Source organism: Bacteroides intestinalis (genome assembly GCF_003464595.1).
GTDB classification, from domain to species: domain Bacteria; phylum Bacteroidota; class Bacteroidia; order Bacteroidales; family Bacteroidaceae; genus Bacteroides; species Bacteroides intestinalis_A.
In genome coordinates, this window is the sequence record NZ_QRZF01000002.1 from 230,052 (window position 1) to 344,371 (window position 114,320).

114 protein-coding genes, 1 tRNA gene, 2 other RNA genes and 4 pseudogenes (1 of these 121 only partly in view) are annotated in these 114,320 nt (G+C 41.7%); 75 read left to right on the top strand and 46 right to left on the bottom strand.

What is annotated here, in order from left to right; genetic code table 11:
* The 29 genes and pseudogenes from DWW10_RS03290 to DWW10_RS03435 form a co-directional block, all read left to right on the top strand.
* On the top strand, positions 1–496 hold a 496-nt coding region (locus DWW10_RS03290), incomplete at its 5' end, for an RHS repeat-associated core domain-containing protein (RefSeq protein ID WP_147350461.1).
* Positions 466–972, top strand: a complete 507-nt coding sequence (locus DWW10_RS03295; RefSeq protein WP_118420828.1) for a hypothetical protein — start codon at positions 466–468, stop codon at positions 970–972. The genes DWW10_RS03290 and DWW10_RS03295, both read left to right, overlap by 31 nt.
* The gene (locus DWW10_RS03300) at positions 953–1,498 is read left to right on the top strand and encodes a hypothetical protein (RefSeq protein WP_118420829.1); all 546 of its coding nucleotides are present in this window, start codon (positions 953–955) and stop codon (positions 1,496–1,498) included. The genes DWW10_RS03295 and DWW10_RS03300 overlap by 20 nt, the downstream gene beginning before the upstream one ends.
* 219 nt (positions 1,499–1,717) lie before the next feature.
* Positions 1,718–3,115, top strand: a pseudogene (locus DWW10_RS03305) (RHS repeat domain-containing protein); the annotation flags it as partial.
* Between the two features lie 4 nt (positions 3,116–3,119).
* Positions 3,120–3,560, top strand: coding sequence for a hypothetical protein (locus DWW10_RS03310; protein ID WP_118420831.1), 441 nt, complete (start codon positions 3,120–3,122; stop codon positions 3,558–3,560).
* 175 nt (positions 3,561–3,735) lie between these two features.
* Entirely contained in the window at positions 3,736–4,218 is a 483-nt protein-coding gene (locus DWW10_RS03315) for a hypothetical protein (protein WP_147350455.1), read from the top strand.
* Between the two features lie 181 nt (positions 4,219–4,399).
* Positions 4,400–5,542, top strand: a pseudogene (locus tag DWW10_RS26220) (RHS repeat-associated core domain-containing protein); the annotation flags it as partial.
* A complete protein-coding gene (locus tag DWW10_RS03325) occupies positions 5,505–6,008 on the top strand; it encodes a hypothetical protein (protein WP_118420833.1) in 504 nt (167 codons plus the stop codon). The pseudogene DWW10_RS26220 and the gene DWW10_RS03325, both read left to right, overlap by 38 nt.
* Positions 6,009–6,358: 350 nt before the next feature.
* Positions 6,359–6,772 carry a hypothetical protein gene (locus tag DWW10_RS03330; protein ID WP_147350456.1) on the top strand — a complete coding sequence of 138 codons (414 nt, stop codon included), beginning with the start codon at positions 6,359–6,361 and terminating at the stop codon, positions 6,770–6,772.
* A 1,533-nt stretch (positions 6,773–8,305) separates the two neighbouring features.
* Complete coding sequence (locus DWW10_RS03340) at positions 8,306–8,854, top strand: hypothetical protein (protein ID WP_022392034.1); 549 nt, start codon at positions 8,306–8,308, stop codon at positions 8,852–8,854.
* Positions 8,855–8,925: 71 nt separating this feature from the next.
* On the top strand, positions 8,926–9,198 hold the full coding sequence (locus DWW10_RS03345) for a hypothetical protein (RefSeq protein WP_022392035.1): 273 nt from the start codon (positions 8,926–8,928) through the stop codon (positions 9,196–9,198).
* Between the two features lie 66 nt (positions 9,199–9,264).
* On the top strand, positions 9,265–9,585 hold the full coding sequence (locus tag DWW10_RS03350; RefSeq protein ID WP_022392036.1) for a DUF1493 family protein: 321 nt from the start codon (positions 9,265–9,267) through the stop codon (positions 9,583–9,585).
* A 116-nt stretch (positions 9,586–9,701) separates the two neighbouring features.
* Positions 9,702–10,130: a DUF5958 family protein gene (locus DWW10_RS03355; protein WP_022392037.1), complete on the top strand. Its 429-nt coding sequence runs from the start codon at positions 9,702–9,704 to the stop codon at positions 10,128–10,130.
* Between the two features lie 125 nt (positions 10,131–10,255).
* The gene (gene ndk / locus DWW10_RS03360; RefSeq protein WP_022392038.1) at positions 10,256–10,720 is read left to right on the top strand and encodes a nucleoside-diphosphate kinase; all 465 of its coding nucleotides are present in this window, start codon (positions 10,256–10,258) and stop codon (positions 10,718–10,720) included.
* A 65-nt stretch (positions 10,721–10,785) separates the two neighbouring features.
* Positions 10,786–11,517, top strand: a complete 732-nt coding sequence (locus tag DWW10_RS03365) for a type III pantothenate kinase (RefSeq protein WP_022392039.1) — start codon at positions 10,786–10,788, stop codon at positions 11,515–11,517.
* Complete coding sequence (bamG, locus tag DWW10_RS03370; protein ID WP_022392040.1) at positions 11,504–12,766, top strand: BamG family beta-barrel-assembly machinery protein; 1,263 nt, start codon at positions 11,504–11,506, stop codon at positions 12,764–12,766. Before DWW10_RS03365 ends, bamG begins: the two co-directional genes overlap by 14 nt.
* Before the next feature lie 38 nt (positions 12,767–12,804).
* A complete protein-coding gene (locus DWW10_RS03375) occupies positions 12,805–14,124 on the top strand; it encodes a tetratricopeptide repeat protein (RefSeq protein ID WP_022392041.1) in 1,320 nt (439 codons plus the stop codon).
* A gap of 11 nt (positions 14,125–14,135) precedes the next feature.
* Positions 14,136–14,798 carry an LPS export ABC transporter periplasmic protein LptC gene (gene lptC / locus DWW10_RS03380; protein ID WP_022392042.1) on the top strand — a complete coding sequence of 221 codons (663 nt, stop codon included), beginning with the start codon at positions 14,136–14,138 and terminating at the stop codon, positions 14,796–14,798.
* 3 nt (positions 14,799–14,801) lie between these two features.
* Positions 14,802–16,058 (top strand): hemolysin family protein, encoded by a 1,257-nt coding sequence (locus DWW10_RS03385; RefSeq protein ID WP_022392043.1) that lies wholly within the window; start codon positions 14,802–14,804, stop codon positions 16,056–16,058.
* 120 nt (positions 16,059–16,178) lie between these two features.
* Positions 16,179–18,317: a SurA N-terminal domain-containing protein gene (locus tag DWW10_RS03390; RefSeq protein WP_022392044.1), complete on the top strand. Its 2,139-nt coding sequence runs from the start codon at positions 16,179–16,181 to the stop codon at positions 18,315–18,317.
* 156 nt (positions 18,318–18,473) lie between these two features.
* Positions 18,474–19,514 carry a dual-specificity RNA methyltransferase RlmN gene (rlmN, locus tag DWW10_RS03395; protein WP_022392045.1) on the top strand — a complete coding sequence of 347 codons (1,041 nt, stop codon included), beginning with the start codon at positions 18,474–18,476 and terminating at the stop codon, positions 19,512–19,514.
* Positions 19,515–19,583: 69 nt separating this feature from the next.
* Positions 19,584–20,645, top strand: a complete 1,062-nt coding sequence (locus DWW10_RS03400; protein ID WP_022392046.1) for a DUF4837 family protein — start codon at positions 19,584–19,586, stop codon at positions 20,643–20,645.
* Positions 20,646–20,823: 178 nt separating this feature from the next.
* Positions 20,824–21,921, top strand: coding sequence for a 4-hydroxythreonine-4-phosphate dehydrogenase PdxA (gene pdxA, locus DWW10_RS03405; protein ID WP_022392047.1), 1,098 nt, complete (start codon positions 20,824–20,826; stop codon positions 21,919–21,921).
* A gap of 1 nt (position 21,922) precedes the next feature.
* Positions 21,923–23,167, top strand: a complete 1,245-nt coding sequence (locus DWW10_RS03410; protein WP_118220814.1) for a sigma-54 interaction domain-containing protein — start codon at positions 21,923–21,925, stop codon at positions 23,165–23,167.
* The gene (locus DWW10_RS03415) at positions 23,154–23,681 is read left to right on the top strand and encodes an LptE family protein (RefSeq protein ID WP_022392049.1); all 528 of its coding nucleotides are present in this window, start codon (positions 23,154–23,156) and stop codon (positions 23,679–23,681) included. Before DWW10_RS03410 ends, DWW10_RS03415 begins: the two co-directional genes overlap by 14 nt.
* A gap of 8 nt (positions 23,682–23,689) precedes the next feature.
* Entirely contained in the window at positions 23,690–24,589 is a 900-nt protein-coding gene (locus DWW10_RS03420) for a tetratricopeptide repeat protein (protein ID WP_118420836.1), read from the top strand.
* Between the two features lie 4 nt (positions 24,590–24,593).
* Entirely contained in the window at positions 24,594–24,980 is a 387-nt protein-coding gene (gene secG / locus DWW10_RS03425) for a preprotein translocase subunit SecG (RefSeq protein WP_007666184.1), read from the top strand.
* Between the two features lie 141 nt (positions 24,981–25,121).
* Entirely contained in the window at positions 25,122–26,513 is a 1,392-nt protein-coding gene (locus tag DWW10_RS03430; protein WP_007666182.1) for an MFS transporter, read from the top strand.
* Positions 26,514–26,531: 18 nt separating this feature from the next.
* Positions 26,532–26,885, top strand: a complete 354-nt coding sequence (locus tag DWW10_RS03435) for a PqqD family protein (protein ID WP_022392050.1) — start codon at positions 26,532–26,534, stop codon at positions 26,883–26,885.
* On the opposite strand, the gene DWW10_RS03440 is transcribed toward DWW10_RS03435, so the two are convergent.
* The 3 genes from DWW10_RS03440 to DWW10_RS03450 all read right to left on the bottom strand — a co-directional run bounded on the left by DWW10_RS03440 (position 26,865) and on the right by DWW10_RS03450 (position 32,375).
* Entirely contained in the window at positions 26,865–27,926 is a 1,062-nt protein-coding gene (locus DWW10_RS03440; protein WP_022392051.1) for a DUF4831 family protein, read from the bottom strand. The genes DWW10_RS03435 and DWW10_RS03440 overlap by 21 nt on opposite strands.
* Before the next feature lie 390 nt (positions 27,927–28,316).
* Entirely contained in the window at positions 28,317–29,432 is a 1,116-nt protein-coding gene (locus DWW10_RS03445; protein WP_022392052.1) for a lactonase family protein, read from the bottom strand.
* 114 nt (positions 29,433–29,546) lie between these two features.
* Positions 29,547–32,375, bottom strand: a complete 2,829-nt coding sequence (locus DWW10_RS03450) for a beta-glucosidase (RefSeq protein WP_022392053.1) — start codon at positions 32,373–32,375, stop codon at positions 29,547–29,549.
* Between the two features lie 189 nt (positions 32,376–32,564).
* Here DWW10_RS03450 and DWW10_RS03455 point away from each other — a divergent pair, with 189 nt between their 5' ends.
* The 6 genes from DWW10_RS03455 to DWW10_RS03480 all read left to right on the top strand — a co-directional run bounded on the left by DWW10_RS03455 (position 32,565) and on the right by DWW10_RS03480 (position 35,849).
* The gene (locus tag DWW10_RS03455) at positions 32,565–32,927 is read left to right on the top strand and encodes a type II toxin-antitoxin system RelE/ParE family toxin (protein ID WP_118421003.1); all 363 of its coding nucleotides are present in this window, start codon (positions 32,565–32,567) and stop codon (positions 32,925–32,927) included.
* Positions 32,915–33,229, top strand: a complete 315-nt coding sequence (locus tag DWW10_RS03460; protein ID WP_022392055.1) for a helix-turn-helix domain-containing protein — start codon at positions 32,915–32,917, stop codon at positions 33,227–33,229. The genes DWW10_RS03455 and DWW10_RS03460 overlap by 13 nt, the downstream gene beginning before the upstream one ends.
* 86 nt (positions 33,230–33,315) lie before the next feature.
* Positions 33,316–33,712, top strand: a transfer-messenger RNA (tmRNA) gene (gene ssrA, locus DWW10_RS03465).
* A 210-nt stretch (positions 33,713–33,922) separates the two neighbouring features.
* Positions 33,923–34,320, top strand: a transfer-messenger RNA (tmRNA) gene (gene ssrA / locus DWW10_RS03470).
* 271 nt (positions 34,321–34,591) lie between these two features.
* On the top strand, positions 34,592–35,380 hold the full coding sequence (locus DWW10_RS03475) for a hypothetical protein (protein ID WP_005654492.1): 789 nt from the start codon (positions 34,592–34,594) through the stop codon (positions 35,378–35,380).
* Between the two features lie 10 nt (positions 35,381–35,390).
* Positions 35,391–35,849 carry a hypothetical protein gene (locus DWW10_RS03480; protein ID WP_005654497.1) on the top strand — a complete coding sequence of 153 codons (459 nt, stop codon included), beginning with the start codon at positions 35,391–35,393 and terminating at the stop codon, positions 35,847–35,849.
* 172 nt (positions 35,850–36,021) lie between these two features.
* Here DWW10_RS03480 and DWW10_RS03485 read toward each other — a convergent pair whose 3' ends face one another.
* The 9 genes from DWW10_RS03485 to DWW10_RS03530 form a co-directional block, all read right to left on the bottom strand.
* Positions 36,022–36,654 carry a hypothetical protein gene (locus tag DWW10_RS03485; protein WP_005654499.1) on the bottom strand — a complete coding sequence of 211 codons (633 nt, stop codon included), beginning with the start codon at positions 36,652–36,654 and terminating at the stop codon, positions 36,022–36,024.
* A gap of 18 nt (positions 36,655–36,672) precedes the next feature.
* Positions 36,673–37,479 carry a hypothetical protein gene (locus DWW10_RS03490; protein WP_005654501.1) on the bottom strand — a complete coding sequence of 269 codons (807 nt, stop codon included), beginning with the start codon at positions 37,477–37,479 and terminating at the stop codon, positions 36,673–36,675.
* A 23-nt stretch (positions 37,480–37,502) separates the two neighbouring features.
* A complete protein-coding gene (locus DWW10_RS03495; protein ID WP_005654503.1) occupies positions 37,503–37,826 on the bottom strand; it encodes a hypothetical protein in 324 nt (107 codons plus the stop codon).
* Positions 37,827–38,140: 314 nt separating this feature from the next.
* Positions 38,141–39,544, bottom strand: coding sequence for a hypothetical protein (locus DWW10_RS03505; protein WP_005654510.1), 1,404 nt, complete (start codon positions 39,542–39,544; stop codon positions 38,141–38,143).
* Positions 39,545–39,754: 210 nt separating this feature from the next.
* Entirely contained in the window at positions 39,755–40,711 is a 957-nt protein-coding gene (locus DWW10_RS03510) for a toprim domain-containing protein (RefSeq protein WP_117808953.1), read from the bottom strand.
* A gap of 211 nt (positions 40,712–40,922) precedes the next feature.
* Complete coding sequence (locus DWW10_RS03515) at positions 40,923–41,990, bottom strand: AAA family ATPase (RefSeq protein WP_005654519.1); 1,068 nt, start codon at positions 41,988–41,990, stop codon at positions 40,923–40,925.
* Positions 41,991–42,001: 11 nt separating this feature from the next.
* The gene (locus tag DWW10_RS03520) at positions 42,002–42,310 is read right to left on the bottom strand and encodes a DUF3853 family protein (protein WP_005654521.1); all 309 of its coding nucleotides are present in this window, start codon (positions 42,308–42,310) and stop codon (positions 42,002–42,004) included.
* Positions 42,311–42,532: 222 nt separating this feature from the next.
* Positions 42,533–43,594, bottom strand: a complete 1,062-nt coding sequence (locus DWW10_RS03525; protein WP_005654523.1) for a hypothetical protein — start codon at positions 43,592–43,594, stop codon at positions 42,533–42,535.
* Positions 43,595–43,596: 2 nt separating this feature from the next.
* Positions 43,597–44,889: a site-specific integrase gene (locus DWW10_RS03530; RefSeq protein WP_007478456.1), complete on the bottom strand. Its 1,293-nt coding sequence runs from the start codon at positions 44,887–44,889 to the stop codon at positions 43,597–43,599.
* 396 nt (positions 44,890–45,285) lie between these two features.
* Here DWW10_RS03530 and DWW10_RS03535 point away from each other — a divergent pair, with 396 nt between their 5' ends.
* From DWW10_RS03535 to DWW10_RS03555, 5 genes are all read left to right on the top strand, one after another.
* Complete coding sequence (locus DWW10_RS03535; protein WP_022392056.1) at positions 45,286–46,677, top strand: energy transducer TonB; 1,392 nt, start codon at positions 45,286–45,288, stop codon at positions 46,675–46,677.
* A gap of 145 nt (positions 46,678–46,822) precedes the next feature.
* The gene (locus DWW10_RS03540; protein ID WP_022392057.1) at positions 46,823–48,484 is read left to right on the top strand and encodes a glycoside hydrolase family protein; all 1,662 of its coding nucleotides are present in this window, start codon (positions 46,823–46,825) and stop codon (positions 48,482–48,484) included.
* Positions 48,485–48,877: 393 nt separating this feature from the next.
* Positions 48,878–49,906 carry a L,D-transpeptidase gene (locus DWW10_RS03545; RefSeq protein ID WP_022392058.1) on the top strand — a complete coding sequence of 343 codons (1,029 nt, stop codon included), beginning with the start codon at positions 48,878–48,880 and terminating at the stop codon, positions 49,904–49,906.
* An 87-nt stretch (positions 49,907–49,993) separates the two neighbouring features.
* Positions 49,994–50,704 carry a murein L,D-transpeptidase catalytic domain family protein gene (locus DWW10_RS03550; protein WP_007215649.1) on the top strand — a complete coding sequence of 237 codons (711 nt, stop codon included), beginning with the start codon at positions 49,994–49,996 and terminating at the stop codon, positions 50,702–50,704.
* Between the two features lie 98 nt (positions 50,705–50,802).
* On the top strand, positions 50,803–52,152 hold the full coding sequence (locus DWW10_RS03555; protein WP_022392059.1) for an MATE family efflux transporter: 1,350 nt from the start codon (positions 50,803–50,805) through the stop codon (positions 52,150–52,152).
* A 42-nt stretch (positions 52,153–52,194) separates the two neighbouring features.
* Here DWW10_RS03555 and DWW10_RS03560 read toward each other — a convergent pair whose 3' ends face one another.
* Positions 52,195–52,824: an HU family DNA-binding protein gene (locus DWW10_RS03560; RefSeq protein ID WP_022392060.1), complete on the bottom strand. Its 630-nt coding sequence runs from the start codon at positions 52,822–52,824 to the stop codon at positions 52,195–52,197.
* Between the two features lie 348 nt (positions 52,825–53,172).
* Here DWW10_RS03560 and DWW10_RS03565 point away from each other — a divergent pair, with 348 nt between their 5' ends.
* The 4 genes from DWW10_RS03565 (at position 53,173) to DWW10_RS03580 (ending at position 57,120) form a co-directional block, all read left to right on the top strand.
* Entirely contained in the window at positions 53,173–53,502 is a 330-nt protein-coding gene (locus tag DWW10_RS03565) for a PAS domain-containing protein (protein ID WP_115502690.1), read from the top strand.
* 26 nt (positions 53,503–53,528) lie between these two features.
* Complete coding sequence (gene dinB, locus DWW10_RS03570; RefSeq protein ID WP_022392062.1) at positions 53,529–54,632, top strand: DNA polymerase IV; 1,104 nt, start codon at positions 53,529–53,531, stop codon at positions 54,630–54,632.
* Positions 54,633–54,825: 193 nt separating this feature from the next.
* Positions 54,826–56,703 (top strand): heparinase II/III family protein, encoded by a 1,878-nt coding sequence (locus DWW10_RS03575; protein WP_118420837.1) that lies wholly within the window; start codon positions 54,826–54,828, stop codon positions 56,701–56,703.
* 42 nt (positions 56,704–56,745) lie between these two features.
* Positions 56,746–57,120 (top strand): YccF domain-containing protein, encoded by a 375-nt coding sequence (locus tag DWW10_RS03580; protein WP_029428608.1) that lies wholly within the window; start codon positions 56,746–56,748, stop codon positions 57,118–57,120.
* A 65-nt stretch (positions 57,121–57,185) separates the two neighbouring features.
* Here DWW10_RS03580 and DWW10_RS26310 read toward each other — a convergent pair whose 3' ends face one another.
* The gene (locus tag DWW10_RS26310) at positions 57,186–57,320 is read right to left on the bottom strand and encodes a hypothetical protein (RefSeq protein WP_007215668.1); all 135 of its coding nucleotides are present in this window, start codon (positions 57,318–57,320) and stop codon (positions 57,186–57,188) included.
* Positions 57,321–57,606: 286 nt separating this feature from the next.
* Between DWW10_RS26310 and DWW10_RS03585 the strand changes: the two genes are divergently transcribed.
* The 4 genes from DWW10_RS03585 to DWW10_RS03600 all read left to right on the top strand — a co-directional run bounded on the left by DWW10_RS03585 (position 57,607) and on the right by DWW10_RS03600 (position 63,908).
* The gene (locus DWW10_RS03585; protein WP_022392065.1) at positions 57,607–58,551 is read left to right on the top strand and encodes a LytTR family DNA-binding domain-containing protein; all 945 of its coding nucleotides are present in this window, start codon (positions 57,607–57,609) and stop codon (positions 58,549–58,551) included.
* 149 nt (positions 58,552–58,700) lie between these two features.
* The gene (locus DWW10_RS03590) at positions 58,701–60,641 is read left to right on the top strand and encodes a TonB-dependent receptor plug domain-containing protein (protein WP_022392066.1); all 1,941 of its coding nucleotides are present in this window, start codon (positions 58,701–58,703) and stop codon (positions 60,639–60,641) included.
* Between the two features lie 136 nt (positions 60,642–60,777).
* Positions 60,778–61,191: a DUF2141 domain-containing protein gene (locus DWW10_RS03595; protein ID WP_022392067.1), complete on the top strand. Its 414-nt coding sequence runs from the start codon at positions 60,778–60,780 to the stop codon at positions 61,189–61,191.
* Between the two features lie 53 nt (positions 61,192–61,244).
* Complete coding sequence (locus DWW10_RS03600) at positions 61,245–63,908, top strand: transglutaminase-like domain-containing protein (RefSeq protein ID WP_022392068.1); 2,664 nt, start codon at positions 61,245–61,247, stop codon at positions 63,906–63,908.
* Positions 63,909–63,935: 27 nt separating this feature from the next.
* Here DWW10_RS03600 and DWW10_RS03605 read toward each other — a convergent pair whose 3' ends face one another.
* The 5 genes from DWW10_RS03605 to DWW10_RS03625 all read right to left on the bottom strand — a co-directional run bounded on the left by DWW10_RS03605 (position 63,936) and on the right by DWW10_RS03625 (position 68,089).
* Positions 63,936–64,907, bottom strand: a complete 972-nt coding sequence (locus DWW10_RS03605; protein WP_022392069.1) for a hypothetical protein — start codon at positions 64,905–64,907, stop codon at positions 63,936–63,938.
* Positions 64,908–64,922: 15 nt separating this feature from the next.
* Positions 64,923–65,684, bottom strand: a complete 762-nt coding sequence (locus DWW10_RS03610) for a copper homeostasis protein CutC (RefSeq protein WP_022392070.1) — start codon at positions 65,682–65,684, stop codon at positions 64,923–64,925.
* Between the two features lie 132 nt (positions 65,685–65,816).
* Entirely contained in the window at positions 65,817–67,352 is a 1,536-nt protein-coding gene (gene rny / locus DWW10_RS03615; RefSeq protein ID WP_007215675.1) for a ribonuclease Y, read from the bottom strand.
* A gap of 144 nt (positions 67,353–67,496) precedes the next feature.
* Entirely contained in the window at positions 67,497–67,787 is a 291-nt protein-coding gene (locus DWW10_RS03620; RefSeq protein WP_007213043.1) for a cell division protein ZapA, read from the bottom strand.
* A gap of 8 nt (positions 67,788–67,795) precedes the next feature.
* Entirely contained in the window at positions 67,796–68,089 is a 294-nt protein-coding gene (locus tag DWW10_RS03625; protein WP_007213044.1) for a hypothetical protein, read from the bottom strand.
* A 505-nt stretch (positions 68,090–68,594) separates the two neighbouring features.
* Here DWW10_RS03625 and DWW10_RS03630 point away from each other — a divergent pair.
* From DWW10_RS03630 to DWW10_RS03680, 11 genes and pseudogenes are all read left to right on the top strand, one after another.
* Positions 68,595–68,969: a DUF2141 domain-containing protein gene (locus DWW10_RS03630; RefSeq protein ID WP_022392071.1), complete on the top strand. Its 375-nt coding sequence runs from the start codon at positions 68,595–68,597 to the stop codon at positions 68,967–68,969.
* 4 nt (positions 68,970–68,973) lie between these two features.
* Positions 68,974–69,599 (top strand): annotated as a pseudogene (locus DWW10_RS03635) (hypothetical protein).
* A complete protein-coding gene (locus DWW10_RS03640) occupies positions 69,596–70,153 on the top strand; it encodes a hypothetical protein (RefSeq protein WP_022392073.1) in 558 nt (185 codons plus the stop codon). The pseudogene DWW10_RS03635 and the gene DWW10_RS03640 overlap by 4 nt, the downstream one beginning before the upstream one ends.
* A 115-nt stretch (positions 70,154–70,268) precedes the next feature.
* Entirely contained in the window at positions 70,269–71,054 is a 786-nt protein-coding gene (locus tag DWW10_RS03645) for a hypothetical protein (protein WP_022392074.1), read from the top strand.
* 21 nt (positions 71,055–71,075) lie between these two features.
* The gene (locus tag DWW10_RS03650) at positions 71,076–71,657 is read left to right on the top strand and encodes a hypothetical protein (RefSeq protein WP_022392075.1); all 582 of its coding nucleotides are present in this window, start codon (positions 71,076–71,078) and stop codon (positions 71,655–71,657) included.
* A gap of 36 nt (positions 71,658–71,693) precedes the next feature.
* Positions 71,694–71,978, top strand: coding sequence for a winged helix-turn-helix domain-containing protein (locus tag DWW10_RS03655; protein WP_007213050.1), 285 nt, complete (start codon positions 71,694–71,696; stop codon positions 71,976–71,978).
* Positions 71,978–72,472 (top strand): GNAT family N-acetyltransferase, encoded by a 495-nt coding sequence (locus DWW10_RS03660; protein ID WP_022392076.1) that lies wholly within the window; start codon positions 71,978–71,980, stop codon positions 72,470–72,472. Before DWW10_RS03655 ends, DWW10_RS03660 begins: the two co-directional genes overlap by 1 nt.
* Positions 72,473–72,568: 96 nt before the next feature.
* Positions 72,569–73,411 (top strand): alpha/beta fold hydrolase, encoded by an 843-nt coding sequence (locus DWW10_RS03665; RefSeq protein WP_022392077.1) that lies wholly within the window; start codon positions 72,569–72,571, stop codon positions 73,409–73,411.
* Positions 73,412–73,882 (top strand): RNA polymerase sigma factor, encoded by a 471-nt coding sequence (locus DWW10_RS03670; RefSeq protein WP_118420838.1) that lies wholly within the window; start codon positions 73,412–73,414, stop codon positions 73,880–73,882.
* Positions 73,872–74,465, top strand: a complete 594-nt coding sequence (locus DWW10_RS03675; protein ID WP_022392079.1) for a hypothetical protein — start codon at positions 73,872–73,874, stop codon at positions 74,463–74,465. The genes DWW10_RS03670 and DWW10_RS03675 overlap by 11 nt, the downstream gene beginning before the upstream one ends.
* A 50-nt stretch (positions 74,466–74,515) precedes the next feature.
* Entirely contained in the window at positions 74,516–75,100 is a 585-nt protein-coding gene (locus DWW10_RS03680; RefSeq protein WP_022209546.1) for a 5'-methylthioadenosine/S-adenosylhomocysteine nucleosidase family protein, read from the top strand.
* A gap of 4 nt (positions 75,101–75,104) precedes the next feature.
* Here the strand turns inward: DWW10_RS03680 and DWW10_RS03685 are convergent, their stop codons facing one another.
* Positions 75,105–75,464 (bottom strand): YbaN family protein, encoded by a 360-nt coding sequence (locus tag DWW10_RS03685; protein ID WP_022392080.1) that lies wholly within the window; start codon positions 75,462–75,464, stop codon positions 75,105–75,107.
* Positions 75,465–75,573: 109 nt separating this feature from the next.
* Between DWW10_RS03685 and DWW10_RS03690 the strand changes: the two genes are divergently transcribed.
* From DWW10_RS03690 to DWW10_RS03705, 4 genes are all read left to right on the top strand, one after another.
* Positions 75,574–76,431, top strand: coding sequence for a phosphodiester glycosidase family protein (locus tag DWW10_RS03690; protein ID WP_022392081.1), 858 nt, complete (start codon positions 75,574–75,576; stop codon positions 76,429–76,431).
* A gap of 115 nt (positions 76,432–76,546) precedes the next feature.
* On the top strand, positions 76,547–76,879 hold the full coding sequence (gene queD, locus DWW10_RS03695; RefSeq protein ID WP_007213057.1) for a 6-carboxytetrahydropterin synthase QueD: 333 nt from the start codon (positions 76,547–76,549) through the stop codon (positions 76,877–76,879).
* Positions 76,880–76,909: 30 nt separating this feature from the next.
* Complete coding sequence (locus DWW10_RS03700; protein ID WP_022392082.1) at positions 76,910–77,455, top strand: 7-carboxy-7-deazaguanine synthase QueE; 546 nt, start codon at positions 76,910–76,912, stop codon at positions 77,453–77,455.
* A gap of 102 nt (positions 77,456–77,557) precedes the next feature.
* On the top strand, positions 77,558–79,006 hold the full coding sequence (locus DWW10_RS03705) for a calcineurin-like phosphoesterase C-terminal domain-containing protein (RefSeq protein ID WP_118420839.1): 1,449 nt from the start codon (positions 77,558–77,560) through the stop codon (positions 79,004–79,006).
* 79 nt (positions 79,007–79,085) lie between these two features.
* Here DWW10_RS03705 and DWW10_RS03710 read toward each other — a convergent pair.
* From DWW10_RS03710 to DWW10_RS03735, 6 genes are all read right to left on the bottom strand, one after another.
* Positions 79,086–79,158 (bottom strand) — tRNA-Trp (locus tag DWW10_RS03710).
* Positions 79,159–79,233: 75 nt separating this feature from the next.
* Positions 79,234–79,809 carry a uracil-DNA glycosylase family protein gene (locus tag DWW10_RS03715; RefSeq protein WP_118420840.1) on the bottom strand — a complete coding sequence of 192 codons (576 nt, stop codon included), beginning with the start codon at positions 79,807–79,809 and terminating at the stop codon, positions 79,234–79,236.
* Between the two features lie 109 nt (positions 79,810–79,918).
* Positions 79,919–82,012 carry a KamA family radical SAM protein gene (locus DWW10_RS03720; RefSeq protein ID WP_118420841.1) on the bottom strand — a complete coding sequence of 698 codons (2,094 nt, stop codon included), beginning with the start codon at positions 82,010–82,012 and terminating at the stop codon, positions 79,919–79,921.
* A 483-nt stretch (positions 82,013–82,495) separates the two neighbouring features.
* Entirely contained in the window at positions 82,496–83,122 is a 627-nt protein-coding gene (locus tag DWW10_RS03725; protein WP_007213063.1) for a hypothetical protein, read from the bottom strand.
* A 121-nt stretch (positions 83,123–83,243) separates the two neighbouring features.
* Positions 83,244–84,635 (bottom strand): alanine/glycine:cation symporter family protein, encoded by a 1,392-nt coding sequence (locus tag DWW10_RS03730; protein ID WP_118420842.1) that lies wholly within the window; start codon positions 84,633–84,635, stop codon positions 83,244–83,246.
* Positions 84,636–84,923: 288 nt separating this feature from the next.
* On the bottom strand, positions 84,924–85,565 hold the full coding sequence (locus DWW10_RS03735) for an AlbA family DNA-binding domain-containing protein (protein ID WP_007213065.1): 642 nt from the start codon (positions 85,563–85,565) through the stop codon (positions 84,924–84,926).
* Positions 85,566–85,720: 155 nt separating this feature from the next.
* On the opposite strand from DWW10_RS03735, the gene DWW10_RS03740 reads away from it, so the two are divergent.
* The 3 genes from DWW10_RS03740 to DWW10_RS03750 all read left to right on the top strand — a co-directional run bounded on the left by DWW10_RS03740 (position 85,721) and on the right by DWW10_RS03750 (position 88,114).
* Entirely contained in the window at positions 85,721–85,894 is a 174-nt protein-coding gene (locus tag DWW10_RS03740) for a histone H1 (RefSeq protein WP_007213067.1), read from the top strand.
* 169 nt (positions 85,895–86,063) lie between these two features.
* On the top strand, positions 86,064–87,329 hold the full coding sequence (locus DWW10_RS03745; RefSeq protein WP_118420843.1) for a putative DNA modification/repair radical SAM protein: 1,266 nt from the start codon (positions 86,064–86,066) through the stop codon (positions 87,327–87,329).
* Between the two features lie 14 nt (positions 87,330–87,343).
* Positions 87,344–88,114 carry a TIGR03915 family putative DNA repair protein gene (locus DWW10_RS03750; protein WP_118420844.1) on the top strand — a complete coding sequence of 257 codons (771 nt, stop codon included), beginning with the start codon at positions 87,344–87,346 and terminating at the stop codon, positions 88,112–88,114.
* A gap of 5 nt (positions 88,115–88,119) precedes the next feature.
* On the opposite strand, the gene DWW10_RS03755 is transcribed toward DWW10_RS03750, so the two are convergent.
* The 6 genes from DWW10_RS03755 to DWW10_RS03780 form a co-directional block, all read right to left on the bottom strand.
* Entirely contained in the window at positions 88,120–88,788 is a 669-nt protein-coding gene (locus DWW10_RS03755) for an MgtC/SapB family protein (protein WP_118420845.1), read from the bottom strand.
* Between the two features lie 200 nt (positions 88,789–88,988).
* Positions 88,989–89,969 (bottom strand): lytic transglycosylase domain-containing protein, encoded by a 981-nt coding sequence (locus DWW10_RS03760; protein WP_118420846.1) that lies wholly within the window; start codon positions 89,967–89,969, stop codon positions 88,989–88,991.
* Between the two features lie 83 nt (positions 89,970–90,052).
* On the bottom strand, positions 90,053–90,778 hold the full coding sequence (locus tag DWW10_RS03765) for an SDR family NAD(P)-dependent oxidoreductase (protein WP_118420847.1): 726 nt from the start codon (positions 90,776–90,778) through the stop codon (positions 90,053–90,055).
* A gap of 10 nt (positions 90,779–90,788) precedes the next feature.
* Positions 90,789–91,250 carry a GNAT family N-acetyltransferase gene (locus DWW10_RS03770; protein ID WP_118420848.1) on the bottom strand — a complete coding sequence of 154 codons (462 nt, stop codon included), beginning with the start codon at positions 91,248–91,250 and terminating at the stop codon, positions 90,789–90,791.
* Positions 91,251–91,255: 5 nt separating this feature from the next.
* Positions 91,256–91,681, bottom strand: a complete 426-nt coding sequence (locus DWW10_RS03775; RefSeq protein ID WP_118420849.1) for a secondary thiamine-phosphate synthase enzyme YjbQ — start codon at positions 91,679–91,681, stop codon at positions 91,256–91,258.
* A gap of 56 nt (positions 91,682–91,737) precedes the next feature.
* Entirely contained in the window at positions 91,738–92,595 is an 858-nt protein-coding gene (locus tag DWW10_RS03780; RefSeq protein WP_118420850.1) for an ion transporter, read from the bottom strand.
* Positions 92,596–92,786: 191 nt separating this feature from the next.
* Between DWW10_RS03780 and DWW10_RS03785 the strand changes: the two genes are divergently transcribed.
* Together DWW10_RS03785 and DWW10_RS03790 are read left to right on the top strand one after the other, a co-directional pair.
* Entirely contained in the window at positions 92,787–93,557 is a 771-nt protein-coding gene (locus tag DWW10_RS03785) for an SDR family oxidoreductase (RefSeq protein ID WP_118420851.1), read from the top strand.
* 26 nt (positions 93,558–93,583) lie between these two features.
* Positions 93,584–94,048, top strand: coding sequence for a MaoC family dehydratase (locus DWW10_RS03790; protein ID WP_007213084.1), 465 nt, complete (start codon positions 93,584–93,586; stop codon positions 94,046–94,048).
* A gap of 107 nt (positions 94,049–94,155) precedes the next feature.
* Here DWW10_RS03790 and DWW10_RS03795 read toward each other — a convergent pair whose 3' ends face one another.
* The 5 genes from DWW10_RS03795 to DWW10_RS03815 are packed head-to-tail and all read right to left on the bottom strand — an operon-like array spanning position 94,156 to position 96,701.
* Positions 94,156–94,464, bottom strand: a complete 309-nt coding sequence (locus DWW10_RS03795; protein WP_061437640.1) for a nitrous oxide-stimulated promoter family protein — start codon at positions 94,462–94,464, stop codon at positions 94,156–94,158.
* A gap of 3 nt (positions 94,465–94,467) precedes the next feature.
* Positions 94,468–94,740, bottom strand: a complete 273-nt coding sequence (locus tag DWW10_RS03800; protein WP_118420852.1) for a zinc ribbon domain-containing protein — start codon at positions 94,738–94,740, stop codon at positions 94,468–94,470.
* A 26-nt stretch (positions 94,741–94,766) separates the two neighbouring features.
* Positions 94,767–95,465, bottom strand: a complete 699-nt coding sequence (locus tag DWW10_RS03805) for a putative polyvalent protein kinase domain-containing protein (RefSeq protein ID WP_118420853.1) — start codon at positions 95,463–95,465, stop codon at positions 94,767–94,769.
* A gap of 35 nt (positions 95,466–95,500) precedes the next feature.
* Positions 95,501–96,244 (bottom strand): GNAT family N-acetyltransferase, encoded by a 744-nt coding sequence (locus DWW10_RS03810; RefSeq protein WP_118421005.1) that lies wholly within the window; start codon positions 96,242–96,244, stop codon positions 95,501–95,503.
* A 4-nt stretch (positions 96,245–96,248) separates the two neighbouring features.
* Positions 96,249–96,701, bottom strand: coding sequence for a GNAT family N-acetyltransferase (locus DWW10_RS03815; RefSeq protein ID WP_118420854.1), 453 nt, complete (start codon positions 96,699–96,701; stop codon positions 96,249–96,251).
* 450 nt (positions 96,702–97,151) lie between these two features.
* Between DWW10_RS03815 and DWW10_RS03820 the strand changes: the two genes are divergently transcribed.
* Positions 97,152–97,469: an MGMT family protein gene (locus DWW10_RS03820; RefSeq protein WP_029327825.1), complete on the top strand. Its 318-nt coding sequence runs from the start codon at positions 97,152–97,154 to the stop codon at positions 97,467–97,469.
* On the opposite strand, the gene DWW10_RS03825 is transcribed toward DWW10_RS03820, so the two are convergent.
* Both DWW10_RS03825 and DWW10_RS03830 read right to left on the bottom strand, forming a co-directional pair.
* Positions 97,459–98,634, bottom strand: coding sequence for an MFS transporter (locus DWW10_RS03825; protein ID WP_022209083.1), 1,176 nt, complete (start codon positions 98,632–98,634; stop codon positions 97,459–97,461). The two genes, DWW10_RS03820 and DWW10_RS03825, sit on opposite strands and share 11 nt — an antisense overlap.
* A gap of 44 nt (positions 98,635–98,678) precedes the next feature.
* Entirely contained in the window at positions 98,679–99,122 is a 444-nt protein-coding gene (locus tag DWW10_RS03830) for an HD domain-containing protein (protein WP_118420855.1), read from the bottom strand.
* A gap of 107 nt (positions 99,123–99,229) precedes the next feature.
* Here DWW10_RS03830 and DWW10_RS03835 point away from each other — a divergent pair, with 107 nt between their 5' ends.
* Positions 99,230–99,532: a GNAT family N-acetyltransferase gene (locus tag DWW10_RS03835; RefSeq protein WP_044153940.1), complete on the top strand. Its 303-nt coding sequence runs from the start codon at positions 99,230–99,232 to the stop codon at positions 99,530–99,532.
* A gap of 63 nt (positions 99,533–99,595) precedes the next feature.
* On the opposite strand, the pseudogene DWW10_RS26315 reads toward DWW10_RS03835, so the two are convergent.
* Both DWW10_RS26315 and DWW10_RS03845 read right to left on the bottom strand, forming a co-directional pair.
* Positions 99,596–99,712 (bottom strand): annotated as a pseudogene (locus tag DWW10_RS26315) (cytochrome C biogenesis protein CycH); the annotation flags it as partial.
* A complete protein-coding gene (locus DWW10_RS03845; protein WP_118420856.1) occupies positions 99,706–100,557 on the bottom strand; it encodes a helix-turn-helix domain-containing protein in 852 nt (283 codons plus the stop codon). The gene DWW10_RS03845 and the pseudogene DWW10_RS26315, both read right to left, overlap by 7 nt.
* Positions 100,558–100,710: 153 nt before the next feature.
* Between DWW10_RS03845 and DWW10_RS03850 the strand changes: the two genes are divergently transcribed.
* Positions 100,711–101,388: a porin family protein gene (locus DWW10_RS03850; RefSeq protein WP_118420857.1), complete on the top strand. Its 678-nt coding sequence runs from the start codon at positions 100,711–100,713 to the stop codon at positions 101,386–101,388.
* Between the two features lie 13 nt (positions 101,389–101,401).
* Positions 101,402–102,541 (top strand): BamA/TamA family outer membrane protein, encoded by a 1,140-nt coding sequence (locus tag DWW10_RS03855; protein ID WP_118421006.1) that lies wholly within the window; start codon positions 101,402–101,404, stop codon positions 102,539–102,541.
* A 75-nt stretch (positions 102,542–102,616) separates the two neighbouring features.
* Here DWW10_RS03855 and DWW10_RS03860 read toward each other — a convergent pair whose 3' ends face one another.
* On the bottom strand, positions 102,617–103,600 hold the full coding sequence (locus tag DWW10_RS03860; protein WP_118420858.1) for a virulence RhuM family protein/type II toxin-antitoxin system death-on-curing family toxin: 984 nt from the start codon (positions 103,598–103,600) through the stop codon (positions 102,617–102,619).
* 114 nt (positions 103,601–103,714) lie between these two features.
* Here DWW10_RS03860 and nfo point away from each other — a divergent pair, with 114 nt between their 5' ends.
* The gene (gene nfo, locus DWW10_RS03865; RefSeq protein WP_118420859.1) at positions 103,715–104,554 is read left to right on the top strand and encodes a deoxyribonuclease IV; all 840 of its coding nucleotides are present in this window, start codon (positions 103,715–103,717) and stop codon (positions 104,552–104,554) included.
* Between the two features lie 90 nt (positions 104,555–104,644).
* On the opposite strand, the gene DWW10_RS03870 is transcribed toward nfo, so the two are convergent.
* The 4 genes from DWW10_RS03870 to DWW10_RS03885 all read right to left on the bottom strand — a co-directional run bounded on the left by DWW10_RS03870 (position 104,645) and on the right by DWW10_RS03885 (position 110,875).
* The gene (locus tag DWW10_RS03870; RefSeq protein WP_118421007.1) at positions 104,645–105,943 is read right to left on the bottom strand and encodes a rhamnogalacturonidase; all 1,299 of its coding nucleotides are present in this window, start codon (positions 105,941–105,943) and stop codon (positions 104,645–104,647) included.
* 737 nt (positions 105,944–106,680) lie between these two features.
* A complete protein-coding gene (locus DWW10_RS03875; RefSeq protein ID WP_118420860.1) occupies positions 106,681–108,306 on the bottom strand; it encodes an RluA family pseudouridine synthase in 1,626 nt (541 codons plus the stop codon).
* A gap of 40 nt (positions 108,307–108,346) precedes the next feature.
* Complete coding sequence (locus tag DWW10_RS03880) at positions 108,347–109,768, bottom strand: sensor histidine kinase (protein ID WP_118421008.1); 1,422 nt, start codon at positions 109,766–109,768, stop codon at positions 108,347–108,349.
* A gap of 177 nt (positions 109,769–109,945) precedes the next feature.
* Entirely contained in the window at positions 109,946–110,875 is a 930-nt protein-coding gene (locus DWW10_RS03885) for a VOC family protein (protein ID WP_118420861.1), read from the bottom strand.
* A gap of 115 nt (positions 110,876–110,990) precedes the next feature.
* On the opposite strand from DWW10_RS03885, the gene DWW10_RS03890 reads away from it, so the two are divergent.
* Positions 110,991–112,424, top strand: a complete 1,434-nt coding sequence (locus tag DWW10_RS03890) for a DEAD/DEAH box helicase (protein ID WP_118421009.1) — start codon at positions 110,991–110,993, stop codon at positions 112,422–112,424.
* A gap of 441 nt (positions 112,425–112,865) precedes the next feature.
* A protein-coding gene (locus DWW10_RS03895; protein ID WP_118420862.1) for a sensor histidine kinase crosses the window boundary here: on the top strand, positions 112,866–114,320 show its 5' portion. 147 nt of this gene lie beyond the right edge of the window; the window shows 1,455 of its 1,602 coding nt (coding positions 1–1,455); the start codon lies at positions 112,866–112,868; its stop codon lies off the right edge, out of view.

A 114,320-nucleotide genomic window follows, 5' to 3' on the forward strand; every position in this document is an offset into this window, starting at 1 on the left:
CTGCAGTAATGTGATCTATGAAGATGGTACAGCTAAGTGTTTATTAACGGGAGAAGGTTATGTATCTTTAGACGACCGGGAATATCACTATTACCTGAAGGACCATCAGGGAAACAACCGGGTACTGGTTAACAAGAATGGTGGCGTAGAAGAAATCAACCATTATTATCCATTCGGAGGTGTCTTTGCAAGTGAAGAGAATGTGCAGCCTTATAAGTATAACGGTAAGGAACTGGATACAAAGAAGGGGCTGAACTGGTATGATTATGGGGCGAGGGAGTATGATGCGGCACTGGGAGTCTTTACTACGTTGGATCCTTCATCCGAAAAGTATTACTCGACTTCTCCCTATGCTTATTGTGGAGGTAATCCTATAAATAGGATAGATCCTACAGGAGCGGATTGGTATAGAGACGAATATGGTAATTATCATTGGGTCAAAGCGGGAACTAATGTCACTGAAGGATGGACTCCTTTAAGTCCCATTCATCTATAGAAATAGCACCTGCTGTAACTTCTGGTAATCCTCTGGTAGCTCCAGATGTGGATGCTATTACTGGTGCTGCTCCTCGCGCTTCTTTGTTTACAGAAGAAAGAAGCAGTCAATTCGAAATGGGGAATGCTATTGAATTACCCATTCCAGTTGGAGGTCTTGTTGCACCAGCTATGGAGGGTGTTTCACTTTCTTCAGGTGCTCTTATATTAACGATTCCGCTACTTCTTCAAGGAGATGAGTCTCCTGCTTATGTGAAAGAGGCTACTGATAGTAAGAAAAATGAAAAGCATGGGGATAGTGGAAGAGCTATGGAAAAAGCAAAGAAGAAAATGGGAGAACTGGACAATAAGCTACAAAATGAAAATTTGAGTAGGAGAGATCGAAATAGGATGAAAAATAAAAAGAGACATATTCGTGAAGATGGAGAATTTAAAAATAAAGGAGAGGAACATAGTCATGGGAACACAAAACGGTAAAATAACTTTTATCCCTCAGCAGGGAATTGTGGCAGACAATAAGAAAGGAGTAACTGCATTCTTTAAATTTGGAGAGGATGTGCGGGAGCAACTTGTTTTTCCTTATACTGTAGAGAGGCACCGAATTCGAAATAAAAATAATGGAGGGAAGTATTATTCATTATATATGTTTTTTGATGAAAGCTTTAGGGTGTGGACAGAGAAAGGACTAACTAAGATTTCAGGATTTGGTTGCCACAAAAGCTTTGTTTTTAAGGGATATGAACTTATTGGAATGGACTTAGAACGATTTTTGCAACTAAATCTTTTTCATTTAGATTATATAGATGAGGATTATTATAGTGTTGCACCTGGGATAAACTTTAGACACTATAAAGTCTATTATAACTTAGCATTTCAATTGTCCATATATATTTGGAGAAAGAAAATCCGTGAGGTTTTAGTCTGTGGTTTTTTTTTCGAAACAAAAAAGTATGAAGATCCTGATTATCTGGAAATATTTAAATTAAAAAAAATCGAAGATTAGCAAAATCTATGTAGTATCGTTCCGTTCGATATTATTATCCGACTGTATCGAGTTCTAAGATTCTCAATCCACTAATCTAATTTGTCCCTATCTCTGAATATGAATATTTGCAGAGATAGGGATTTCCTATCTGGACTATATCACTTGTCATAACGAGCTGGAACACCATTTATTATACGGTACAAAAGGCTGTTCAATAATACTGTTTAAATAATAATATCTTACAGTATGATTGGTAACCTTACGATGAAGTTGACCGGTAATCAGCTGAACCGTGTGGATGATGCCTCTACAGCTTCTGCTTATGGTGGTGGATTCGAATTTAAAGATGCTGTGAAACAGGATAATGAATATGCTTATGATGCCAATGGTAATTTAACACAAGATTTAAACAAAGGTATAGAGGATATTCAATACAATTGCTTAAATTTGCCAAGACTGGTAAAGTTTAAGGATCAGAGTACTATTACTTATACTTATGCGGCAGACGGTACAAAGCTCCGCGTGGAACATAAGATAGGAAGTAGCACTACCCGGACGACTTACTGCAGTAATGTGATCTATGAAGATGGTACAGCCAAATGTTTATTAACGGAAGAAGGTTATGTCTCTTTAGACGACCGGGAATATCACTATTACCTGAAGGACCATCAGGGAAACAACCGGGTACTGGTTAACAAGAATGGTGGCGTAGAAGAAATCAACCATTATTATCCATTCGGAGGTGTCTTTGCAAGTGAAGAGAATGTGCAGCCTTATAAATATAATGGTAAGGAACTGAATGCAAAGAAGGGACTGAACTGGTATGATTATGGGGCGAGACAGTATGATGCGGCGCTGGGAATCTTTACTACGGTAGATCCTTCATCTGAAAAGTATTACCCGACCTCTCCTTATGTTTATTGTGGAGGTGATCCTATAAATAGGATAGATCCTACGGGAGCAGATTGGTATAAGGATAGTGACGGCAATTATCATTGGGCTGAAAGAGGTGGCTACATTGCTGAAGGATGGACATGGGTCGGATCTTCCGTATCTATAGAAATAAGTAAAAACCGGTATGTCAATTACTATGAGAATGGTGGTATTGTAGCCAATAAGCCGGTCAATACTTTTGATTTGATTGCTTCCAGCCCTAAGTTGCAGAACCTTTTTCTTGGTGAGAATAGTCTGTTATCGGAGGCTTCAAAGTCAAGGCTGTTCAATGGACTTGTAGCGCGAGGGACGGATGCTATTGCAAGGCCGATAGGAGAATTTTTAGTTTGGAATGGTGCAGGTGAACTTGGTGGACCTCTGCTCGGTAAAGCTATAGGGTGGATACTCGGGAGGGTGATGACTAAAGTGAATCCGTTGTTGCGTCCTTTAGGACTTGGAAACACAGGTAGGTTTATTTCGAGAAATCTAACAGAAAAATTAGCGATGCAAGAAATTCTAGCAAATCCTGCTGCTGGTGAAATAATTGAAAGAATGGAGCCTATAAATGATCCACGTTGGTTGGGTTGGAGAAAAATGCAATATGTACATACTGGATTAGATGGAAATAAAACAGTGATACATTATGTAGGGAAATGGGAAGGAGATGTTCTAAAAGCAGTTGATGATTTTAAATTTAAATAGATTTATGAAAGTACGTTGTATTAATAATACGGGAAAGAGTATAAAAAAGTATGAATATAAGTCTTTAAAGAAAGGACAATTAGGCCGATTTGGGGCTACTGAACATACGCAATTCGGGTTGGAAATTGGTAAAGAATTTCTAGTGATGGGTATGCTGTTTGGTGAAGGAGCCTTGGATTATTTGATAGATGATGGAGGATATATTTCGGCATATCCTTATCCGCTTTTTGAAGTCATTGATAATAAAATCCCTTCCTTTTGGTATTATAAAGCTTTTTATTATACAGATGAAAAGTACCCTTATAGAGAAGCTGTTTGGGGGTATTATGAATTGGTTTTTGATGATATGCACTATGAACAACTGGTAGATGTGAAAAAGTCTGCATGTCAGATTTATTTTAAATATAAGATGGAGTTAGAACAAGAATTTTGTTCGAATAAATAGTCTTTGATAATTTCGTTCAGCTGGGTATTATATCTGGCTGAACGGAGTGTTAGATTTTTTAATCTGCTAATCTTACATATCCCTGACCTTTACTATAAATAATTAGTCTGGTCAGGGTTTTTTCTTGATGATTTTTTGACTTAAAAGTTTACTCTAATCTCAAAACGATTAGGATATGATTATTAAATGTTTATTATTGCACATCTTTTTATTTATAGTTCCTACGATATGTATGTCGCAGGGGGGTGTTACCCATTATATAGAGGATGTAGATGGTCATCCTGTTGATAGGTTGCTGGATGATGGGAAAACAGTAGAATATATAACATTAGAAGGTCAAAAAGTCATAGCTTATATTGCATATGGTGTGGAATTCAATGCAGGAAAGGATTCATTGGATAACTATGTGAAAAGATTCTATTACAATCAAGAAGGATATGATAACGTTGAACTAAATCAACGTATAGTATTCTCTATTTTATTCGACAAGAATTTAAATATAATAGAAGTACGACAGTTGCCTCCTCATTTTTTGAGAAAGGAAGAATGTTACAAGAAGTTATTTATAGATATTCTGAATAATACTACCGGAATGTGGCATAAGATTATTGAACATAAAGAATGGTATGTGTATTGGTATGTTACTCGTCTTTTCTAACTTTCTCGTTGCAGCGGGTGTTTCTACGAAAAGAATATTATTCGGCTGTTTTAATTTTCTAATCTAAATTTGCCCTGTCTCTGCATGTAGAGATAGGGCAAATCTTATTATTCTTTTCTTTTGTGCATATAAATATTATTTAAAATTATTAGATTACATCCCTTCCACATCTTAAAACAATTTTAAACTTAAAGATAGAGTAAAATTACATAATGAATATGCTTATGATGCCAATGGTAATTTAACACAAGATTTAAACAAAGGTATAGAGGATATTCAATACAATTGCTTAAATTTGCCAAGACTGGTAAAGTTTAAGGATCAGAGTACTATTACTTATACTTATGCGGCAGATGGTACAAAGCTCCGCGTGGAACATAAGATAGGAAGTAGCGCTACCCAGACAACTTACTGCAGTAATGTGATCTATGAAGATGGCACAGCCAAGTGTTTATTAACGGAAGAAGGTTATGTCTCTTTAGACGACCGGGAATATCACTATTGCCTGAAGGACCATCAGGGAAACAACCGGGTACTGGTTAACAAGAATGGTGGCATAGAAGAAATCAATCATTATTATCCATTCGGAGGTGTCTTTGCAAGTGAAGAGAATGTGCAGCCTTATAAGTATAATGGTAAGGAACTGGATACAAAGAAGGGGCTGAACAGGTATGACTATGGGGCAAGACAGTATGATGCGGCGCTGGGGAGATTTACTACGACAGATAGATTTGCTGAGAAATATTATTCAATGTCATCGTATCAGTATGGAGGAAATAATCCAGTTGGTAATATCGATGTGAATGGAGATAGTATAGTCATTAGCCCCAATCCCAATGGATTAATTGATTATATAAAATCGAGATTTGGTTACGATACAAAGTTCCAAAAAACAGTAAAAGCTGATTTAGCACAATTGAAGAAAGATGATAAAACTGTTGCTCAAATAATTTTAAAATTGGAGGACAGTGAAAATATTCATCAAATTACAATGGTGGAGGATAGAAGAAAAGGTAACTTAACAGAAGTTGATAAAGAGAAAGCTGCCAAGGGAATTTCACAAGGCACTACTGTTAGATACGATCCCTATATTCAAATAGAACCTAGCGGAGAGAAAAGAACTCCGAGGGTAGGACTAAGTCATGAGTTGCAACATTCTTATGATGCAGATCAAGGAACAATGACTAGGGAAATAACAGAGAATGGTGTCTTGTTGATTGAAGTACGTGCAATTAATACAGAAAATAAAATAAGAATGAAAACAGGAGATCCTAAAAGAACCAAATATGGAGGAAGAGAAGTGCCTAAAACACTATTGGAGTAAAATTATTCTAATTACTGGAATTGCCTTTATTCTTACTGCATGTATGTATATAAATAGAAAATCCAAAGAACAACATGCAAAAGAAAATGGTAATGAGCCTTATAAAGCTCTAAGTGTAAAATACCAAGATTCTATTTATCGTATGGTATTAAGATCAAATGACATTGTCTTAAAAATGAAATATCCAGATGAATTTTTACGAACTTTAAAAGATTCAGGAGTTTTAAACATTGATAGTGCAACTTTTTATGAATTAAGAAAAGATATAGTAACACCTCAACCTCTAATAGATTCTATCTATAAAGGAAATGTTGATACTCTACTTTCTCACTTTTTTGATGATAATGGTTTTATTGCCTTTGAATTATCATATGATGAAGAAAAATACCTAATTGATATTTTATATCGAAATAAAATTCTTGTAAATGTTGCTTGTGAATCAGGATATTTATATATTGACAACTGATCTCGTTCGATTGGATATTCTATTTGATTGTATCAAGTCTTGAATTTTTAATCTGCTAATCTTACATATCCCTGACCTTTACTATAAACAATTAGTCTGGTCAGTTTTTGGGTGATTTTTGACTTAAAAGCTTACTCTAATGTCAAAACGATTAGGATATGATTGTAGTTAGTACTTGCGAAATAAGTGTAATGGATAAATGGCTCTCCTTGGGAATTGTGGATATACTCTTTATTGTATATTGATTCTCAGGGGAGCTTTAAAATCTTATAAGTGTTTAGAATATGAAAAATGGGTCTTCTTTTTTTAGATTATTATTAGTTATATGTATTGTGTTAATACATATACACATGAGCTTATATACAATAGGAAATATGACTAATCCTGTGACCTTTGTAATGATGTATTTACGATCAGATACGGATTTTATTTGGATATTTACCGGCTTTTGTGTGCAACTTATAGTAACAGCTTTGGCCGCTTACTTAATTTTGGGTTGGAAGCGGCTTTGGTGTTGGTTCCTAATTCTAATTTTGGGATTGTTTACCGTGCTTTATGCACTTGATTATCTGAATTTTTATTATTCATTACTTCCTGATATAGGCCTTAGTAGTATTTATTACAAGATTTATGAATATCCACAAGCTTTTGAGGGTGGAGTATATTATATCTTCTTGCAGTTATCAGCTATATTGTTATATGGTTTCTTTGATTTCTTATTGAAAATCAAGGGCAAAAATCATGGGAAATCGGAGGAGAAGTAGTGTTTTCCTTTTTAAGTGAAGATTAAGTGCAAGGAAAGGAGGAGAATATAATTATGAAAATTCGAAATAGTAAAAGAACTTTTATCCTTCAGCAAGACATTGTGGCGGATAATAGAAAGGGGCTAACTAACAACTTAATGCAGTAATGTGATCTATGAAGATGGTACAGCCAAGTGGTTATTAACGGAAGAAGGTTATGTATCTTTGGATAACAGAGAGTTCTGTACACCTGATGGCGGAAAAGTATTATTAAGTAAGCTTCTGTGAATTATTGCTCTTTTGATTTCGTAAATAAAGTGTGATTAAAGGTATATATAGGGAATGGTGATTCATGGGCATTGAAGGAGGATGGGAAATGAAGAAAAAAATATTTTTTTGTATAATATCATTGTTGTATCTTCTTGTGTGGGGATATTATAGTAAAGTGATAGAAATAGCACAAGGTGGAAATGGATTGGGAGGTGCTTTATTTTTGTGCTATGCAGCTATTATTTATACTATTTTTGAGATACTATTTGTGTGTTTAATATATAAAGAACGTAGAAAGTTAGAAGTCTTATTCTATATATTAATTTATATTGTATGCATTTTCCCATTTGTGATACAGCTGTTTTTATGGTAAGTACAAACAAATTATCATTTGGACTTTATTATTTTGTTCAGTCGAATATTTTATCTGGCTGAACAGGGTATTAAATGTTTGCGAAATCTTGTTCCAAGTATTTCATTTAAAGAGATCATTAAAAACAATCCAAATAAACAATATATGCGACGCATAAAAAAAATGAAAACAGATGAATGATTTTATTAGAATAATAAAGAAAGTAAGGTTGACTCCTATTCTTATTTATTCACTGATATTAATTATAGATAATCTTTTTTCTATGCCATTTATCAGTGGAGTTAACCAAGGGGCTATAGGAAATGTAATTTCGCTTTTAATAATAATATTATCTGTAATAGTTCTTGTAATAGAACGTTTTATTTCGTTTGGGAGTTACAATAAAAATCTCTGTATAATAGAGTTTATACTCATAGCTATTACAACATTTTTTTATTGGTGTATTTTTTATTCATTGCCATTGTCAACAATGAATAGGCTTATTATGAATTGAAATAATCTACGAGGGTATGTAATAGAAAGAAATAGATAATGATAAAAAGAAATATATTAAACATTATTTTGCCTTTGTATTGGGGTTTACAAGGAATTTTTCTTCTTTCGATTCAGTCTATAGGTGCAATAATTGCTGCAGTAATTCTGCTGACAATATCTCTATTGAAAGTAATCTTGAGGAATCCTAATTGTGATATTCTGTTTTTAATAGTATGTTTCTTCTATTCTGTTTGTTTATGTGTTACTATATTTCTTTTATATTCTCTTTTCGAAATATCTATTATATTGCCTATATTTACAGTCGTAAATTTCTTGGTGATTGTATGTATGTTAAGGTTGTATGGGCATCGATAAGTTCATTCGATTTTGGCGATATGACGAGTTTAGATATGGAATAACATTAAAAAGGTAAGAATATGGCTATTAAATTTATATTTTCTTTTTTATTGATGATGGCTTCCGCATCGCTATATGGGCAAAGCAAAATAGTGAATGAAAGTGTTATCTACTCAAGTGATACCAGCCCTTATAAGAAAGAGGTACAAAGTAGTACATTTTTTGAAGTTGAGACTTTTTTGCCTGTATGTAAATCAATATTAGATACCACTAAGTCATCTAAACATGCTGTCTTCTATTACATTAAAAAGGAATTTCAAAAGGTATCTACAGATATATCTTACGTAGGTGGAAATGAGTCTTTAAGAGAATATCAAGATAGTCTTTATTGGGCTAATTATAATGGTGATGAAGTAAATGGTTCTTGTCTTTATACTATCCTCTTTAATGATAAACTTAAAATACGGGAAATAAGAATTATAAAAAGGGGAGGATATGATAATTCTAAATTTGATTATGATGGACTTATCAAGAAGATACTCTTATCCACGGAAGGAAAATGGCAAAGAGACGAAAAACTGCCTTCTGAAAACTGGTATTTTACAATGGGGCGTTTTATGGTAAGGTAAGATGGGCTGCTTTGTTTTGCTAAATGTTAGATTCGGTTATATCAAAATAAATGCTTTTAAATTTGAATAAAATGAATGATGTAAAGAAAACCTTTGATACAATAAATAAAATCGTGGCAGATTGGGATCCTCTTGGTGTCGGTGAGACTATTGCAGAAGATGAATATGCTGGTTATATACCTGAGATAATACAAGTAATGAAGAACGATCAATCGTTGTTTGAATATTTATCTCAGATTCTGGCGAATGAATTAGGTCGCGGATTTGATTCTACTGATATGAAGCATGTTGAAGGCTTGAAATCTATTTGCGATAAGATTATTAGAGCATATATGGATATCTAGCTTTTTCCGTAAATATTCTATAAACTAAGAGGGTTGTTAGATTACTAATCGTAAATCAGTATTATTATGATGAGAAGTGAAAATCTTAACTTGTTGAAGTTGTTTGTTGACAAACAGGGCTTTCTGTATGTTGAAGAATTGAAAGAAACGACTTTGTTAGAATGCGACTTAAGAATTACGGGCGATGATGCTGTAGAGTTTATCTTAGCCTTTGGGCAAGAGTTTAATGTGGATGTCTCTAAATTTAAATTGGATGAATATTTTGAGGCAGAGGGTGCTTTAGGACCTTTTTTCTCTTTTTTCTATAAATATGTAAGTTCTCCTTTAAAGAAGAAAATGGCAATTAAGGATTTGCTTGACGCTATGGAGAGTCATAAAATGGAGTAATATTAATAAAGATAAAGATGTAGTTTTTAAGTTTGTGACTCTTTTGTACTCTTTTGTTTTTTGGATATTGTGTAACATAAATTTAATGTTGAAAACTATCATTTCTTGGATGATTTATGAAATTAGAATATGAAATTTTGATTAATCAGTATGGACAGGATATTATTGATACAGATCGGCTAGTATCTTTGTTTGATAATTTGTGTAACAATGACAAGAGAACCTTCATAAATGGGCTTGTTACTTTAATAATTCAGTCAAGACCTGAAACTGGAGATATTGAACCTGCTATTTTGTGTAGTAGATTAAAACCGACTTATACACCCTGCGTTTTACTTAAAAAAGGGGTGGAGAACTCTAATTTATATAAGATTGCAGAATTGCCTAATAATGAATTGAGGAAAGTTGTTATTTTGTTGCTGTCTGTATTTAAAATAGCTTATAGACGTAGATATGAACAAGAAAGGGATAATCCAGATAAATGGTGGTATTGGGATTTGTCTGATGATAAGAAGATTAATCTTTTGAATTCTATGATTAAGTAATTGCTTATTTATCCTTTTTGCCTCTAATATACATAAAAAAGACTCAATGAAGAGCGTATTTCAGTGAAAAGTCGTATTTTTGGGAAAGAGTTGTTTTATAACTTTTAAAAAAAGAATCGACTATTATGATGGAGAAAACACTGGTCATTTTAAAACCATGCACCCTGCAAAGAGGTTTGGTAGGTGAGATCACAAATAGATTTGAACGCAAAGGCTTACGTTTAGCCGGTATGAAGATGGTGCAGTTGACGGATGAAATACTCAATGAGCATTATGCCCACTTAAGTGCAAAGCCGTTCTTTCAGCGCGTGAAGGATTCAATGATGGCATGCCCGGTCATTGTGTGTTGTTTTGAGGGAGTGGATGCGATTGAAGCTGTAAGAACACTGACAGGTCCCACCAACGGCAGGAAGGCTGCTCCCGGTACTATTCGTGGAGATTACAGCATGAGTTTCCAGGAGAATATAGTGCATGCCTCCGATTCGCTTGAAGCAGCAGAAGTGGAGTTGAAAAGATTTTTTAAACCGGAAGAAATATTTGAGTATAATCAAGCTACATTCGACTTCCTTTACGCTAATGACGAATATTGATAGAAAAAAGAAAACCAATTCAATTAAAATAGTATCTTTGCGCCCGGAAAAATAATCAGTATTCAGTGAATCTCGTTATTGATATTGGAAATACGGTAGCAAAAGTAGCTGTCTTTGACGGCTTTTCACTTTTAGAAGTGGTATATGACTCCAAGCAGAATTTGGAGCATCTGAAAGATATTTATCATAAGTATCACTTTGAAAAGGCGATTGTTGCAACTGTAATAGACCTGAGCGAACAGGTGCTGGCGCAGTTAGCATTACTTCCTATACCAGTGCTTTGGCTGAATGAAAAGACTCCGCTTCCGGTGGAAAACCTGTATGAGACTCCTCAGACATTGGGTTATGACCGCATGGCGGCTGTGGTAGCTGCTAACGAACAGTTCCCAGGTAGAGACATTCTGGTGATTGATGCCGGCACGTGTATTACGTACGAATTTGTGGATGCTGAAGGACGCTATCACGGCGGGAATATTTCACCCGGTTTGCAAATGCGTTTTCGTGCACTTCATCAGTTTACCGGACGTTTGCCGTTGGTGCAACGTGAAGGGCGTGAACTCCTGATGGGAAAGGATACTGAGACTGCCATCCGCGCTGGGGTGCTGAAAGGTATGGAATATGAAATTTCGGGTTACATAATGGCTATGAAACATAAATATCCTGAACTTTTGGTTTTTTTAACGGGCGGGGATGATTTTTCTTTTGATACAAACTTAAAAAGTATCATCTTTGCAGACAGATTTTTAGTGTTGAAAGGATTAAATCGAATTTTAAACTATAATAATGACAAGATTTAGACAAACACTTTTGGTGCTTTTGCTCACGATATTATCTGGGGCGACGGTCGCTCAAAATAATACAAATTCTCCCTATACACGATACGGATACGGACAGCTGGCAGACCAAGGGTCGGGTAATAGTAAGGCAATGGGTGGCATTGCTTATGGCTTACGTGACAAGTATCAGACTAATTTTGCGAATCCGGCATCCTATACGGCGGTCGATTCGTTGACTTTTATGTTTGATGGGGGTATTTCCATGCAGAATACCAACTTCAGTGATGGGACTGTTAAAAAGAATGCTAAAAACTCCAGTTTTGACTATATCACTATGCAATTCCGTCTTTCCAAATGGGGAGCGATGAGCATAGGGTTGTTGCCTTATTCTAACGTTGGCTATACAATGGCCAGTTATCAGGAAAACACGGAATATCCGGAGAATTCTGCCAGTACGACTTATGCCGGTGAAGGTGGCTTACATCAACTTTATTTGGGTGCAGGTTTTAAAATATTTAAAAATCTTTCTGTTGGTGCGAATATTTCGTATCTTTGGGGGGATATCACACATACCCGTAGTCAGTCATTTCCGTCTAATTCGACTGTAATGCCTTTGATTACAGCTACGGGCATGGAAATTACAAGTTATAAACTTGATTTCGGTGCACAATATACACACCAATTCAGCAAGAAGCATGTTGCTACTTTAGGTGTTGTTTTTTCACCGGGACATGACTTGAATAATGAGGCGTATGTACAAAATCAGAAGGGTAATAGCTCAACAGGGTATACTACATCGCAAAAAGATACAATCTTGACAATGGGCATTCCTATGACATTGGGTGCCGGTGTGACATATGTATATGATGATCGTCTTACAGTGGGGGCGGATGTGATGTTTCAGAAATGGAGTAGTACGACGTTTATGAATAATCCGGATGCTTTCTGTAATCGTGCCAAGATTGCTGTGGGTGCAGAGTATGTTCCTAACTTGTTAGGAAGAAGCTATCTCTCACATATTAAATATCGTTTGGGAGCTTATTATTCCAAACCTTATTATAAGATAGATGGGGCACGTGCTGCGAATGAGTACGGAGTAACTGCCGGTTTTGGATTGCCTTTGCCACGTAGCCGTTCTGTATTGAGCATCTCAGCACAATATGTGAGAATGCAAGGTACGGAAAGTAAATTCTTGAATGAGAACACATTGCGTCTTTGTATTGGCGTGACATTCAATGAACAATGGTTCTGGAAACGTAAAGTGCAATAATGAAGAATAGACAATATAACAACTAAAATTTAAATACAATGAAGATTAAAACGCTTGTAGCTGTCTTGCTCCTTTCGGGTGGAGTAACCAGCGCTTTCGCACAGACTGAAGATTGTAATAAAAACAGTAGTATTTCTCATGAAGCGGTGAGAGCAGGTAATTTTAAGGATGCTTATTTGCCGTGGAAAGAAGTATTGAAGGCATGTCCGACATTGAAGTTTTATACTTTTAATGACGGTATTAAAATATTGTCGGCTTTCTTAAATGAAATAAAAGATCGTAATTCTGCTGATTACAAGAAGTATTTTGATGAATTAATGGAAGTATATGATCTGAGAATGCAATATACACCTAATTTCCAACATTTGAAAGGTACGCCTACTGTAGGTGATACGAAAGGAAGTAAGGCTATCAGCTACATTGCATATGCACCTAACGTGGATGTAAATCAAGCTTATGCATGGTTGAAAGAGTCTATTGAAGCAGAAAAAGAAGGTTCCAAGAGTCCTATCTTGCACTATTTTCTGGATATGTCTTTGAATAAGTTGAAGGCTGATCCTAATCATAAGGAACAATTTATCCAAGATTACCTGACAGATTCTGAATATGTTGATGCTGCTATCGCTGCAGAAAATGATCCGGCTAAGAAACAAGCTTTGCAACAAGTAAAAGATAACCTTGTAGCCATGTTTATCAATAGTGGTACTGCTGATTGTGAATCTTTGCAGGGTATTTATGGTCCTAAAGTTGAAGCTAATCAAACAGACTCTGCTTATTTGAAGAAGGCTATTTCTGTCATGAAGATGATGAAATGTACTGAAAGCGAAGCATACTTCCAAGCTTCTTATTATATGTATAAGATCAATCCTACTGCTGACGCTGCTACAGGATGTGGATATATGGCATATAAGAAAGGTGACTTTGATACAGCTATCAAATACTTTGATGAGGCATTAAGTCTTGAAAGCGACTCTGAAAAGAAAGCTCAGTTATGTTATATTGTTGCTGCATCTTTGTTTAATAGTAAGAAATTGTCACAGGCGAGAAGCTATTTGCAGAAAGCCATTGGTTTCAAGGAAAACTTTGGAGATGCTTACATCTTGCTTGCACAGCTTTATGCTTCCAGCCCGAACTGGAATGACGAGTCTGCTTTGAATAAGTGTACATACTTCGTTGTTATTGATAAGTTGCAACGTGCTAAAGCCGTAGATCCGAGTGTAGCTGATAAGGCAAACGAATTGATTTCAACGTATGCACGTTATACACCGAAAGCTGAAGACCTCTTTATGTTAGGTATTAAAGCTGGAGACCGCGTTACAATAGGTGGTTGGATCGGTGAAAGCACAACGGTTCGATAAGAAATATTAATATGTTACCAAGACGAAGTAACGTTCTATTTTGTAGAAGTTTGAGCATAACCATTGCCTATGGGGCAGTGGTTATGCTTCTTTTATTTTCCGCCTGTTCCGGACGTCATAAGGATATGGGAGATGCTATAACAGAGCGTGATTCATTGCCTGTGATGGATACGAAAGGAGTTATGACTTTGATCTCTGATTCGGGTGTCACCCGTTATCGTATCAATACGGAAGAGTGGCTGGTCTTCGACCGAAAAAATCCGCCCTATTGGGCATTTGAAAAAGGTGTTTATCTGGAGAAATTCGACTCGGTATTCAACGTGGAGGCGAGTGTAAAGGCAGATACAGCATATTATTATGAGAAGCAAAAGCTGTGGAAGCTGATGAGCAATGTGGATATTCAGAATCTGAAAGGTGAAAGGTTTGAGACTGACTTGTTATATTGGGACCAGAACAAGCACACTATCTATTCCGACCAGTTTATCCGTATTGAGCAGCCTGACCGGATCATCACGGGACATGGCTTTGACTCCAATGAGCAAATGACTATTTATACAATAAGAAAGCCGGAAGGCATTTTCTATGTGGATGATGATGCCACAGCGCCTGCAGATAGCTTGCAAACCGATAGTGTGCAAACTGGAAGTGTGCGGACCGATAGTATCAAACCATAAATTATGGATACCTATATTTATTTATTGATTACTATGGCCTTCTCCGCCTTTTTTTCGGGTATGGAGATTGCTTTTGTTTCCGTAGATAAACTACGTTTTGAAATGGAACGTAAGGACGGGGTGACTTCACGCATCCTTTCTTATTTCTTCCGTAATTCAAATAACTTCATATCTACCATGCTGGTAGGTAATAATATTGCGCTGGTTATTTATGGTATCCTCATGGCGCAAGTTATCAAAGTACATTTACTGGGAGATCTAATCTCCAATGATTTTGTGGAAGTGTTGTTGCAAACAGTCATCTCCACACTTATTATCCTGGTAACAGGTGAGTTCCTTCCTAAAACCTTATTCAAGATTAATCCTAATCTTGTGTTGAAAGTCTGTGCTTTTCCGCTGCTCATCTGCTATGTCGCTTTATATCCGATTTCTCAACTGGCTTCCGGGCTGTCTTATCTTTTTTTGCGCATGTTTGGCATGAAGATCAACAAGGAGGCATCCGATAAGGCTTTTGGAAAAGTGGATTTGGATTATTTTGTTCAGAGCAGCATTGATAATGCTGAAGATGAAGAGGAACTGGATACCGAAGTGAAGATATTTCAGAATGCACTCGACTTTTCCAGCATTAAGATACGCGATTGCATTGTGCCACGTACAGAAGTGGTTGCTGTGGATCTGACGACTTCTCTGGAAGAATTAAAGAGCCTTTTTGTAGAGTCCGGTATTTCTAAGATTATAGTCTATGACGGAAATATAGATAATGTAGTAGGATATATTCATTCATCTGAAATGTTCCGTAATCCTGTCGATTGGCGGAATAATGTGAAAGAAGTACCCATTGTACCCGAAACAATGGCAGCACATAAGTTGATGAAGCTGTTTATGCAGCAGAAGAAAACCATTGCTGTGGTGGTGGATGAGTTTGGCGGTACGTCCGGCATTGTTTCGTTGGAAGACTTGGTGGAGGAAATATTCGGTGATATCGAAGATGAACATGATAACACTTCGTATGTATGCAAACAGATAGGAGAGGATGAATATGTACTTTCCGGTCGCTTGGAAATAGAAAAGGTGAATGAGACATTCAATCTGGATCTACCGGAAGAAGATGATTATATGACGGTAGGCGGATTGATTCTGAATCGTTATCAGAGTTTCCCGAAATTGCATGAAGTAGTGACGATTGATAGATTTCAGTTTAAAATTATTAAGGTTACGGCCACAAAAATAGAGTTGGTACGTCTGAAAGTGGTGGAATAATAACAGAATGGCGTAATTTTTTAAAGAATAAATAGATGCGTATTAGCATTTTTTGTATCTTCGTGCGCTAAAATGAAGTTTGGAGAAATAATAATAAACAAATAAATCATATTAACTAAAATGGCAACATTACAAAACATTCGGTCTAAAGGACCCTTATTGGTGATTGTTATTGGTTTGGCGCTGTTCGCTTTCATTGCAGGAGATGCTTGGAAGGTATTGCAGCCACACCAGTCACATGATGTAGGAGAGGTTAACGGAGAGGCACTTTCCGCTCAGGATTATCAGAGCTTGGTAGAAGAATATACTGAAGTTGTGAAATTCTCGAGAGGTACAAGCGCACTTACCGATGAAGAAAACAATCAGATTAAAGATGAAGTTTGGAGAAACTACGTTAACAATAAGTTGATTGAAAACGAAGCGAAGAAACTTGGTATTTCAGTCTCTAAAGCAGAAATTCAGGCAATCATCGATGCAGGTGTACACCCGATGCTGCAACAAACTCCGTTCCGTAACCCGCAAACCGGTGCTTTTGATAAAGATATGTTGAAGAAGTTCCTGGTGGATTACTCTAAGATGAATACAGCCCAGATGCCGGCACAGTACGCTGAATATTATCAGTCTATGTACAAGTTCTGGTCTTTCCTGGAAAAACAACTGATTCAGACTCGTCTGGCAGAGAAATATCAGGCTTTGGTTTCCAAGTCTCTTTTCTCTAATCCGGTAGAGGCTCAGGTTGCTTTCGATGCAAGAGTAGATCAATCAGATTTGTTGCTGGCTGCTATTCCTTATTCTTCTATTGAAGATTCAACAGTAACCATCACAGATGCAGACCTGAAAGCTGCTTACGACAAGAAGAAAGAACAATTCAGACAATATGTAGAAACTCGTAACATCAAGTTCATTGATGTACAGGTAACTGCAAGTCCTGAGGATAGAAATGCTATCCAAGAGGAAGTTATGGAATATACAGAACAGCTTGCAGGTACTCCGGGTGATTATTCTACTCTGGTTCGTGCAGCAGGTTCAGAAGTTCCTTATATTGATTTGTATTATACTTCTAAGGCATTGCCTACTGATGTAGTTGCTCGTCTGGACTCTGTTGCCGTAGGTGGCGTATATGGTCCTTACTACAATGCAACAGATAATACAATCAATTCATTCAAGAAATTGGCTACAGCTTCTATGCCGGACTCTGTTCAGTATCGTCAGATACAGGTAGTGGCTGAGGATGCTGCTAAGACCAAGGTTTTGGCTGACAGTATCTATACTGCTATCAAGGGTGGTGCTGACTTTGCAGAGATTGCTAAGAAGTACGGTCAGACAGGTGAGTCTACCTGGATTTCTTCTGCTAACTATGAAGGTGCACAGTTGGATGGTGACAATCTGAAGTATGTGAATACTGTTACTACTCTTGGTAAGAATGAAATGGCTAACCTTTCTTTGGCACAGGCAAACATTATCTTGCAGGTAATGGATAAGAAAGCTGTTAAAGATAAATATAAGGTAGCTGTTATCAAGCGTCCGGTAGAATTCAGTAAGGAAACTTATGGTAAGGCATACAATGATTTCAGCCAGTTTATCGCTGCTAATCCGACTTTGGAAAAGATGGTAGCTAATGCTGAAGATGCAGGATATAAACTGTTGGATAGAAATGACTTGTATAGCTCTGAGCATGGTATCGGTAGTATCAGAGGTACTAAGGAAGCTTTAAGATGGGCTTTCTCTGCAAAACCAGGTGAAGTATCCGGTTTGTATGAATGTGGTGAAAGCGACCGTATGTTGGTTGTAGCTGTGTCTGCTATTATTCCGGAAGGTTACCGTCCGTTGGCTTTGGTAAAAGACCAATTGAGACTGGAATTGATCCGTGACAAGAAAGCTGAGAAGATCATGGCTGATATGAAAGCTGTCGGTGCAACTTCATTCGACCAATACAAATCTATGGCTGAAGCAGTAAGCGACTCTGTGAAGCACGTGACTTTTGCAGCTCCTGCTTATGTTCCGGCATTACGTGCCAGCGAACCGTTGGTAGGTGCCTATGCATCTATTGCTGAACTGAATAAACTGAGTGCTCCGATTAAAGGTAATGGCGGTGTATTCGTTCTTCAGCCGTATGCTAAAGAAAAGTTGAATGAGACTTTCAATCAGGAAACAGAAGAAGCTACGTTGCAGAATATGCATGCCCGCATGGCAAGTCAGTTCCTCAACGACCTGTATCTGAAGGCTGATGTGAAAGACAGTCGTTATTTGTTCTTCTAAGAATTTACAGAATAATAATATAAGAAAAGCCGTTTGATGTAATATCAGACGGCTTTTTCTTTAGGGGCTGTATCTCATTTTCTGTGTCTGTAATTGCCTTTATGCAACTTTATTCCTACCTTTGCAAAGATAAATTGGATAGATTGATAGATAATTATGCCGAAACAAACTCTTTTAGGACTAACACTCACTGAATTGCAAGAGGCGGTGAAGAGACTGGGAATGCCCGGATTTGCCGCTAAGCAGATAGCTTCATGGCTGTATGACAAGAAAGTGAATTCCATAGATGACATGACCAACTTGTCGTTAAAACACCGGGACCTTCTGAAAGATGTCTATGAAGTGGGAGCAGATGCACCTGTGGAAGCTATGCGCTCGGTGGATGGTACGGTGAAATACTTGTATCGGGCAGGGGATAAACATTTTGTTGAAGCGGTTTACATTCCGGATGAAGACCGTGCCACACTTTGTGTTTCGTCCCAGGTGGGATGCAAGATGAATTGCAAATTCTGTATGACAGGCAAGCAGGGCTTTACCGCTAACCTGACTGCCAACCAAATTATCAATCAGATCAATTCTCTCCCTGAAAGGGACAAGCTGACCAATGTGGTAATGATGGGTATGGGAGAACCTCTGGATAATCTGGATGAGGTACTGAAAGCTTTGGAAATTATGACTGCTTCCTATGGGTATGGATGGAGTCCTAAACGGATTACTCTTTCTACAGTTGGTCTGCGCAAAGGTTTTCAACGCTTTATAGAGGAATCTGAGTGCCATCTGGCCGTCAGCCTACATTCTCCGGTTGCTTTGCAGCGCCGGGAATTGATGCCTGCCGAGAAGGCTTTCTCCATTACAGAAATGGTAGACTTGTTAAAAAACTATGATTTTAGTAAACAGCGTAGACTATCTTTTGAATATATTGTTTTTAAGGGCGTGAATGATTCGTTGCTCTATGCTAAAGAATTATTGAAACTCTTGCGCGGGCTGGATTGCCGTATCAATCTAATTCGTTTTCATGCCATTCCCGGGGTAGACCTGGAAGGGGCGGATATGGAAACGATGACTAAACTCCGTGATTACCTGACTTCCCACGGTTTGTTTACTACGATACGTGCTTCCAGAGGTGAAGATATATTCGCTGCCTGTGGTATGCTTTCTACTGCCAAACAGGAAGAGAATAAACAAGAATTAATATAAATTATTAACTTTGGCTCGGATGATATACGTATTCTTCGTAGTTTTGTAAAAACATTAACTGGTAAGTATATGAGAAAGCACCTGTTTTATCTAAGTTTAGCTCTTGTAGCAATAGCCTTTTCCGCATGTAGTAGCGGTAAGAAGGGCGTGTTTGGTGCGACTTCAAGTGGTCGTGCGTATGAAATCCTGGTAGTAGTAGATCCAGCTATGTGGGAACGTCCTGCCGGTAGGGCGCTTTATGATGTACTTGATACGGATGTGCCGGGGCTTCCCCAGTCTGAGCGTTCATTCCGCATGATGTACACTTCTCCGGCAAATTATGATGCTACATTAAAGCTGATTCGCAATATTATCATTGCTGATGTGCAGGATATTTATACTCAGCCTAAATTTAAATATGCGAAGGATGTATATGCATCTCCGCAGACTATCCTGACGATACAGGCTCCTGATGAAGCTTCATTCGAGACATTTGTGACGGAAAACAAGCAGACCATTATTGATTTCTTTACGCGTGCAGAGATGAACCGTCAGATTGCACAGCTGGAAAAGAAACATAATGATTATGTGACGACAAAGGTAAAGAGTATGTTTGATTGTGATATATGGGTACCGGGAGAGCTTTCTTCCACCAAGCAAGGAGAAAACTTCTTCTGGGCAGGTACGAATGCAGCTACCGCTGATCAGAACTTTGTCATTTACTCTTTCCCTTATAGAGACAAGAATACTTTTACCAAGGAGTATTTTGTGCAGATGCGTGACTCTGTTATGAAAGCTAACATTCCGGGTGCTAAGGAAGGTATGTATATGGCTACTGATACCTTGATGACTGATGTACGTCCTCTCAACATTCAAGGAGAATATGCACTGGAAGCTCGTGGCTTGTGGCGTATGAAAGGTGATTTTATGGGTGGTCCGTATGTATCGCACATGCGTCTGGATCCGGTGAACCAGCGTATCATTGTTGTAGAAGCCTTCATTTATTCACCTGATAAACTGAAACGCAATCTGATGCGTCAGATGGAAGCATCTCTTTATACATTGAGAGTTCCGGGTGATAAGCAGACAGGTGCAGAGATACCATTGGGGGTGAAGAAAGAGCAAGCTCAAACTGCTGATCAAGAAAAATAATATTGAGAATGTATAAGGAGAATCATTATTGAAGAAATATTTTTCATCCGCAGATTACGCGGATAACGCAGATTGGGATTTTAATGAATCTGTGTAATCCGCGTAATCTGCGGATGAAAAGTTATCACTGGGACTCCTGACGCATCCTCATCTAAAAATGATATATATATATTGAAAAATGGAAGATAATAAAATAAGAGTCGGCATTACACAAGGAGATATAAACGGCGTGGGTTATGAGGTTATTTTGAAGACATTCTCTGACCCTGTTATGTTGGAACTGTGTACACCTATTATTTATGGTTCGCCTAAAGTGGCTGCTTATCATCGTAAGTCACTCGATTTGCCGACAAACTTCAGTATCGTGAATTCTGCTGCAGAAGCGGTTCATAACCGTCTGAGCGTAGTGAACTGTACGGATGATGAAGTGAAGGTGGAATTTTCGAAAGCAGATCCCGAAGCCGGAAAGGCTGCACTCGGAGCACTGGAAAGAGCTATTGAAGAATACAAGGAGGGGCTGGTCGATGTGATTGTTACTGCTCCTATCAATAAGCATACCATTCAGTCGGAGACTTTTGCATTTCCCGGTCATACGGAATATATAGAAGAACGTTTGGGCGATGGTGCCAGGTCACTGATGATTCTGATGAAAGATGATTTTCGGGTGGCTTTGGTTACAGGGCATATTCCTGTCAGCCAGATTGCATCGACTATAACGAAAGAACTGATACAGGAGAAATTAGCTATCTTCAATCATTCATTAAAGCAGGATTTTGCTATCGGTGCACCGCGTATAGCTGTGCTTTCTCTGAACCCGCATGCGGGCGACGAAGGATTGCTGGGAAAAGAAGAGGAAGAGATTATTATTCCGGCATTGAAAGAAATGGCTGCAAAAGGCATATTGTGCTATGGTCCATATCCGGCTGACGGTTTCATGGGTTCAGGTAATTTCACTCATTTCGATGGAGTGCTTGCCATGTACCACGATCAGGGATTGGCTCCGTTCAAGGCGCTGGCAATGGATGAAGGTGTGAACTATACTGCCGGATTGCCCGTGATACGTACTTCACCGGCTCATGGTACTGCCTATGATATTGCAGGAAAAGGATTGGCCAGTGAGGACTCTTTCCGTCAGGCCATTTATGTGGCTATCGATGTATTCCGTAATCGCCTGCGCGATAAGGAAGCACATGCCAACCCCTTACGAAAACAATATTACGAAAAGCGTGATGACAGCGATAAGCTGAAACTCGATAGTGTGGAAGAAGATTTATAGAATGACAAAAGCGGAAATACAACAAGTAAAATTACGATTCGGCATCATTGGTAACAATGAAGCATTGATGCGTGCGATAGATGTTGCCATTCAGGTAGCGCCTACCGACCTGTCTGTACTGATAACCGGAGAAAGTGGTGTGGGTAAGGAGAGCTTTCCCCAGATCATTCATCAATACAGTAGGCGTAAGCACGGTCAGTACATTGCTGTGAACTGTGGTGCCATCCCCGAAGGAACCATTGACTCGGAATTATTCGGTCACGAGAAAGGAGCCTTTACCGGTGCCATCGGTGAGCGGAAAGGATACTTTGGTGAGGCGGATGGTGGAACAATCTTCCTGGATGAAGTGGGAGAATTGCCTTTGCCTACGCAGGCTCGACTGCTCCGGGTACTCGAGAGTGGTGAGTTTCTAAAAGTCGGTTCGTCTAAGGTGCAGAAAACCAATGTGCGCATTGTGGCAGCTACTAATGTTAATTTGACACAGGCCATTTCCGAGGGACGTTTCCGTGAAGATTTGTATTACCGTTTGAATACTGTACCTATTCAGGTACCCCCTCTGCGTGAGCGTGGAGAGGATGCATTCCTGTTATTCCGTAAGTTTGCCTCAGATTTTGCTGAAAAGTATCGTATGCCTGCCATCCAGTTGACGGAAGATGCTAAGCAATTATTGATTTCTTATTCATGGCCCGGTAATGTACGGCAGTTAAAGAATATCACGGAACAGATTTCCATCATTGAAACTAACCGTGAAATCAATGCTGCCATTTTGAGTGGATACCTGCCGGCGCAGAATAGTATGCAACGCCTTCCCGCTTTGTTTGGTGTGAAGGAATCCAAGAGTTTTGAAAGTGAGCGGGAAATCCTGTATCAGGTTCTTTTCGATATGCGCCAGGATGTGACGGAATTGAAAAAGCTGGTGCATGAGATCATGACTGAACGTGGGAAAGCTGCTGCTCCGGCTGTGCCTGCTACTTATTTCGCCCAACCGCCTGCTGTGGTAACTCCGGTTTCTCAGAGTGTGCCTACCATCATTCATCCTTCCATAAAGTCGTCTCATGATATTGATGATGACATACAAGACACGGAAGAATATGTGGAAGAATCTCTCTCCTTGGATGAAGTGGAGAAAGAAATGATACGAAAAGCCTTGGAAAAGCATCATGGTAAACGCAAGAGTGCGGCAAAGGATCTGAATATTTCCGAGCGTACCTTATATAGAAAGATTAAAGAATATGGATTGGATTAAAAAAATAGCTTCGACAGCATTGTTGTTGAGCGTGTTACTGATAGTAAATTCGTGTAGTATTAAAGTAGGACTGGCACCGATTAGTTCGATTGATTACTCCAAGGTAAAAACAGTTTCGATAGCTGATTTCCAGAATCGTGCAGAGTATGTTTATGCTCCGCTGGCTACTGAATTTAATCAGGGATTGAAAGATTTGTTCATACGTCAGACCCGCTTATCACTTGTGAATGGCAATGCCGATATTGAAATTGATGGCGAGATTACCGGTTATAATCAATATAACGAAGCGGTGGATGCCAGTGGATATTCTTCAAAAGTAAAAGTCACCTTGACTGTGAAGGTTTCTTTTGTGAATAATACGGATCACAAAGACGATTTTACTGACCAACAATTCTCCGCTTTCCAGACTTATGACTCTTCCAAATTGCTGACCGAAGTACAGGATGAGTTAATAAAACTGATGGTGAAAGACATAACGGAACAAATATTTAACGCAACCGTAGCTAACTGGTAGGAGTAGGAATGACGCCTGTACATTTGCAACAATGGATACAGCATCCCGAGGCGTTGAACCGGGATACCTTATACGAACTTCGTACGTTGGTAACCCGCTATCCTTACTTTCAGTCCCTGCGTTTGCTCTATCTCAAGAACCTCTATGTGCTGCACGATATTAACTTCGGTGCAGAATTACGTAAGGCCGTACTGTATGTATCGGACCGCCGTGTATTGTTTTATCTGATTGAAGGTGACCGATATGCCCTTCATCCTCATACTTCAGAATCTGTTGTCGGGAAAGAGCTGGAGGAAGAGCCGAGTATCGACCGTACCCTTTCATTAATAGACGCTTTCCTTGCTACTGTGCCGGAAGAACATTCTCAGACGACAGAGTTGGATTACGCAATGGATTATACCGCCTATCTGATGCAGGATGATGAAGATACGGACGAGGCAGATACATCATCGACTGTTCCGGTGGAAGTACCCAAGTTGCGTGGACAGGATTTGATAGACGGATTTATCCGGCAGAGTGAAACTGAGGAAGGCATCAGCTTGAAGTTGCTGAAAGAGGAAAATCCGCTTCTACTTCCATTGATTGAGGAGGAAGAGGACGAAGTCGAAGAAGAAACACCGGTTGTAACCGAAGAGATTCCTCCGCCCACAGAGGTAGAAACAGAGCAGGAAGATGATTCCGAAGATACGGATACTGATGAAGAGACGACTCCTAAATCAGCTTCGGATGAGTTGGATGACAGTTGCTTTACTGAAACTTTGGCGAAAATTTATATCAAACAGCGCCGATATGACAAGGCTCTTGAAATTATTAAAAAATTAAGTTTGAATTATCCAAAAAAAAATGCTTACTTTGCAGACCAAATCAGATTTTTGGAGAAATTGATTATTAACGCTAAATCAAAATAACAAAATGTATTTATTCTTAGTTATCTTAATGGTGGTTGCATCTTTGCTGATGTGCTTCATTGTATTGATTCAAAATTCCAAAGGAGGCGGTTTAGCATCCGGCTTTTCTTCTTCCAATCAGATTATGGGTGTGCGCAAGACTACTGACTTTCTGGAAAAAGGAACATGGTTCTTGGCAGGATTCATGGTCGTAATGAGTATTGCTACTGCTTATGTGGTTCCTACTTCTTCCGGTAAGGGAGGCGATGTGATTCTGGAGCAAGCTCAAAAAGAAGAAAAGACCAATCCGTATAACATGCCTACTGGTACAGCTGCTCCGCAGACAGAAGCTCCTGCTACAACAGAAACTCCTGCAACAACTGCTCCGGCTGCTGAAGATTCAGCTAACTAAAGCTAAGCGCGGATGATCCCGCAAAAGAAATAAGAAAGAGGTTGATGCCGAAAAGGTGTCAGCCTTTTTTCTTTTTATGACGGATTTAACTACCTTTGTCGGGATTATGCAGTCTGACTAATAATTAATCTAAATAGTACAATGACAGAACAATTAAAACTTAAATTGAATGACTCCAAAGCTACCCGGTGGGGAGCATTGGTAATTGTTGCTTTCACAATGATGGCAGCTTACTATGTAAACGATGTGGTAGCACCACTGAAAACAATGTTGGAGTCGGATCTTGCCTGGACAAGTAGTGATTTTGGATTCTTCACAGGTGGATATAGTTTCCTGAATGTATTCTTCCTGATGCTGATTTGGGGTGGATTAATCCTTGACCGTTTTGGTATCCGTTTCACTGGTAAATTATCAACTATCTTGATGGTGGGAGGTACGGCACTTGAATATTATGCCATGACAGGGCTTGCCGGTCCGGATGCACAGATTTTCGGTCTTAACGAGATTTTCGGTTATAAAGCAGGCGTATTCGTTGCATTTGCCGGCTATTCCATTTTTGGTGTAGGTGCGGAAGTTGCCGGTATCACTGTTTCTAAAATTATAGCCAAGTGGTTCAGGGGTAAAGAACTGGCTACGGCTATGGGTGTGCAGGTAGCACTGGCACGTATCGGTTCGCAAGCCGGTTATGCGGTGGCTATTCCTTTGGCACGTGCTTTCGGTATCACTACTCCGGTATTGGTAGGGTTGATTCTTCTCTTAGGTGGTCTGGTTGCTTTCTTTATTTTCTCAGTAATGGATAAGAAGCTTGACAGACAGATGGAAGCAGAAGCCATAGCAGCAGGTACAGAAGGGGAGGAAGAGAAATTCTCTTTCAAAGATGTGAAGAATATCCTCGTAAACCCGGGCTTCTGGTTGATAGCTTTGCTGTGCGTATTATTCTATTCCTGTGTATTCCCTTTCCAGAAGTTTGCTTCCGAGTTGATGATTATCAAATATGGTATTAATGAGAATGTAGCGGGTACTTTTGCCGGATTGCCGGCTTTGGGTGCTTTGATTCTTACTCCAATATTCGGTGGATTTATAGATAAACGCGGTAAGTCAGCTTCTATTATGATACTGGGTGCTGCAATGCTGATAGGTGTGCACTTTATTTATGCCATTCCTGCCATTAATTACTGGTTAGTGGCTATTGGTTTGATGATTATTCTGGGTATTGCTTTTTCGTTGGTACCTTCTGCTATGTGGCCTGCGGTTGCTAAGATATTCCCTGTAAGCCAGTTGGGTACAGCTTATGCATTGATTTTCTTTATTCAGAATATTGGTTTGTGGGGTATTCCTACGCTGATTGGTAAGGTACTTGATCTTTATTGTATCGTGGGCAAGAAGGCGGATGGAACGAATCTGTATGACTATACGATACCTATGTGTATATTTACAGGTATTGCTTGTTTGTCTCTTGTGGTAGCCTTTATGCTGAAGAGAGCCGATAAAAAGTTTGGTTATCAATTGGAAGAACCCAATATTCAGAAATAAGTATAAACGGATACGAATATGGAAACACCAGAAGGAAAAGTCAGTCTGTTGGATGCTGTTCCGGTTCGTTGTGACCACATCTTGACCGAATGGGAGGGAGATTACGCTGTAATCTCCTATCCCCGGTTCAAGTATGAGTGGATGCGCCGGCTTTTGTTACCGAAAAGCATGTCTCCTGATATTCATGTCCGCCTTGAAGAACACGGCAGTGCAGTGTGGCGTCTGATAGACGGGCGGCGTACGGTACGGGAGATTGTTTTCCAGCTTGCCGATCATTTCCATCCTGATGAGAATTATGCTTCACGAGTCACGACTTATGTGATGCAATTACGAAAGGATGGATTTATAAAATTACTCTCTGTCAACTTTTAATAAAGCCCCTGTTTCAGGATCGAATAATACCTTTATTGTGGAATTCTTATTGAACAGTACAGGAGCGAGATATTCGACTACACCAAATTGTGTGACAGGGATTTCTGAATTATACAATTCTTTATTGTTATAACTTAATGTAACGTGAGCTCTGCCCGGTACATTGTAGGCAACACCTTCATCCACCTTCTTCTTTGGATCGACTTCAGGAATTTTTATGCTTTTAAGGTCAGTTACCGTGATATAAATAGGTTCGCCTGCCAGGTCATTGTTAGCTACAATACCCAACTTCTTAGAGAAACGGAAAGCAACTTCATTCTTCATCTCTTTGGGGACGATGCGGATTGTATATATTTTCTCTTCATCGGTCACTTTACCTGCAAACATTTCGGTCATGGCACGTTCCTGCAAGGTCAGGTTATCCAGCATAAGCTTTAGTTGTGCACCGTCTTTGGGCATGTTGTCCGATTCACCGCGCAACAGGGCATTTTTGCTTTCGCGGATGTTATAGATTTCTTTTGCAACCAGTTCCGCCATCTTTGCCGTTGAATTTGCCATCAGGATTTCTTCTGTCAGGAAGCTACGGGGATTGACGTTAGGAGTATTATCTGCTGCCTTGGGAGTGGCAGGAACTGCTTTCTTTTGTCCGCTGCCCAACGGCATGTTGATGGAGTAGACGATGCCGTCTTTGCTCAATTCGATAAGAGGAGCCACGGTTTTGTCTTTCATCTTCACGAAATATACATTCTCTTTATCAGGTATACCGACTACTGCTGTTTGTATCTTGTCCAATGTCCAGTAAGTTTCCGGTTCGGAAGAGACATTGTTTAATCGCAGATAACGGTCAGCATACTTGGAAAATTCTCCGGGAGTATAGATATGTTTAGTGGCTTGCACGGTAAGTTCGATTTCTGTTTTCGGAAGTACGTAAGTAACGCCGTAGTCTTTGCCACGCATGATACCTGTTGTCACTTCTGTTTGCGCTATGGCAGAAACGGAGAACAACAGAGCTGAAAGTAATACTATATTTTTTTTCTTCATAAGTCGCGTTGTTTAAACAATTTCGGTTAAGGGACAAAGTTAATGAAGTTATTTTTGTCAAGAGTAAGATTATAGAATATTAACAGAATAGGCTGTCTGGGTGAGTTAGCGGCTCTTTTCGCTCCATGAGATGGTATGTTTTGTCCCAATAGATCATTTCTTTTGTATCATTAGATGGTATGTTTCATCTCGATAGATGGTTTGTTTTACTTCAATAGATGATGTATTTTGCCTCAAAGTACCTTATTTTTCGCCTGAAAAGATATAGGATATAAAAAAACAGGGAGAAGCAAATGCTTTTCCCTGTTACTATCTGTGTCCCCGAATCTAAATCAGGATTACGATGACAAATATACGACATTAAAAACCGGAAGTCAAGCTTTTACCCGGTTATTTTACGAATTGGATGCAAACGGGTTTATTAATGCTGATGTCTTGGTGCGTATCCGATAACAAGCCTGTTACGGGATCTCGTTGGAATACCTGAATGACATGACTGTCGCGACAGGCGGCCAACAGATATTTCCCGTTCGGGGTGATAATAAAGTTACGCGGATGAATCCCCGTCAACTGGTAGCCTACCTTTGCCAACATACCGGTTTCCGGATTCACTTCGAAGATGGCAAGACCGTCACCTTTCAGGCGATTGCTGGCATACAGGTATTTCCCGTCGGGACTGAGATGTATATCGGCACTGCCACGCGCACGAAGTGTGTCGGCTGCAATGGTCTGTATCTTTTCCAGTTTACCATCCAAGTAGCTGAAAGCGGTGATATTACCGGATAATTCGCTGATAAGATACGCGTACTTGCCGTTCGGGCTGAAGGTGAGATGACGTGGACCGGAGTTAGGATCTACGTCAATGGCTTCGGCAGAAGGGTGGGGGATAATGCTCTTCGGATGTATGACAAAGCGCAGGATGCGGTCGGCACTGAAGTCAGTGGCAAAGATATATTTTCCATCCGGAGAGAAGACAGTGCAATGTACGTGGGGTGTTGCCTGTCTTTCAGCGTCCGGTCCGCCGGTACTGCCTTCAAAAAGCGTATCGACAGGCTCTAATGAACCGTTCTTTTTCAGCGGGAAGATAGACATGCTACCTCCGCTATAGTTGGCTGTGAGTACTTCTTTCCCATTGGTGGCAACGTAGCAGGGATCGGCTCCCATAGTGGGCTGGCGGTTCAATAAACTGAGTTTCCCTGTTTCCTTATCGAAGGAGAAAGCATTGAGAGCAGCTGTTGTGTCATTCATTTCGCTGACGGCATAGACAAACTTTCCATCTTCCGAAGGGATGAGATAAGACGGGTTGAGCACTTCGATGAAACTGAGCGAGGTGGCAAGTCCCGTTTCCTGGTTGAAGCGGAAGGTGTAAATACCTTTGCTGTTTCCATCGGTGTACGTACCTACCAGCATGGCAAGTTCGTCACTTCCGTTGTTTACGTTTCCCGCTTTGCGGGGTGCGCAGGCTGTCATTGCTAATCCAAGCATGCAGAAAAGAAGAGATTTCATTAGTGATTAGTGTTTAGTTATTAGTGATTAGTATTTGGTGATAAGTGATAATTGGTTGGCTCCGTTTTGTATATGGTACTAATCACTTATCACTAAACGCTAATCACTAATCACTTATTTGTTAATTTTCACTTCCGCCACTCCTACACGGTCATCATTCAGCACAATGCGCAAGTCGCTGGCAGTAGTTCCTTTGAACGTATATGAAATCAACTTTCCGTATTCGCTGACTGTACCCGAATAAACTGTCAGGAATTGTCCGCCGCCACTTGAAAGCTGGATTTCAAACTCCGCCGGCAGACCGTTGCCTCTGCTGAATGCAATGGAAACGCCATCTACCTTGGAATCGTTCTCCAAGGCAAAGGTAATATAATCTCCTTTATTTCCTTCCCAAACAGTATTCATTTTTTTATCGAGCACGTTCATTGCACTTTCCGGATTGGTGCTGGCAGTTACGGGAGAATCCGTTTTTGCCTGTGCTTGCATGGGGGCGTTTGGATCTTCTACTGTCAATTTTCCACTCAGGCGGATGTCTTCGGAAGAAGCACCTACCATAATGTTGAAGTCTCCCGGTTCCACCACCCATTCCATGTGCTTATCCAGTAATTCCAGCTGTTTGCGGTCGAGGGTGAAAACTACCTCTTTCGTTTCTCCCGGTTGCAGGTGGATACGTTCAAAGCCTGCCAGATTCTTTTCGTAAGTGGTAACGCTGCTCAGGATGTCGCGAACATACAGCTGAACCACTTCATCGCCTGCACGTTTTCCGGTATTTGTTACTTTGCAGCGTACAGTTGCCTTTTGGTTCTGTGTAATCACTTTCGGACTGATTTCGATGTCGGAATACTCAAAGGTGGTGTAACTCAGACCGTATCCGAATGAATAGAGTGCACCGTTGACACGTGACATGTTTCCATCCAGTCCCGGATTCTTTCCACCGTCAATCTGTGAAGAAGGTTTGCAGGGGAAATTGAAAGGAATTTGTCCGACACTTTTCGGGAAAGTGACTGTCAGTTTTCCGCCCGGATTATAATCTCCGAAGAGCACATCGGCTACTGCTGTTCCACCTTTGGACCCCGGATACCATGCTTCTAAAATAGCGGGAACGAACTTGTCTGCCCAATTGATGGATAGCGGGCGACCGTTAATCAGTACCAGTACGACGGGCTTTCCGGTTGCTTGTACGGCTTGGAGTAGTTTCAGTTGTCGTCCCGGAAGATCGAGACTGCTGCGCGATTTGTTTTCACCACAGGTACGCTGTCCGCCTCCTAATACGACTACGGCTACATCTGCCTGGCGTGCATTTTCTACTGCTTTATCGATTTCAGCTTGTTCGCTATCTGTCATCGGATAGTCGATAAGTTCGCTTTCCGGCCAGTTGGCGTCTACGAGGTCACAGCCTTTGGTATAGAGCACTTCTGCTTTGCCTTCAGCTTTTTGGCGAATGCCTTCCAGTACTGTGGTTACTTCTACTGCCAAAGGACCGTAGTGTGTCAGTGCGTATCCTTCTTCATCCGCATTGGGGCCGCAAACTGCTATCTTCTTCACGTTGTTGATATCCAATGGCAACACGTTGTTTTCATTCTTCAATAAGACGAGGCTTTCGCGTGAGGCTTGCAGTGCAAGAGATTCATTCTCAGCTTTCTCTACTTCTTTATCAGCCCCTGCAAGGTCAGTCTGATAGGGAGCATCGAACAGCCCTACGAGGAATTTTACACGCAGAATGTCACGTACACGGTCGTTAATCACTTCTTCGCTTAGTCCGCCCTCTTTTACCAATTCTCGCAAAGGCAATACATATGAGTCCGGTGACCGGAAGGTGCAACGTACATTCAGACCGGCTTCTACACTTTGACGCACGGCTTCTTTCATGTCTTTGGCGGTGCTGTGTTTGGTATAGAGATATTCAACGGCATCACTGTCCGAAACCACATATCCCCGGAATCCCATCTCGCCACGCAGGCGTGTAGTCAGCCAATAATAACTGCCTTGTATGGGGACACCGTCGTAATCATTGTATGAGCTCATCACTCCCAATAGTCCCGCTTCCTTTATCACCCGTTTGAAGGGGTAGACATGTATCATTTCCACTTCGCGTGGTGACATTTGCGGGTCTACACGTGCCATACCTTCGCGGGCGCCCTTGTTGTTACTGTAAGCAACGAAATGTTTTCCGGTTGCTGCTACCTGATGGTTATGTTGCATGCCGCGTACCATTTCAATACCCAGTTCGGCAACGAGGTAAGGAGATTCTCCATATACTTCCTCATAACGTCCCCAACGCTGGTCACGGCCGACATCGAGTATGGGAGCGTAGACATGGGTATATCCCAACATACGGGCTTCCCGTCCGGTGATTAATCCTACCTGGCGTATCAGTTCGCGGTTCCAGGTATGTCCCAATCCCAGTTGTGTGGGGAAATTGGTGGCACGGTAACTTTCTACTCCGCGGATACCTTCGTTCGTAAAGTCTACGGGGATGCCGAGGCGCGTTTCTTCTATGAAGAAGCGTTGTACTTCATTCAGTGCCCAGGCATGGCGGGATGCCGGCCATACATAGGGATTATCCGATGGGGGAAGTCCCCATTGTTGGAAACCGTTCAGGTGTTCGTCGATGGCACCGATGCCGTCTTTCCAAAGCATTTGTTTCCATTCGGGGGTGGGGAGGTCGTCCTTTAGTACACGTTTGTAACCGTAGAGGGTTACCATTTGACATGTCTTTTCTTCCAGTGTCATCTGGCTGAGCAGATCTTCGATACGTGCATCCAGCGAGGCATTCGGATCTTCGTATACATCCTTCACTCCGTTTTTGTTGAAATCAATCCAGCCTTTCTTGTACATCTCGCTTTTGACGGGTTTGTACACAGCGGGTATCTTCACGGTCTTTTGTGCGCAGAGCAGAGTACTGCCTCCGAGCAGTAGTGTCATTGCAATTAGTTTCTTCATGATATTTATATTTTTGTGTATATTATCTTCTGTTGCCAAAGGTACGGGTTTTTGTCTAAGGAGAGAGGGTAATATCGTTCATTACAATAGTCCTTATTGTCCGGGCAGCTTGTCTTATTCTAAAAAAGACTTGTGAAGTTTCTATTTATGGAAACATTTGCTACCTTTGTAGTGTTCAATCATAAACACATGGAGGCAAAAGAAAGATTTAAAGTTGTTTACTCGACTGATGCAACGGAATTTCTGCAAAAGATAGGAGTAAAGACGCGTGAAAAAATAGTTTATAATATTGATAAGGCTATCTATACATTGGATCCTGAACTTTTTAAGAAGTTAACAGGTGATATTTGGAAGTTTAGAACTTTATATAATGGTAAACAATACCGTCTATTGGCATTTTGGGATAAAACATGTGATGTAGATACTTTAGTTATCGCTACACATGGTTTTATTAAGAAAACTCAGAAAACACCATCAAAGGAAATAGGTAAGGCGATTGAGATAATGAAAGCATATTTTGAACAAAAAAGATTAAGGAGATGGAAGAGATAAAATTTTATACTCATGAAGAAGTGAAAGATTTATTGATAGGAGAAGTCGGTACTCCGGAGCGTGACAGGTATGAGGAACAGCTAGATCTATTCCTCATCGGAGACGCTATTAAGCAAGCGAGACAAGCCAAAAACTTAACTCAAGAAGATTTAGGTAAACTTGTTGGCGTACAGAAAGCCCAAATATCAAGGATTGAAAATGGTAAGAACTTAACCTTTGCTACAGTAATAAAGCTTTTCAAGGCAATGGGATTGAGTGCCAGGTTAGAAGTAGATAGCTTGGGAAAGATAGCTTTGTGTTAAGGCTTTAATATTTGCAAAGAAAAAGCATTCGATAAAAAAAGAATTCTTATCTTTGCCCCACGATTTCTAAAAACCGTATGTATTCTGGGGTTGACTGGATTTGACAGCGGGTAGAAATAGTAAGTAAGCATGCAGTGCGTCGTTGATTTGCACTTTAATCTCAGTCCTCAAAATTTTATCTGGCGAAAGACAATACGCTCTTGCTGCTTAATCGAATCATAGTAGATTAGCTTAATCCCGGCACTAGGTGCTGGGACGAGACATCACTCGGAAGCTGTTGCTCCGAAGCATTCCGATCCAGTGGTGCAGTTACATCGGGGATAGTTCTTGTCGGCCTTGAGGCGAGAATGAAACTTTAAAGGATAAGGCAATGGTTGATGGCTTTGGTTCTGCCGTTGCTCGAAAACTTAGGCAAAGATAAGCATGTAGAAAGCTTATGATTTCCTCGTTTGGACGAGGGTTCGATTCCCTCCAGCTCCACAAATAAGATTGATAATCAGATTGTTACAGGATTTACACCCCGAAATACACCCTAAAATAAAAAGTGATAGTCTGATTATCATTCTTTATATCAAGCACTACCTACAAGTCTTAAATAATTTAACTATTATGATGCCTTGTGGTATTCTATTATATTTTTTGCTGTTTTGTTTGTTCTTATCAAATAAATACGTAACTTTGAAATATCATTTTGGGCTTGACTGGAATTGACAGCGAGTTGGAATGGTATGTAAGCATGCAGTGGGTCGGTAATTTCCACTTAAATCTCAGTTATCAAAATTTTATCTGGCAACGAAAATTATGCTCTCGCTGCTTAATCGAAGTATAGTAGATTAGCTTTATTTCTGCCAAAGTGGTGGAAACGAGATGTCGCTCAAAAGCTCTTGCTCCGAAGCGTTTGATAAAGCGGCACAGCAAAATCGGGGATAGTTTGAGTTCTTCTCCATAGCTCTTACGAAATATTAGGAGATAAGGCATAGGTTGGTGGCTTTGGTCTTGCTTATGCTCGAAAACCGAAGGCAAAGATAAGCATGTAGAAAGCATATGGTTTCCTCGTTTGGACGGGAGTTCGATTCTCCCCAGGTCCACTTTTGATGAGCGGTAAGTATATCATGAAAACTAATGGTGTTTTCTGTATTGCTTGTTGTTTTGTACCTTGAGTTTTTGTGAATACCCCGATTTTGTTACTCCATTCCATCCCCTTTGAAATTTTAAAGTATTAAATAATCTAATCCTTTCTGTAAGCGATTTAAGTTGTTTTTCTAAAATTGTTATTTAAAAATATATTAACATGGATGATTAGTTGCTTATAAATAGTGACAGTCTTCCTGTTTTGTAATAACCTTAAAAATCAGATCTCTTATGGAAAAGAAAATTTTGTATTTACTTACATGCGTTGGGCTATGTTGGTCTTCTTGTACTAATGAGGTTGATGAATTTATAGGTAATGTTGAACCAAGCACCCGTTCAGTTTCAACTGCCTTAAACGCTAATTTGGCATCGTTATTTACAGGAGGAGCTCCGACATTAACTTCTGCTGAAATTAAAGAAGTTAATGATGCTTATGCAAAAATGACCAGTATAAATTGCTATAGAAATATAGATGAAGCAGTACGCAATAAGACTTCTTATGCTGGAACTATCTTTTTGGATGACACATATGCGTCGGCATATTTTAGAAAAGGAAGTTTAGCTTTTCCTCCTTATGGTATCTTAGCCAGCAGCATGGAACATGAGTTTATTCACATGTATCAAAGAGATGTTCAGGGTAAAAAAGTAGATACTGATAAGGAAAAAAGAGATACAGGTATGATGGAATTTGAATTAGCCTTTTATCAAGGTATTATTAGATATATTCATGCTGGGTATTCTTGGACTTTTAAAGGTGAAGATGGTGACCCTTCATATCAATCGTTATGGACTTCGGGCTTGACTGACCCTTCTTTAATACCTCAATATGAAAGAGAATTTCAAACGTATGTTGCTTCTATATGTGCAAATGGGAAGCCTACATCTATAGATATTAATGAATTCGTAAAGTGGAGCAATATTTTTGGAGAATATAGTAGAGGATATAGTGGAAAAGGATATAAGTTTGGCAATTACGACTATGGTACATCATGCATTAATTCATTACTCAAACTTTATTAAATTTACTGTTATGAAAAAGATATTGTTTTTTTTATTTGCTTTTCTTGCATTTCAATATACTGTTGCGCAGTCAATATTTGAAAGAAAAAGTATCGGTAACAATGTGTATGTATCTACAAATACAAGTGAGAAAAAAGCTGAGTCTATCCGAAATTTCTCATTTGCAGAAGAAAGTTTATATGCACCTCCGGTAATTTTGCAAGGATCAGTTTTTTTAGATGAAATTTGTAATAAATATAAGTCTCAAGGTGTAAAAGGTTGGATGAATATTTTTTTGTATTCGGATTTAAATGGCTGTATAACTGATATTACATTAGCTTTTCCTGAAGGCTTAACAGTTACGGATGACGATGTTTCTCTTATACTTTCAACTGCCCAAAAGAAATGCAAATTACAGTTCCCGATAGAAGGTATTTATAAATATAAAGATTGGGCTATTTATGATTATGTCTTCTATTTGACGAATTAGTTATTTTTGATAAACCAATAGAACAACCTTCTTGAATTGTAGTTACCTAATTAAATAGAAGAGTCGTATCAAGCTCGTTTATGAGTAATGATACGACTCTTTTGTTTTTACCATTGTGGAATTATACTACCCAATTTCACTAAAAGAGTGAATTTCGCTATATTAGGGTTGTTTAATTTGTAAATTCCAGATAAGGTACAGCATGGATAGTAAGTTTGTTCTTGTAGCAATAATCTTTTAGTGCTTGAACCGTATATTCAATTTCGGAATCATCACCACGAAGCGGAACGAATGTAAGCGTCTCATCTCCTTTACATTCCAGCATGATGCGGTTGTCCTCTCCGTCAATTGTGATTTTCATTGGTATCAAGACTCCATTGTTTTTCACCATCCCAACAATATTGTAAAGATCCCTTGTTCTTTCCTTCAAACATAAGTCATTGTAAAAATAGAAAGTCTTCCCGGTTTGCAGGGTGATTCCTCTCGTTGTCTTAACTACATAGCCAACGGTCAATCCGCCATTTTCTTTAACGAATAAAGTGCGATAATGGTCTATGTGGTCTGTACCAAAGGATGGGTTGTCAGGATCTAGTCTGCCGTGCGCATTGAATATCACTTTTTCTTCCGACATGTTATACAAATCAGAGTTAATAAAAAGTTTATTGTCACTCACTATAACTTCTGTCTTTGAAGTTTCTTCTGTTTGTTCGGTTTCGATTGATGCTTTTTGTTTCCCACCGCATGCGGTAACTGACAAAACGGCAAATGATGCTATAGCGATAATAGTAAATGTCTTAATATTCATTGTTTCTTGGTTTTAATATTAGAAATACCTAAATGTAACTAACTTTCCTGTGATAAATGGAAACAATCTCAAGTCTTCAAAGCCTATTATGCCCGATATAAAATCTTCTCCGTCTTCATGCATTAGAAATGTCTTATTATATATCGAACAACTACTCACATAGACGTCTTTCAGCATTGATGCCTTGATATAGAAATTAAAGGGACATTGTCCCGGTTGTATTTCATAGTCCTTTGGTTTCGCAGTAACATACGCTTCTTTGATGACATTGTTTTCTATCCCTTCTCTGTTTTCTGCCTGAAACGCAATCCCTTCATCATTTAGAGACTCGCACAGAGGGGTTATCTCTGCCATGATACGCTTTCTGTGCGCTAAGCGCATTTCATTCAGCTCTTTCATTAGGAATCCGTCTTTTTTCAATCCTTCGATAAGGGCTTTGCATTGTTCTTCATTATCGCCATAGCCTGATTCTATGAGTAGTTTTTTCATTGCGTTTTCATCATTGCCCTTGTTATACATCACCCCGAATGCCAGTTTTTGAAGCGTATTGTTTATCATGTCGTACTGTTTGACTTTTTCTTCGAATACGGCATCTTCTTCATAATAATATTTCGACCATTCTTGAAGCTCTGTAAAGGGTGTAAGCCCTTGGAACTTTCTGTTAGACTTGCAAGCGGCTTCATATTCTTCTTCTGTTTGCCACGGCAGCCCATACCTTTCGCGTACGGCATCTTCAGGCGATTGTAACACTTTACTTCCATTACTACAACTGCTTACTAAAACTATTACAAATAAGCCGATAATCGAATAGCAAAACTTTTTCATATTTACTCTTTTTTATTGGGTTATTAATTGTCTATTTTTACATGAATCGGCATGTCATGATCCATATCTTCATGTTCATAATCGCTATGTCCCCCATTGTCGCCAAAAAAAGTTATCCATATCCATAGAATAAAACCGATAACAGCACCTATAATCATGGTAGAAATGCCAAAGATTTCTTTTATGCCAAATATCCAAAATATCAACCAAAAGAAAAATGAGCCAACTCCACAAAATATGAGTATAGGAAGAACATATTCCTCGAATAAAACCCATAAATATATAGCCGCATGAAATAGAAGCCAAATTCCTAAGATAACGGCAATTCCAATAAAAATAATTTCCATAATAAAAGAGAATTGGGTCTTGCAGCTTCCTTGAGTACCCTTTAGTTTAAACCACGAAGCGTGGAACTGCAAATGCCCACGTCCTAAGTTAGAGGTCCTGAGAAAACCTTGTAGTACAGATATGGTGATAGCAGCCCACGCTATAGCGTGAGAACCACTATGCTATCCTTGTACTACGTTCGAAGTTTCTCAGGTTTCTAACTTACAAGATAAGCATAACGCTTCTTCAAAATTCTAATATGTCTGGACAGAGTTACCTCCATCCGCTTGCAAAGATAGTCAATTTTATTGAAATCCAATCAAATACTATCAGATTACATTCTGAATCCTTTGGATTTTTGTTCTTTCTGCACTGAGTTACGCAGATGCTGCTGTAACTTCTCCCATTGTTCCTTGAACCATTCGCTGATTGGCTGTTGGTTTATAGTCAGCATCAATTTATTCTTATTGATCGGGCTTCGTTCAATTTTGAAAATTACATTTTTTGTTTCAAATCTCTGTCTATATTCTTCGGAATAGATTTTTCCACTACATCTGAGAGCTTCCCTTTTGTATAAAAGAGAATCAACCATCCCCTTGGTAAAACCAGTGACATAGCATAATTTTTCCATTCTCAGCATTTCTTTGAGCAATGGGAACCAGCATAATGCTTTTTCGAGAATGGTATTCAATCGTGATATTTCCTTGTCTTTAGCTTCAAGCTCTTGATTATGTATTCCCTGTATATTACGAATCTGTTTGCCGTGCTGTTCCTGCATTTGCTGCATCTTGGCTTTTAATTCATCAATGCTCTTGTCACGTTTGGCAATTTCATGACGTAAATTCTCGTTAGATTGTTCCAAATCTTTTAATTTACCGCTTCCGAAAAGAGAACCTACACTGCTGGTTATGGCTGTGGCTACATCGGTAGCTGCACTTTTGAGTTTGTCCGTACGTATCTCTGCTTTTACCTGTTTGAGTTCCTGCTCGGCGAGGCTTACCTGTTGCTCCTTGTGTCGCTTGGTTTCCTCTATACGTTGCAGTTCGGCTTTCTGTTTCTCAATGATAAAATCGTTCCGTTCCAAATGCTCTTTACCTGTAACAGCTTTTGCCTGCCCACGTTCCATCAGGAGAATATCGGAAGCAAGGGTCTGCATAGTTGCCATATCCTCGTCATTGAGCTTTCGGCTCTTCCCGGTTTCGTGGTTCATCCAGTCGAAAACGATATGGGCATGATAGTTCGGCTTGAACCATCTGTTACCGACTTGGAAGCACTCTTTGTCTTCCGCTTCCGGCTGACCGTTCAGCCAATGCCCTTCGTCTTTGTGCAGGAAAATCTGTAGCGGAGTGATGCCCCAGCGTCTTTGACACTCTTCACCGAATTTGCGTACATCAGCCAGTGTGGTGTCCGGTCTGATAAGCAATACTCCTTCACGGATGGGTGAACATCCCGCCACCTTGATAATCTTTCCATTCTTTCCCTTGCGTTCCCTTTCCTTTTCCTGCATGGCACGTCCGGTCTTTTCCTTGACCATCCGCTTGATATTGTCATAGTGCGTCCGCAGTTCGGGAGTGCCGAAGTCGGGATTTATCCACTGTTCGTTATCGGTGGAAAGTTCGGGAACGACATAGATTCTGGACTCCCCGATATTACGCATATACTCGGCAGTCCTTCGGTTGTGCGCCTCGCTCGATGCGATGTTGCAAGGCTTGATATGTATGCTTGATTTTGTTGCCATAGCTTCTTTTTTTTGTTTGCAATTGATTATTCTGCTCGCTTTCGTAGAGGGGTTCTTAGGGGTAACCCATAAGCGGAGATTGCAAAGAGAGGGTCACTCTTTGCTCGGGGTTCTCAGGGGTGAAACGCCCTGAGTGGGTCATTAGGGCAAAGCCCTAATCCCCTCGGGAGAGCCCACAACTACGAAAGCGGAGCGTGTAGTTATAGTGGGCTATAACCGGAAGCCGTTCTTCTTCTCCGGTGATTGGCTGCGCACCCCTTTGGCGGACTGGAGCTGCCTTTTTCTTTCAATCTGTTTCTGTAAGTATTCGTTCAAGTCCTTGCATCCGCTGTAAATCTGCGAAGCGTCCCGGATGTACCGGTCTCTGCCGTATTCCATGCGGATTTGCCGGAGTGCTTCCATTCCTGCATGGTCGTTGTCGAAAAAGCAGTGGATGCGTTCGTAATTGCCCAACGGATAGAGAGCCTTGTTTATATTCGATACGGAGTTCAATACAATGTAGTCCTGCCCGTCCAATTCCGGATAATTCGGGCAGCTTTCCTGTCTCAATGTCAGAAAGGAAAGGTAGTCCATGAAACCCTCGAACACATAGCAGGCAGTCCTTGCTTTTCCCGCCTGTCTGATGTGGGAGATTTCCTTGGGGGCGATGCAGCCCTTGAAATAGGGGTTACGAACCTCAAACCCACCCGAACCGTTAGGGAATGCGATGGCAAAGTAACGCTTGCCGTTGTGGGTGTAACGGGCTTCACTACATTCTCTTTTTGCCAGTTCCAGATTTATTCCTCTACCTTGTAAATAGGAAAGCAGGGCAGGAGACGATAGCGGTACTATCTCCAGCTGCTGGAAGCTCGGACCGAAAGAGTCTTGCTTGCCAAAAGAGAAAGATACCGGGTGTACATGCGGTGTTTGTTCCGCAATCCGCTCCAGCAGGTAAGGTACATGGTCGGTAGCATACAGGTGTGCAGCCAGTTCAATGATACCGCCCCCTTTCCCTAAACCGAAGTCGTACCACTGGTTGCGTTCGGTGTTCACTTTGAAGGAAGCCTCTGTTTCTTCCCTCAAGGGAGATTTGTACCAGAGGTTGATACCCTGCTGTTTGACGGGTGAATAACCCAGGCTGTGCAGGTAGTCAGCCAGATTGATTTGTTTTGCAGTCTCGATGTTCATAAGGAAATCGTTTTTAGTGAGTACTTTGATTATTTCTTTTTTTGCCCGCAACTCTTAAAACTATGCGGTCTGTACAATCACTTCACTAAACTCCTAATATATAGCCCCCCGGAATAAAGTGAAGCGATTAGTCTGTTTCTGAAATCACTTCACTAAATTGTCGTATATATAGGATACGGGAATAAAGTGAAGTGATTTTCGATGTAGCCGGTTAATAGTGGTAATCGGGCTTGAAGGAATACTTCCTGCCGTTTTCCTGTACTATCATCCGTTTGTTGCGCAGCATGGTGATAAGTGCCACTGCATTCTGGTGATTCAGCCTAACCCCCTCTGCCAGATAAGTCTTGATTAAGGTGTCTTCCAGCTCCTTGTAGCCGTATTCCTCTTTCAGTGCAAAAGCGGCTTCCAGTGCGGCACGGTGCTGCGGTTCTGAAATATCCTTGTAAGGGTCAAACTTTTCCACCGAGGGTCTTCCCGGCTTCCTTACTTCCGGCTTGTAACCTTCCGCAAGTTCGGGCAGGGCTCGGTCGTTGATGCGGAATGCAAAAGGCTCGAAATCCATCGCCCGGATGTGCATGGCGGAAACATGGCTGATGTCGCTGTTCCCCTTGTCCTTTTCCACCAGCAGGACTGTTTCTGCCTTGTTGTTCAGTTCCGTACCGATGTGCCCTCTTGCGTTCTCATCCCCCTTGTTCTGATGCAGTATCGTATGGATATGAATCTGCCTGTCGTCCGTCCACTGCATCAGCTTGGATATGATGCGGGTGGATTCACCGGGGCTGTTGATGTCGTACACCATATCCCGGATGCCGTCTATGATGACCAGCCCAATATCCGGTGAGTGGTAGATAGCCTGTTCTACAATGCTGATGCGCTGTTCCGGGGTGTATTTTCTCAAAGCGAGAAACTCCAGATAACCGCTGTCCCTGTCGTCGGGCAATCCTGCCATCCGCAGAATCCGCTTCATCACTTTCAGGCAGTGGTAGGGGCTTTGCTCCGTATCTATATAAAGCACTTTCCGCTTTTCCTCGGGCAGTTCAGCCGCATATCGTAACACGGTACTGTTCTTCAATGCAGCGGCTACGATAGCCGATACATTGAAGGTTTTCTTGCTCTTGGCTTTGCCGATGGATGCGCTGAAATTGCCCAGCGTCCCGATGACAGAGCCGTGTACTTTCAGAATTTCGGGGGCTTTTTCGTAGCATCTTGACAGACTTAGCCGGGATTCCTGCCAGAGGATAACGGCTTGTTCGGGTGATATTTCTTTTATATAGTCCATAATCACCTCCTTTATCTGCGTCCTCCGGTTTTCTTTCCAGCCAGTTCCAGTGCCAGTTCCGCATCCACGATAATCTTGCGTCCAATCTGGGTAATGGCTTTGTCTATCTTTCCGCTTTTCTTGATGCGGTTGGCTGTGGGCAGGCTGCATCCGAAAAGCTTGGCTATGCCGAGTATGCCGTACACGTACTTTCTTTCCGTGTCGGTGGTTGGCTGCGGTTGCGCCTCTGCCTGTACCGAAGCGTGTCTGCTTAAAAAAAGGAACTCTTCGCCTGTCATCTGCCAGACGGGTTTCACTAACAGTTCTTTGAGATTGTTCATCGTCCGTATGATTACTTGTTTGACAATAGCCCTGCGCACAGGCTGTTTTTTTCTGTTCTCGAACGATGCAAAATTAGGTAGGGTTTTGAGTGGTAAGTATGTGGATGATATAAACGGATTGTTTTGTTATATCGCTGAATATCAAGAAATAAAAATACCACTCAAAAATTATTTTGAGTGGTATAAGTGGTCATGTCGTAAAATATATTGGAATATCACGGGTTATCGGAATATTCCGTCCATTTCCTTGGCGAACTTTTGGTTGGGAATACTGGGTAAATCGGAGACGGGTTCCCTGTACTTGGACTTGTAATAGTCTTCATCAATATCCAGGTGTTTCAGGATGGCTTCCTTCCATTTGTCCTTATCCTGCTCTGGCAACTGCTCCTTCATCAGGGAAATCAGATAGCATACCCGTATCTTTTCCCTTGGCTTTATTTTCAGTACGCACTGGCAGGGATGCAGATTCATGCAGGCATAGAAATCCGGTGCGGTAATGTCTTCAAACTGTTCCCCTACACAAATTTCATGAATGAGGGAAATCAGTTTCATGCTGAAATATTCAGGCAATCCGGCAGTCGTAGCTGTAGCCGATGCGGTTGCCGTTTCTGTTTCTGGCTGGCTGTCTGTACGGCTCTGCCTGTCTGCTTCGTTCGGTTGGTTTTCTTCGTCCGGTACATATTTGGTCAGGATGCCCATGAAGTGTAAGCTAAGCAGGTAGATGTCGTCGCAACGGTTTTTCATGTATTGCCGGGCTTCTTTCCAGAGAAGGGTTTGCTGCTCATAAAGATGGTCCAGCTGGGCTTTCTCCCTTTCATATTCAGCCTTGCAACGCTCATATTCTCTTTCCGCCAGCTTTTCTTCTTCGGGTGTATGCTCTCGGTAGCCAATGGTATCATAGCGGTTGTTGGCTTCGTTCATCGGTTTGCGTAGCCTGTTTACCACTTCCATCTCTTCCTTGATGGCTTCCTTGTAGCTGTCTGCGTATTGGTTGCATACACGCATAATCACTTCATCATGGGGAAGGCTGTAAGCTTCATAAAGCCGTGTGTATTCTCTGACTTCCTTTTTCAGACTTTTCAGCAGCAGGGTACATGGTTCTGGCGGTGTATGCAGCACCAGTTCAAGGATAGCTTGTTCAAAAGCCTTTATATCGCTCCATTCCGAGTAGAAATCAACGATGAATTTCTGCTTTTCAAAAGAGAAAGTATGGCTTACAATCCAGTCTTTGCTGATTCTGTTCAGCTCTCCGTATTGGGGTATGAGGGTTGTTATCGTATTCATGTTTATAGGAGATTAAATTTGTTCATTGCCTGAATTTTGATGTCGTCTGCTATGTCAATGTAAGGTTTCATGGCTTTGTAGTCGCTATGCCCTGTCCATTTCATGACCACTTGCACCGGAATGCCCAGAGCCAAAGCATTACAAATAAATGTGCGTCTGCCAGTATGGGTGCTCAACAAGGCATATTTAGGTGTGACTTCGTCTATTCGTTCATTTCCCTTGTAGTAGGTTTCCCGTACAGGTTCGTCTATTTCTGCCAGTTCTCCTAACTCTTTCAAATACTCGTTCATCTTCTGATTACTTACCACTGGCAATGCTTTATTGTTTTGGAAAGGAATATCTTTATATTTTTCAAGAATAGCTTTGCTGTGGTCATTCAGCTCAATAATAAGGCTGTCAGCCGTTTTGATGGTGGTAATTTCTATGTGTTCCTCTTTCACGTCGCTGCGTTTCAAGTTATACACATCAGAATGCCGAAGACCTGTGAAGCAACAAAATAATAAAACATCCCTTACTCTTTCAAGGTATTGTTTGGCAGCAGGTATCTGGCAGGCTCTGATTTTGTCCAATTCATTCCGGGTAAGGAATATTACTTTTTTCGGTGCACTTTTCATTTTGGGCATGAATTTGTCATAAGCGGTGTTTTGATGATACCCTTTTCGGTTAGTCCAACGTAAAAACCATTTCAAGAACTTGATTTGCTTGGCTATGGAAGTGTTGCGCATATCTTTATCACTGCGTAAGTAATCTATATACTCATTGAAGTGTCTTTCCGTCCAGCTCTCAAATGTCGTGTTCGGATCAAAAGTTGCGATGTGCTTTTTTACTGTTGCAAACTTCTTTAGAGTAGAGGATGACCAGTCATTTTGTTTGCTGCATTCGGCAACAAACTCATCAAAGATTTTCATGAAGTCTAATTTCACTTCCTCTTTCTCATGATGGCTCTCTTCCTTTTCTCCTTTCATTTTTAGATTGAAAGCCTCTTTGATTTGTGCAGGGGTGGGCATTATGTCTTGTACTTCGAACTCCTTGAACACATTCTGTATCTCGGTGTATTGACGCAGTAGTTCGGTGTTGATTTCTGATGCGCTTTGTTTCAGCTTATTGGTACAGCCGTTTCTTACCCGTTGCTTGTCTGCATCCCATTTCTCCATATCAATCCGATAGCCTGTTGTAAACTCAATCCGTTGGCTTGCAAAAACGACACGCATACGGATGGGTACATTTTGAGTGATAGGAATGCCATCTTTTTTACGGTTTTCCAGTGCGAAGATGATATTTCTCTTGATGTTCATAAACTGGGTGTATTTGAAAAGTTACACCCAAAAGTACACCCAATAATTGAGATATGCAATGATATTAAGAGATATTTAGATAGATGATAGCTAAATATAACTATTTAATAATCTGATGTTTGATAGATTATGATATTTTATAAAAAGGTTCGAGAGACTCCCTCCAGCTCCACCAATAAAAATGGGAAGTCCTTGAACTGTTAAAGTTCAGGGACTTTTGTTTTACCAGATATTCTCTCTTACTTTCCAACTTTTTAGTCCCTCTTAATTGAAGTATCCAGTTTGTATTCTCTTTTGAATTCAGTTCTGTTAAACAAAAGTAATCGGACAGTATAAAGTTTTCTTTTTAGACTATCTTTTTTTATTTTTGGGAAGATATAATAAGCAGATAAGGTTATGAAAACGAATACATTGGTCGGAATCCTGTTGTGTTTTCTCATGGGGTGTGTAAATAAGACACAAAAAACAACCGTTGCAGATAAAGCGGACTCTGCTACGAACATAACTATCTTGGATGAAAAAGCTTATGAAGCTGCTGTTGATCAATCAGCAGGATGGGAGATCATTAAAAATTTAAGTAAAATATATGGAGAGGATCCGAATGTCATAGGAGATTTCATTGGTGCTCCACGTTGTCCTGCTTTTCTGGAAGGTCTTTTTTTTGAAGGTTCTACACTGTATTTTCAAGTGCGTGGAGATACGCTGCAAGCTCGGCATATATTAGAGAAAGCTGCAGGTAATAGAGCTTTCCGTTTGGAAGAAATAACCGAAGGCAATTACTCACAACAACAACTCAATAATATTTTAGATGAATTGAACCGTCGATATGATGCGCTGACTGATAAGAATCTGAAAAGTAACATGATAAGCTGGGGCATGGGTTTGCGATATATTGAAGTCCGTTTCATTCTTAATACTCCTGAAGCCCGTCAAGCCTTTCGTAAGAAACTTATGGATTCTCCCGCCATCCGTTTCGAAGGACCGGAACGGCCAAGACCGAATGGACGTATCGGTGTTACGGATACATTCGGCATCTCTCTGCGTCCGGAATATTCTGTTTATTCCAATAGCGCATCCACAGCCTCTTTTGTATTATTGAATCAAGGTGATAAAGAAGTTATGTGTGGTGAACATTATTCCGTTACCTTTGAGGATGAAGACGGAACCTGGCGTGAATTGCCTATCAATGATGCGGCTGTAGATATAGGATATATAATTTGCCCTGGTGGACATAGACAGTTTACAGCCCGTCTATATCCGCATATCCATCCTAATAAGCCGGGACGCTATCGCTTTTTCTATGATGTGAGCTTGACTGCCACACATACTAACTTTACGATGATGACCGAATTTCGTTTGACAGATAACCAACAGGAGTTGGAGCAGGCTATTAAAATGAAGATACCCGAAGAACCGGCGGGTTATGGAGTTCGATATATTCCTGTTCAGGAAGATCCATTAGAAGATAACTATATTTATCAGGTGGTGGAAGAAATGCCTGAATTTCCCGGAGGGCTACTGGCTGCGGTAGAGTACCTCCGTACAAATATTCGTTATCCGAAAACTGCTTTGCAGGACAGCGTTCAGGGAAGAGTTATCGTCCAGGTTGTTATCTTGGAAGATGGAAGCCCTGTTCAGGCACAACTGATACGTAGCGTTGACCCTAGGTTGGATAGGGAAGCACTTCGCGTAGTCCAGTCCATGCCGAAATGGATTCCCGGTAAACAACAAGGCAGAGTTGTGAAAGTGAGATACACACTACCTGTAGTGTTTAAACTGCCACAGTAGGTAATAGCTGTCGATTGTAAAGCTGTAATCTCTGTTTACGTAAAGGTTTACGTACCTTTTTGCTTTCTTTCCTTTTCCTTTTACATGCAATTCTTCTACTTTTGGCCATGTAAATCTATTTAAAACCAATTCTAATATTATATTTATGGAAAGAAGCCTCTTTAAATTTGCTCTACTGGGAGTCATGCTCCTGATCAGTCATTCCTCTTTTTCACAAATAACGGAACGGGAACGTCCTGCGGAATGGAAACAATTAGTGAAAGGCGCCCGCTTTATGGATCGCTTCCTGCCGATGAAGGGAAATGTACTTTCCTCCGATACATGGGGTGCTGACTGTGTGCTTCCACGTTATGTAGATAATGGCATTGAAGACGGTATCTGGTCCTATTGGGGCGGAAATATCCGAAAAGGCGAAGACGGTAAATATCATCTATTTGTCTGTGGCTGGCTGGAATGTTCACCTAAAGGACACATGGAATGGCCTAACTCATACGTATTTCATACCGTAAGCGATAATCTGACAGGGCCTTTCAAGCCTGTTCGTATCATAGGTAAAGGGCATAATCCTGAAATGTTCCGTGCTAAAGATCGTCGGTATGTTGTCTATGTGATTGATGGACGTTATGTATCCGATGATCTGAATGGAAAATGGGAATATGGAAAGTTTGATTTCAATGCACGCGACCGCCGTATTATCGAAGGCCTGTCTAATCTTTCATTTGCCCAGCGTGAAGACAGCTCTTATGTGATGGTCTGTCGTGGTGGTGGTATCTGGGTTAGCAGAGATGGATTATCGGAATACAATCAACTGACCGACAGACGGGTTTATCCGGATGTGGACGGTCGGTTTGAAGATCCGGTAATCTGGCGCGATCATATTCAGTATCACCTGATTGTTAATGATTGGCTGGGACGTATTGCTTTCTATCTTCGTTCAAAGGATGGAGTGAACTGGGTGGTCGATCCGGGTGAAGCTTATATGCCGGGAGTTGCTGTACATGCAGACGGACAAGCGGAAGACTGGTTCAAATATGAACGCCTTAAAGTGTATCAGGATAAATACGGACGTGCCATTCAGGCTAATTTTGCGGTAATCGATACGCTTAAAAACGAAGATAAACCTTTTGATCACCATAGCTCAAAGAATATTAGTATTCCCTTGAATCCGGGATTGTTGCTTACCATATTGGACGAGAAACCTATCACCTCGGGCACAAAAACAATTCGTGTGAAGATACAAGCGGAAGAAGGCTTCAATCCCCAGACAGATATAGATGTGAATTCCTTGCGTTTCGGTGCTTCTGAAGAAGTGAATTATGGCAGAGGCTGTCAGGTATTGACCACAGAAAATGCGGGCAAGGATTTGATTGTAACTTTCAATGGCAAAGGAAATGGTATCACTAAAGATGAATTCGCCCCGAAGTTGATTGGAAAATACAAAGACGGAAGAATGCTTTACGGGTATGCGCGTTTGCCATACATTGATTATATAGAACCGATCCTTTCAGCTCGTGCCCCAGTCTTTACCAAATCCGGAAAGGGACTGGAATGTACAGTGGAAGTACAGAATTTCGGTCAGGTAGAATCGAAGAAAGCATTGGTGGAAGTAGGGTACAAAAAGGAAGGGAAAACAATAAAAGTAGCTTCCGGTATGGTTCCGGCATTGAAGCCTTATGAAAAAACAGATCTATTGCTTTCTGTTAAGGATAGGTTTGAGGAAGGAAAAGAATATGATTTGATAGTGACACTCTATTCAGGCAAAAAAGTATTGTCAACATTTAATCTGAAAAAGAAAGTGTTGGAGTAATCAGAGAAAGCTATCGGTTTCGATGATTTGATAAGAGGATAAATATTCCGCTTACAAGGTATTAACTTCCTGTCGACAAGGTCTCAACTTCTTGTCAACAGGAAGTTAACTTTTTGTAAACAAGGAGTTGAGACCTTGTAATATGTTGATAAATAGATTCTTCCAGTTTTGCTCAATCCTGATATAAAAGATTCTGTTCGTAAGCGGATGATTGAAATTATACCGTCAATATCTTTCGGAAACTTTCATTAAATTCCTATCTTTGCGAAAACCCGTATTACCTGAATGAGGTGAAACGATACTCGATGTTACTTCATTATGTAATTGATTTCTATAAAGAGTCAACAATAACAGGCGGGTAGTCGTTATTAGGTTATAGTTAAATTTCATTTTATGAAACATTTCGTTCTTTTTGCCTGCGTGGCTGTTGGTTTGATTTTTGCTGGATGTCGTAACCGGCAGGAACCACCTGTGCCGGTAGTTGTGCAGGAGGCTGAACCTAAGGATACGGTTGTGCTGGAATTTCCTCATCCTAAAGAGAAACAGTTGACCGCTGCCGATATTTCTCTTACCAAAGAATTGCTCTATGACCAGCATACCCTCGAAGATACCTATCCATATAAGGATACGGTACGCTCTTTCAAATGGGATGTCATTCGGAACTGTCTGGCTTATATTGAGAATATGCAGCGCGATACTACTGCAAGGTGGGTGGTGTTGCAGAATTATAAGAATCTGAATAAAGAAGCTCCCCTGGTACGTAAGTTCGTGCGGAATGTGTACCGCCGTGTATCTGATACATTGGGCGTGGAGCGCTATCAATCGGTGCCGCTGTATCTGCCCGCTGATACGTTGGTGCCCGAACGTTATGGTAGAGACGGTACTATCGCTTATCTGAAAGGCGAGGAAGGAAGTTTTTACCGGATATTACCCGCCACTTTTGAAGAAGAATGGCTGGCACCACGCAGTTATCTGAAACAATTGCCGGATAGCACCGTCTTTAATCATGTGATTTTTGTCGACCGCCTGGATCAGAATATTACTACCTTGGAACATGTCTCGGAAGGTGAGTGGAAGATACGCAGCATGAATCCTGCCACTACCGGAATGCATGCTCCACCTTATGCTCAGGAAACCCCACTGGGAATGTATCTGCTTCAACAGAAGAAAACGCGTATGGTGTTCCTGAAAGACGGTTCGGCGGAGACAGGAGGCTATGCCCCCTATGCCAGTCGTTTTACGAACGGAGCTTATATTCACGGAGTACCGGTGAATGCACCGCGTACAAGTATGATTGAGTATAGCTGGTCGTTAGGGACTACTCCACGTTCGCATATGTGTGTACGCAATGCCACTTCACATTCCAAGTTCGTTTTCGATTGGGCACCTACCGAACGCTCTTTGGTTGTGGTGATTGAATAGTGAATCCTCATTTTTAACTATCTGTGTGATAGGTGTCTGGAGAAAAAAATGTAATTTAGCCGCCGTTATTTCTCTGGCTAAAGTTTTATGTTGCGATTTATTGTATTCATTTTATTCTTATTTCTTCCTTGTACCTTGTTTCTGGGCGGCAAGTCGTCAGATAGCACTCCTGATTCTGCTGAAAGGGCTGCTGCATCTGATGTTGAGGCTTATGCGAGCTTATACCGTTCCATGCAGTTGGAAGGAGTCGTTAACTGGAAAGCTTTCCGGCAGGCTGTAGCAGGTTATTATAAAATAGACAATCGCAAACGGGAGGTGTTGACATTGATAGACTTTTCCCGTCCTTCTACCGCAAAACGTCTTTTTGTATTTGACATGAGGGAGCGTAAAGTACTTTTTTCATCGGTTGTTTCCCACGGAAAGAATAGCGGTGATAACTATGCCACTTCCTTCTCCAACGAATATGGTTCCTACAAAAGTTCACTGGGGTTCTATCTTACAGAATCTACTTACCAGGGAAAGAATGGGTATTCGCTTATTTTGAATGGTTTGGAAAAAGGAATCAACGATCGGGCTCGTGAGCGTGCCATTGTGATGCATGGGGCGGCTTATGCCGATCCTTCGGTAGTCAGCCGAGGAGGACGTTTGGGAAGAAGCTTTGGTTGTCCGGCTGTTCCGCAAAAACTTTCCCGTCCTATCATTGATGCCATCAAAGGAGGAAGTGTGATGTATATCTATGCTGAAACTCCCGAATACCTGGCACACAGTTCAGTCTTGAAAGGTGCGGACGGACTGTAGTTTAATTCTTTTCATGGCGAAGCATATTTTTGATGTTTGTCAATTCCTTTAATCTTATCTTTTTCTACCTTTGCGTGCAATTTTCAGAGGATTAATTTATGGCAACATCAAGAGAAATGACGGCAGGACGCGCATTGCCGTTGATATTCAATTTCACTATGCCTCTGTTGATGGGAAACCTGCTACAACAGACATACTCTCTGGTCGACGCGGCAATCGTAGGTAAATTCTTGGGCATTAATGCACTGGCCTCGGTTGGAGCAAGTACTTCGGTAGTTTTCCTTATTCTTGGTTTCTGCAATGGATGTTGTGGAGGTTTCGGTATTCCTGTGGCGCAGAAATTCGGAGCGCGGGATTATAGCACGATGCGTCGTTATATATCGGTCAGTTTGCAACTGGCGGCGGTGATGTCGGTGGTGATTGCGGTGGTTACGAGTATTCTGTGTGGGGATATCCTGCTGATGATGCGTACACCGGATATCATATTTCAGGATGCCTACTATTATTTATTGATAACGTTTATCGGAGTTCCCTGTACTTTCTTTTATAATTTGTTGTCCAGCATCATTCGTGCTTTGGGCGATAGTAAGACGCCTTTCTGGTTTCTGCTGTTCTCTGCTGTGCTTAATATTTTGCTTGATTTGTTCTGTATCCTGGTGTTGGATTGGAGAGTGGCAGGGGCTGCCATCGCTACGGTCTTTTCACAAGGTGTGTCGGCTGTGTTGTGTTATGGATATATGATGCGCCGTTTTGATATATTGCGGGGAACACCGGATGAACGGAAATTCAACGGTGCTCTGGCACGGAGATTGATGTATATCGGTGTACCTATGGGGTTACAATTTTCGATTACCGCTATTGGAAGCATCATGTTGCAAAGTGCCAACAATGCATTGGGAACTGCTTGTGTTGCGGCTTTTACGGCTGCCATGCGCATTAAGATGTTCTTCATGTGTCCGCTTGAAAGTCTGGGCATTGCTATGGCTACTTATACCGGACAGAATTATGGTGCGGGCAAGCCCGAACGCATTTGGATGGGAGTAAAGGTAAGTGCGTTAATGATGATTATTTACTGGGCATTTACGTTCTGCATATTGATGTTGGGGGCACGTACGTTTGCCTTGCTTTTTGTGGAAGCGTCTGAACTGGAAATATTGAAGGACACGGAGTTGTTCCTGCATATTTCCGTGTCCTTCTTCCCGGTTTTGGGATTGCTCTGTATTCTGCGATATACCATCCAGGGAGCGGGATATACCAATCTTGCTATGCTTTCCGGAGTTTCCGAAATGATAGCACGCGTGTTGGTCAGTCTTTATGCAGTGCCCGCTTTCGGCTATCTTGCGGTCTGCTTCGGTGATCCGACGGCATGGATTGCGGCTGTCCTGTTCCTGGTGCCGGCATTTATTTTTGTATATCGGAGGTTGCTCCGGATGAGGAGAGAACAGTGAGTATAATTCCCGTACCTCCTCCCGGTGCCTGTGCTATTTGCATTATGTTTTCCGCAAAATGTATATTTTGTGTGTTCCCTTTCCTTTGTAATCAATACCGGTTTCGGGCTGTGCAATCCACTCTTTCAGTTCGCGTGAAGCACTGGTCTTCAGCAATCCGGTCAGCTGGCAATAATCGGAGAGTGTCATGAAAGCATTCTGGCGTAGATACTCTTTAGCTCGTTCCAATCGTTCTTGCGGTGAGAACATTTGCGATGATTGCCGGAACTTCTCGGAAGAACGCTTCAGCTGACAATGGCGGGATGTTCTGTGTAGTAATTCTTTATCTACTTTGAAATGGATGTCTTTTAGGCAGATGCTTACGGCATTTCGCTTGGTGTCACCTTCTTCGCCACTTTCCCGTTCGCGCCCTTTCATTAGTCCTAAGGCAGGGGTAAAGACGCCTAAGTTTTCAATCTTTACCGAGTAACCTTGTCCCATCTGGTAGGCAATTTCATCGGTGATGGCTTGTATCAGTCCTACGATATCGCCTTTGGTGAAAGATGAGGCATAGGACACTTTATCGGCGATGGCTTCTAAGTCCACCTGTCCGTATAATTTTATGCGTGGATAGAAGATTCTTTTGCCTTCTTCGTTGGGCAGGTTGAGTTCCTGCATGTTGTATTCTGCCATGAGATGATAAGATAATTAAGTTATTGGGATATTGTTTGCCAAAGTTTGTTTCAAGACTGCGGATGTGTGTCCTTATTTTGCGGATGTCAGTTCCAAAGCTTGGAACAAATGTTCCAAGTGCGAAGATAAAATTTATTCCTAACACTTACAATTTTTTCAGTAAGTAATAAGAAAGTTTTCTGTTAAGTGTTTGGATGTTTTTTGTTAATGGTTTGAATGGGAGATACGTATGTACAAAATAGCGTGAATATATAATTTTGTTATAGGCAATAGGCGTGTCATTGGGAAAAACGTTATCTTTGGATCATAAAAGTAAAAGGTATGAGCCGTAACTTAAGAGCAATAACTATGTACGAATGGGCTAATGAGATGAACTGTGCCGTAACCGTATGTGACACAGAGGGAGTCATCCTTTATATGAATGAGAAAGCATGTCGCACGTTTGCCAAACATGGCAATCTGATAGGTAAGAATCTATTTGATTGTCATAACCCGCAATCGCAGGACAAGATACGTGAACTGCTTGAAACGGGAGGTGTCAATGCTTATACCATTGAGAAGAACGGAATCAGGAAGATGATTTATCAGACGGCATGGAAACAAGATGGTGTGGTGGGAGGTCTGGTAGAGATTTCGATGGAGATACCCGGAGAGATGCCCCACTATGTGAGGAAATGAATCGTAAAATGGAAAGGTGATCATGCATGATGTGTTGCGAAGGCACTGAACGAAAAATCATACATATAGATATGGATGCGTTTTACGCATCCGTAGAGCAGCGTGACAATCCCGAGTTGCGCGGAAAACCTATTGCAGTGGGGTATGCGGAAGAACGGGGAGTAGTGGCGGCTGCCAGTTATGAGGCACGTCGCTATGGAGTACGTTCGGCCATGGCATCGACGAAAGCAAAACGGATGTGTCCGCAACTTATCTTTGTTCACGGACGGATGGAAGTGTATCATGAAGTCTCCCGGCAAATCCATGAAATTTTCCACGAATATACAGATATCATTGAGCCATTGTCACTGGATGAGGCTTTTCTGGATGTGACAGAGAATAAGCCCGGTATTTTGTTGGCTGTAGATATTGCCAAGGAAATCAAGCAGAAAATACGGAATGAACTGAACTTGGTGGCATCTGCCGGTATATCCTACAATAAGTTTTTAGCAAAGATAGCGTCCGATTATCGTAAGCCGGACGGGCTGTGTACCATCCATCCCGATCAGGCGATGGATTTTATTGCGCGTCTGCCTATCGAGAGTTTCTGGGGGGTAGGTCCGGTGACAGCAAAGAAAATGCACTCATTGGGTATTCATAACGGCGAACAGTTGCGTGCATGTTCGCAGGCTATGCTGCTGCGTGAGTTCGGGAAGGTAGGAGCATTGTATTATGATTGTGCCCGGGGAGTCGATCTTCGTCCGGTAGAGGCGGTACGTATCCGTAAGTCCATTGGTTGCGAACATACTTTGGAGAAGGATATTTCGCAACGCTCATCGGTTATTATCGAACTGTATCATGCGGCAGTGGAACTGGTAGGACGTCTGGAACATAATGATTTCAAGGGAAATACATTGACGTTGAAAATCAAATTCCATGATTTTAGTCAGATAACCCGGAGCATTACCCAATCCAAAGAATTAATTACTCTTGATGTGATCCTGCCTTTGGCTAAACAACTGCTGAAGGAGGTGGATTATGAACATCATCCCATCCGGTTGATAGGGCTTTCCGTTTCCAATCCACGGGAAGATACCGGGGAAAAAGGCGTTTGGGAACAGTTGAGCTTTGAATTTAGTGATTGGAAGTAGGTGGCTATTTGCGGGCTTGTTCGTTTATAGTTTTTTTTATGGATGATTTTGTACCCAACTACGGATAATTGAATACCTCCGTTTTACCGTAACTTGCGTATCTTTGCCTCATCACAAAAAAGAAATCTAACTTTTTAATATCATGAAGAGAAACACGTTTTATCGTATTTTTATTTCCTTCTGCCTGCTTTTCATGGCAGGTATTTCCGCACATGCATATACAGAACGAAATCTTTTGCAAAAAGCTGCCGGTAGTGAAGAACAATTGAAAGAAGCACTGGTGATGAATCAGAAGTGGGTACCTTATCCTGCTTATAACGACCGTGCCGGCTGGAACGAATTGCTGGGTACCAATAAAGAAAGCCTGATTCGTGCCGGAGAGAAAATGCTTAATTACGAATGGAAAGTAATCCGTGCTACCGATTACTTAGAGTATGAACGCAGCGGTGAACGGAACATTATGCAAAATCCCTATGAGGCCAACCGGAAAGCAATCAATGCCCTGATGCTTGCCGAACTTGCCGAAGGAAAAGGACGGTTTATCGACCAGTTGATAAATGGAGCATTTTACAGTTGCGAGATGACTTCCTGGGTACTTTCTGCCCATCTGGTACGCCAGAGCACCAAACGCTCTTTGCCCGATTATCGCGAACAGGTGATTGATCTGGGTTCGGGAAATTTCGGTTCCATGTTGTCGTGGGTATATTACTTCTTCCATGATTCTTTCGATAAAATAGATCCTGTAATCTCTCAGCGCTTGCGTCATACTTTGCAGGAACGTATTCTCGATCCTTATATGAACAATGACCGGGAATGGTGGATGGCTTTCCAATGGAAACCGGGAATGATTATCAATAACTGGAATCCCTGGTGTAACTCCAATGTATTGCAATGCTATCTTTTATTAGAGAACGACCGCGACCGCCTGGCAAAGGCTGTTTGGCGCAGCATGCAGTCGGTAGACAAGTTCATCAATTTTGTAAAGGCTGATGGTGCTTGTGAAGAAGGTCCTTCTTATTGGGGACATGCAGCCGGGAAAATGTATGATTATCTCCAGATACTTTCCGATGGAACAGATGGGAAAGTATCTCTTTTCAAGGAACCGATGATTCGCCGGATGGGAGAATATATCAGTCGTACGTATGTAGGAAACGGTTGGGTAGTGAACTTTGCGGATGCTTCTGCCAAGGGGGGAGGCGATGCACCGTTGATTTACCGTTATGGCCGTGCAGTCGGCAGCGAGGAAATGATGCAGTTTGCAGCCTATCTACTGGATGGTAAGCGTCCTTCTGTGCCTTTGGGCAATGATACTTTCCGCTCCTTGCAGTCCATATTATGGAATGGAGAACTGGAAAAGACGGCCGCTGCCCATACCATACCTGCTTGTACCTGGTATCCTGAAACGGAATTCTGCTATCTGACCAATAAGTCCGGTTGGTTCCTGGCTACGAAAGGCGGATTCAATAATGAAAGTCATAATCATAATGATGTAGGTACATTTTCATTGTACGTCAATACGATACCTGTGCTGATTGATGCGGGGGTAGGAACTTATACACGTCAGACATTCAGTAGCGAACGTTATACCATCTGGACCATGCAAAGTAATTACCATAATCTGCCGATGATTAACGGAATACCCCAGAGTTTCGGTCAGAATTATAAGGCTACGGATGTCGTCTGCCAACCGAAGAAACGTTTTTTCTCAGCGAACATTGCGACTGCTTATCCGAAAGAAGCCGAGGTAAATAGCTGGACACGTGCCTATTCATTAGGCGATAAGCAACTGACGATTACCGATAACTTCTCCCTGAAATCAGCGAAAGAACCTAATCAGGTGAACTTCCTCACTTGGGGAAAGGTGGATATTTCCGTGCCCGGAAAGGTGACGATAGACGTACAGGGACAGAAAGTAACTTTGGAATATCCCGGTGAGTTCACAGCAACCGTTGAAACAATCAATTTGCCTGATACACGTCTTTCCAATGTTTGGGGAACAGAAATTTACCGTATTGCCTTGAAAGATAAAGATGCGCGATTAACAGGTAAGTATAAGTTTGTTATTAAATAAAAAAACTATATTTGCGTATTAGAATACAAGAAACGCAAAATTATGGGATGTTTTATGAATTTATTATGGCTGGTGTTCGGAGGTATTTTTACCGCTATAGAATACCTTGTTGCCAGTTTATTGATGATGATTACCATTATCGGTATTCCGTTTGGTATGCAAACTCTGAAAATGGCTTCACTTGCATTATGGCCTTTCGGTAAAACGGTGCGGAGTGGCGAACGTTCGGGTGGTTGTCTGTATATACTGATGAATGTTTTGTGGATACTTCTGGGCGGTATCTGGATTTGCCTTTCTCATCTGGCATTCGGTGTCGTGTTGTGTATCACCATTATTGGTATCCCCTTCGGGCTACAGCATTTCAAACTGGCAGGATTGGCTTTGACGCCTTTTGGAAAAGACATCATAAGCGACTGATAAAAGAAGAGGGCGAAAAACTTTTCGGTTTTCCGCCCTCATTCATTTTATTTAAAGGTGTTATTTTACATGGTAGCCTGCTTTGCGAGCAGTTTTTGAAGTTTGCCATTCAAAGCCTGGCACATAGTTCCGTTTCCCATTGCTTGATAGCGTTTAATACGGTACTGTAACATAAAAATTTCATTTGCATTCTTTTTCATAATTGTCATCTTTTTGTGCTTTCCGCGTTTCGGAAAGCGGGTTTTACATCTTTTCTTTTATCTTATTAACGCTGCAAAGATACGAATTGTTCACGATAAACATGTTTTAAAACATAAAATAATGTACTTTCTCCTCGTTTTTCTTTAGAAACGCCCGGTTTTGCTATATGCATATTACAAAAGTGTGACTAAAAATGGAATAAATGACCTATGTACGATCTATTAATAATTTATATACCTTTGTAGCATCTTACACATAATCAACCCTTACAAACAGGAAGTCATAATGATAAATAAACTGTTGACACTTTTACGAAGCCCTTATCCATCATTGGTGAAGAGATGGAAAAGCGTGATAATACCTTCACTTATAGTGTTTCTGATCCTTTTTGTGTTGCAGCCTTTTGGCATTTCTATGATGGGAGGCTATAAATTCTGGGTAGTGTTAGGTTATGGAGTGGTTTCTTCATTGGCACTGAGTATCTCCACGTACTTGTTTCCTGCTTTGTTCCCCCGTTATCATAGTGAGAAGAACTGGACATTAGGTCGAGAATTGTTAGGAACCTTGGGAGCTTGTTTGTTGATTGCGATAGGTAACTGTTTCTATACGGCTTGGGTATTTGGTTCATTCATACTGAGCTGGAAAGGATTTCTGATAAGTTTGGCTTGGGTGGCGGTTCTTGCTCCTTTCCCTATTGTCTTCTTTTTGATGTGGAATCGTAATTTGCAGCTGGTACGTAATCTGAAGGAGGCAACGGAGATCAACTACGCTCTTGCGAAAAGAGAGAATACCCAGAAGGAGAAGATTCGGACAAGGAATGAGGAACAGATAGGAGAGGGGAGAGCAGCAGAAGAAGTGGCAGAAGAAGAAACTCCTATGCAGTTGGTTTTCTCCGGTGGAACGAAAGAAATGCTGGAAGTGGATGCCCATACCTTATTTTATGTAGAAGCAGAAGGGAATTATATAAGAGTAACTTACAGTAGTGCGGATAAGATGCAGCAAAAGTTAGTGCGGGCTACTATGAAGCAGGCAGAAGAAGCGGTTGCTGCCTGTTCGTTCATTGTCCGTTGTCACCGGGCCTTTCTGGTGAACATACGCACTGTGGTAAAAGTAGATGGAAACTCACAAGGATACCGTTTGCGACTGGAAGGATGTACAGAAGAAGTTCCGGTTTCCAGAGGCTATGCAAAAGAGATAAAAACGCTGATAGAAGGGGGGACGGAAGGGTAGTCATTCGTCACAGAATAAAGAAAAATACAGCCATTCGTCACAGGAGGGGTGCTGTTTGTCACATATCCGGGCAGTCTGTCCCGGATATTTTTTTGCCTGAAATTCTTAGTCTATGTTTGCTGACGGAAATCGTAAAGAACATAGATAAAATGAAAAGATTGATTCTACTTTTTAGTGTAAGTGTATTGCTGACGGTGCAGCACTTGGAGGCGCAGACAGCTGTGACAGATACCGTTTTCTTGCAACTATACAATGACAGTGTAGATTTGAAGGAAGTGGTAGTGAAAGGTAAAAAAACGCCTGTTGCCAACAGTCGTTGGAGTGATATGAGTCCGGTGGAACTGGTGACCGTGGGAGGTGCAAACGGTGATTTGTATCAGGCATTGCAGACACTGCCGGGCACGCAGGTACAAGGAGAAAGTGGCCGTCTGCTGGTGCGCGGCGGAAGTAGTGATGAAACACAGACATACATTGACGGAATGCACGTCTTGAATCCTTATACGGCTACAGGTATAAATTCACCGGCACGCGGACGTTATTCCACTTTTATGTTCAGTGGTGTCAATCTGGAATCGGGCGGGGCTCCGTTGGAATACGGGGATGCACTTTCGGCTGTGTTACCATTGGAGACAAAGGATAAGAGCCCTATCAATAAGTTAGGCATCAATGCCTCTACGGTAGACTTCGGTGGAGGAGGTACACGGGCTTTCGATAAAGGTTCGCTTTCGGTGAACCTGGATTATCAGGACTTGTGTGTCTATGATCATATCTATTCAGGACGTACGGATTTTGAAGATCCCTACCGGATGATGACCGGATCGGCACAATTCCGCTATCATCCCGATGATGCTACGCTTTTCAAGATTTATGGCGGCTATGATCATACTGACTTTTCCAATTATGAAGGTGCTGAACGTAGACTGTTTGATTTGAATGAGAATAATTTCTATCTTAATACAACTTTCCGTAAGCGTACTTCCGGTGGATGGAACTGGTTTGCAGGTGCAGCATTCTCTTTCTTTGAACAGAAGATAGGTAATGTATCACTTTCGGCAGATCATTGGATGGAACAACAACAGGAACTTCATGCAAAGGCAAAAGTGTTCAAGCGTATTTCTCCGGCTTTTCGTCTGGATATGGGAGTGGAGAGTTTTATCCGCCGGTATGAGAATCGTTATCAATATCAGATGAAAGAGGCGGAGGGAATAGATAGCCATCATGAAATGAATCCGACGATCAGTGCAGGCTTTCTTTCGGCAACTTACTATCCGGTGGAGCAATTGAAGGCGGAACTTTCTGTCCGCACAGAATATACTTCATTGAATGAAAAGGTGAATTTCTCACCCCGTCTGGCTGTTAATTACTATTTGGGAGATGTAGTACTCTCTGCTACGGCGGGACGATATACACAGTTGCCGGTTAGCAGATTGCTGGCTCAGGAGAACAAGTTGAAATCGGAATCATGCATTCAGTATAATGTGGGTGCACAGTATGAGGGTGATGGACGTTTCTACAAAGCTGAACTTTATTATAAGAAATATGACCGTCTGGCATTGGTGGAAAAGGGAACGGTAGATGCAGCGGAAGTACTGACTTCCGGTGGTTATGGCTACAGTAAAGGTTTCGACTTATTCTTTAATGACCGTGTCCTGCTGAAGAATCTGGAATACCAACTTTCCTATACATATAATATTGCCAAGCGGAAGTTTCAGGAATATACGGAACTGACTACTCCGCAATATGCCACTCGGCACAATGCATCCGTAGTGCTGAAGTATTCCATTCCGCGAATCGGCACGATAGTCGGTTTGACGAACCGTTTCAGCAGTGGGCGTCCTTATCATAATCCGGATTTACCGGGTTTGATGAATGATCATGTGAAGCCTTATAACAGTCTTGATCTCGGACTGACATTCCTGCCCAGTAAGAAAGTGATTATCCATGCCTCTGCTACCAATATCCTTTGTCGGAAAAATGAATTTGGGCGGGTGAATAATAAAGCTATTCTGGCTTCAAACGATCATTTCTTCTATATCGGGGTATTTATCACACTTGGGAAGAAGGCGGCTTATGATGTTTCTAATTTCTAATATTGATACGCGGACGACGCAGATAAGGCGGACGAACGCGGATTAAAAACTATATTAATCAAAGAAAGGTCCGCGTTCGTCCGCCTAATCCGTGTTGTCCGCGTATCTATTTATAAACTCTTTAAAAACAATTCAAATGAAAGCAATGATTATTAGTTTCGTATGTGTTTTGACTTTTGCAACTCAAAGTCTGTCTGCACAAAATCTTACTCTGGAAGTACGTGGTATTGAAAATGTGGCTGGTAAACTCTATGTCGCCATCTACAACTCTCAGGAGACATTCATGAAGAAGCCGCTTGCCGGTTTTGCTGTAGAGGTGAAGGATAAAGTTGTGTCTATCCCCTGTAAAGGGCTTCCGGCAGGAACTTATGCCTTCTCCATGTATCAGGATGAGAATGGAAATGGTAAATTGGATACCGGTGCTTTCGGTATTCCTGTGGAGAAGTTTGGTTTCAGCAATGATGCTGAAGGTGTTATGGGCCCCCCTTCCTACGAAAAATGCAGTATTACTTTCTCTGAGGATACAACTTTAGTGGTACATCTGAAATAAACTTCAGATAATTCTTTAACTTTGTAGCTCACACCTTAATTAATGTAAGTATTATGAGACGAGCTACACAACTTTTCGGAATATGCTGGCTACTTTGTCTGCTTGCTGCCTGTGGAGAATCCCATTTTATGACCGATGCCTCGTATCGTTCGCGCGTGGAGCAGGACTTTCAGCAAAAGAAGGCTCTGATGCCGCAGGGAGAACTATTTACGATACTGGATGATGCTTCGCTGAGCACTTATGAGCAGGAAACCCTGGAATTCCTTTATGCCTATATGCCACTGGCGGATATTACTGATTATCCCGGTGAATTTCACTTAATGAATATCCGCGCATCCCAGCGTGCCGCAGAGGAAATGCCTTGGGGAAAGACCATTCCCGAAGATTTGTTCCGACACTTTGTACTTCCGGTGCGGGTGAACAACGAACAATTGGATAGTGCGCGGGTAGTGTTCTATAAGGAGCTGAAAGACCGTGTGAAGTCCCTTTCTTTATACGATGCCATCCTGGAAGTGAACCATTGGTGTCATGAGAAAGCTGTCTATATGCCTTCCGATGCCCGTACCAGTTCACCACTGGCAACAGTGAGTACTGCTTATGGGCGTTGTGGCGAAGAATCTACCTTGCTGGTGGCGGCACTTCGCTCGGTAGGTATTCCGGCACGGCAGGTTTATACACCACGATGGGCACATACGGACGATAACCATGCATGGGTGGAAGCTTGGGCAGATGGTAAATGGCATTTCTTGGGTGCTTGCGAACCGGAACCGGTACTGGATCTTGGTTGGTTCAATGCCCCTGCCAGTCGCGGAATGTTGATGCACACAAAGGTTTTCGGACGTTATGAAGGAAAAGAAGAAGTAATGTCCGTTAACCCCACGTATACGGAAATCAATGTGATTGATAATTATGCGCCTACAGCGCAAGCCAAGGTTATGGTGAAAGATGAAGCGGGAAATCCGGTTCCTGACGCCTGCGTGGAGTTCAAACTCTACAATTATGCGGAATTCTATACCGTAGCAACGAAACATACCGACGACAGCGGTATGTGCGGACTGACTGCCGGAAAAGGGGATATGCTTGTCTGGGCCTCCAAAGATGGTCGTTTCGGCTTCTCTAAACTTTCTTTTGGCAAGCAAGCAGAACTGACCGTAACCCTTGATAAGCAAGCGGGTGACAGCTTCACGGTAGATGTTGATATTGTGCCTCCTGCAGAAAGTGCCAACTTACCCGAAGTGACGCCGGAACAGCGGGCGGAAAATGACCGCAGACTGGCGATAGAAGACTCTATCCGTAACGCTTATGTCGGTAAGTTCATCTCGGAAGAGGCAGCACGCAACTTTGCGAGAGATTATAAGTTGGATCGGGATGCAGTAGCCAAGATTCTGGTTGCCGCCCGTGGAAATTACAGAGTAATCCGTGAGTTCATGACTCGTTTGCGTTCTGATAACTCCAGGAAAGGCGGGATAGACCTTTTGCAGCAGATTTCGGCAAAAGACCTTCGTGATGTTCGTCTGGATGTGTTGATAGATCACATGCAGTCTCGTGTGCGTACGACGAATGCCGGATATTTCCGTAAATATGTGCGCAATCCGCGCGTAAGCAATGAGATGTTGACTCCGTATAAAACTTTCTTTGGTAAGGTGATTTCGAAAGAAGATGTTGAGGCTTATGTGGCAGAGCCTATGAAGATGGTTGCATGGGTGGCAAAGAACATTCAGGTGAACAAGGAATGTAATCTGGGAGCACCTCCTGTATCTCCCGAAGGTGTGTGGAAAGCACGTTTGGCCGATGCCCACAGTCGTGATATCTTCTTCGTGTCCATGGCACGCAGTATGGGAGTTCCTGCACGCATTGATGAGGTGACGGGTAAAGTACAACTGATAACTGACGACGGAGCCATAGATGTGAACTTCGAAGCAGCCGGACAGGCACCTGCGCAGAGGGGCAGGCTTGCAGCTACATATACACCGATTCAGTCACTGGATAATCCGAAATATTATTCTCATTTCACTATTTCCAAAGTAACTCCGCAAGGTAATTTGCAGTTGTTGTCTTACGATGAGGGTGACACAGACATGGGTGGCGGTGTTACATGGAGCAGTTTGCTGAAGGAGGGAACGTCTCTGGATGCCGGAGATTATATTCTGGTAACCGGTACCCGCCTGGCAAGTGGTGGTGTATTGGCGCAAATGACATCATTGAATGTGAAAGCAGGTGGACGTACAGAAACGAAACTGGTGATGCGTGAAAACAAAGATGAAGTACAGGTTATCGGAAACTTCAATTCGGAGAGCTTGTTCACAACATTGGAAGGCGGCAACAAGCAAAGTCTGCTTCAAGCCTGTGGCCGTGGATACTTCGTTGTCGGTATTCTTGGGGTGAACCAGGAGCCTACAAACCATGCCTTACGGGATATCTCTGCTTTGAAAACTGACCTGGAGAAATGGGGTAGAAAGCTTGTATTACTCTTCCCGAATCAGGAACAGGCCGGCAAATATCGTGCTGCTGACTTCTCCGGTTTACCCAATACTGTGATTTATGGAATCGACACAGAAGACATAGCTCAGCAGATTGTGAAGAATATGAAGTTGAAACGCAAAGATACATTGCCCATATTTATCATTGCTGATACCTTCAATCGCGTGGTATTTGTTTCACAGGGTTATACTATCGGCTTGGGTGAGCAGTTGATGAAAACGGTGAAAGGACTATAAGAACAGCAACAATAGAGTGGGAGAGGCTTATTTGCAAGCCTCTTCCATTTTTTGTATCACTTCCGGTGAAGGCAACCCCTCTGTCATTCCTGTCAGCAATAAACTGAAGTTATCGGCTAACACTTCTTCCGGGTCAATGATGTACTGAGTATTACGTCCCATTCTGTCATAAAAATCAGAGGCTTCGTTAATAGAGTAAACCACTGCCTTACCTTCTTTCTCAATCGCTTTGCAGGTATTTTTGTCGATGGGAACGAGGCCAATATTGAGGTATTGGAAGAAGCTGCCTCCCTCATAAGGCCTGGTTGAATAAATAACCATGCAGCAATCTTTCTTTTCACCGTTGATGGTAAAAGTAGCATAGCTATCGTGGCGGATAACATCCGGATTGGAGATAAACCGTTCTTTCAACTCTTCGGGAAATTCTATTTCCTTCGGAAGAATATTAAAACCGATGATGCTGTACATCTTCTTGCGGAAATCCGGATTGTTCCGGGTAAGGACGTGAAATGCTTCATGTGCCAACAATTTGGTTACATATTCAGGATGTTCGAGCAACCTGTCGATAAGTACGATGTAAGTGTCCCGGGTATATCCTCCCGCACCACCTTCTTCCTTTATCGTTGACTTTATTAATCTGACTTCTTCCGGGAAAGGAAGTTTCAGCTCTTTTTCACGGATAATCTGATTGATGGATTGAGATGATTTCTGAAGCAGAGCCGTTTCCTCATCATTCCAATTACAGGTTTGTGCGCCGGCAAACTGCAAATATCCCTGTTTTCCGCCTTCGATGCCAACGGTATGTGAAGCCAAGTCAAATGAGCTCCATCTGCGGATATGCTCGTCTTCTTTCTGAAGAAGGAGTGCGGCTTCTTCCTGTTTCAGGAAAGTAGGGACAATGCTGTCGGAAGTGGAATTTGAGGAACTTTGATTTTTAGCTTCATGCGCACATGAAATGCTGAGGAGAGTTAATAAAGTGATTACACTTAATGCCTTCATATTGATTGTTTTAAATTAATTCTTAATGGGACCGGTCAACGCCTTTATTGTTTTTTTTACGCGTTCTGCGGTAGTGATGGGGCGACAATACTCTTCTATGTTCACAGTACCCCCCATCGAAACTGTTCCGTTCCTGTGCAGCATCTTGCTTTCGATGGTTTCTCTTGCTGAGAAGTGGAACTCCCGGATACCGGTTTCCATGGCGATGTGAGCGATATTATTTTCATTTACTCCGCAACCTGCCAATAGGATAATGCGCCCGTCTGCCTGCTGCTGCAATTTCTTTAATAAAGGGATGCCCTGTTCGGCCGTGGCCTGTGCACCGGAAGTAAGAATACGGTTACAACCTAACTCTATGATTTGCTCCAGCGCTTCCTGTGGATTGCGGCATACGTCGAAAGCACGATGGAACGTAACGGACATACCTTGTGAAACTTCGATCAGCTGCCTCATTAAGGACAGGTCTACATCTCCTTTAGCGGTAAGACAACCGAATACAACTCCGTCTGCTCCCAATCGACGGGCGTTGTCGATATCCTTCAGCATAATGCGTTGCTCGATGGGGGAGTACAGAAAATCTCCGCCACGGGGACGGATGATGACGTGCAGAAGAGTCTTTGTTAAGGCTTCCCGGGCAATGACGATATCTCCGTAGGATGGGGTAGTACCTCCTTCCGGTATTCCGGCGCATAATTCCACCCGATTTGCTCCTCCTGCCTGTGCGGCAAGGCAACTCTCCACAGAGTTGGCACAAACTTCAAATTGATATTGCTCCATAATTGATAATCAGGATTACTTGGTTTGTAGATGCAAAAATAAGAAACAGTTTCGTGAATGACAAAGAAAACAAAAAGAGGCAGGGATTTTTTGTTTCCCCACCTCTTTATCACTAGTTTCAATCTTTACAATTTATTTCGCATAACTTACTGCGCGTGTCTCACGGATTACTGTGATCTTCACCTGTCCCGGATAAGTCATCTCATCCTGTATCTTCTTCGCAATTTCACCGGAAAGGTTTTCAGTCTGCTTATCATCAATCTTATCAGCACCAACAATTACACGCAACTCGCGACCTGCCTGGATAGCATACGTCTTCGTCACACCCGGATAGGCCATTGCCAACTGTTCCAGATCGTTCAGACGCTTGATGTAAGCCTCAACAATTTCGCGACGTGCTCCCGGACGGGCACCTGAGATAGCATCACATACCTGTACGATGGGTGCCAGAAGGCTCGTCATCTCCACTTCATCGTGGTGGGCACCGATAGCGTTGCAGATATCTGGTTTTTCTTTGAATTTCTCAGCCAGCTTCATACCATAGAGTGCATGCGGCAATTCCGGCTCTTCATCGGGCACTTTGCCGATATCATGCAGCAATCCGGCACGTTTTGCTTTCTTGGGGTTCAGACCCAGTTCCGATGCCATCACAGCACAAAGGTTGGCTGTTTCGCGGGCATGCTGCAACAGGTTCTGACCATAAGAAGAACGATATTTCATCTTACCGATAATACGGATCAGTTCAGGATGCAAGCCATGGATACCGAGGTCAATCGTAGTACGTTTACCGGTTTCGATGATTTCTTCTTCCACTTGTTTACGTACTTTAGATACAACTTCTTCGATACGTGCCGGGTGGATACGTCCGTCAGTCACCAACTGATGTAGTGCCAGGCGGGCTATTTCACGACGTACAGGGTCGAAAGCTGATAATACGATAGCTTCGGGCGTATCATCTACCACAATTTCCACACCTGTTGCGGCTTCAAGCGCACGGATATTGCGGCCTTCGCGACCGATAATACGTCCCTTGATTTCGTCTGATTCAATGTGGAATACGGTCACTGAGTTTTCGATGGCAGTTTCCGTAGCTACACGCTGTATGGATTGTATTACGATACGTTTTGCTTCTTTGCTGGCAGTCAGCTTGGCATCGTCCATGATGTCGTTGATGAAGGACTGTGCCTGCGTCTTGGCTTCTTCTTTCAAAGACTCGATCATACGTTCTTTGGCTTCGTCGGCCGAAAGACCGGAAATGGTTTCCAGTTTTTCAATTTCCTGCTGTTGCAGTTTATCCAGTTCGTCTTTCTTCTTGTCGATAATAACCAGCTGAGCTTCCAGGTTTTCTTTCACCGCTTCAGCTTCTGATTTCTTACGCTGTATCTCTTCTTGGCGTTGGTTCAGCACCAACTCACGTTGTTTCAACTTGTTCTCCGCTTGCTGAATTTTCTGGTTACGGATCGCTACTTCTTTCTCCAAGTCTGCTTTTTTGTTCAGGAACTTCTCCTTTACTTCGAGCAACTTATTCTTTTTAATCACTTCCGCTTCAGCCTCGGCTTCTTTCAGAATGTTGTCATATTTGGACTTCAAACCATGTTTGAAGAACATGTACGACAGAAATCCACCGATAATGAAACAGGCAATGGATACTAGTATTGTTACTGTCATTTCAATTTGTTTTAAGTATATAAATAAAAAACGCACTGCAGGAAAGCCACCCTCATTCTTTTTAAGAGGGATACTTTCACACAGTGCGTGGATTTTCTAATTCTTTTGCTGGCTCTGGTGTTCTGAGGAAAAGCTTCCGGACGTTTACAGTCCTTTGAAGTATGTTTCCAACACCTCTGTCAGTTCTTCTATCTTGTCGGCATACGGACGAGTATCGTTTCGGTTTTTCATTTTCAGGTTCTCCAAAGCAAATTGATAGGCCACCATGGCTATAATCTTTTCGGGAGTCACATTCTGGTAATGTTCTCGATACGCATTGAGCCGTATATCCACCTGTTTGGCGGCTTCTCTAACCATTTCTTCCTCCTCGCGCAGTATGGTGAGGGGGTAGGTTGAGCCTGCCATTTGCAGGTTTATCTTTATTTTATCGTTCATACATCTCGTTATTCATTCAACAAAGCGATGCATTTATCGACTTCACGCACTAATTTGGACAATCGCAGTTTCGTCTCTTTTACGTCGCTGCCGTTAAGGCTGATTGTCATTGCTGTTTTTAGGTTCGTATAGTCATCTTCCAAAGCTTCATATTCGGCATGTACCTGCTCGCATTCTTCTTGTTTAGTTTTTAGAAGTTGCTTTAATTCAGCATTTTCACGCCTCAATTCATCATGCAAAAAGATCAAATGGCGCAGTCTCGCTTCAAAGGTACTTAATCGCTTCTTTTCTTCGTCAGTCATTACTATACCAAAATTGTACACAAAAATACAATTAACTTGGAGATTACAAAAACTTTTCAGGGAAAAATGTTGTAGGAGAGGTGAAATAACCGGAAAAAGGAATTTGTGACGTTTGAAAATGGAATCTTCGGCGGTGGCTAAAAACTATATCAATTTGTACATTTTACTAATCTTGATACTGCGATACACTAATATTTTTCTTGCATAATATTAATCTTACTACAACTATGTTTCTTTCTTACAATAGATGTGGTAAGAATATAACATAGTTGTAGTAAGAAACTAATATAACTGTGGTAAGAATAATATTATTAATCCTGATGATTAGTTTATCGCAGTGCAGGAATTAGTTTCTTGCGACATGACATTTAGTTTTTAGTTATATATTGCTCATCATAAAATAATTTATATAATAATTTGGTTTATAAAATAAACTACTTATATTTGTAGCGGAGTTCGAACCCAAAATATGTTTTTATTGTGAAAATCTAAATTGTGTATGATTATGAAAATGACTGGTATTAAATGGGTTACGCTGTTAGTGTTAGTCTTTGGTGCAGTATCTGTTTCTGCTCAGAGTGACTTGACGGTGAAGGTGAAGAATATCCGTTCGGCGAAAGGAAAGGTGATGGTTGCTGCTGATAAAGGGCAGTATGCGATGGCGGACGCTACTGGTGATACAGTGACGCTTGTATTGAAAGAAGTACCCGAAGGGAAATGCAAATTGTATGTGTACCACGATGAAAACGGTAATTATCAATTGGACAGAGTAGACGGTGTACCGACGGAGAATTGTGCGATTGTGGATTTAGACATGACAGCTGAAGCAAAAACAATTGATGTCGAGTTGACCGATCTGCGGAATAAAGCTAAAAAATAATTTAATGGAAGAGAAAGACATTATTATGGAAGACAAAGAATTGAACGAGCAAGAGAGTTTGAAACTTATCACTCAAATGATACAGAATACCCGACGTAATTTAGATACGGGTAGTGGAAATATGTTTTTGTTATGGGGATATGTTGCTGCAATAGTGACGTTGGTAGTTTTTGCAGGAATCTATTGGACGCGAAATCCTGTTTGGATGTGGGGCTTTTGGGGAGTTCCGGTTTTAGGTTATCTCTTTAGCTTCATACTGGTACGTAAGCAACGTAAGCTCGCAAAGTCGTATGGCGATAAGGTCTTGAATGAAATGTGGCAAATCATGGGGCTACTTTGTATTGCGATTGTACTTGGAGCAACGTTTACCAAGCATTATGAGATAATTCTGCCGATATGCGCAATCCTTATTTCTCTGAGTAGTATTATAACCGGGAGCATAATTCGCTATACACTCTTTTCCGGTTTCCCTGCTTTTGGAATTGCATTGGGACTGAATATGTTATTCAGCATTCTGGATAAGCTTCTTCCTATTTGTCATTGTTAGAATTTGTATTAGTGATTGTTTTTGCATTGATTATTCCCGGGCATATCCTGAATTATTGTGCAAGAAAGGATAATAAACGATGAGTACCGGATCATTAACAGCAGAAAAAGCTGATATGTTTGAAGAGGGTAATATAGAGGCTATTACCCGAATGATGCAAAATCGCAAGAAAAATCTGCTTTGGCTGGCAGTTACCTCACTAATGGTATTTTGCCTGTATTGGCTTTCTAATGTAGTGTTATGGGTGCCTTGGAGTCATAGTCCGCAATTGGGTATCATTCTGATGCTGACTGTAAATCCCGTCTTTTGGGGAGTAGGCATATATGTTTGTCTGGTTTGCGAAAGTGGAGTAGGAAATCTGATGAAGAAAGCTCTTCTGTTAGCCTTGATTGCGGTAGGAATATCTTTGCTATCCGACTATCTGTTTTTTGCAGTATACATGAAGTCGAAGGACGTATGGCACATTACCACATTCTATGGTTATGCCTGGTTAGCTGTATTGGCTTTGGGTGAAGCATTCTTATTTTCTAAAAAAATGATGGCTAAACAGTATCCCGTAACGAAAAGACTGTTTTTGGTATTGGGCGTTTTCCTATTAGTGTTGTTGCTGTCTTTGTCTTATCTATTAGCAGAATGAAAAAATGGGAACTTGGGTGATATATATGCTTGCGGGTAATTGGGCTTTGATGCTCTATTTAATACTAAATGTATATGATTGGGAAAAGTGATATATTAAAGAAAGGGAATCAATCATGAAAGCGAATCGTTGGGAGAGTTTTTTAACTTCCTGGAAATTCTTTTCATTGCTGGTGGTATTGCAATTCATTTTGATGCCTGTAGCGACGAAAGATTTTAGGTTTGAGGCAGCGGGAGACATCGTATTCTATACGTTGCAGCATGCCTTTATTATGGATATGTATTCATACAGCTTTTATTTTCAGGTGATGATGATCCTGGCTTTGATAGCTGTTGTAGTCTGGAAGGGAAAGTTTAGCAGGGTTTTTACTGCTATTACAGGTTGTTTTTACCTGCTTTATGCTGTGATACAGAATATGGCAGTAACAGAACAGCATGGTTTCAGTATGGTAACAGTGAACGTTGTAATGATTGGTTTCGTTGCATTAGTCTGGCTGTGGGCTGCATGGAAGGACAACAATGAGTTTTCTTTTGATAATGTTACCTGGAAAACCGGTTGGACGATACCTGTTGCTCTGTTTTGTTTGTGGTGGCCGATGAGTCTGAAAACGGCATTGCCGGATTTTCAGTTGCATTATTTGTATGATGGCGGTTCGGCATTGGCTTTCTGCCCGATGACTCCTGTGTTTCTAACTTTGCTTGTACTAAGTAAACGGGGAGTGAACAGGGTAGTGCTGCGAGTGACAGCAATGGTAGGAGTTATTATCGGATGTTATAATATGGGTAATTTTGCTTCTGATACCGGGTTTTATGTCGGATTGTATCACTTGCCTCTGCTGGGTATGTCCATTTATGCTTTGTTGAGCAGCAGACAGAAGAGACAGAATCCGGAATGTGTATGATTAAAATAATTTGTATTGAATATGGACAATAAGAAATTGAATGAGAAGGAGAGTTTAGAACTCATCACTCAAATGATACAGAATACAAAGTTCAAGATGGTGAAAAACGCCGGAACTCCTTTTTTAGTATGGGGATACATGACTGTGGTGACCTCTTTGCTGGTTTGGTATCTTTTGAAAGAAACCGGCAATTATTACTGGCAGTTTTTATGGCTTCTGATGCCGGCTGTTTCTTACCCGGTCACTATCTATAGCCAGAGGAAAAAGCAAAGGATGGCAAAAACGTATATCGACCGGATAGTAGGATATGTATGGGTAGTTTTCGGACTATGCGGATTGCTGATTTCATGTGTATCTATGATCTATTGGAGTCTGCCTATACTCTTTGTGATTCTGTTGATGATGGGGATGGGAACTACTTTAACCGGGCTGATTATAAACATGAAACTGGTTACGGTAAGCGGTGTGCTGGGTATATTTGCATCATTGGGTTGTCTGTATATAGACAAGTTTGATCAGATATTGCTTTTCGCTTTAGCCTTTGTTTTCATGATGGTCATCCCGGGACACTATTTGAACATAATGTCAAAACGAAGAGTTTAATGTATTATCTTTGCACTATAAAAATAGAAAGAAAGCATGTTTAAAGAACTGAACCCCTTACTGCATTCCGAACTGCGCCTGGCGGTGATGTCGTTGCTTATTGGTGTCGAAGAGGCAGACTTTGTCTTTATCCGGCAACAGACGGGGGCAACGGCGGGCAACCTCAGCGTGCAGATTGATAAACTCAATAAAGCAGGGTATGTGGAGGTGACGAAGACGTTCAAGGGAAAGATGCCTTGCACTATCTGTAAGATTACGCCACAGGGAGTAGACGCTTTTGAGGAATATGTGGAAGCACTGAAAACGTATATTATAAAATAATGAAAGCAAACTTTATAATTAGAGCAGCTTTGCAGTCGGATGCTGTTGAGCTGAAAAATTTATTTCAGAATACTGTTCTCGCGATAAATAGGCGTGATTACTCACAGGCGGAAGTTGAAGACTGGGCATCATGTGGGGATGATCTTTCTAATATAGAAGATATGATAAAGACCCATTATTTTATTGTAGCTATTAATCAACAGTTGGAAATCGTAGGTTTTTCATCTATCACTCCCCAGGGTTATTTACACTCTATGTTTGTTCACAAGGATTTTCAGGGTGAAGGTATTGCTACAATACTTTTGAATGAAATAGAACAGTATGCAATTACAAATGGAATTATACGGATTACATCTGAAGTGAGTTTAACAGCCCGCCCTTTCTTTGAAAAAAAAGGTTATATAGTGGAGGAAGAACAAAAGCGCAAGGCTAATCAGCTTTCTCTTACTAATTTCTGGATGGCCAAACAGGTGATATGTCCGAAAAACTTATAGAATAGACAGAAATCAGATTGAAGTTTTTCGATACTATTCTCTTTTTCTTGTAACATTCCGGAGTGACCCGTATCTAAAGGAAAAACTTTAGAATATATGGCGATGAAAAGATTACTTTTGATCCTGATGTTATTGGGAACTTCTCTTTTGATTTTTGCACAGGATTATCCTTTTTCGGTAGTAAAATCGGGAACAGGAAAACAAACGGTTATATTTATACCCGGTTTTGCATGCTCGGGTGATGTCTGGGCGGAAACAGTCAGCGTACTGAAAGACAGCTATACCTGCTATGTGCTGACAATGGCGGGCTTTTCGGGCGTTGCACCTGAAGAGTGTCCATCATTCGAAAGATGGAAAATGCAGATTGCAAAGTTTATCAAAGAGGAGCGGATAGAGAAACCTATTCTCGTGGGGCATAGTATGGGAGGTGGTTTGGTACTTGCAATTGCGGCTGAATTCCCGGAGCTTACAGGAAAGATTGTGATTGTAGATGCCTTGCCTTGTCTGATGGCTTTGACAGTTCCTGATTTTAAATCTGCTCCTGATAATGACTGCACAGATTTAATTGACAGGATTACAGCTATGGATGAGGAGCAATTTGCACAGATGCAAAGAATGAGTGCGGCAACGCTTACCACTGATTCATTGAGATTTACCGAAATTGTAAACTGGGGATTGGCATCTGACAGAAAGACGTATGCTAAACTATTCTGTGATTTCTCGAATACAGATTTAAGGGAATGTATAAAGAATATAGTTGTCCCTTCTCTCGTACTTTTGGAACCTTATTTCAAACATATAGATACGGTCATTAAGAATCAATATAAGAATTTGTCAGTAGCACAAATCAGATATGCAGATAAAGGCTTGCATTTTGTGATGTTTGATGATAGGGAATGGTTCATTCATCAAATTTGTGAATTTATAAAAGAGCGTTAAGTGGAATTTGAAGATATATATAGGAGGTACTGGAATAAAATATTCCGCTTATGCATGGGGTATGTAAATGACTACAGCTTAGCTCAGGACATGGCTCAGGAAACTTTTATTAAAGTCTGGCAATATCTGCCCACCTTCAGGAATGAAGCCAATATTGATACCTGGATATTTCGTATTGCAACCAATAACTGCCTGCGTCAGCTGGAACGGAAGAAGCAAATCTTATCTACGCAGTTTCCTGCCGATTTATTTGAAGATGAAAAGACGGATATTGAGCCGCAGATTCAGTTACTATACAAGTTTATTGCAGAACTTTCGGAGATAGACCGCATTATCATTTCGCTGGAACTGGAAGATGTCAGGCAAGCGGATATAGCGCAAATCATTGGATTGTCGGAGAGTAATGTCCGTGTAAGGATTCATCGTATAAAAGTCCGGTTAACAAGAAAATTCAAAGAATATGGAGAGTAATATTGATATAAAAGAATTGTGGAACAGGCAGACTGTTCCGGCTGCCGATCAATCTGAAATATTGAATAAGATCAGCCGTTTCAGAAAAAACGGTCTTAAAAAGGGGATATTTCTTGATGTTATCTTAGTGTTGACTATCCTTTTTATGATATTTATCTGGATCTATTTCAAACCGCAATTCTTGAGTACTAAGATTGGAATCATTGTGGGAATCCTGCCGATGTGTATTGTGGTGGTGGTCAATCGGAAGATAACTTCTTTGTATAGGTCATTGGACGAGAAACAGTCGAATATCGATTATTTGAATAATTTGCTTATGCTGAAAGGGAAAGAAACTTTCATGCAGACTAAGGTAATGAGTTTATATTTCATTTTGCTATCCTCCGGTATCCTTCTTTATATGTATGAATATACTCTTAATTCATCTTTTGCGTTCAGACTGATAGCGTATTCTGTTTTGTTTTTATGGATTGCCCTTAATTGGTTTGTTCTGCGTCCTGTAATGATTAAAAAGAATAGGCGGAAGATGGATTGCTTGATCAGGCAGATCGAAAAGATTAAGTCGCAAGTGGATGAATTTTAGTTTCTAAAAAAAAGTTGTACATTTACTCGCTCAAAATAAAAAGATGTAGTATGAAAATTTTAGTTACTTACGCCGTACAGGGCGAGTTTACGGAGTTAAAGTTTCCCGGATTGATAGAGGAGGAAGAAGTTCATATCGGCTATATTCGTACGGGAGTAGGCAAAGTGAAGTCAGCTTATTATGTTTCTGAAGTACTCAATCAGGCCAAGCCGGACTTGGTGATCAACGTAGGTACGGCGGGAAGCATTGATTGTCAGGTAGGAGATATTCTGGTGTGCCGTCATTTTATAGACCGTGATATGCAGAAGTTAGCCGATATGGGTTTAGAATATGAGATTGATTCTTCTGCCTTGCTGGCAGAGAAGGGATACTGTATGCATTGGGCAGGAGAAGGCATTTGTAATACAGGTGATACTTTTCTGACGGAACTTTCGGATGTGAAAGGCGATGTGGTCGATATGGAAGCTTTTGCGCAAGCCTTTGTTTGCCGTGCCAAGAACGTGCCTTTTATTGCTGTGAAGTATGTGACGGATATCATAGGACAGAACTCCGTGAAGCATTGGGAGGATAAACTGGCTGATGCACGTAAGGGGTTGGGGGAATTCTTTGAACAGATAGGTGGAGCGGTTAAATAAGCATCTACTTCAGCGTCTTAAATGAAAGGATATGATAGGTTACTCCTGCTGCAATAATCAGGAGTATTACTTTTACCCATACATATGGAACGATAAAAAACACGCAGTAGAGCATAGTGATCCACATCAGCGAGATGGAAATTATCTTTGCGCGTAGAGGGATGGCTTTGTTTTCACGAAAGTTGCGGATATAAGGGCCGAGATGCTTTTGATTTAATAACCAGTTATATAGGCGAGGCGAACTTTTAAAGTAGAGTGCAGCCGTGAGTAGCAGAAATGGAGTAGTGGGTAACAACGGCAGAAAAATGCCGAGGATACCAAGTGCTAAAGAGAGTGTACCAAGTGCTATATAAAGGGTTTTCATGTCGCAAAAGTACTCTTTTTTTGTTTACGGAGAAAGTTCTGTTTGCTTTGTTGTCTGACATTCGCTTTAAATGCTTATGTTTGCGAAGAATTTTCAATAAAGTCAAAACATGTATTTGAGAAAGTCCGTCTTCACGCTATTGCTGATACTGTGTAATGTATTTGTTGTGGTGGCACAGACCACCGCAGACTCTTTAGCACTTGTTACTGCTCATTGGAATGTAACTTCTATGGGAAAAGGTGTACTTTGTCGCGAAGCGGAGTTCGTTTCTTTGTATGGTGTTCCGCAGCATGTTGCTATTCTTGAAATCAAACCGGAGCAACATCGGTTTGACATTTTAATTCATTCTCCTAAAGAAGAAACCAGTAGTGCGGCCCGTCGTTCCGGTGCAGTGGCGGCTATTAACGGTTCATATTTCGATATCAAGCAAGGAACTTCTATCTGCTATTTGCGGAAAGACGGGGTGGTGGTGGATACTACTGCGACCGGTGTACTCAGTACTGTATCCAATGGTGCCGTGAAAATAGATAAAGGGAAACTGGACATCATAGCCTGGAAGAAACAGGATGAGAAAACTTGCGAACAGAAAGAAGGGAGTATTCTCGTTTCCGGTCCGTTGATGCTGCTGGATGGAAAAGCTTGTGACTTGTCTGCTTGTAACTGGTCATTCGTTCAGACTAAACATCCACGGAGTGCCGTGGCTCTGATGAAGGATGGAACGGTGTTTCTGATTGCGGTTGCGGGCCGTTTCGAAGGTAAGGCGGAAGGTATCAATATCTCTGAGTTGACACATCTTCTCCGTGTATTGGGTGCAAAGAAAGCTTTGAACCTGGATGGTGGTGGCTCTACTACACTTTGGAGCGCTTCTGCACCGGATAATGGAATTGTAAACAAGCTTACTGACAATAAACTTTATGATAATAAAGGGGAGCGTAAGGTTGCCAATTCACTTTGTGTTTACGAATAAAAGCGGAAGATTTAAACTGTAATCCTTAGAATTTTTGTACTTTTGTGCCGTGCCGAGGTGACATTAGGTGCGACAACAGACAAAGTATTTTCTTAATTAGCGTATTAACAAGAATATGTATACAGTTATTAAACGCATGGAAATATCAGCTGCCCATAGCCTGAAACTTTCCTATCGCAGCAAATGTGAGGATCTGCATGGTCACAATTGGATTATCACAGTCTACTGCCGTTCCCGGGAACTCAATGCCGATGGAATGGTAGTTGATTTCAGTCACATCAAAGAAACGGTGAAAGGAAAGCTCGATCACCGTAATTTGAATGAAGTTCTTCCATTCAATCCTACCGCAGAGAATATAGCCCGCTGGATATGTGAGCAGATACCTACTTGCTTCAAAGTCGAGGTGCAGGAATCTGAATCCAATGTAGCCACTTATGAGAAAGAATAACCCTACTGAAAGCCGGCACAAATATTTTTTATGAGAAAGATTAATGAGATTTTTTATAGCTTGCAGGGTGAAGGCTATCACACCGGCACGCCTGCTGTCTTTATCCGCTTTTCCGGTTGCAATCTGAAATGCTCTTTTTGCGATACACGGCATGAAGAAGGTGTACTGATGTCCGATGATGAAATTATTGCCGAAGTAGGAAAGTATCCGGCTGTTACGGTTATCCTGACGGGTGGAGAACCTTCTCTCTGGATTGATGAGGTTTTTATCGACCGTTTGCACCAGGCGGGAAAGTATGTCTGTATCGAAACGAATGGAACGAACCCATTGCCCCAAAATATTGATTGGGTGACTTGTTCTCCCAAGCAAGGGGTAAAGTTGGGGATTACCCGTATGGATGAGGTGAAGGTCGTTTACGAAGGTCAGGACATTGGAGTCTACGAGTTGCTTCCTGCTGAATATTTTTTTCTGCAACCCTGTTCATGTAGTAATACTGCGGAAACAGTGGCGTGCGTCATGCAACATCCTAAATGGCGGTTGAGTCTGCAAACACATAAACTGATTGACATTCGTTAATGAATCGGGTAGTGTTATAGGAATGTAACGTGAATGACATCTTTCTTTTGCTTTTTAGGGCTTACTTTGCCGTGAAATTAAAATTCTAAAAAGAGAAGAAACATGAAATCAATTCGTTTTTTATCCTTGCTGCTTTTGCTGAATTTATTTGCAGCAGGAGGGTACGCAGTAGACCAACCCGTTAAAAAAGAAATTGTCGTAAGTGGTGTGGTGACAGATACGCAGAAACAACCTGTTGCAGGTGTTGTTGTGACAGATGGCGTTAATTTTACACAGACTGATGATAAAGGGCGTTATCAGTTGGTATCTGATCCCGCACAGTCTAAATTCGTTTATCTTTCTGTTCCGGCGGACTACAAAACTAATGTAGAGAATGCATTACCTGTTGGCTATTATGCCCGGATTGATGCAAAAAAGAAAAAGAATCGTTGTGATTTCAGCTTGGTGAAGAGAGAACAGCCGGTTCAGGATTTTACCTTTATAGCTATCTCTGATCCGCAGGCAAGAAATGAGGAACAGTTGGATCGCTTTGCTTCGGAAACTGTGGTTGATTTGAAGGAAACATTGAAGCAATTGTCTTCGCAGGAAGTTTACGGAATGGTTCTGGGAGATATCGTCTGGGATGTTATGCCTTTGTATGATTCGTATAAGAAGGTTATCTCTGATTTGGACTTAACCATGTATCATGTGATTGGTAATCACGACTTTGATCAGCAATATACGGCATTGAGCCTTGCTACGAATAAGGAAGAATACGGGGAATCGGTGTTCGGTGACCATTTTGGACCGACGGATTATTCTCTTAATGTAGGGAAAGTGCATATTATTTCGATGAAGGACATAGACTATAAAGGTAAGAAGAAATATACGGAGCAGTTTACCCCTGAACAATTGGAATGGTTGAAAAAGGATCTGAGCTATGTGAAGCCGGGTACTACCGTACTGTTGAATCTTCATGCTCCTACGGCTAACAGTACGGGTAGAGGAGGAGCTAATGCCCGTAATGCCGAACAACTTTTTGAGATACTAAAAGATTATAAGACGCATATCTTTGTCGGTCATACTCATTTTTATGAAAACCGCATTGTGACTCCTGTTATCTATGAACATAATATTGGTGCAGCTTGTGGTGCCTGGTGGGCAGGAGATGTAAATCGTTGCGGTGCTCCCAATGGTTATCTGATGGTAAATGTGACTGGTGATGACATTTCCTGGCAGTATAAGGCTACCGGTCGTCCATTCGATTATCAGTTTCGTGTGTATAAGCCGGGTGAGTTTCAGAGCCAACCTAAGTATCTGGTGGTTAATGTCTGGGATTATGATCCGGCATGGAAGTTATCCTACTATGAAGACAGCGTTGAGAAACCGGGTGTAATGGAGGCTTTTGACGATGAGGATCAGGATTATATTACAATGAAAGAAGGAAAGGCTACAGGGTATCATACATCGCACTTATTCCGGGTACGTCCTACGGATAAGGCTAAATCAGTGAAGATCGTAGCAACGAATCGTTTCGGTCAGAGCTTTACTCAGGCTGTAGAATTGAAATGACAGGCTTTGAATACTCGTTTATGACGGGTTTATAAACAAAAATAGCTGCAAGTTTTTACTTGCAGCTATTTTCATCTTGCACGGGAGGAGAGGCTCGAACTCCCGACACCTGGTTTTGGAGACCAGTGCTCTACCAACTGAGCTACTCCCGTGTTTGCGGCTGCAAAGGTAATGTAAACTTTTAAATATGCAAGAGGGATGAGCGATTATTTTAACGCTCTCTCGTCTTATAACATCTGTAAGTCCTGATACATAATGCGGTAGGCTGCTGCTTTTTTTTCTAAAGCAAGCGGATAAGCGCGCGAAGAAGAAGGCATCCGATAGAGTCGCATAGGTCTGCCATCAAAAACAAACTCTGTAAAATCTCCCACTTTCGGCTTTTCAAGAGAGAACTGTTCGCATAAAGTTTCCGTTGCTTTCTCACCTGTAGTAACTATGGCTTTACATTCCGGTAAGCGACGGAGCATACCCTCGATATCCGTAGGTTCCACAACTTCCAGAAATTTATCGGATGCATTGTCCTGCAACCGTCGTATGGCGGTAGCTGTATCAAATAGGGCAATGCCTTTTTCTTGCAGGAAAGGGATAATGCGATCTTTGTCGAAAGCTTTTGCCGCTTCGTTCAGAAAATGGTTCTTATCATTGAAGAACAGGAGTCCTACAATCCGCCACATGTCATTGTTCCAGTTCGGGTAGTAAAACTCCATCGACCACCTTTTCTTTTGAGGTGGAAAACTTCCCAGCATCAGCAAACGGGCATCAGCGGGAAGGAAGGGTTCTAAGGGGTGTCGTTCTATTTCCATACTTACCTGTTTTTAGGATAAAAAATGTCTGAAAAGCCCGGAATGTAATTCAGACTTCTCAGACGACTCTGTGATTTTCTTATGCAAAAGTATAGATTATTTCCGGAAGTTACTCTGCTATTTCCAGATTACTCATTTTTTCTGTGATGCGGAAAGGGAAGTCTGGATATTCGTATAGGCTGAACCGTGATTCGGTTTTGCCTTCCGTATAATTCCAGATACTTGCGTAGTCTTCCACATCTTCTCCCATAGCACGCAGTTGTCGCAGGTAAGCGGCTATGGATTTATTCTCTACAATATAGACCTGTCCGAGTTGATTGATTATCGGGCTGTGGCGACGTGTTCCGTCGTGGTCGAAACGAAGGATGCGCTTTCCGTCTTCGGTCATTCCTACCAGATTGAACGTCATGCTCTTGCCAATGGCGGGCAGGTTCAACACGCTGCGGTCTGTGGCAAGGAACGGAAGATGATGTATCTTCAGGAAGTGGCGGATACAGGATGCAGGATCGAGTGCGGTTTCGAGCGATGCAGACAGATTGAAGGCATCTTCTTTATTCAGTTTGCCGAAACGCTTTTCTTCTTGCTGTTCCTGCATGGAACGGCTGTTTGGCGTAAAGACTGCATTGTTTTCTTCGAAACCTTTTACGGAAAATGTATAGTAACAGACAACTCCCAGTTCGTTAAGTACCTGGCGTAGGCGGGTGGTATGTCCCCGACGTGAGGCAGCTACGTTATACACTAGTTGGTTGGTAATCAGCCAGCCTGCCGATAATAATTTGCGAATACCTTCCTTTGCCTCGGGGGTAACCTCCAGTGGCGTTTGGAAATGCGTTTGAATAATGAACTGACGGATACCGATGACGGATGCTTTCTCCTTGAAAGTTCGCAGAATTTCTACCAATTCATTGTTGATACGCATTGGCAGATAAGCTGGCAAACGTGATCCGAGGCGGATACGCTGTAATTCGGCATACTTTTCTCCTTCCGAGCGTTCCTGATTGGCTTTCCGTTTACGGGCAGCCATACGGTAAACGGCTTCCAGAATTGTGTTCAGCGTCTTGTTCTGACTCATGAGGGCATCTCCACCTGTGATGAGGATGTCACGCAATTGGGTATCTTCCTCGAAGTAAGTCATCAGACGGCGTAATTTCTTCTCCCATGTTTCTTTAGGACGCAGGGAGTCAAACTCAAAATTGAGTCGTTTACTCTGGAAGTCATACATACGCTGGCAGGAAGCACAAAGCCCGCCACAAGCGCGTCCCATGGTGTCGGGAATGAGGATGGCTACTTCCGGATAACGACGGTGGATATTGTGTCCGTCGGGCAGAAGCCAGCCGGCCGCATTGGGTTTTCCGGCTTCTACTATGTCTTCACGTTCCCAAGCGCGGATTTGCCCGTAAGTTTCCACCAGTTGCGGGGAGTAGAGGATATAGCTGCGCAGAGATTCATCGTTGTATCCTGTGCTGCCGGGATTTAACAAGTGCAGATAGTAAGGTGTAACGAAGAAAGGCATTCCTTTCTTGCGGGCACGAGATAATAGATACATGGTTTCAGCAGAAAGTGAATTGCCCAGAAAGCGATTCAGCTCCGTAGGGCTTTTGGCAGCCATGGCCAGATGGAAACGGAAGTCATTCCACCATTCGCTGACGAGACGGTATTTCTCTTCGTAGCTGATGCCCTCTTCAAAATGGAAGCGGGAAATGGCAGTACGGTGCTCTATCTTTTGTATCAATGCGTGCAGAATACGCTCTTTATTTTTGGCGCGGATCAGTTGTACATCTTCGTCCAGTCCGCTGGGCCAGCGTTCGGTCCATGCTTTGACGCGTTGGGGTGCGGGGAGTGGGGCAGCAGGATGCTGTAAGCGTTTGAATTGCTGGAAAATATCCAGGAACACGTCTGTTTCCACATCTTCTTCCAGATTTCCGGTAAGAAACGCGTATAGAAGTGACAGGGTGGAAACAATCATTTGTTCATCGGTAGAAAGTTCATGGACTTCCTGGCCGTCATATTCAATCAGAAGTCGAATTTGCCTGACAACTTCACTTTCCGTATCAGCCTGACTGGTAATGAATTCCGAAATGCCTTGTTTGAAGCTTTCCGTACCGTCGCTCTGTTCGGCGATGCGTACAATTTCGGGAAGTTCATTTCGATAAAGTTGCTTCAACTGGGATAAAGTGAGTGCAAGCATTTTCTTTTGTTTCATAAGCGGTTGTTTTTTAATGATTAATACTGAAATAGTTGCGAGCTGCGAACTGCAAGCTATAAATTACGAGCTACGAGTTACAAATTATAAGCTACAGATAACTCTGAAAGCCTTTCAGGCTGCCTGACTTATTGAGCCTAAATCAAGCTATTTGAATTATCAAATCTTCTGAATTATGAAATCTTCTGAATAATCAGATTACTTGAACTAATAGGTTTTGAACTATCAACTTATCAGAGTTTTTTTAACTTCCCCAGTGCAATGGTTTGTCACTGATAGCTTGTAGCCTGTGGCTTAGCGGATAAAGTCCGCTATATCTTACAACAATCTCTTTGCATAAAGTGTTGTTGCTCCTTGGAGCAAAAAAGTTGCATAAAAATAACAAAAAAAGGCGAGGAAATCATTTCTCGCCCTTTCTATTGATTGTTTCTTTAGAAAACTTTTTCTTTTGATAACAGTTTTTGTCTGATAGATATTTCAAGCTTATTTCTCTTCCGTGGCTTTGTTTTTGGGTTCTTTTTTAGCCAGTAATACAACGTTGTACACGTATTCTGTCATCCACTGCTCGGAGTATCCCAGACGCTCTTTATATTGGCGGACTGCCATAGCCGTCTTATGTACATCGTCCTTTTTCCATACGGTTTTGGTGCAGACGTCATGTACGGTCTTTTCGGTCATACTGCGCAGTGCGCCTTTAAAAACAGAGGGCACGCGGAACTTCCATTGCATCAAGTTACCCATCAACATCATCAGGTCTTGTGAGAAGCCTTGATACATAAACAAGTATGCCTGCACATCATTCTGCGTGCGGCAATGCTTCTTTACGGAAGCGTCGATTTCCTTGAAGAAGTTTTCACTCAGTCCATAGTCCTGCATCAGCATTTTGCGTGAAGCAGTCTTTTCGGCTTGTCCCAGTCGTCCGCCCTGAGTCGGTATTTTGAACAGGCGTTTGAAGTTGGCTACATCCGGCACGAAACGAATGTTCGTAATTCCCAGATTAGCGGCAATCACGGACTGGAAATAAACGCGTGTCAGTGACACGAAATCTTCCACGTTTTTGGAGGAAGTACCCTCGGAATTCTTTTTAAATAGTTTGGCAAATATACCCATCTTATTTATGTTTTATGATTTATGATTTATAATTGCCGGGGCAATTGCGGTTGCAAAAGTACGAAATAAGTTGATTTACACCAACAATTGTATAAATCATAATTTATAAATCATAAATCTCTTACCAGCACTCCACGTCATTTTCTACCTCTTTGAGGCGGTCTTTTGTGAAAACAGGGTCTTTGATACCCGCCCGTTTCTGTGCACGGTAGTCTTCCAGCAGTTTGAAAGCGTATTTACCGAGCAGGCTGATGGCAATCAGATTACAGAGCGCCATCAATCCCATGGTGACATCTGCCAGACTCCAGGCCACATCCAGTGCAGCGAGCGCACCGAACAGTACCATACCACCTACCAGAATGCGGTAAATGTTCAATATCCATTTCTTACGGGTAAGATAACGTACATTGGCTTCTCCATAATAATAATTACCCAGAATGCTGCTGAAGGCGAAGAAGAACAAAGCAATAGCAACAAAAATGCTTCCTGCTGAACCTATCTCATTCGTCAATGCTTGTTGCGTAAGTTGTACCCCGTTGGTAGAGCCGTCCAGCGGCGCACCACTGAAAAGTATAATGAACGCGGTGCAGGTACATATAATTAATGTATCGGTGAAAACGCCCAAGGTCTGTATCAGCCCCTGCTTTACGGGATGTGTGACGTGTGCGGTGGCTGCCACATTGGGAGCGGAACCCATACCGGCTTCATTGCTGAACAATCCCCGCTTGATGCCTTGCATCAATGCAATACCTACGCCACCACCCAATGCCTGTTGCCAGCCGAAGGCATGGCTGACGATGAGTTTGATAACGGCAGGAAGTTCAGTGATATTGATAGCTACAATAATCAGTGCCAAAGCAATATATCCCAATGCCATAATGGGGACAATAATGCTGCTCACTTTAGCAATGCGCTGTACACCACCGAAGATAATAAGCAGTGTAGCTATGGTAATAACCCCTCCTACAATGGCGTGGTCGAAACCGAACGCATGTTCAAAAGCTGCACACAGCGTGTTGCTTTGCACGGAGTTGAAGGCAAAACCGAAAGTTATTGTAATGAGTATGGCAAACACGGTACCCATCCACGGTTGTTTCAATCCTTTCCGCATATAGTAGGCGGGACCGCCAATGAAGGAATCTTTGCCTTTCACCTTATATAATTGTGCCAGCGTGGACTCTACGAATGCACTGGCAGCACCAAACAGGGCAATGACCCACATCCAGAATACTGCTCCCGGCCCGCCTACAGCGATGGCAGTGGCCACACCCGCCAGATTGCCCGTACCTACACGGCTGGCAATGGAGATGGCAAATGCCTGGAATGAAGAGATATGCTTTTCACCCGGCTTTCCGTTCGTTCCTGCTGAGTCACCCAGTAAACGTACCATTTCACCTATCATGCGGAACTGTACGAAGCGGGTTTTCAGCGTGAACCAAAGGGCACATCCCAAAAGCAGAGCGATAAGGATATAGGTCCAGAGAATATCGTTGATTGAATTGATTATATTCATGCTATATTGTTTAATATTTACTTGTTTAATGATAAACTGCCGGTTCTTCTGTCTGAATTTATTGATTATAAAGGTCGCAAAAGATATCTTTTGTAACTGATTGAATATTAATGTATTGTGTTGAGGTGTTCTAAGACTGCGACTGAGGCACCCTAAGTATACGACTGAGATACCCTAAGTATCATACTGAGATCCCCTAAAATAACAACTGTTTCTGTTTTTTGTTTTTCTGTAAACAAGTTTTTCTTCATATCCAGAAAGTAGAAGTCAGGATTGAAGAATGATTATTTATTTTAATCTGAAGTGAAACTTATGACCTTCAAATACCGGTTCTACGATATCAAACCGGATGAACTTGGCAAGTAAATGTTCCGCTGCACGTCGGGAAAGGCGTGCCAGCCTACAATACCTGTTTAGCGATAGACTGTCATTTTCTTCCAACAAGTCAAGCAACAACTGTTCGCGCTCAGTATAAGTTATCAGTTCTCCCCGCGGACTACCACTTTGCTGCCATACACGCAGATGAACCGGTGTAGCGAGTATATTCTCATCCTTGATGCGCAGATAAGCCAGCGGTTTTCCTGTTTCATCCTTGGCATATACGGGTTTTTGCAAACTTTCTTCAATCTGCACTACCAGCACGCTGCGTCCTTCCGCCTGAAAGGTCTGCATGGTGTAATTCACTTCCGGCTGACAGTACATTTGTGCTGCCGCCTCTATCATATATTGTTCCTCATCGGAGCGAACTCCGGCAATCTTTCCGTTATCTTTTACCCCGATCAGCAACCGCCCGCCGTCCGTATTGGCAAAGGCGGAGAGCGTTTTTGCGATCTTACGGGCATCGGAAATCTCAAACTTAAAGTCCTGCCTTTGGTGTTCGCCTTCGGCTATGAGCAAGTGTATGTATTCCGTATCTGTAAGGGGTTTCATGCCTGCAAAAGTAGGTAAAAAACGCCAGAGGACGTTTTTTTGTGCAATTTTTGCGGATTATTTCAAAAAAAATATTGTTTTTCTGCATTTATTTCAAGAAAGAGTGTATTTTTGCCAGACATTATTAACGAAGTAATATTAATAAGAAAAGGATTATGAAAGAATTAGTTGAAAAAGTTGCTGAATTGTATGCAGCATTCGAGAAAGATGCAAAAGCTCAGATTGAAAATGGTAACAAAGCTGCCGGTACTCGTGCACGTAAGGCTTCTTTGGAAATCGAAAAATCAATGAAAGCATTCCGCAAAGCATCTTTGGAAGCTGCTAAATAATAAGCACGCTTACTGAAAGAATTGAAAGACCGTCTCAATGAGAGCGGTCTTTTTTGTTTTACAGGTATGAAGACACTCTGAATAGTTATTCATTATTTAACTTCCCATTATTTGTTTCCTTCTCTTCGAATTGCTAATTTTGACCGAATTATAAGTTGTGTAGTGGATTATGAATGAAAACGTTCTCAATAAACTGAAAATACTGGCGGAGTCGGCCAAATATGACGTCTCATGCTCGTCCAGCGGTACCGTGCGTTCCAACAAACCCGGTATGTTGGGCAATACTGTCGGCGGCTGGGGCATTTGCCATAGTTTTGCTGAGGACGGACGTTGCATTTCACTACTGAAAGTGATGTTGACGAACTATTGCATCTATGACTGTGCATATTGCATCAATCGTCGCTCTAATGATTTGCCGCGTGCTACGCTTTCTGTCAGTGAGTTGGTAGATCTGACGATGGAGTTCTATCGCCGCAATTATATAGAAGGACTGTTCCTAAGCAGTGGTGTGGTGCGGAGTCCGGATTATACCATGGAACGCCTGGTGCGCGTGGCAAAAGACTTGCGCACAGTGCATCGTTTCAATGGCTATATTCATTTGAAAAGTATTCCCGGAGCCAGTCGTGAACTGGTGAACGAAGCGGGATTGTATGCCGACCGCCTCAGCGTTAATGTAGAAATACCGAAAGAGGAGAATCTGAAACTTCTTGCCCCCGAGAAAGATCATAAAAGTGTATATGCACCGATGCGTTATATTCAGCAAGGCGTATTGGAAAGTTCGGAGGAACGGAAGAAACACCGCCATGCACCACGTTTTGCCCCTGCCGGACAGAGTACGCAAATGATTGTAGGGGCTACGGCGGAAACGGACAAAGATATCCTTTTTCTTTCATCTGCTCTTTATAAAGGACCTACAATGAGGCGTGTCTATTATTCCGGTTATATCTCTGTGAATACGTATGATACGCGTTTGCCGGCCCTGAAGCAACCACCGCTGGTGCGTGAAAATCGCCTGTATCAGGCAGATTGGCTTATGCGCTTTTATCAGTTTAAGGTGGAAGAGATTGTGGATGATGCATATCCTGACCTGGACCTGGAGATTGATCCTAAACTGTCGTGGGCCTTGCGCCATCCGGAGCAGTTTCCGGTAGATATCAATCGGGCGGATTATGAGATGTTATTGCGTATTCCCGGTGTCGGAGTGAAGTCGGCAAGATTGATTGTGGCATCCCGTCGTTTTTCTAAGTTAGGTTTCTATGAGTTGAAGAAGATAGGAGTAGTGATGAAGAAAGCGCAGTACTTTATTACTTGCCATGAACTCCCCATGAAGACAGTGAATGAGATGACTCCGCAAACAGTGCGCAGTTTGCTGATAACGAAATCGAACAAGAAGAAAGTGGACGAAAGGCAGTTGTTGCTTGATTTCCACGACTAAGAGAGTTCTTTTCCATGAATATATTTGTTTTTGATAATACTTTCGAGGGCTTGCTGACTTCTGTTTTTGAAGCCTATTCCCGTCGTGTTTTTCCTGATGCATTGTCTCCGGAAGGAGAGCCATTACCCTTATTTCATGATGAAGTCTTCACGGTAATCACCGAAGAAGAAAAGGCAAAGCGAGTATGGCGTGGTCTGCAAAAGAAACTTTCTTCCGGTGCTCTGTCTTGCCTTGCCCAATGTTGGCTGGCGGAGGAACAGGAAACTCCGATACTTTTGTTCCGCTATATTTGTAAGGCGATTGATGCTTCCCGTTCCATTGAAACCAATTTTGCCGATCCGGATGTGCTGGAATTCTCGCGTATGTGGAAGCGGGTGGATTGGGAACGTCTTCGTATGCTCCAGTTTATTCGTTTTCAGAAAGCTGCCGATGGCACCTTCTTTGCTGCGGTAGAACCGGAAAAGAATGCTCTGCCACTGGCTATCGATCATTTTAAGGATCGTTTTGCCGATCAGCCCTGGCTGATATACGACATAAAACGGGCGTATGGCTTCTATTATGATTTGAAAGAAGTACGTCAGGTCACCTTTGAAGAAGGTTCACGCGAGGGACATCTGATTACAGGTATGCTGGACGAAAGCCTGATGGATAAAGACGAGAAACTTTTTCAGCAACTCTGGAAGACATACTTTAAAGCCATCTGTATCAAAGAACGACTAAATCCGCGGAAGCATAAACAAGATATGCCTGTACGTTACTGGAAACACATGACAGAGAAGCAGTAACAAGATCATTCGATTTGTTCTACTGTCACATCCGGCCATTCTTGCATAAGTGACAGCATGTGTCCTTCGTCATTACCCCGCTTGGATTTGATAACCATAGTCACTATATACCTTTCTGTATCTCCGGAACCTAATCTTTCCATTTTGTAGGAGACTAACATATAATTTCGGGAGTTAAAGCGATCGGATACTTCCTTAAGGATATCCTTATTTCCGGTAGAGAATGTTATCATGGAGCTTTTCATCCCTACACTTTTGAACAGGATGCTGAGGAGTTCCAGTCCCGCCAGAGTGAGTAGGGTAGCGGCTATACCTATTACATACATTCCAGCCCCAACTGCCAGACCGATGCCTGCTGTAGCCCATATTCCGGCAGCAGTAGTCAGCCCTCTGACAATTTGTTTTTGTAATATGATGGTACCGGCACCGATAAAACCGATACCGCTGACTACCTGGGCCGCTACACGACTCGGGTCCAGTGAGACACTGTTTTCTTTGATAATGTCCTGAAAGCCATATTGGGAAACAATCATGATGAGGGCACTGCCCAGCGATACTAAAAAGTGAGTACGGTATCCTGCTTCTTTGGCACGGTATTCTCTGTCCAAGCCGATGATGGCACCTAAAATGCCGGCTACTAATAGTCTGAGTACGAAATCGAAATCTAATGTCATATTGGCTCCTTTCTGTGTTTTAAGTTACTGTACTTTTTCTTTCGGCTTGCCCCGAAAGAAAAAGATACCAAAAAGAAAGAGGCACCGGCTACGTCTCCGGAGCTACTCCGGCAATGGCAGTGTCGGAGTAGCCCCGGAAGTGCAGCCTTGAGTTTTTCTTTTGGTATCTTTTCTTTTGTCTCAAGACAAAAGAAAAGTACTTAATTTATAACCCATGCCCTATTATGCGGCACCGTCTTCTTCGGATCATAGTGCATTCCCGCCTGTGTCGGTATTTTAAGAACGTATGTACGTCCACTTTTGTTTTGTAAAGAACTATCGCGCAGCCATGGGTTGGCATCCTTCAGTTGGGCGTAGGTAATACCTTTACTCTTGGCAAATTGTGCCAGATTGTCGATACTTGTTGTTACATTGACCTCTGTATGGGGGATGACCGGATAAAGGTGTTCCCGTTTCAGTAAAAAGCCATAGCGCTGCGGATTACTGATGATAGCTTTAGCGGCAAGCAGACGGAACATGTAACGGGAAGTTTCTTCTACAAGCCAAAGGTCTACGGCTTGATCTACGAGCTGTTTTTTCAGTTCGGAGGAGATGCGGCCTTGTCCGCCATTGTAGGCAGCGGCTACGCAGAGCCAGTTACCATATCTTTGGTAGGCATCTTTCAGATATTGGCATGCGGCACGGGTGGCTTTCTCCACGTGATAACGTTCGTCGATATTGGGGTTTACTTCAAGGCCGAATTCGCGTCCGGTAGTTTGCATGAACTGCCACATTCCGGCTGCTCCTGCCGGACTACGGGCAAGGGTATTGAGGTTGCTTTCTATTACGGCGAGATATTTGAAATCATCGGGTACACCGTTTTCCTTCAATATGGGTTCTATGATGGGAAAGAAGCGGTTCGCACGCTTGATGGTGAGCATGGTGGTGGAGTGCATATAGGTGAACGACATTTGTTCGCGGTCCATACGTTCACGATGATCGTAGCGCGTCAGGTCAATTTCCTGTCCGGCAAAGGTGATTTTGTCCGGTACGGAAGGGGAGGTGACACAGTAGGGAACTTCGGATTTAACGGATTGCTGTTCAGGGTCTATCGTGCTGTGCCCAAACAGAAATGGAAGTGTGGCACCGGCGCATAGAGCAACTGAGGTAACTATCAGGATATGTATTGAGCTTTTTTTCATTTTCAAAAGTTTGTTTGGTTCGAGGTCGAATATACAATATTTACGGGAATGAGGCAAGAACTATGGTGTCTTTACAACGAATCTTAGTTCTTTATAGGCAATCTTTCCCATAACCACCGCGGGATCATTCGCCAGAAAAAGACAACTACACGGTATCTGCCGTCAATCACAATAACCCGTTTTTTCCGGTTCAGGGCACGGACGATACTCTTCGCTACCTGATTGGCTTGCATCAGCATGGGGAACTTACCACTTTTCAGTAAGTCGGTGGCGACGAAACCAGGGCGTATGTCTGTGAAATGGATATTTAAGTGTTGCATCCGGGAGAGTTGTGCCAAGGCTTCGATGTAAGTATTCTGGAAGCGTTTCGTTGCGGAATAGGCCGGGGCGATGCCCAATCCTTTGGTGCCTGCAATGGAACTGATGACAGCGATATGCCCACCTCCTTCGTTTTTGAAGTGATTGAAGGCGGCGGTCACCATGCGGGTGAATCCTTCTACGTTAGTACGGGCGGTATTAAGTTCTATTTCCGGTTTCAGGTCCGGGTTCTGACTGCCTATGCCGGAGCTGAGGAAGAACAAATCCATGCCACCTAACTTCCGGATGAGTGTTTCCAGCAGGGTGGGGGAATTCGCATCTGTTACGTCCAGACGTTGAATTTCGATTTGTCCGGGGGCGGTGGCTTGCAGTTTCTCCAATGCTTCTTCCCGTCTTCCGGCAATACCGATGTGCCAACCTTGCTGAATTAGCAGTTTGGCAACTTCTTCTCCTATGCCGGAGGTGGCTCCTATAATAATGGCTCGTTTCATAATTGCTGTATTAGTAGTTTGTTAATTGCATGTGCAGGATGGGGAAGGGCTTGCCTTGTGCATCTGTTTCATCCCGACTTATTACTTCAAAGCCCCTGTTACGGTAGAAGCGGAAAGCCTGTTCGTTTTGTTCGTTGACATCCACTTTGCGGAAGCCTCGTTCGTTTACGGCAAACTCTAATAATGTCTTGCCATATCCTTTTCCCTGTTCGCCGGGGTGGATAAACAGCATTTCTATTAAATCATCGCTTAGTCCCAGAAAGCCACTGATGCGGTTGTCTTTATTCTTTATAATATAGAGTTGCACTGCGGGGAAATAAACGTTCTGTACCAGAGGTTTGTAGTACTGAATATCTTCTGCACTCAAGAAGTGATGCGTACTGCGTACGGATGCTTCCCAAAGCTCAGAGAGTTCGGGATAATCTTTCTCCGTGGCGACGAAGATATTTGTAGGAAGATTGTTTGTTTTCATATGTTTTATTGTCCGATGACGGTTGCTACTATTTTTCTTCCACCGCCACGATTGCGGAATTCACAGAGGTATATACCTTGCCAGATACCCATATTCAGTCTACCGTCAGTGATAGGTATGCTGAGACTATTACCTGTCAGGGTAGATTTGGCATGGGCGGGCATGTCGTCATCTCCTTCACAGGTATGCATATAGTAGGGTTCCCGTTCTTTTACCAGGTGGTTGAAGATGGCTTCCATGTCCGTCTGGACATCCGGATCAGCATTTTCATTGATGCTAAGTCCGGCAGAGGTATGCTTGATGAACAGATGTAAAAGTCCGGCTTGCGGCAGACGCGGCAGGTTACGTATTATTTCATCCGTTATCAAGTGAAAACCACGTGCATGGGGACGTAGGGTAAATTCTTTTTGAGTAACAAAACTTTGTTCCATTTTTATATATTTCTATGCGTTATTATTTGCCAATATGATTTAGTATGAAAGTTTTTCTATTCTTTAGGGGCTTTATCAAGTGATGATCCGCAATACTTACAGAACTGCGCACTTTCTTCGTGTCCTCGCCTGTGACAGTTGGGGCACTCTCTTGCTACATTCTTTTCATGTCTTTTCATCAGCGATACGGAAACTATGCCGGTGGGTACTGCAATAATAGTGTAACCTATCAGCATGACACAACCCGAAAGGAATTTCCCCAGGGCGGTGACAGGAGTTATATCTCCGTAACCTACGGTGGTAAGGGTGACGCAGGCCCAATAAATACTGTTGGGAATATTGCTGAACTGTGTATTGGGTTTTCCTCCTTCAATCATGTACATCAGTGTCCCGATAGATATCACCAGAATAACCACAAACATAAAGAAAACTGCGATTTTCTTGCTACTGTCTCGTAGTGCTGTCAGTAGCATTTGCCCTTCTATCCAGAAGTTGAATAACTTGAAGACGCGGAATATCCGTATCAGGCGGAATGCCCGTATAATAAGCAGATAGCGTGCCCCGGGAAACAGGAAAGCGAGATAAAGCGGCAGTGTAGCCAGCAAGTCGATGATGCCGAAAGCACTGAAAGCGTATTTGGAAGGTTTGGGCGAACAATACAACCGGGTGATATATTCGAAAGTAAAGAAAGCGGTCAGTAAATACTCCATAACAATGAATGGAGTTTTCAGCCATACCGGTAATCCTTGCAGGCTTTCCAGGATAACAAGTCCTACGCTAAGCAATATGCACCAGATCAGGGTAACGTCGAATAGCTTCCCGGCAGGTGTATCAGCTTCGAATATGATGACATATAGTTTTCGCTTCAAAGCCTGATTATGCATCAGTTCTGTGAATTTATCTTTCAGTTTCATGTTTCACAATGTTTGTTACAAAAGTAGGAAAACCTTTCCGAATGAGAAAAAGGGTACTTGACTTTTTGTAACTTGCTGGAATATGGAGTATATTTGTTACCTGTTTTCACGATTTAAAAGTAAACAACCATGAATCGAATAATAACCTTCGTTATCGGGGTTTTGTTCATCATACTTAAAATAAAGAGCGTATGAATAGAGTATGTGTAGTAACAGGTGGAGCCGCCGGTATCGGTCGTTGCATTGTCGAGATGTTTGCAGAATCGGGATATACGGTGTATTTCATTGATAAGACACCCGAGGCGGTGGAACTGGCGGAAGGAAAGATGTCGGAAAGAGGGCTTTCGGTTACAGGCTTTGTCGGAGATATTGCCGAGGAACAGACGCTGAGGGATTTTGTAGACTTTGTCTTATCCATAGAAGATCAGATTGACTGTCTGATAAATAATGCTTGCCTGACAAATGGAGGAATATTGAGCAACTGTTCGTATGAAGACTTCCTGTATGTGCAACGTGTGGGAGTAGCAGCTCCTTATTTCCTGGCTTTGTCGTTTAAAGACTATTTCAGTGGTGCAGGTGCTATTGTGAATATTTCTTCTACCCGTGCTTTCCAGTCGCAGGCCAATACGGAAAGTTATACGGCAGCCAAAGGTGGAATAACGGCTCTGACTCATGCACTTGCGGTCAGTCTTTCGGGAATTGCCCGCGTGAATTCTATTGCTCCCGGTTGGATTGATACGGGAAGCTATCATGAAGAGGATTATGTGCCGGCATATACGGAAGGAGATATCATGCAGCATCCCTCGCAAAGGGTAGGAGAACCGGCCGATATAGCCCGTGCAGTTCTTTTCCTTTGTGACGAACGGAACTCCTTTATCAACGGGGAGAATATTACGATTGATGGAGGCATGAGTAAACTAATGATTTATCATAATGATTATGGTTGGGATTATCAACCGTAGAAACTATTAAATATAAAAAGAGAATAATGGAAAAAGTAATTATCAACTCGTATGAGGATTTTGAAAAGCTGGTAGGTCAGCAAATTGGTGTTTCCGATTATGTGGAACTTTCGCAGGAACGTATCAATCTGTTTGCTGATGCTACGTTGGATCATCAGTGGATACATGTAGATACGGAACGTGCTAAAACAGAGAGCCATTTCAAGACTACTATTGCGCATGGCTATCTCACTTTGTCTATGTTGCCGTATCTGTGGAACCAGATTATTGAGGTGAACAACCTGAAGATGATGGTTAATTATGGTATGGATCAGATGAAGTTCGGTCAGGCGGTATTGTCGGGACAAAGTATTCGTTTGGTTGCGAAACTGCACTCATTGACAAACTTGCGCGGTGTGGCAAAGGCTGAGATTAAATTTACGATTGAGATAAAAGACCAACCGAAGAAGGCACTTGACGGTATTGCGGTGTTCTTATATTATTTCAATTAAAATTCTTTCATTATAAATTACACGGATATTCATGGATTTAATAATGAAGCTTCAATAAAGCTCTTCTTCTTAATCTATGAATATCCGTGTAATTTGTGATGTATTTTTTATTTCTTCCTGATATATTCCTGCCACAAATGCCGGATAGCCGCTACCGGATGATATAACAACATTCTTGGCCCTGCCCATCTCATGATTTCTCTCATCCTTTCCCGCATCTCCGGTTTATAACAATGTATGGTACAGAGTCGGCAAGTACCTTTCTTTTCTCCGAATGGACAACGTGACAACCGTGCATGTGCATATTCCAACACTTCCCTGCATTGCGGGCACAAAGTTTCGTTCCCCTCTTTCTTCCGGCAGTAGAGGCGGATCATTTGCTCCACGGTTTGTTTTTCCTGTTCGATGCGGGACATTATTTATGCTTGCCAGCGTTTCAATTTCGGAAACTCTTGCTTCATCATCGCAATAGCTTCTTCTTTAGTAACTTTCTGCTCCGAGTCTTTATTGAATTCTTCTACAAACTGGGCACAATGTTCTATCATTTCCTCCATGGTGCAGTCTTGCGCGAATTTACCTTGCTGATAGCAGTAAGTGCAATAATCTGTGCTGAGGCTACCGTCAGCATTTGTTCCGCATGTTTCATCGGATGTGAGCGGCATTCCGCAACTTTGGCAAAATTTCATTTCCATAATAATTTTGTTTTAATAATATTAATTTATTGATTATATCTGGGAGATAAGCTTTTATATTTTTCAAAGCCATTATCCTGACTTTTATAAATGATTGTATCGATAAAATAAAGATGCCCGTCATTTCCTACTAATACATTATTAGGAAGAGCATCGAATATATCATAATTGCCATTTGAGAAAAATTCACCATCTAATTCAGAACTGAATCCCATTTTATTAAGCTCTTCTTCTATTTCGGGTTCAGTAGCTTCACGCATAGCTACAATAAATGGTTGTGAAAGTACGGCACAAACTTTTTCGGCTTTATTATATGCAAAACCTATTAGCTTATAAGAACAATCTGGAAAATAAATGTTGTGAATCCTTATACGCTCAAAAAACTGAGAGAGATTGTCATCTGAGTAGCGAAAATCATTTAATTTGTAAACAGTAGTGTTATTCTCTATTGATAGATATACTTCATTTTCAGATCCTCTATCAGAAAATATTCCTATTGTATTAATATCTTCTATCCAATACCCTCTGTCTCTTGCGAATCTTTCGAGGTTTGCAATCTGGACTCCCTTAACGACCGCTGTTCCCGCAATTGCTTGAATTGATTCAAGCACTCCTCGCGCGACATTGGATGCTTCCTCCAATAAGCAATGGATTTCATTTTCTTCGCTATGGCTTGGCGATGATATTGATTCAGTTTTTCCATATTGTTTGTTTTTATTATACATATAATGCAAAGATACTGTTTTTGTTCTTTCCTTAATTATCGTAGCAGCAATTTTTTCAGTAAACCTTCATTCAACAGGTGCACTGTTTCGAACTTTCCGTTATAGAATACAGCCCAATTATTAAAGATGCAAGGCAGTTGTTTAGCTTTCTCCAAAGTATCTATCTCTACCAACCGGAGAGGTATTTGATTGTTCTCGCAATAATTGTATATCTGTTCGATACAATTGGGAATATAGGGACATTGCACACCGTAATAGATGGTCAGTTCTTTGCCCTCAATGCTCTGTTTCCGCACGTTTGATGTGAATTGCGGTTGGGTGGCGTCAAAGGAAAGGGCTAATAATTCATATTCGTCATTGATGGTATCCACTACTTTGAAGCCATATTTCAACATGAATTTCTTTTCTGATAAGAAAGGTTTCTTCTTTTTGGAAGAAAGGAGGCAGATGCCGGATTTTCCTTGCGCTTTTGCGTCGTCGATGCACGATTGTAACAATTCCTTTCCGTATCCCTTTCCTTTGTAACTGCCGGATACCCACAGGCAATAGATATAGAAATAATTATCACCAGTTACGGGAACCCAAGCTTTTTCCAACGGGGCATACTCGATGAACACTTTTCCTTGCGCATCCAGTTTGCGGAAGACATGTCCTTCTTTGATACGCTCTGCCAGCCAGTTGCGTTTATCGTTTACGCCGGTCTGGTGTTTTTTGTCTGCAATGGCGCAACATAGGTGTTCGCTCATTACGTTCTCAGGGGTCAGTGTGATGAATGCCATACTTTTATCCATTCTTGCTAATTTTGAGATAAACCATATCTTTCAGAAGCTTTCCATCTTCATACATGGGATGATCGTAGTTGTCAGTAAAAAAGTTGGGTATGCGGTGCGAGTAGGTAAATCCGCATTGTTTGTAGAAATCCTCTGTGTACGTATCTTCTGCCGTACCTACCAATAGCGTATGATAACGATCTTTGTAGTGCTCCAATAGAAATTCTATCAGCCGTTTTCCATATCCTTTTCGTTGGTAGTGGGGATAAGTGGCGATGTTCTTGATTTCATAGACTCCGTTTCCTTCATCTGTTATCACACACGCCGCCTTTAAGTCGCCGTCGTAGAGAGCGTACATTTCTCCCCGTTCCAGGTAGAGATCTATCATGGACTCTTGTTCGTCGGCAAGTAGCAGTAGTTCGAGGAACTCCTTTTTGTTCTTTAAAATAGGGACGATGTTTACCATTCGTATAGATTTAATTGTTCTTGAATCACCTCAAAGGTAGGCAATTGATATGAGAAAGACAAATTCTGCTACCAAGATGAAAAACATTATTCCGAAATTTGCTACTTATAATTAATTTCTGTTCTTTCGTATAGGAATTTATGGTTGCCCGATAATGGTCTATGCTTTTTAGTGAGAGCGAGTTTTCCAAGTCAATTCATTGGGGGGGGATAAGATTAAAAGTAGTCAACCTATGTAAGAAGGCTATGTGCTCAATATCAGTAGATTATGGTTCTCGATTATTCTCGCTATATTGAGAATCTTTTCTTACCGTGATGAGTATTTATTCTCATCGCATTGAGAAGTTCTTCTCATCGTATTGAGAATACTTTCTCTTTATGTTGAGAAAATCTTCATTATAGGCATCCTGTTTCCGACTGATAAGTATTGTATTGCAAAGTAATATAGGTTATGGATAAAACATCCTTTGGAGAAGAAGTATATAGCGTTGTCGCCTCTATCCCTCCGGGACGTGTGCTGACGTATGGACAGATTGCTTATCTTATAGGTAAGCCCCAGTGTTCACGTATGGTGGGGCAGGCCATGCATAACGCACCTGAGGAACAAAATCTGCCTTGCCACCGGGTAGTGAATAGTCAGGGACGACTGGCCCCTTTCTGGCCCGAACAACGGGAGTTGCTGGAAAAAGAGGGTACCGTCTTTAAGAAGAACGGATGCGTAGATATCAAAGCATCCGGTTGGGAAATACTGAAGGAGGTTATTTCTTAGCGAATATATTGATGAGCAGCGAACAACTTGTCAGCAAGATACCTGTTCCCACCACTCCCGTCCAGCCGAACCATTGCCAGAAGGTTCCGGCAAGGAAAGTTCCGGTGGAACCGCCAATGAAATAGGTAGTCATGAAAATAGTATTGATGCGATTGGATGCTTGCGGACAAAGGGCAAACGCACTTGTCTGATTGCTGAGCTGGATGCATTGCATACCTATATCTATCAACAGAATACCGGCTATGATACCTGCATAACTATATTGTCCCGCATAGAGCACTATCCATGCGCTGATTATCAGCGAACATCCTATATAAGTAAGCCGTTTCACCCCGACCGTATTGATGAATCTTCCGATGGAAGAAGCGGTCAGTGCCCCGGCTATGCCGCAAAGTCCCAACATTCCTATGATATTGTTTCCCGCAAAGAAAGGCGCCTGTTCCATCTTGAAAGCCAGACAACTCCACATGGCAAGGAACGATCCGAACGAGAAACCTGCACGCAACGAAGCTATGCGGAGTTGGGGATACTTCTTGACGATGGAAAACAAGGATTTCATCAGTCCGGCATAACTTCCCTGATAATTGGAAGGAAGGTCCGGGAGTATCCTTATTATGATAAGCAAACAAACGACCATCAATCCCGCGGCAATGAAGTAGATAAACCGCCAGCCCATGTATTCGCCTACAATGCCGCTTACTACACGCGAAGCAAGAATACCCGTCAGTAGTCCCGAAAGGATAATACCTACGTTCTTTCCTTTGGTTTCGGGAGTGGAATATTGTGCCGCAAGGGGCATGAATATCTGGGGTATAACCGAACAGGCACCCGTCAGCAGAGAAGCGAACAGTATCAGGTGGATATTGGGAGCTAAAGCAATGGTGAGCAGTGAGACTACCAGAATGGAAATATTTACGAGGATAATATTTCTTCTGCGGTATAAATCGCCCAGCGGAATGATGAACAATAGTCCGATGGCATATCCTATCTGCGAGCACATGGCTATCAGATTGGCGGTGAACTCACTGATGTTCAGGTCACGGCTGATACGGTTCAGTAGTGGTTGGTTGTAGTATATGTTGGCTACCGTTACGCCTGAGATGATGGCCAGCGTCCAAAGCAGGGACGAGGGTACTCCTTGATTTTCTTTTAGTTCCAATTTCATGCCGCAAAGGTAGTAATTTCATGAAAAAGAAGCATGCACAATGATCAATGATTCATATACAGGGGCATCAGGCGATGGTAGGCTTTCAGATATTTCTTGAGTCTGGTGACTTCTTTTTCTCCAATGCAGGGCATGCGGCGCACATCCATATTATCCGTCAGGTCATGAATCTTAACGGCAACGGCTATGGGATTGGAGGCGCATCTTTCGACGTATTCTTCGTAATCTTCCTCATCGGAGGTCTTTGTGACACACCGCACGGCTTCAATGATTTCGGCAGAGAATCCTTCCTTTTCCAGGTCTTCGAACGTCCATTCCGTATCTTCTACAACGTCGTGTAGAATACCGACAATCCTTTCTTTCAGATTCCGTCCCATATTCATTACGCGGATGGGATGATGCAGATATTCCTGTCCGTATTTGTCTTTTTGTCCTTTGTGGGCTTCGGTAGCAATAGCGATGGCATGTGAGAGAAGATGATTGTCCATAAGATTTTTTTTAGAATTGTTCGATACAAAGTTACTGAAATCTGTTATTAAATATAAGAGAGGCTTATTATTAAAATTGTATATTAACCCAATAATTGAAACAGATTATGAATATAGAACATTTTCCGGAGAAAAAAGTTTTTCAGACCGTAGTCGATGGAGAGACTGCCCGCCTGATGTATCATGTAGCTGACGGTGCTTTGGATGTGCGCCACACGATTGTACCCAGTGAAATAGGTGGTAGGGGAATTGCCTCTGCTTTAGTAAAGGCAGCCTATGATTATGCATTGGCTAATGAACTGGTACCTGTGGCTACCTGTTCCTATGCCGTGAAGTGGCTGGAAAGGCATCCTGAATATAATGGAAAGACGGGAAAGGATTATGCGGGGGAGGGGACTTGTGCATTATAGAAACTCCTTAAAACTTTGGGCAGCCATATATTATCTATATATGACTGCTCAAAGTTTATTCACTTAATTATTCTGATTGATAAGGTTTATCACAACCTTTACCATTATATCTTTTTCTTCTGTTCTGCTTTCTGCAATCATTAATGTAAGAGCGACTAATGTATTGTTGCTTATTAATTTTTCTCTCTGTATTCTTTAGGTGACAAACCTGTAATTCTTTTAAAATATTTCCCAAAGAATGATTGGGAGGGAAAATTTAGTTCATCACTAATTTGTTGTATCGTCAGGTTGGTAGATTTAAGGAGCGCTTTGGCTTCTAATGTAACATAGTCATCAATCCATTCCGCAGCAGTTTTCCCACTGACACGCTTTATAATGGTTGATAAATAGCCTGCGGATAAATGTAGTCTGTCCGCATAATAAAGTACCTTTCTTTCTTTTCTGTAGAACAATTGGACTTCCTTTGAAAAGTTATCCATTAATGCTTCATCGTTTGATAGTATCTTATTTTTCGATATTTCATGAAAATAGTATCCCATGCCATAAAAGAAAGCGCAGGTTAAATGCCTGATAACATCTAACTGGTAGGGATGTTTATTCTCTATAACTTTACGAACCATTGTACAATAAGAAATCATGGCTTCAAGTTGCCCGGATTGCAAATCTAGAACGGGGTTATCTTGTAGCAGCATATAAGTCTGAAAATTATAGGGTAATCCTAAGCTATTGATAAAGTCGTTAGACATAAAAATACAAATCCCTTTAAAATCGTCACTTATAGATATCTGCTCCAGGATTTGCCCCGATACGTTGATTGACATTTTTGAACTACTCATGTGATGGGGTAGCAAGTTTATTTTCCCGATGCTTTCCCCTTGAAGGCAGATACAACAAATGTACATATCTATTTTGAATGGATGATTTGATAAGTCATTGCCGGCTACGTCAAAAATATAAAAATCATCATTCACACATAAGAACCGTCCCTTGTTTTGTATTTCAGCCCGCAGGTTTAGTGTATTCATTTTATTTGCAAAATTAAAGATTCGGACACAAAAATAGGGCAATTTTATCACAAGTGAAATGATTATTGAAAGTTTCGTCCAATATCGTCAATGAAATGACCTTTTGGCACTGTGTGGCTTTACCTACTTTTGCGGCATCAAAAAAACATTAATATGAAGAAAAAGTATTTTATTATCTTATTATTAGCCGTAGGTTGTATGAGTGCTCTGAAAGCACAACCTCTAAGTGTAGTCAAAAAAGATACAGAGTCCTCGAAAGAGCAAAAAATCATCTTTACAGGCGGTCCGATTTTAGAAATGAACGTATCTAATTTTATCCATTCGGGTATTGGGGATAGCAAGAGCAAGATGAAGTTTGGCTTCAGTACCGGTGGATTCTTGAATTTAGGTATTTCAAAATCTTTTTCCGTACAGGGAGAAATGCTATTTCATTACAAAACTTCTGATTTTGAATGGAGTAGCCAAACAGGTGAGTACCGTTATTGGGGAATGGAGATTCCTGTTTATGCTATGTATCATTATTGTTTCTCGAAGGGTAACCGTCTACACATTGGTATAGGACCTTATACGGAATTTGGTTTGGGAGCATCATTCAAGTACGGCGGAATCAAACAAGACCTTTACGAAAAAGACAGCGCTACAGGATTGCCTGCTTTATGCGATTCAAATACAGGTTTCGGTATTAAGTTAGGCTATGAGTTTGTTTCAGGATTTCAGATTAATGCCACTTATAAGGCGAGCATAACCAATCTGCTCGACGAGAATAGCAGTAGGATAAAAATGCATCCTCAAACATTCAGTATTGGAATTGCCTATCGGTTTGCAAAGTAAAAGTATGACGAATATGAATATAAAACACTCTGTTTTTAGCACAATTATCCTTTTTGTTTTTGTAACAAACGTTCTTGGCCAGTCAGACTCGATACAAGAGAAAGGATTAAAGAAATACTGGAATAGCCTTTTTCATGGTAATATAGACAGAACATTCGAGAAAAAAATGGATATGAGTTTTGTGGTAGCTCCTTGTTATACAAAAGAAGGGAGTTTTGGCATCGGGGGAGCTGCAACTGCATTGTACCGTTTAGATCGTAAGGATTCTATTATGCAACCTTCTGACATATCATTATCCGGAAGTGCAACGATTTATGGATTTTATGGGATTACCATAAAAGGAAACAATCACTTCAAAGGAAATAAAGCCCGTTTAAGTTATCGCCTGCAATTTCAGCATAAGACATTGGATTTCTGGGGGATTACATATGATGCCTGTAATGTGAATCCTATTTCCGAATATACCAAACGACTCGTCAATTGGGAGTCGGATTATGTTTATAAACTCACCAAGAATATTCATGTAGGTGCAGCTCTCAATATAAAATATGCCGATTTGGCCAAAATGGCTAATCCGGCTTATTTAGAAGGGCAGAGAAAAGCCTACTTTTTTACAGGTCTTGGAGTGTCCATTCAATATGATACACGGGATTTTATTTTAAATCCTAAACGTGGTATTTATTTTATGGCAAGAGAGATTTTCTATCCGGATTTTATGAGTTCTTACCATAAGACTCTATTTAATACTACTATGATTTTCGATGCTTATAATCGTATGTGGAGTGGCAGTGTTCTCGCATTCGACCTCTACGGACAATTTAATAATCAATATACTCCGTGGCCATTAAGGGAAGAATTGGGAAGTGGAGATAGTAGGATGCGTGGTTACTATGGCGGTCGTTATATAGATTGTAACCAAATGACGGCGCAATTGGAATTGAGGCAGCATATTTATAGTCGCATTGGTTGTGTAGCATGGATGGGTTGTGGAACTGTGTTTCCATCTTTTGATAAATTAAAAGTGGAACACATTTTACCTAATTATGGTATAGGTTTGCGGATTGAGTTCAAACATAATGTAAATGTACGTATTGATTATGGCTTCGGTAAAGATACTGCTGGATTTTTATTTCAGTTTGCAGAAGCATTCTGAAAATGTATGTTTGGAAAAATAGAAACATTGAGTAGTCCATATATTATCTATTGTGACTACTCAAATTTTATTCACTTAATTATTCTGATTGATAAGGTTTATCACAACCTTTACCATTATATCTTTTTCTTCTGTTCTGCTTTCTGCAATCATTAATGTAAGGGCGACTAATGTGTTGTTGCTTATTAACCGGGAACCATCAGGTTTATATAAAATTCTGTTTTTCTCGAGAAACCATAGGAAGAGAAAAGCAGCAATACGTTTGTTTCCATCGCTAAATGAATGGTTTTTTACAACTAAATAGAAAAGCATGGCTGCTTTTTCTTCAATGCTGGGATAAAGTTCTTTTCCATCAAATGTCTGATAGATAGTATTGATGGAGCTATGAAATGATTGGTCCTTTTCATTTCCGAATAAGCCGCTACTTCCAAATTTCTTTTGCAGAATGTGTATTGCCGCCATTGCCTCTTCGTATGTAGCCCGGAAAGAGGTGGTTCGTGTAGTTGCTTCTACTTCTAATCTCTGATAGTCATACTTATCCAAAGTATCTAAGCCGTATGTGTAATCGGTAATAACATGTAATAACCCATTGGCTTCATTCAAGGTTAATTCTTTGTGTTCGATTACATTGGATAGTAATCTTACGGTATTCTTCAAATCAGCTAATTGTTGTGCTTTAGCCTGTTCATTAATAGCATAACCTTTGATTAGGTATTCTTTCAGAACTTTATTAGCCCAAATACGAAACTGGATACCTTGTTGTGATTTTACGCGGTAGCCAATAGAGGTTATCATTTCGAGATTGTAATATTCTACCTGCCGGGTAACGCTTCTTTCACCCTCTTGTTGAACTGTCGCAAATTTTGCGACAGTTGGAATTTCTTTTAGTTCTTCCTTTAGTGCATTAGTGATATGCTTGCCAATAGTTTTTACATCACGGTCAAACAGTTCAGCCATTTGTTGGCGATTAATCCATACCGTTTCATTTTCCAGTCTCACATCTATCAAAGTTTGTCCATCCTTAGTCTGGTAGATGATAATATTTCCTTTGTCGTTCATTTTTTATTCTTTTTAAATACGAATTTGTAAAGGTAAGCATTTTCTTCTTTGCTGCCTTCGGATTTTTCTCTATCTTGCTTCCGTTTTCAATCATTCACTAAAGAAAAACAGAATATGAAGAAATATATAGGAGCGCACGTAAGTGCGAGTGGGGGAGTTGAGATAGCTCCTGTTAATGCGCATGAGATAGGTGCGAATGCATTTGCTTTGTTTACAAAGAACCAACGGCAATGGGTGGCCAAACCTCTGACCGAAGAAAGTATTCGCGGATTTAAAGACAATTGTGAGAAATTCTCTTTTGATGCCCGCTATATCCTGCCTCATGATAGCTATTTAATCAATCTGGGACATCCTGAAGAAGAAGGACTAGAGAAAAGCCGTGCCGCATTTCTGGATGAAATGCAACGTTGTGAGCAATTAGGTCTGAAGCTTCTGAATTTCCATCCAGGCAGTCATCTGAGTAAGATTTCAATAGAGGAATGTCTGGATAAGGTGGCAGAATCTATTAATATCACATTGAGTAAAACGAAAGGGGTGACTGCTGTTATTGAGAATACAGCCGGACAAGGAAGTAATGTTGGTAATGAGTTCTGGCAACTAAAGCATATCATTGATCGTGTGGATGATAAATCCCGTGTAGGTGTATGCTTGGATACTTGTCATACTTACTCGGCAGGATATGATATCGTAAAAGAATATGATAAAGTGTTTCAGGAGTTTGATGAAGTAGTTGGATTTAATTATCTGCGGGGTATCCACCTGAATGATACTAAGAAAGAACTGGGTAGCCATGTAGACCGCCATGACAGCATAGGGAAAGGCTTGTTAGGCATAGACTTCTTTAAGCGTTTTATGAAAGATGAACGGTTTAATAATATGCCTGTTATTCTTGAAACGCCGGATGAGGGCTTATGGGCGGACGAGATAAAGTTGCTACGTAGCTTTGAAGAATAGATACGCGGACTAAACGGACGAACACGGACTTCTTATTATGAATTAAGAAAATCCGTGTTCGTCCGTTTAGTCCGCGTCGTCCGCGTATCCTTATTGATTTACCTTCACATTATTCCATTCAGATGACGGAATGATCGACTTGTCATACTCACCATCTTTCGCTTTAATATTCAGATTCTCAAATTTGAAATTCGTCAGTTTGTACTGCTCGGATGCACTTACGTTGAAAAACACATCACATTCAAAGTCTATATTACGCATTGTTACGTGATCCGAGTAAGACATCGGAATGTCTTTACGGTCTTTCAGATCAAAGAACTGAGTCCACGGCTTGATGTATAGGAAGCTTTTGGCATTTCCTTTAATATCCTCCACAAGGATATATTCATAATTTTGGGGAGTATCGGCACGCATCTTCAACCACAACAGACGGCTTGCCTGATTGATCGTACAACGACGAAGAATAATATTGCGGTTATGGATAGATTCACTACCGCAAGTCAGTGCACTATGGCAGAAACCGTACGTACAATCTTCTATAATAATGTTAGTGTTACTTCCGTTGTTAGAATCCTTATCAGCCCAGGGGCCTTTTCCACCTTTAAGAGCAATAGCATCATCGTTTACAGAAAGGTAGCAGTTCTTAACCAACACATTGTTGCATACATCAATATCTATGGCATCCGTGCTGGGTGCCTTAACAGGAGCAGCTGGAGAGAAAATATATAGACCTAATAACTTCACATTGTTACATTTGTAAATGTGTGTCGTCCAGAAAGGAGAGTTGATGAGGCGTACGCCGGAAAGCTGTACATCATTGCTGTTGGAAATGTGTACCAGGCGCGGACGTAACTCATCCATATTCGTGCATTTCGGAATAACGGTGCGGCGCAACCAGAAAGATTTCCAATAGCGTAGTCCGTTGCCATTGATGGTTCCCTTACCGGAAATGGTGAAACCATCTACTTTGTCGGCATTAACCAGTGCGGCAAAGTATTTAAGTGATTGCCCCTCGATGCGGGTGTTGATTATAGGGAAGTTGCTGATATCATCGCTACCCTTCAAAACAGCTCCTTCTTCCAGGTAAAGGTGTGTTTTGGGCTTGAAAAAGAGTGCACCGCTCAGATAGGTACCTTTCGGGATGATGATCACACCGCCACCTTTGGATGATGCCTGGTCGATAACCGCCTGAATTTTCTCTGTTTGAAGTAAGGTGCTGTCATTCACCACACCATGATCAATAATCTTATATTTACCGCCAAGGGTTTCGATATTTACAATTTCGTTCTGTCTGAACCAGTCGGGAATAAGGGTACCATCGGGGAATTTCTCTTGTGCAAAAGATGGTAGGCAGAAAAGCAAACTACATACTAAAGTTACGAATTTCATGGTCTTTATCATTAATTGAGTTAATAGTGTCTGATCGGATCGATTTATCCGTTTGCAAAAATAGGGATTAAAATCTACATGCTACTTATGAGGATAAGCCCATTTCCTAAGTTATTTGTTGGTTTATATAGGCTTTTTGATTCTTTCTGTTTTTGTTCTGAGAACGATGCAAAGATACGGCACTCGTACGGGGAGACCAAAAAACGGTAGGGGCTAAGGTGTGGAAATCTGTTAACAAACGCAACGCATAGAGATGTTTCTTTCAAAACATAGTTTTGCACAACGTAAAGCATAGTTTTGCTGAAGAGAGCTCGTAGCTTTTTGTGTGTGACGATTGTGACAATGTGACAATTGTGACAAATGACAAATAGAGAAGAGTGCAGACAGAAATGTATTATATATATTAATATATAATATAAAGTTAAATAAGAGGTTTTTCTTTTCTACTTTTCTAATTGTCATTTGTCACAATCGTCACACGTCACAAAGCTACGGGTTATATTTTCTCTTAGTCGTTTTTTTTGTACATTTCGAAAAGAAATGAACTAAATGCTGATAATAATTTAGGCACGGATTACGCGGATTACACGGATTTTTTTCTGTAGTACAATGTTGTAGCGCAGCCTTTAATCCGTGTAATCCGCGTAATCCGCGCCTAAAATTATATTCATAACCCTATAGAAAGGAAGTTAACTCGTCAACTTTTCCTCTATCCGAGCTTTTTGAAAAAGCAATAATCAGAAGTCTGCTTTTTTCGTAATACACATGGACTGCCCGTTGACGGGATGGGTGAACTCTATGGATTCAGCGTGCAGATAGAGCCTTTTGTCTTTCTTTCCATAAAGCTCGTCGCCTATGATGGGGCAATGCAGTCCTGACGGATGTGCCGCATGCACGCGAAGTTGGTGAGTACGTCCCGTATGGGGAGAAAAGGCTATACGTGTATATTTATCTGTACGTTCGAGAACCTGATAATAAGTGATGGCAGGCTTGCCATATTGTGTGTCTACCATTTGCCGGGGGCGGTCCAATGGATTGGGGCAAAGCGGTAGTTCAATAGTGCCCTCATCTTCCGGGACGATGCCATCGAGCAAAGCTATGTACTTCTTCCGGATACTACGATTCTTGAATTGTGCCTGTAAGTGTTGGTGCGTCTTCTTATCTTTGGCAATGATTAAAAGTCCCGATGTAGCCATATCCAGCCGATGTACGATCATGGGACCCTCTGCTTCCGGATAAGCCTTTCTTACCAGGTCGTATATAGACGTCTGTCTCTCTTTTCCGGGTACTGAAAGCATTCCGGCAGGCTTATTAATAATCAATAGCCATTGGTCTTCATAAACTATATTCAATTTTTCATTGCCTCGTTCCGCCCCCTGTTGCATAGGATTTGCTTCTACCTCCAATCCCTGCAACATGTGCCGGAGAATTGGTTCGCATTTGCCCTTACAGGCTGGATAGTAATAACCGTGATGCCGTACTTCGTTTTTGGGAGAATTACCCCACCAGAATTCGGCCATGGCTATCGGTTTCCAATGATGTAGATAGGCTTGTTGTAACAATTTAGGAGCGGCACATTCACCTGCACCGGCGGGAGGAGTCTTATGTACGGTTTGCTCGAATATGTCGCATAAAGTTATCGCTTCTCCCCGGTAGTTCAACATTCTGAATTGTTCGAATAGTTGTTGTTGCAAGGCGGCAGAGCGGACTTTACGTTCTGCTTTCAGCTCTTGTATTTGTTTTTCCCAATTACCAGCTTCTACCTGCAAGGAAGCTATCTTATCTTTCCAGGAGCGTTCCAACCGTTTATATTCTGCCTTCTGGAACTGGCTCTCTCGTATCAGATCTGCTTCTTCCTTTGCATCAAGCTGACCTGTCTTTCTGAGCAATTCTCTTTTATCTTTTGCTTCTTTCAATTGTATCTTGGCAATTGACAATGCATCTTGTGCAGATTGGGTGGTTTGGGTAAGATTTGATCGTAGGTCAATATATTTCTTATCCTCTTCCAGCCGGCGGATACGATGGTTGATAGCGGATATGTTTTCTTCTTCTATTTTGAAGAAGCCTTGAGATTGCAATAAATCGTACACGGGAGGTACAAAATACGGATGTATATTCTTCCCGGCTAATATGCCCGAAAAGGCGGTTAAATAACCTATGCTTCCATCTTTGGTTTGCACAATCAGCACTCCGAACATTTTCCCCTGGCTTAATTCCTCTTGCCACTCGCTTTGCTTGCTGAGGTAGTGTTGTACCTCTTCCGCCGCCATTACACACAATGGATGAGGAGTATAACAGAAAGGGTAAGTAAACCTTTCCGGAAGTGGAATATTGCTGATTGAAGTAGTAAAACGGTGCAACATAATGGTGCAAAGATACTACATTCTTTGGGTATCTGTGAAGTTATCCGGCAGAAAAGAATTCCTCGCTTTCATTATGGTAGGGTAGGAGGAAAGTGAACCGGCTTCCTTTTCCAATCTCTGAGGCCACACTAATCTTCCCACCGAGTTTTTCCGCAATTACCATGCTGATGGAAAGTCCCAGACCCGTGCCTTGAACAAATTCATCTTGTTTGTAGAAGCGTTCGAATATCATTCGTTGCTCTTCTTTCGGAATACCTTTGCCGGTATCTTCTACGTAAATGGAGACTTCGTATGTTGAAAAATCAATTTCATAGCCCAGTTTGATGTATCCTGATTTGGTAAACTTAGTGGCATTATTCAGAAAGTTAGTCATTATCTGGCTGAGGCGGTTCACGTCCGTATTGATGAAGAATGCGGCATCGGGCACTTCTTTGATGAACTCTATTTCCTTGGGTATCAATAAGGAATGTGTCAAATACATACTATCCACCCAATTATTCAGATTACACGTTGAATAGGAGAAAGTCATGTTGCCCGATTCGATACGGGAGAGCTCCAGTATATCATTGATGAGTTTCAGAAGCAATTCGCAATTCGTGTTGATCGTATTGATGAAGTCAGCTTTCTCTTCATCGGGGAGGTCGTCTTCGCTGACAAGTAAGTTGGAGAACCCCACAATTGCATTCAGTGGAGTACGTATTTCATGGCTCATATTGGCGAGGAAAGATTGCTTCAGTTCTGCCTCTATCGCCAGGTCTTTTGCTCTCATGAGTTCCTCTTCTTTGTCCTTGAAGTGTTGCACATTGGTGATTAAGCCTATAATGGAGGCCGTTTCCGCCATTGCCTCCGTGGGATTGACATAACGGAGTTCATACCAGATATACCCTTTACCATTAAAGTTGCACCGGCATTGGGTGTGCGTTTTGGAATCCGGTTGGTTTTTCACATGATAAAACGTGTTCAACACATCCACTCTGTCTTCCGGATGTATCGCTTCGGCCATTTCTTGTAGGGTGAAAGCACGAAAAGGCATATCCAGATGCTCAAAGAATTCTTTATCACAGATGAAAGCATTTGTTTTTTCTATGTATTTCCAGGCGTAGATGTTGCTCTTTTCGAGTGATAGCGATAATAATTCCTTTTCCCTGGTTAGTTCCCTTTGGGCGGTGCGCTTTCTTTTAGACTCTCTGACATAGAGAAGTAGCGGATAGATGATGAAAAAACAAATAGAAGAGAGAGCCAGAACAATGATACAAATAAAAAGAGGCTTGTACTTGGCTTGGAAAGGTATCTTGATTACAATATAATCTTGTGGATGTTCTTTAGCTTCAACATTGGTTTCTGTTTTCTGAATATCTTGGGGTTCAGCGTACTGGGGTTCTACCGCATGCATCTTTGTAAATAGGACAAAGAAGATCAGAATAATCGAAACTCTTTTCAGTAGCTGATAGCGTTTTTTCATAGCTGAAGAATAACTCATTTTGCAAATGTACATGAATATTTTTAATTCTTGCACAAATAAATAAAAATGTGAGAATTAACTCTTTTTATGTCCGAATAGCAGATTCTGCTTATCTTAAAAAAAGACTATTTTAATGTAAATCTTATTTTTTTATTTTATATACTGATTTTTCGCAATTCACGGCTTAGCCAGATAGTAACATTGGTGGTCGTATAAATGTCCATCGTAGGTTAACTCGGCCTGATGGAGAGTGCCTTCATAGATAAAACCGTGGCGTTTCAAAACCTGTTGCGAGCGCTCGTTATGAGGATAGCAATTTGCGGTGATGAGGCTTAGTTGGAGGGTGTTGAATCCGTAATCGAGAACAGATTGCACCGCTTCCGTCATGTAGCCCTTTCCCCAATGGGATTCATCGAGCCAGTATCCCAGCATGCGTGCTTGAGGGTTTTCACGCTTGGGATCTGGGATGATGCCGACTGAACCGATCAAACGTCCGTCTTCTTTTAGGATGATAGCCCATATCCCGGACTGGGATATAAATACGGAACGAAGGATTTCTTGTGATTCTTCTAAGGAACCATGAGGTTTCCAGCCGGCATTGTTTCCTATGTTCGGGTTTTGGCAGCATTTAAAGAAGGCTTCCGCATCACTTTCCCGGAAGGGGCGTAATAGTAGCCGTTCCGTTTCAATCGGAGCATCAGGTTCATTACCGGTTTCTTCCTTCCTGTATACACATTCCACTCGATTGCCATCCGGATCGAGTATGACGCTTTCGAAATATCCATCGCCCGAAGTCCGCGGTTCGCCGGCTATGGTATACCCATTGCTACGGAGTTGTTCAGTAGTGCGGAGAACGTCTTCTTTGCTTTGGAAAGAGAGAGCAAAGTGCGTGAGTCCCAACTTGTTCTCTTCTATTGGAGTGTTTTGCACATCTGTGCGGCTCATTAATTCTAATGCCGCGCCATCATCAAAATAAATGAAATAGGACTCGAAACCCTTTTTCGGATTGATATATTTTTCATTGCTTGTTCCGCTAAAGTAGCGGATATAAAACTCTCTCAATTCTTCCAGGCGAAAAGTCCAGATGGCGATATGATGTATTTTCATGCGATATAATAGTTTGAATATCTGTTCTTTGTAGTTAATTAAAAACTACTTTTCATGCAAATATAATGATTATTCCTTATAAAAGCCTACCTTTGCGCCCTAATTAAAAGAAATGATGACATTTAAACAGATGAATATTTCGGAGCCGGTGTGCCGTGCGCTCCTTGAAAAAAACTATTCTACTCCTACTCTTATACAAGAACAAGCCATACCGGAAGCCCTGACAGGGCGTGATCTATTAGGACTGGCTCAAACCGGAACCGGTAAAACGGCGGCATTTGCCATACCTATCATAGAACAATTGCTTGCCGACCCCACATCTCAGCAGAAAGGTGCTCCACGTAAGATTCGTGCTCTTATCCTTACTCCAACGCGTGAGTTGGCAATTCAGATTGATGAATCGCTGGCAGACTATACACGATATACCACGTTGCGCCATACCGTTATTTTCGGTGGGGTAAAGCAGAAGTCGCAAACTGATGAATTGCGCGCTGGAACGGATATCCTGACGGCTACTCCCGGTCGTTTGCTCGATCTGATGTCACAAGGATTTATCCGCCTCGACCATGTGCGGCACTTCGTGCTTGACGAAGCTGACCGTATGCTCGATATGGGATTCATCCATGATGTGAAGCGCTTGTTGCCTAAGCTCCCGCCCAAGAAGCAAACCTTGTTTTTTTCGGCTACCATGCCTGATAGTATTGACCGCCTGGCTAAAGGTTTATTGCGCAATCCGGCGAGGGTGGAAGTCACTCCGGCATCCAGCGTAGTGGAAATAATCAGTCAGTCCGTCTATCGTGTGGAAAAGCCTCAGAAGAAGGAATTGCTGGCACAACTATTACTCGGAGAGGCCGGACACCAGGTACTTGTATTTTCGCGTACCAAACATGGGGCAGATAATATAGCGCGCTATTTATCACGTCGTGGCATCACTTGTGAAAGTATCCATGGAGATAAGTCACAAAATTCCCGCCAGCGTGCATTGAGTAATTTCAAGGAAGGTCGTTCCAATGTAATTATCGCTACGGATATTGCGGCACGCGGTATTGATATCAAAGGTTTGGATTTGGTTCTCAACTACGATTTGCCCGATGTGCCGGAAACCTATGTTCATCGTATCGGACGTACGGGACGTGCAGGTTGCGAAGGACGTGCCATTGCCTTTTGTTCGGGTGAGGAAGTGCCGATGTTGCGTGAAATAGAGAAACTTACAGGTATCAAACTGGAGCAACGGAAACATGATTTACCGCCTTTGGAGGAGACGAAAACAGCTCCGGTTGCCAATGTTGCACGAAAGGTACAAGCGAAAGCACCGACAGAGAAGCAGCAAGGCAAGCAGAACAATAAGAGGCGGGAGAACAGAAAGCCTGCCGAACCCTTGAAGAATACTCAGCAAGCAACGGTTGTTGCTGAAAAGCCCAAACGTCATAATCGTCCAGCGAAACCGATATTAGCTCGGGAATCGCAACAAAAGCAATCCGCGGATAAAACGGAGCAAGCATCCAGTCGTTCGGCAAAGTTGCGTTCGCGTTATGAAAATTATGAATGATTGGCTATAGTTTATCTAACGATTAAAGGTTTCCATTGGTGGAGTTGGTTTATTCTGGAATGGTAATGAACTAAATGCTGATAATAATTTAGGCGCGGATTACGCGGATTACACGGATTAAAGGCTGCGCTACAACATTGTACTACAGAAAAAACCCGTGTAATCCGCGTAATCCGCGCCTAAAATTATATTCATAACCCGAAAGAAAGAAATAGCTTTCGCCAACGGATTAAAGTTGTATTTCTTAATAAATGAACTTGTAAAATAAATTAGTTTTTATGCTTCTTGTTTTGTTCGAAAAGAAGAAAAAAGGTGATAGTTAAGTACATAGAAAATCTTTTTTATTCTTTTAAAAGTTTGTATATTAGCGCCTTGAAGATACTCGAAAATGTATTTTATTTTTGTTTTAAGTGTCTCTAACCCTAAGGTGTAAAAAGTAATATGATCGAAAAGAACAAGAGTTTAAGTGTATTTCTCCTTCATTTCTTAGAGCGTTTAAATGGATGTGAATCCATTGAAAAGAAAATCACGGAATCATTGACGGATATTTGTACTTTCTATAAGTTTAAAAAAGGATTTGTCTATCAGACCGATGGTTTTCGCTATTTCTTCCTGAAAGAAACGATTGGAAATGAAGACCATTCTCTGAAGCGTCGCTTTGAGATGAGTGAAATGACCAAAATACATTCCGATCGTATGAAGGTCAAGAACCGTCCTTTTTATGCCAGTAGAAACGATGACAATTCCTTAGTTGACATTGACGTTCTGGATTTTTATGGAACGGACTCCTTGTTGGTCCGTCAATTTGAAGATAGTGAAGGAAAGATTATCGGGTTTATAGGATTTGCGGATAGGGAGGATACAACTCCTTTCACGGATGAGGAATTGCAAACCATTCATCTATTGCTGGGGTCGCTTTCCAAAGAAATAGCCGTTCGTGAATATAAAGAACGGGAAGTGCGGGCAAGCAATACGCTGGGTAGCATCATGAACAATATGGGAGTCGACATTTATGTGAACTCTTTTGATTCTCATGATATGTTGTATGCCAATGCGTCTATGGCGGCTCCGTATGGTGGCATTAAGCATTTTGAAGGAAAGAAGTGCTGGCAGGCCCTTTATACCGATAAAACGGGCGAATGTGAGTTTTGTCCTAAAAGACACCTGATCGATGAAAACGGTCTACCTACTAAAGTTTACTCCTGGGATTACCAACGCCCGTTCGATCAATGTTGGTTTCGTGTATTCAGTGCGGCATTTCCCTGGATAGACGGCCAGATGGCACATGTCATTACCAGCGTTGATATCGACCATCAGAAAAAGATAGAAGAAGAATTGATAATAGCCAAGGATAAGGCCGAAAATCTGGATCGTTTGAAGTCCGCCTTTCTGGCTAACATGAGTCATGAGATTCGTACTCCGTTGAATTCCATAGTTGGTTTCGCAAGTATGCTTGTTGAGGAGGAGGATAAAGAAGAGCGTCAAGGCTATATTGAAATCATGCAAGAGAACACGGAATTACTCTTACAATTGATATCCGACATTCTGGATTTATCCAAGATAGAGGCGGGAACGCTCGATTTCAACATGGGATATTTGAATATCAGGGACTTCTGTGAAGATATATTGCGTGGTTATGAAATCAAGGAAGATAAGCCTGTACCGGTTGTGTTGGCTTCCGGTCTGCCCGATTATCGTATCTATACGGATAAGAAACGTCTGATGCAGGTCATCACCAACTTTATAAATAATGCTCTGAAATTCACCAGTAAGGGGCAGATCACTCTGGAGTACCATTTTAAAGAAGGGACTAATGAAATAGAGTTCTCGGTTACGGATACGGGTATCGGCATCGCACCGGATGCGGTGGGGCAGGTTTTCGACCGATTTGTGAAA

What these genes read in the sequence shown, in the direction of transcription:
- DWW10_RS03295 (WP_118420828.1), top strand. Translation starts at nt 466, where the DNA reads ATGGACTCCTTTAAGTCCCATTCATCTATAGAAATAGCACCTGCTGTA.
- DWW10_RS03300 (WP_118420829.1), top strand. Translation starts at nt 953, where the DNA reads ATGGGAACACAAAACGGTAAAATAACTTTTATCCCTCAGCAGGGAATT.
- DWW10_RS03310 (WP_118420831.1), top strand. Translation starts at nt 3,120, where the DNA reads ATGAAAGTACGTTGTATTAATAATACGGGAAAGAGTATAAAAAAGTAT.
- DWW10_RS03315 (WP_147350455.1), top strand. Translation starts at nt 3,736, where the DNA reads ATGATTATTAAATGTTTATTATTGCACATCTTTTTATTTATAGTTCCT.
- DWW10_RS03325 (WP_118420833.1), top strand. Translation starts at nt 5,505, where the DNA reads ATGGAGGAAGAGAAGTGCCTAAAACACTATTGGAGTAAAATTATTCTA.
- DWW10_RS03330 (WP_147350456.1), top strand. Translation starts at nt 6,359, where the DNA reads ATGAGCTTATATACAATAGGAAATATGACTAATCCTGTGACCTTTGTA.
- DWW10_RS03340 (WP_022392034.1), top strand. Translation starts at nt 8,306, where the DNA reads ATGGCTATTAAATTTATATTTTCTTTTTTATTGATGATGGCTTCCGCA.
- DWW10_RS03345 (WP_022392035.1), top strand. Translation starts at nt 8,926, where the DNA reads ATGAATGATGTAAAGAAAACCTTTGATACAATAAATAAAATCGTGGCA.
- DWW10_RS03350 (WP_022392036.1), top strand. Translation starts at nt 9,265, where the DNA reads ATGATGAGAAGTGAAAATCTTAACTTGTTGAAGTTGTTTGTTGACAAA.
- DWW10_RS03355 (WP_022392037.1), top strand. Translation starts at nt 9,702, where the DNA reads ATGAAATTAGAATATGAAATTTTGATTAATCAGTATGGACAGGATATT.
- ndk (WP_022392038.1), top strand. Translation starts at nt 10,256, where the DNA reads ATGATGGAGAAAACACTGGTCATTTTAAAACCATGCACCCTGCAAAGA.
- bamG (WP_022392040.1), top strand. Translation starts at nt 11,504, where the DNA reads ATGACAAGATTTAGACAAACACTTTTGGTGCTTTTGCTCACGATATTA.
- DWW10_RS03375 (WP_022392041.1), top strand. Translation starts at nt 12,805, where the DNA reads ATGAAGATTAAAACGCTTGTAGCTGTCTTGCTCCTTTCGGGTGGAGTA.
- lptC (WP_022392042.1), top strand. Translation starts at nt 14,136, where the DNA reads ATGTTACCAAGACGAAGTAACGTTCTATTTTGTAGAAGTTTGAGCATA.
- DWW10_RS03385 (WP_022392043.1), top strand. Translation starts at nt 14,802, where the DNA reads ATGGATACCTATATTTATTTATTGATTACTATGGCCTTCTCCGCCTTT.
- DWW10_RS03390 (WP_022392044.1), top strand. Translation starts at nt 16,179, where the DNA reads ATGGCAACATTACAAAACATTCGGTCTAAAGGACCCTTATTGGTGATT.
- rlmN (WP_022392045.1), top strand. Translation starts at nt 18,474, where the DNA reads ATGCCGAAACAAACTCTTTTAGGACTAACACTCACTGAATTGCAAGAG.
- DWW10_RS03400 (WP_022392046.1), top strand. Translation starts at nt 19,584, where the DNA reads ATGAGAAAGCACCTGTTTTATCTAAGTTTAGCTCTTGTAGCAATAGCC.
- pdxA (WP_022392047.1), top strand. Translation starts at nt 20,824, where the DNA reads ATGGAAGATAATAAAATAAGAGTCGGCATTACACAAGGAGATATAAAC.
- DWW10_RS03410 (WP_118220814.1), top strand. Translation starts at nt 21,923, where the DNA reads ATGACAAAAGCGGAAATACAACAAGTAAAATTACGATTCGGCATCATT.
- DWW10_RS03415 (WP_022392049.1), top strand. Translation starts at nt 23,154, where the DNA reads ATGGATTGGATTAAAAAAATAGCTTCGACAGCATTGTTGTTGAGCGTG.
- DWW10_RS03420 (WP_118420836.1), top strand. Translation starts at nt 23,690, where the DNA reads ATGACGCCTGTACATTTGCAACAATGGATACAGCATCCCGAGGCGTTG.
- secG (WP_007666184.1), top strand. Translation starts at nt 24,594, where the DNA reads ATGTATTTATTCTTAGTTATCTTAATGGTGGTTGCATCTTTGCTGATG.
- DWW10_RS03430 (WP_007666182.1), top strand. Translation starts at nt 25,122, where the DNA reads ATGACAGAACAATTAAAACTTAAATTGAATGACTCCAAAGCTACCCGG.
- DWW10_RS03435 (WP_022392050.1), top strand. Translation starts at nt 26,532, where the DNA reads ATGGAAACACCAGAAGGAAAAGTCAGTCTGTTGGATGCTGTTCCGGTT.
- DWW10_RS03440 (WP_022392051.1), bottom strand. Translation starts at nt 27,926, where the DNA reads ATGAAGAAAAAAAATATAGTATTACTTTCAGCTCTGTTGTTCTCCGTT.
- DWW10_RS03445 (WP_022392052.1), bottom strand. Translation starts at nt 29,432, where the DNA reads ATGAAATCTCTTCTTTTCTGCATGCTTGGATTAGCAATGACAGCCTGC.
- DWW10_RS03450 (WP_022392053.1), bottom strand. Translation starts at nt 32,375, where the DNA reads ATGAAGAAACTAATTGCAATGACACTACTGCTCGGAGGCAGTACTCTG.
- DWW10_RS03455 (WP_118421003.1), top strand. Translation starts at nt 32,565, where the DNA reads ATGGAGGCAAAAGAAAGATTTAAAGTTGTTTACTCGACTGATGCAACG.
- DWW10_RS03460 (WP_022392055.1), top strand. Translation starts at nt 32,915, where the DNA reads ATGGAAGAGATAAAATTTTATACTCATGAAGAAGTGAAAGATTTATTG.
- DWW10_RS03475 (WP_005654492.1), top strand. Translation starts at nt 34,592, where the DNA reads ATGGAAAAGAAAATTTTGTATTTACTTACATGCGTTGGGCTATGTTGG.
- DWW10_RS03480 (WP_005654497.1), top strand. Translation starts at nt 35,391, where the DNA reads ATGAAAAAGATATTGTTTTTTTTATTTGCTTTTCTTGCATTTCAATAT.
- DWW10_RS03485 (WP_005654499.1), bottom strand. Translation starts at nt 36,654, where the DNA reads ATGAATATTAAGACATTTACTATTATCGCTATAGCATCATTTGCCGTT.
- DWW10_RS03490 (WP_005654501.1), bottom strand. Translation starts at nt 37,479, where the DNA reads ATGAAAAAGTTTTGCTATTCGATTATCGGCTTATTTGTAATAGTTTTA.
- DWW10_RS03495 (WP_005654503.1), bottom strand. Translation starts at nt 37,826, where the DNA reads ATGGAAATTATTTTTATTGGAATTGCCGTTATCTTAGGAATTTGGCTT.
- DWW10_RS03505 (WP_005654510.1), bottom strand. Translation starts at nt 39,544, where the DNA reads ATGGCAACAAAATCAAGCATACATATCAAGCCTTGCAACATCGCATCG.
- DWW10_RS03510 (WP_117808953.1), bottom strand. Translation starts at nt 40,711, where the DNA reads ATGAACATCGAGACTGCAAAACAAATCAATCTGGCTGACTACCTGCAC.
- DWW10_RS03515 (WP_005654519.1), bottom strand. Translation starts at nt 41,990, where the DNA reads ATGGACTATATAAAAGAAATATCACCCGAACAAGCCGTTATCCTCTGG.
- DWW10_RS03520 (WP_005654521.1), bottom strand. Translation starts at nt 42,310, where the DNA reads ATGAACAATCTCAAAGAACTGTTAGTGAAACCCGTCTGGCAGATGACA.
- DWW10_RS03525 (WP_005654523.1), bottom strand. Translation starts at nt 43,594, where the DNA reads ATGAATACGATAACAACCCTCATACCCCAATACGGAGAGCTGAACAGA.
- DWW10_RS03530 (WP_007478456.1), bottom strand. Translation starts at nt 44,889, where the DNA reads ATGAACATCAAGAGAAATATCATCTTCGCACTGGAAAACCGTAAAAAA.
- DWW10_RS03535 (WP_022392056.1), top strand. Translation starts at nt 45,286, where the DNA reads ATGAAAACGAATACATTGGTCGGAATCCTGTTGTGTTTTCTCATGGGG.
- DWW10_RS03540 (WP_022392057.1), top strand. Translation starts at nt 46,823, where the DNA reads ATGGAAAGAAGCCTCTTTAAATTTGCTCTACTGGGAGTCATGCTCCTG.
- DWW10_RS03545 (WP_022392058.1), top strand. Translation starts at nt 48,878, where the DNA reads ATGAAACATTTCGTTCTTTTTGCCTGCGTGGCTGTTGGTTTGATTTTT.
- DWW10_RS03550 (WP_007215649.1), top strand. Translation starts at nt 49,994, where the DNA reads ATGTTGCGATTTATTGTATTCATTTTATTCTTATTTCTTCCTTGTACC.
- DWW10_RS03555 (WP_022392059.1), top strand. Translation starts at nt 50,803, where the DNA reads ATGGCAACATCAAGAGAAATGACGGCAGGACGCGCATTGCCGTTGATA.
- DWW10_RS03560 (WP_022392060.1), bottom strand. Translation starts at nt 52,824, where the DNA reads ATGGCAGAATACAACATGCAGGAACTCAACCTGCCCAACGAAGAAGGC.
- DWW10_RS03565 (WP_115502690.1), top strand. Translation starts at nt 53,173, where the DNA reads ATGTACGAATGGGCTAATGAGATGAACTGTGCCGTAACCGTATGTGAC.
- dinB (WP_022392062.1), top strand. Translation starts at nt 53,529, where the DNA reads ATGATGTGTTGCGAAGGCACTGAACGAAAAATCATACATATAGATATG.
- DWW10_RS03575 (WP_118420837.1), top strand. Translation starts at nt 54,826, where the DNA reads ATGGCAGGTATTTCCGCACATGCATATACAGAACGAAATCTTTTGCAA.
- DWW10_RS03580 (WP_029428608.1), top strand. Translation starts at nt 56,746, where the DNA reads ATGGGATGTTTTATGAATTTATTATGGCTGGTGTTCGGAGGTATTTTT.
- DWW10_RS26310 (WP_007215668.1), bottom strand. Translation starts at nt 57,320, where the DNA reads ATGAAAAAGAATGCAAATGAAATTTTTATGTTACAGTACCGTATTAAA.
- DWW10_RS03585 (WP_022392065.1), top strand. Translation starts at nt 57,607, where the DNA reads ATGATAAATAAACTGTTGACACTTTTACGAAGCCCTTATCCATCATTG.
- DWW10_RS03590 (WP_022392066.1), top strand. Translation starts at nt 58,701, where the DNA reads ATGAAAAGATTGATTCTACTTTTTAGTGTAAGTGTATTGCTGACGGTG.
- DWW10_RS03595 (WP_022392067.1), top strand. Translation starts at nt 60,778, where the DNA reads ATGAAAGCAATGATTATTAGTTTCGTATGTGTTTTGACTTTTGCAACT.
- DWW10_RS03600 (WP_022392068.1), top strand. Translation starts at nt 61,245, where the DNA reads ATGAGACGAGCTACACAACTTTTCGGAATATGCTGGCTACTTTGTCTG.
- DWW10_RS03605 (WP_022392069.1), bottom strand. Translation starts at nt 64,907, where the DNA reads ATGAAGGCATTAAGTGTAATCACTTTATTAACTCTCCTCAGCATTTCA.
- DWW10_RS03610 (WP_022392070.1), bottom strand. Translation starts at nt 65,684, where the DNA reads ATGGAGCAATATCAATTTGAAGTTTGTGCCAACTCTGTGGAGAGTTGC.
- rny (WP_007215675.1), bottom strand. Translation starts at nt 67,352, where the DNA reads ATGACAGTAACAATACTAGTATCCATTGCCTGTTTCATTATCGGTGGA.
- DWW10_RS03620 (WP_007213043.1), bottom strand. Translation starts at nt 67,787, where the DNA reads ATGAACGATAAAATAAAGATAAACCTGCAAATGGCAGGCTCAACCTAC.
- DWW10_RS03625 (WP_007213044.1), bottom strand. Translation starts at nt 68,089, where the DNA reads ATGACTGACGAAGAAAAGAAGCGATTAAGTACCTTTGAAGCGAGACTG.
- DWW10_RS03630 (WP_022392071.1), top strand. Translation starts at nt 68,595, where the DNA reads ATGAAAATGACTGGTATTAAATGGGTTACGCTGTTAGTGTTAGTCTTT.
- DWW10_RS03640 (WP_022392073.1), top strand. Translation starts at nt 69,596, where the DNA reads ATGAGTACCGGATCATTAACAGCAGAAAAAGCTGATATGTTTGAAGAG.
- DWW10_RS03645 (WP_022392074.1), top strand. Translation starts at nt 70,269, where the DNA reads ATGAAAGCGAATCGTTGGGAGAGTTTTTTAACTTCCTGGAAATTCTTT.
- DWW10_RS03650 (WP_022392075.1), top strand. Translation starts at nt 71,076, where the DNA reads ATGGACAATAAGAAATTGAATGAGAAGGAGAGTTTAGAACTCATCACT.
- DWW10_RS03655 (WP_007213050.1), top strand. Translation starts at nt 71,694, where the DNA reads ATGTTTAAAGAACTGAACCCCTTACTGCATTCCGAACTGCGCCTGGCG.
- DWW10_RS03660 (WP_022392076.1), top strand. Translation starts at nt 71,978, where the DNA reads ATGAAAGCAAACTTTATAATTAGAGCAGCTTTGCAGTCGGATGCTGTT.
- DWW10_RS03665 (WP_022392077.1), top strand. Translation starts at nt 72,569, where the DNA reads ATGGCGATGAAAAGATTACTTTTGATCCTGATGTTATTGGGAACTTCT.
- DWW10_RS03675 (WP_022392079.1), top strand. Translation starts at nt 73,872, where the DNA reads ATGGAGAGTAATATTGATATAAAAGAATTGTGGAACAGGCAGACTGTT.
- DWW10_RS03680 (WP_022209546.1), top strand. Translation starts at nt 74,516, where the DNA reads ATGAAAATTTTAGTTACTTACGCCGTACAGGGCGAGTTTACGGAGTTA.
- DWW10_RS03685 (WP_022392080.1), bottom strand. Translation starts at nt 75,464, where the DNA reads ATGAAAACCCTTTATATAGCACTTGGTACACTCTCTTTAGCACTTGGT.
- DWW10_RS03690 (WP_022392081.1), top strand. Translation starts at nt 75,574, where the DNA reads ATGTATTTGAGAAAGTCCGTCTTCACGCTATTGCTGATACTGTGTAAT.
- queD (WP_007213057.1), top strand. Translation starts at nt 76,547, where the DNA reads ATGTATACAGTTATTAAACGCATGGAAATATCAGCTGCCCATAGCCTG.
- DWW10_RS03700 (WP_022392082.1), top strand. Translation starts at nt 76,910, where the DNA reads ATGAGAAAGATTAATGAGATTTTTTATAGCTTGCAGGGTGAAGGCTAT.
- DWW10_RS03705 (WP_118420839.1), top strand. Translation starts at nt 77,558, where the DNA reads ATGAAATCAATTCGTTTTTTATCCTTGCTGCTTTTGCTGAATTTATTT.
- DWW10_RS03715 (WP_118420840.1), bottom strand. Translation starts at nt 79,809, where the DNA reads ATGGAAATAGAACGACACCCCTTAGAACCCTTCCTTCCCGCTGATGCC.
- DWW10_RS03720 (WP_118420841.1), bottom strand. Translation starts at nt 82,012, where the DNA reads ATGAAACAAAAGAAAATGCTTGCACTCACTTTATCCCAGTTGAAGCAA.
- DWW10_RS03725 (WP_007213063.1), bottom strand. Translation starts at nt 83,122, where the DNA reads ATGGGTATATTTGCCAAACTATTTAAAAAGAATTCCGAGGGTACTTCC.
- DWW10_RS03730 (WP_118420842.1), bottom strand. Translation starts at nt 84,635, where the DNA reads ATGAATATAATCAATTCAATCAACGATATTCTCTGGACCTATATCCTT.
- DWW10_RS03735 (WP_007213065.1), bottom strand. Translation starts at nt 85,565, where the DNA reads ATGAAACCCCTTACAGATACGGAATACATACACTTGCTCATAGCCGAA.
- DWW10_RS03740 (WP_007213067.1), top strand. Translation starts at nt 85,721, where the DNA reads ATGAAAGAATTAGTTGAAAAAGTTGCTGAATTGTATGCAGCATTCGAG.
- DWW10_RS03745 (WP_118420843.1), top strand. Translation starts at nt 86,064, where the DNA reads ATGAATGAAAACGTTCTCAATAAACTGAAAATACTGGCGGAGTCGGCC.
- DWW10_RS03750 (WP_118420844.1), top strand. Translation starts at nt 87,344, where the DNA reads ATGAATATATTTGTTTTTGATAATACTTTCGAGGGCTTGCTGACTTCT.
- DWW10_RS03755 (WP_118420845.1), bottom strand. Translation starts at nt 88,788, where the DNA reads ATGACATTAGATTTCGATTTCGTACTCAGACTATTAGTAGCCGGCATT.
- DWW10_RS03760 (WP_118420846.1), bottom strand. Translation starts at nt 89,969, where the DNA reads ATGAAAAAAAGCTCAATACATATCCTGATAGTTACCTCAGTTGCTCTA.
- DWW10_RS03765 (WP_118420847.1), bottom strand. Translation starts at nt 90,778, where the DNA reads ATGAAACGAGCCATTATTATAGGAGCCACCTCCGGCATAGGAGAAGAA.
- DWW10_RS03770 (WP_118420848.1), bottom strand. Translation starts at nt 91,250, where the DNA reads ATGAAAACAAACAATCTTCCTACAAATATCTTCGTCGCCACGGAGAAA.
- DWW10_RS03775 (WP_118420849.1), bottom strand. Translation starts at nt 91,681, where the DNA reads ATGGAACAAAGTTTTGTTACTCAAAAAGAATTTACCCTACGTCCCCAT.
- DWW10_RS03780 (WP_118420850.1), bottom strand. Translation starts at nt 92,595, where the DNA reads ATGAAACTGAAAGATAAATTCACAGAACTGATGCATAATCAGGCTTTG.
- DWW10_RS03785 (WP_118420851.1), top strand. Translation starts at nt 92,787, where the DNA reads ATGAATAGAGTATGTGTAGTAACAGGTGGAGCCGCCGGTATCGGTCGT.
- DWW10_RS03790 (WP_007213084.1), top strand. Translation starts at nt 93,584, where the DNA reads ATGGAAAAAGTAATTATCAACTCGTATGAGGATTTTGAAAAGCTGGTA.
- DWW10_RS03795 (WP_061437640.1), bottom strand. Translation starts at nt 94,464, where the DNA reads ATGTCCCGCATCGAACAGGAAAAACAAACCGTGGAGCAAATGATCCGC.
- DWW10_RS03800 (WP_118420852.1), bottom strand. Translation starts at nt 94,740, where the DNA reads ATGGAAATGAAATTTTGCCAAAGTTGCGGAATGCCGCTCACATCCGAT.
- DWW10_RS03805 (WP_118420853.1), bottom strand. Translation starts at nt 95,465, where the DNA reads ATGTATAATAAAAACAAACAATATGGAAAAACTGAATCAATATCATCG.
- DWW10_RS03810 (WP_118421005.1), bottom strand. Translation starts at nt 96,244, where the DNA reads ATGGCATTCATCACACTGACCCCTGAGAACGTAATGAGCGAACACCTA.
- DWW10_RS03815 (WP_118420854.1), bottom strand. Translation starts at nt 96,701, where the DNA reads ATGGTAAACATCGTCCCTATTTTAAAGAACAAAAAGGAGTTCCTCGAA.
- DWW10_RS03820 (WP_029327825.1), top strand. Translation starts at nt 97,152, where the DNA reads ATGGATAAAACATCCTTTGGAGAAGAAGTATATAGCGTTGTCGCCTCT.
- DWW10_RS03825 (WP_022209083.1), bottom strand. Translation starts at nt 98,634, where the DNA reads ATGAAATTGGAACTAAAAGAAAATCAAGGAGTACCCTCGTCCCTGCTT.
- DWW10_RS03830 (WP_118420855.1), bottom strand. Translation starts at nt 99,122, where the DNA reads ATGGACAATCATCTTCTCTCACATGCCATCGCTATTGCTACCGAAGCC.
- DWW10_RS03835 (WP_044153940.1), top strand. Translation starts at nt 99,230, where the DNA reads ATGAATATAGAACATTTTCCGGAGAAAAAAGTTTTTCAGACCGTAGTC.
- DWW10_RS03845 (WP_118420856.1), bottom strand. Translation starts at nt 100,557, where the DNA reads ATGAATACACTAAACCTGCGGGCTGAAATACAAAACAAGGGACGGTTC.
- DWW10_RS03850 (WP_118420857.1), top strand. Translation starts at nt 100,711, where the DNA reads ATGAAGAAAAAGTATTTTATTATCTTATTATTAGCCGTAGGTTGTATG.
- DWW10_RS03855 (WP_118421006.1), top strand. Translation starts at nt 101,402, where the DNA reads ATGAATATAAAACACTCTGTTTTTAGCACAATTATCCTTTTTGTTTTT.
- DWW10_RS03860 (WP_118420858.1), bottom strand. Translation starts at nt 103,600, where the DNA reads ATGAACGACAAAGGAAATATTATCATCTACCAGACTAAGGATGGACAA.
- nfo (WP_118420859.1), top strand. Translation starts at nt 103,715, where the DNA reads ATGAAGAAATATATAGGAGCGCACGTAAGTGCGAGTGGGGGAGTTGAG.
- DWW10_RS03870 (WP_118421007.1), bottom strand. Translation starts at nt 105,943, where the DNA reads ATGAAATTCGTAACTTTAGTATGTAGTTTGCTTTTCTGCCTACCATCT.
- DWW10_RS03875 (WP_118420860.1), bottom strand. Translation starts at nt 108,306, where the DNA reads ATGTTGCACCGTTTTACTACTTCAATCAGCAATATTCCACTTCCGGAA.
- DWW10_RS03880 (WP_118421008.1), bottom strand. Translation starts at nt 109,768, where the DNA reads ATGAAAAAACGCTATCAGCTACTGAAAAGAGTTTCGATTATTCTGATC.
- DWW10_RS03885 (WP_118420861.1), bottom strand. Translation starts at nt 110,875, where the DNA reads ATGAAAATACATCATATCGCCATCTGGACTTTTCGCCTGGAAGAATTG.
- DWW10_RS03890 (WP_118421009.1), top strand. Translation starts at nt 110,991, where the DNA reads ATGACATTTAAACAGATGAATATTTCGGAGCCGGTGTGCCGTGCGCTC.